This is a genomic window from Caproicibacter sp., from assembly GCF_046707225.1.
GTDB lineage: Bacteria > Bacillota > Clostridia > Oscillospirales > Acutalibacteraceae > Caproicibacter.
The window spans coordinates 285693-401035 of sequence record NZ_JBJKOP010000036.1; the positions used below are offsets into that span (position 1 = coordinate 285693).

The 115343-nt window shown below is 50.0% G+C and carries 108 protein-coding genes and 1 tRNA gene (1 of these 109 only partly in view); 70 read left to right on the top strand and 39 right to left on the bottom strand.

The window, feature by feature from the left end:
- A protein-coding gene (locus ACLQ3M_RS10555; protein WP_411677646.1) for an ABC transporter permease crosses the window boundary here: on the top strand, positions 1 to 1510 show its 3' portion. 302 nt of this gene lie to the left of the window's left edge; the window shows 1510 of its 1812 coding nt (coding positions 303–1812); its start codon lies beyond the left edge, outside the window; it ends in the stop codon at positions 1508 to 1510.
- Between the two features lie 325 nt (positions 1511 to 1835).
- Here the strand turns inward: ACLQ3M_RS10555 and ACLQ3M_RS10560 are convergent, their stop codons facing one another.
- The 4 genes from ACLQ3M_RS10560 to ACLQ3M_RS10575 form a co-directional block, all read right to left on the bottom strand.
- Positions 1836 to 2534: a FadR/GntR family transcriptional regulator gene (locus tag ACLQ3M_RS10560; protein WP_411677647.1), complete on the bottom strand. Its 699-nt coding sequence runs from the start codon at positions 2532 to 2534 to the stop codon at positions 1836 to 1838.
- A 103-nt stretch (positions 2535 to 2637) separates the two neighbouring features.
- Positions 2638 to 3000: a DUF1667 domain-containing protein gene (locus tag ACLQ3M_RS10565; RefSeq protein ID WP_411677648.1), complete on the bottom strand. Its 363-nt coding sequence runs from the start codon at positions 2998 to 3000 to the stop codon at positions 2638 to 2640.
- Entirely contained in the window at positions 2994 to 4229 is a 1236-nt protein-coding gene (locus ACLQ3M_RS10570; RefSeq protein ID WP_411677649.1) for an NAD(P)/FAD-dependent oxidoreductase, read from the bottom strand. Before ACLQ3M_RS10570 ends, ACLQ3M_RS10565 begins: the two co-directional genes overlap by 7 nt.
- Before the next feature lie 43 nt (positions 4230 to 4272).
- Complete coding sequence (locus ACLQ3M_RS10575; RefSeq protein ID WP_411677650.1) at positions 4273 to 5727, bottom strand: NAD(P)/FAD-dependent oxidoreductase; 1455 nt, start codon at positions 5725 to 5727, stop codon at positions 4273 to 4275.
- Between the two features lie 581 nt (positions 5728 to 6308).
- Here ACLQ3M_RS10575 and ACLQ3M_RS10580 point away from each other — a divergent pair.
- The 20 genes from ACLQ3M_RS10580 (at position 6309) to ACLQ3M_RS10675 (ending at position 23826) form a co-directional block, all read left to right on the top strand.
- On the top strand, positions 6309 to 6635 hold the full coding sequence (locus ACLQ3M_RS10580; RefSeq protein ID WP_411677651.1) for a hypothetical protein: 327 nt from the start codon (positions 6309 to 6311) through the stop codon (positions 6633 to 6635).
- A gap of 58 nt (positions 6636 to 6693) precedes the next feature.
- Positions 6694 to 7716, top strand: coding sequence for a zinc-binding alcohol dehydrogenase family protein (locus ACLQ3M_RS10585; RefSeq protein WP_411677652.1), 1023 nt, complete (start codon positions 6694 to 6696; stop codon positions 7714 to 7716).
- 45 nt (positions 7717 to 7761) lie between these two features.
- Entirely contained in the window at positions 7762 to 8814 is a 1053-nt protein-coding gene (locus ACLQ3M_RS10590) for a TRAP transporter substrate-binding protein (RefSeq protein ID WP_411677653.1), read from the top strand.
- A gap of 80 nt (positions 8815 to 8894) precedes the next feature.
- Positions 8895 to 9383: a TRAP transporter small permease gene (locus ACLQ3M_RS10595; protein ID WP_411677654.1), complete on the top strand. Its 489-nt coding sequence runs from the start codon at positions 8895 to 8897 to the stop codon at positions 9381 to 9383.
- Positions 9380 to 10663 (top strand): TRAP transporter large permease, encoded by a 1284-nt coding sequence (locus tag ACLQ3M_RS10600; protein ID WP_411677655.1) that lies wholly within the window; start codon positions 9380 to 9382, stop codon positions 10661 to 10663. The genes ACLQ3M_RS10595 and ACLQ3M_RS10600 overlap by 4 nt, the downstream gene beginning before the upstream one ends.
- 159 nt (positions 10664 to 10822) lie before the next feature.
- Positions 10823 to 11896: a mannonate dehydratase gene (gene uxuA / locus ACLQ3M_RS10605; protein ID WP_411677656.1), complete on the top strand. Its 1074-nt coding sequence runs from the start codon at positions 10823 to 10825 to the stop codon at positions 11894 to 11896.
- Positions 11897 to 12063: 167 nt separating this feature from the next.
- Complete coding sequence (locus ACLQ3M_RS10610) at positions 12064 to 12795, top strand: GntR family transcriptional regulator (protein WP_411677657.1); 732 nt, start codon at positions 12064 to 12066, stop codon at positions 12793 to 12795.
- Between the two features lie 70 nt (positions 12796 to 12865).
- Complete coding sequence (locus ACLQ3M_RS10615) at positions 12866 to 14488, top strand: mannitol dehydrogenase family protein (protein ID WP_411677658.1); 1623 nt, start codon at positions 12866 to 12868, stop codon at positions 14486 to 14488.
- 246 nt (positions 14489 to 14734) lie between these two features.
- A tRNA-Trp gene (locus ACLQ3M_RS10620) sits at positions 14735 to 14810 on the top strand.
- A 391-nt stretch (positions 14811 to 15201) separates the two neighbouring features.
- A complete protein-coding gene (gene rpsU / locus ACLQ3M_RS10625; protein WP_411677659.1) occupies positions 15202 to 15378 on the top strand; it encodes a 30S ribosomal protein S21 in 177 nt (58 codons plus the stop codon).
- A 90-nt stretch (positions 15379 to 15468) separates the two neighbouring features.
- Positions 15469 to 15990: a YqeG family HAD IIIA-type phosphatase gene (locus tag ACLQ3M_RS10630; protein ID WP_411677660.1), complete on the top strand. Its 522-nt coding sequence runs from the start codon at positions 15469 to 15471 to the stop codon at positions 15988 to 15990.
- A gap of 6 nt (positions 15991 to 15996) precedes the next feature.
- Positions 15997 to 16434, top strand: coding sequence for a type II 3-dehydroquinate dehydratase (gene aroQ, locus ACLQ3M_RS10635; RefSeq protein ID WP_411677661.1), 438 nt, complete (start codon positions 15997 to 15999; stop codon positions 16432 to 16434).
- A 109-nt stretch (positions 16435 to 16543) separates the two neighbouring features.
- A complete protein-coding gene (gene efp, locus ACLQ3M_RS10640) occupies positions 16544 to 17101 on the top strand; it encodes an elongation factor P (protein WP_411677663.1) in 558 nt (185 codons plus the stop codon).
- Between the two features lie 49 nt (positions 17102 to 17150).
- Positions 17151 to 17618 (top strand): CD1247 N-terminal domain-containing protein, encoded by a 468-nt coding sequence (locus ACLQ3M_RS10645; protein ID WP_411677664.1) that lies wholly within the window; start codon positions 17151 to 17153, stop codon positions 17616 to 17618.
- Between the two features lie 152 nt (positions 17619 to 17770).
- Positions 17771 to 18463, top strand: coding sequence for a Crp/Fnr family transcriptional regulator (locus ACLQ3M_RS10650; protein ID WP_411677665.1), 693 nt, complete (start codon positions 17771 to 17773; stop codon positions 18461 to 18463).
- A 34-nt stretch (positions 18464 to 18497) separates the two neighbouring features.
- The gene (locus tag ACLQ3M_RS10655) at positions 18498 to 19544 is read left to right on the top strand and encodes an ABC transporter substrate-binding protein (RefSeq protein ID WP_411677666.1); all 1047 of its coding nucleotides are present in this window, start codon (positions 18498 to 18500) and stop codon (positions 19542 to 19544) included.
- Positions 19522 to 20322, top strand: a complete 801-nt coding sequence (locus ACLQ3M_RS10660) for an ABC transporter permease (protein ID WP_411677667.1) — start codon at positions 19522 to 19524, stop codon at positions 20320 to 20322. Before ACLQ3M_RS10655 ends, ACLQ3M_RS10660 begins: the two co-directional genes overlap by 23 nt.
- The gene (locus ACLQ3M_RS10665) at positions 20312 to 20935 is read left to right on the top strand and encodes an ABC transporter ATP-binding protein (RefSeq protein WP_411677668.1); all 624 of its coding nucleotides are present in this window, start codon (positions 20312 to 20314) and stop codon (positions 20933 to 20935) included. The genes ACLQ3M_RS10660 and ACLQ3M_RS10665 overlap by 11 nt, the downstream gene beginning before the upstream one ends.
- Before the next feature lie 109 nt (positions 20936 to 21044).
- The gene (locus ACLQ3M_RS10670) at positions 21045 to 22952 is read left to right on the top strand and encodes a polysaccharide biosynthesis protein (protein ID WP_411677669.1); all 1908 of its coding nucleotides are present in this window, start codon (positions 21045 to 21047) and stop codon (positions 22950 to 22952) included.
- A gap of 109 nt (positions 22953 to 23061) precedes the next feature.
- Positions 23062 to 23826, top strand: coding sequence for an NYN domain-containing protein (locus ACLQ3M_RS10675; RefSeq protein ID WP_411677670.1), 765 nt, complete (start codon positions 23062 to 23064; stop codon positions 23824 to 23826).
- 64 nt (positions 23827 to 23890) lie between these two features.
- On the opposite strand, the gene ACLQ3M_RS10680 is transcribed toward ACLQ3M_RS10675, so the two are convergent.
- The 4 genes from ACLQ3M_RS10680 to ACLQ3M_RS10695 are packed head-to-tail and all read right to left on the bottom strand — an operon-like array spanning position 23891 to position 28220.
- Positions 23891 to 24934, bottom strand: coding sequence for a glycosyltransferase (locus ACLQ3M_RS10680; protein WP_411677671.1), 1044 nt, complete (start codon positions 24932 to 24934; stop codon positions 23891 to 23893).
- The gene (locus ACLQ3M_RS10685; protein ID WP_411677672.1) at positions 24931 to 26091 is read right to left on the bottom strand and encodes a glycosyltransferase family 4 protein; all 1161 of its coding nucleotides are present in this window, start codon (positions 26089 to 26091) and stop codon (positions 24931 to 24933) included. Before ACLQ3M_RS10685 ends, ACLQ3M_RS10680 begins: the two co-directional genes overlap by 4 nt.
- A 32-nt stretch (positions 26092 to 26123) precedes the next feature.
- Positions 26124 to 27164 carry a sugar phosphate nucleotidyltransferase gene (locus ACLQ3M_RS10690; RefSeq protein WP_411677673.1) on the bottom strand — a complete coding sequence of 347 codons (1041 nt, stop codon included), beginning with the start codon at positions 27162 to 27164 and terminating at the stop codon, positions 26124 to 26126.
- Between the two features lie 48 nt (positions 27165 to 27212).
- The gene (locus ACLQ3M_RS10695; RefSeq protein WP_411677674.1) at positions 27213 to 28220 is read right to left on the bottom strand and encodes a glycosidase; all 1008 of its coding nucleotides are present in this window, start codon (positions 28218 to 28220) and stop codon (positions 27213 to 27215) included.
- 700 nt (positions 28221 to 28920) lie between these two features.
- On the opposite strand from ACLQ3M_RS10695, the gene ACLQ3M_RS10700 reads away from it, so the two are divergent.
- The 5 genes from ACLQ3M_RS10700 to ACLQ3M_RS10720 all read left to right on the top strand — a co-directional run bounded on the left by ACLQ3M_RS10700 (position 28921) and on the right by ACLQ3M_RS10720 (position 34622).
- A complete protein-coding gene (locus tag ACLQ3M_RS10700) occupies positions 28921 to 30519 on the top strand; it encodes an ABC transporter substrate-binding protein (RefSeq protein WP_411677675.1) in 1599 nt (532 codons plus the stop codon).
- Positions 30520 to 30686: 167 nt separating this feature from the next.
- Positions 30687 to 31703, top strand: coding sequence for an ABC transporter permease (locus tag ACLQ3M_RS10705; RefSeq protein ID WP_411677767.1), 1017 nt, complete (start codon positions 30687 to 30689; stop codon positions 31701 to 31703).
- A 5-nt stretch (positions 31704 to 31708) separates the two neighbouring features.
- On the top strand, positions 31709 to 32632 hold the full coding sequence (locus tag ACLQ3M_RS10710; protein ID WP_411677676.1) for an ABC transporter permease: 924 nt from the start codon (positions 31709 to 31711) through the stop codon (positions 32630 to 32632).
- A 14-nt stretch (positions 32633 to 32646) separates the two neighbouring features.
- Complete coding sequence (locus tag ACLQ3M_RS10715) at positions 32647 to 33633, top strand: ABC transporter ATP-binding protein (RefSeq protein ID WP_411677677.1); 987 nt, start codon at positions 32647 to 32649, stop codon at positions 33631 to 33633.
- Positions 33630 to 34622: an ABC transporter ATP-binding protein gene (locus tag ACLQ3M_RS10720; protein ID WP_411677678.1), complete on the top strand. Its 993-nt coding sequence runs from the start codon at positions 33630 to 33632 to the stop codon at positions 34620 to 34622. The genes ACLQ3M_RS10715 and ACLQ3M_RS10720 overlap by 4 nt, the downstream gene beginning before the upstream one ends.
- Positions 34623 to 34721: 99 nt before the next feature.
- Here the strand turns inward: ACLQ3M_RS10720 and ACLQ3M_RS10725 are convergent, their stop codons facing one another.
- Together ACLQ3M_RS10725 and ACLQ3M_RS10730 are read right to left on the bottom strand one after the other, a co-directional pair.
- The gene (locus ACLQ3M_RS10725) at positions 34722 to 36098 is read right to left on the bottom strand and encodes an MDR family MFS transporter (RefSeq protein WP_411677679.1); all 1377 of its coding nucleotides are present in this window, start codon (positions 36096 to 36098) and stop codon (positions 34722 to 34724) included.
- A 56-nt stretch (positions 36099 to 36154) separates the two neighbouring features.
- Entirely contained in the window at positions 36155 to 36682 is a 528-nt protein-coding gene (locus tag ACLQ3M_RS10730; RefSeq protein ID WP_411677680.1) for a PadR family transcriptional regulator, read from the bottom strand.
- A gap of 225 nt (positions 36683 to 36907) precedes the next feature.
- Here ACLQ3M_RS10730 and pstB point away from each other — a divergent pair, with 225 nt between their 5' ends.
- From pstB to ACLQ3M_RS10750, 4 genes are read left to right on the top strand one after another with little or no spacing between them, the layout of a single operon-like run.
- Complete coding sequence (gene pstB / locus ACLQ3M_RS10735; protein WP_411677681.1) at positions 36908 to 37663, top strand: phosphate ABC transporter ATP-binding protein PstB; 756 nt, start codon at positions 36908 to 36910, stop codon at positions 37661 to 37663.
- 45 nt (positions 37664 to 37708) lie between these two features.
- Positions 37709 to 38374 (top strand): phosphate signaling complex protein PhoU, encoded by a 666-nt coding sequence (gene phoU, locus ACLQ3M_RS10740; RefSeq protein ID WP_411677682.1) that lies wholly within the window; start codon positions 37709 to 37711, stop codon positions 38372 to 38374.
- Positions 38375 to 38387: 13 nt separating this feature from the next.
- Entirely contained in the window at positions 38388 to 39080 is a 693-nt protein-coding gene (locus ACLQ3M_RS10745; RefSeq protein WP_066643863.1) for a response regulator transcription factor, read from the top strand.
- 18 nt (positions 39081 to 39098) lie between these two features.
- Positions 39099 to 40859, top strand: a complete 1761-nt coding sequence (locus ACLQ3M_RS10750; RefSeq protein ID WP_411677683.1) for an ATP-binding protein — start codon at positions 39099 to 39101, stop codon at positions 40857 to 40859.
- A gap of 50 nt (positions 40860 to 40909) precedes the next feature.
- Here ACLQ3M_RS10750 and ACLQ3M_RS10755 read toward each other — a convergent pair whose 3' ends face one another.
- Positions 40910 to 42850, bottom strand: a complete 1941-nt coding sequence (locus ACLQ3M_RS10755; RefSeq protein WP_411677684.1) for a fructose-1,6-bisphosphatase — start codon at positions 42848 to 42850, stop codon at positions 40910 to 40912.
- Positions 42851 to 42988: 138 nt separating this feature from the next.
- Between ACLQ3M_RS10755 and ACLQ3M_RS10760 the strand changes: the two genes are divergently transcribed.
- The 14 genes from ACLQ3M_RS10760 (at position 42989) to ACLQ3M_RS10825 (ending at position 54522) form a co-directional block, all read left to right on the top strand.
- Positions 42989 to 43576: a hydrolase gene (locus tag ACLQ3M_RS10760; protein ID WP_411677685.1), complete on the top strand. Its 588-nt coding sequence runs from the start codon at positions 42989 to 42991 to the stop codon at positions 43574 to 43576.
- A 170-nt stretch (positions 43577 to 43746) separates the two neighbouring features.
- Positions 43747 to 44670: an ABC transporter ATP-binding protein gene (locus ACLQ3M_RS10765; RefSeq protein ID WP_411677686.1), complete on the top strand. Its 924-nt coding sequence runs from the start codon at positions 43747 to 43749 to the stop codon at positions 44668 to 44670.
- A complete protein-coding gene (locus ACLQ3M_RS10770; protein WP_411677687.1) occupies positions 44663 to 45388 on the top strand; it encodes an ABC transporter permease in 726 nt (241 codons plus the stop codon). Before ACLQ3M_RS10765 ends, ACLQ3M_RS10770 begins: the two co-directional genes overlap by 8 nt.
- Before the next feature lie 88 nt (positions 45389 to 45476).
- Entirely contained in the window at positions 45477 to 45854 is a 378-nt protein-coding gene (locus tag ACLQ3M_RS10775; protein ID WP_411677688.1) for a GntR family transcriptional regulator, read from the top strand.
- A complete protein-coding gene (locus ACLQ3M_RS10780; protein WP_411677689.1) occupies positions 45847 to 46545 on the top strand; it encodes an ABC transporter ATP-binding protein in 699 nt (232 codons plus the stop codon). The genes ACLQ3M_RS10775 and ACLQ3M_RS10780 overlap by 8 nt, the downstream gene beginning before the upstream one ends.
- On the top strand, positions 46539 to 47339 hold the full coding sequence (locus tag ACLQ3M_RS10785) for a hypothetical protein (protein WP_411677690.1): 801 nt from the start codon (positions 46539 to 46541) through the stop codon (positions 47337 to 47339). Before ACLQ3M_RS10780 ends, ACLQ3M_RS10785 begins: the two co-directional genes overlap by 7 nt.
- A 302-nt stretch (positions 47340 to 47641) precedes the next feature.
- Positions 47642 to 49084 (top strand): 4Fe-4S dicluster domain-containing protein, encoded by a 1443-nt coding sequence (locus ACLQ3M_RS10790; protein ID WP_411677691.1) that lies wholly within the window; start codon positions 47642 to 47644, stop codon positions 49082 to 49084.
- Positions 49085 to 49124: 40 nt separating this feature from the next.
- Positions 49125 to 50042: an ABC transporter ATP-binding protein gene (locus ACLQ3M_RS10795; protein ID WP_411677692.1), complete on the top strand. Its 918-nt coding sequence runs from the start codon at positions 49125 to 49127 to the stop codon at positions 50040 to 50042.
- Positions 50039 to 50836: an ABC transporter permease subunit gene (locus ACLQ3M_RS10800; protein WP_411677693.1), complete on the top strand. Its 798-nt coding sequence runs from the start codon at positions 50039 to 50041 to the stop codon at positions 50834 to 50836. The genes ACLQ3M_RS10795 and ACLQ3M_RS10800 overlap by 4 nt, the downstream gene beginning before the upstream one ends.
- 69 nt (positions 50837 to 50905) lie before the next feature.
- Positions 50906 to 51739, top strand: a complete 834-nt coding sequence (locus ACLQ3M_RS10805; protein WP_411677694.1) for a PHP domain-containing protein — start codon at positions 50906 to 50908, stop codon at positions 51737 to 51739.
- Positions 51740 to 51764: 25 nt separating this feature from the next.
- On the top strand, positions 51765 to 52025 hold the full coding sequence (locus ACLQ3M_RS10810) for a TIGR03905 family TSCPD domain-containing protein (RefSeq protein ID WP_411677695.1): 261 nt from the start codon (positions 51765 to 51767) through the stop codon (positions 52023 to 52025).
- A 303-nt stretch (positions 52026 to 52328) separates the two neighbouring features.
- The gene (locus ACLQ3M_RS10815; protein ID WP_411677696.1) at positions 52329 to 52823 is read left to right on the top strand and encodes a UvrB/UvrC motif-containing protein; all 495 of its coding nucleotides are present in this window, start codon (positions 52329 to 52331) and stop codon (positions 52821 to 52823) included.
- The gene (locus ACLQ3M_RS10820; protein WP_411677697.1) at positions 52820 to 53857 is read left to right on the top strand and encodes an ATP--guanido phosphotransferase; all 1038 of its coding nucleotides are present in this window, start codon (positions 52820 to 52822) and stop codon (positions 53855 to 53857) included. The genes ACLQ3M_RS10815 and ACLQ3M_RS10820 overlap by 4 nt, the downstream gene beginning before the upstream one ends.
- Positions 53857 to 54522 (top strand): hypothetical protein, encoded by a 666-nt coding sequence (locus ACLQ3M_RS10825; RefSeq protein ID WP_411677698.1) that lies wholly within the window; start codon positions 53857 to 53859, stop codon positions 54520 to 54522. Before ACLQ3M_RS10820 ends, ACLQ3M_RS10825 begins: the two co-directional genes overlap by 1 nt.
- Positions 54523 to 54570: 48 nt before the next feature.
- On the opposite strand, the gene ACLQ3M_RS10830 is transcribed toward ACLQ3M_RS10825, so the two are convergent.
- On the bottom strand, positions 54571 to 55506 hold the full coding sequence (locus tag ACLQ3M_RS10830; RefSeq protein WP_411677699.1) for a S1 RNA-binding domain-containing protein: 936 nt from the start codon (positions 55504 to 55506) through the stop codon (positions 54571 to 54573).
- Positions 55507 to 55669: 163 nt separating this feature from the next.
- Here ACLQ3M_RS10830 and ACLQ3M_RS10835 point away from each other — a divergent pair, with 163 nt between their 5' ends.
- The 4 genes from ACLQ3M_RS10835 to ACLQ3M_RS10850 all read left to right on the top strand — a co-directional run bounded on the left by ACLQ3M_RS10835 (position 55670) and on the right by ACLQ3M_RS10850 (position 60083).
- Positions 55670 to 56473 carry a peptidylprolyl isomerase gene (locus ACLQ3M_RS10835; RefSeq protein WP_411677700.1) on the top strand — a complete coding sequence of 268 codons (804 nt, stop codon included), beginning with the start codon at positions 55670 to 55672 and terminating at the stop codon, positions 56471 to 56473.
- 11 nt (positions 56474 to 56484) lie between these two features.
- Entirely contained in the window at positions 56485 to 57033 is a 549-nt protein-coding gene (locus ACLQ3M_RS10840; protein ID WP_411677701.1) for a hypothetical protein, read from the top strand.
- Positions 57034 to 57143: 110 nt separating this feature from the next.
- On the top strand, positions 57144 to 58775 hold the full coding sequence (locus ACLQ3M_RS10845) for a CTP synthase (protein ID WP_411677702.1): 1632 nt from the start codon (positions 57144 to 57146) through the stop codon (positions 58773 to 58775).
- Positions 58776 to 58895: 120 nt separating this feature from the next.
- Positions 58896 to 60083, top strand: a complete 1188-nt coding sequence (locus ACLQ3M_RS10850; protein ID WP_411677703.1) for an aldo/keto reductase — start codon at positions 58896 to 58898, stop codon at positions 60081 to 60083.
- A 52-nt stretch (positions 60084 to 60135) separates the two neighbouring features.
- Here ACLQ3M_RS10850 and ACLQ3M_RS10855 read toward each other — a convergent pair whose 3' ends face one another.
- The 8 genes from ACLQ3M_RS10855 to ACLQ3M_RS10890 form a co-directional block, all read right to left on the bottom strand.
- A complete protein-coding gene (locus tag ACLQ3M_RS10855) occupies positions 60136 to 61347 on the bottom strand; it encodes an FprA family A-type flavoprotein (RefSeq protein WP_411677704.1) in 1212 nt (403 codons plus the stop codon).
- A gap of 32 nt (positions 61348 to 61379) precedes the next feature.
- On the bottom strand, positions 61380 to 63287 hold the full coding sequence (locus ACLQ3M_RS10860; protein ID WP_411677705.1) for an acyl-CoA dehydrogenase family protein: 1908 nt from the start codon (positions 63285 to 63287) through the stop codon (positions 61380 to 61382).
- 153 nt (positions 63288 to 63440) lie between these two features.
- Positions 63441 to 63848 carry an RrF2 family transcriptional regulator gene (locus ACLQ3M_RS10865; protein ID WP_411677706.1) on the bottom strand — a complete coding sequence of 136 codons (408 nt, stop codon included), beginning with the start codon at positions 63846 to 63848 and terminating at the stop codon, positions 63441 to 63443.
- 147 nt (positions 63849 to 63995) lie between these two features.
- Positions 63996 to 64628 carry a uracil phosphoribosyltransferase gene (upp, locus tag ACLQ3M_RS10870; protein ID WP_066648377.1) on the bottom strand — a complete coding sequence of 211 codons (633 nt, stop codon included), beginning with the start codon at positions 64626 to 64628 and terminating at the stop codon, positions 63996 to 63998.
- A gap of 25 nt (positions 64629 to 64653) precedes the next feature.
- Positions 64654 to 65097: a ribose 5-phosphate isomerase B gene (gene rpiB, locus ACLQ3M_RS10875; RefSeq protein WP_066648380.1), complete on the bottom strand. Its 444-nt coding sequence runs from the start codon at positions 65095 to 65097 to the stop codon at positions 64654 to 64656.
- The gene (tsaB, locus tag ACLQ3M_RS10880) at positions 65094 to 65804 is read right to left on the bottom strand and encodes a tRNA (adenosine(37)-N6)-threonylcarbamoyltransferase complex dimerization subunit type 1 TsaB (protein WP_411677707.1); all 711 of its coding nucleotides are present in this window, start codon (positions 65802 to 65804) and stop codon (positions 65094 to 65096) included. Before tsaB ends, rpiB begins: the two co-directional genes overlap by 4 nt.
- Positions 65785 to 66225, bottom strand: coding sequence for a tRNA (adenosine(37)-N6)-threonylcarbamoyltransferase complex ATPase subunit type 1 TsaE (tsaE, locus tag ACLQ3M_RS10885; RefSeq protein WP_411677708.1), 441 nt, complete (start codon positions 66223 to 66225; stop codon positions 65785 to 65787). Before tsaE ends, tsaB begins: the two co-directional genes overlap by 20 nt.
- 28 nt (positions 66226 to 66253) lie before the next feature.
- Positions 66254 to 67921, bottom strand: a complete 1668-nt coding sequence (locus ACLQ3M_RS10890) for a formate--tetrahydrofolate ligase (RefSeq protein ID WP_411677709.1) — start codon at positions 67919 to 67921, stop codon at positions 66254 to 66256.
- A 158-nt stretch (positions 67922 to 68079) separates the two neighbouring features.
- Here ACLQ3M_RS10890 and ACLQ3M_RS10895 point away from each other — a divergent pair, with 158 nt between their 5' ends.
- Positions 68080 to 69246 (top strand): FtsW/RodA/SpoVE family cell cycle protein, encoded by a 1167-nt coding sequence (locus tag ACLQ3M_RS10895; RefSeq protein WP_411677710.1) that lies wholly within the window; start codon positions 68080 to 68082, stop codon positions 69244 to 69246.
- A 60-nt stretch (positions 69247 to 69306) separates the two neighbouring features.
- On the opposite strand, the gene ACLQ3M_RS10900 is transcribed toward ACLQ3M_RS10895, so the two are convergent.
- The 5 genes from ACLQ3M_RS10900 to ACLQ3M_RS10920 are packed head-to-tail and all read right to left on the bottom strand — an operon-like array spanning position 69307 to position 74698.
- A complete protein-coding gene (locus tag ACLQ3M_RS10900) occupies positions 69307 to 69504 on the bottom strand; it encodes a DUF3006 domain-containing protein (protein WP_411677711.1) in 198 nt (65 codons plus the stop codon).
- Between the two features lie 34 nt (positions 69505 to 69538).
- On the bottom strand, positions 69539 to 70465 hold the full coding sequence (locus tag ACLQ3M_RS10905) for a ComEC/Rec2 family competence protein (RefSeq protein ID WP_411677712.1): 927 nt from the start codon (positions 70463 to 70465) through the stop codon (positions 69539 to 69541).
- A gap of 1 nt (position 70466) precedes the next feature.
- Positions 70467 to 72944 carry a DNA translocase FtsK gene (locus ACLQ3M_RS10910; RefSeq protein ID WP_411677713.1) on the bottom strand — a complete coding sequence of 826 codons (2478 nt, stop codon included), beginning with the start codon at positions 72942 to 72944 and terminating at the stop codon, positions 70467 to 70469.
- Positions 72945 to 72956: 12 nt separating this feature from the next.
- Positions 72957 to 73910, bottom strand: a complete 954-nt coding sequence (locus ACLQ3M_RS10915; protein WP_411677714.1) for an undecaprenyl-diphosphate phosphatase — start codon at positions 73908 to 73910, stop codon at positions 72957 to 72959.
- 44 nt (positions 73911 to 73954) lie between these two features.
- The gene (locus ACLQ3M_RS10920) at positions 73955 to 74698 is read right to left on the bottom strand and encodes a ClpP family protease (RefSeq protein ID WP_411677715.1); all 744 of its coding nucleotides are present in this window, start codon (positions 74696 to 74698) and stop codon (positions 73955 to 73957) included.
- Between the two features lie 261 nt (positions 74699 to 74959).
- Here ACLQ3M_RS10920 and ACLQ3M_RS10925 point away from each other — a divergent pair, with 261 nt between their 5' ends.
- The 6 genes from ACLQ3M_RS10925 to ACLQ3M_RS10950 all read left to right on the top strand — a co-directional run bounded on the left by ACLQ3M_RS10925 (position 74960) and on the right by ACLQ3M_RS10950 (position 82159).
- The gene (locus ACLQ3M_RS10925) at positions 74960 to 76900 is read left to right on the top strand and encodes an aconitate hydratase (protein ID WP_411677716.1); all 1941 of its coding nucleotides are present in this window, start codon (positions 74960 to 74962) and stop codon (positions 76898 to 76900) included.
- 5 nt (positions 76901 to 76905) lie between these two features.
- Positions 76906 to 77619, top strand: a complete 714-nt coding sequence (locus tag ACLQ3M_RS10930; RefSeq protein ID WP_411677717.1) for a TraX family protein — start codon at positions 76906 to 76908, stop codon at positions 77617 to 77619.
- 17 nt (positions 77620 to 77636) lie between these two features.
- Positions 77637 to 78845, top strand: coding sequence for an NADP-dependent isocitrate dehydrogenase (locus ACLQ3M_RS10935; protein WP_411677718.1), 1209 nt, complete (start codon positions 77637 to 77639; stop codon positions 78843 to 78845).
- Between the two features lie 37 nt (positions 78846 to 78882).
- Positions 78883 to 79524, top strand: a complete 642-nt coding sequence (locus ACLQ3M_RS10940) for a redox-sensing transcriptional repressor Rex (RefSeq protein WP_411677719.1) — start codon at positions 78883 to 78885, stop codon at positions 79522 to 79524.
- Between the two features lie 77 nt (positions 79525 to 79601).
- On the top strand, positions 79602 to 80159 hold the full coding sequence (locus tag ACLQ3M_RS10945) for a LemA family protein (RefSeq protein WP_411677720.1): 558 nt from the start codon (positions 79602 to 79604) through the stop codon (positions 80157 to 80159).
- Between the two features lie 143 nt (positions 80160 to 80302).
- Complete coding sequence (locus ACLQ3M_RS10950) at positions 80303 to 82159, top strand: DUF2207 domain-containing protein (RefSeq protein WP_411677721.1); 1857 nt, start codon at positions 80303 to 80305, stop codon at positions 82157 to 82159.
- Positions 82160 to 82267: 108 nt separating this feature from the next.
- On the opposite strand, the gene ACLQ3M_RS10955 is transcribed toward ACLQ3M_RS10950, so the two are convergent.
- Positions 82268 to 83200, bottom strand: a complete 933-nt coding sequence (locus ACLQ3M_RS10955) for a hypothetical protein (protein ID WP_411677722.1) — start codon at positions 83198 to 83200, stop codon at positions 82268 to 82270.
- Positions 83201 to 83223: 23 nt separating this feature from the next.
- Positions 83224 to 84411: a nucleotidyltransferase family protein gene (locus ACLQ3M_RS10960; RefSeq protein WP_411677723.1), complete on the bottom strand. Its 1188-nt coding sequence runs from the start codon at positions 84409 to 84411 to the stop codon at positions 83224 to 83226.
- Positions 84412 to 84528: 117 nt separating this feature from the next.
- Here ACLQ3M_RS10960 and ACLQ3M_RS10965 point away from each other — a divergent pair, with 117 nt between their 5' ends.
- Positions 84529 to 85779: an acetate/propionate family kinase gene (locus ACLQ3M_RS10965; RefSeq protein WP_411677724.1), complete on the top strand. Its 1251-nt coding sequence runs from the start codon at positions 84529 to 84531 to the stop codon at positions 85777 to 85779.
- Between the two features lie 114 nt (positions 85780 to 85893).
- On the opposite strand, the gene ACLQ3M_RS10970 is transcribed toward ACLQ3M_RS10965, so the two are convergent.
- The 11 genes from ACLQ3M_RS10970 to ACLQ3M_RS11020 form a co-directional block, all read right to left on the bottom strand.
- On the bottom strand, positions 85894 to 86514 hold the full coding sequence (locus ACLQ3M_RS10970; protein WP_411677725.1) for a V-type ATP synthase subunit D: 621 nt from the start codon (positions 86512 to 86514) through the stop codon (positions 85894 to 85896).
- The gene (locus tag ACLQ3M_RS10975; protein ID WP_411677726.1) at positions 86507 to 88000 is read right to left on the bottom strand and encodes a V-type ATP synthase subunit B; all 1494 of its coding nucleotides are present in this window, start codon (positions 87998 to 88000) and stop codon (positions 86507 to 86509) included. Before ACLQ3M_RS10975 ends, ACLQ3M_RS10970 begins: the two co-directional genes overlap by 8 nt.
- Before the next feature lie 60 nt (positions 88001 to 88060).
- On the bottom strand, positions 88061 to 89821 hold the full coding sequence (locus ACLQ3M_RS10980; protein WP_411677727.1) for a V-type ATP synthase subunit A: 1761 nt from the start codon (positions 89819 to 89821) through the stop codon (positions 88061 to 88063).
- Positions 89822 to 89907: 86 nt separating this feature from the next.
- Complete coding sequence (locus ACLQ3M_RS10985; RefSeq protein WP_411677728.1) at positions 89908 to 90504, bottom strand: V-type ATP synthase subunit E; 597 nt, start codon at positions 90502 to 90504, stop codon at positions 89908 to 89910.
- Positions 90505 to 90533: 29 nt separating this feature from the next.
- A complete protein-coding gene (locus tag ACLQ3M_RS10990) occupies positions 90534 to 90842 on the bottom strand; it encodes a V-type ATP synthase subunit F (protein WP_411677729.1) in 309 nt (102 codons plus the stop codon).
- 26 nt (positions 90843 to 90868) lie between these two features.
- Positions 90869 to 91318 (bottom strand): ATP synthase subunit C, encoded by a 450-nt coding sequence (locus ACLQ3M_RS10995; RefSeq protein WP_411677730.1) that lies wholly within the window; start codon positions 91316 to 91318, stop codon positions 90869 to 90871.
- A gap of 41 nt (positions 91319 to 91359) precedes the next feature.
- On the bottom strand, positions 91360 to 93312 hold the full coding sequence (locus ACLQ3M_RS11000) for a V-type ATP synthase subunit I (protein WP_411677731.1): 1953 nt from the start codon (positions 93310 to 93312) through the stop codon (positions 91360 to 91362).
- A 22-nt stretch (positions 93313 to 93334) separates the two neighbouring features.
- On the bottom strand, positions 93335 to 94381 hold the full coding sequence (locus ACLQ3M_RS11005) for a V-type ATPase subunit (protein ID WP_411677732.1): 1047 nt from the start codon (positions 94379 to 94381) through the stop codon (positions 93335 to 93337).
- Positions 94382 to 94387: 6 nt separating this feature from the next.
- Positions 94388 to 94699, bottom strand: coding sequence for a hypothetical protein (locus ACLQ3M_RS11010; RefSeq protein ID WP_411677733.1), 312 nt, complete (start codon positions 94697 to 94699; stop codon positions 94388 to 94390).
- A gap of 210 nt (positions 94700 to 94909) precedes the next feature.
- Positions 94910 to 96268, bottom strand: coding sequence for a PFL family protein (locus ACLQ3M_RS11015; RefSeq protein WP_411677734.1), 1359 nt, complete (start codon positions 96266 to 96268; stop codon positions 94910 to 94912).
- Positions 96269 to 96300: 32 nt separating this feature from the next.
- The gene (locus tag ACLQ3M_RS11020; RefSeq protein ID WP_411677735.1) at positions 96301 to 96570 is read right to left on the bottom strand and encodes an ACT domain-containing protein; all 270 of its coding nucleotides are present in this window, start codon (positions 96568 to 96570) and stop codon (positions 96301 to 96303) included.
- A 208-nt stretch (positions 96571 to 96778) separates the two neighbouring features.
- Between ACLQ3M_RS11020 and ACLQ3M_RS11025 the strand changes: the two genes are divergently transcribed.
- From ACLQ3M_RS11025 to ispE, 4 genes are read left to right on the top strand one after another with little or no spacing between them, the layout of a single operon-like run.
- Entirely contained in the window at positions 96779 to 97591 is an 813-nt protein-coding gene (locus ACLQ3M_RS11025) for a histidinol-phosphatase HisJ family protein (protein WP_411677736.1), read from the top strand.
- A 32-nt stretch (positions 97592 to 97623) separates the two neighbouring features.
- Complete coding sequence (locus tag ACLQ3M_RS11030) at positions 97624 to 98109, top strand: Lrp/AsnC family transcriptional regulator (protein ID WP_411677737.1); 486 nt, start codon at positions 97624 to 97626, stop codon at positions 98107 to 98109.
- Positions 98105 to 99289: an aminotransferase class I/II-fold pyridoxal phosphate-dependent enzyme gene (locus ACLQ3M_RS11035; protein ID WP_411677768.1), complete on the top strand. Its 1185-nt coding sequence runs from the start codon at positions 98105 to 98107 to the stop codon at positions 99287 to 99289. Before ACLQ3M_RS11030 ends, ACLQ3M_RS11035 begins: the two co-directional genes overlap by 5 nt.
- Positions 99282 to 100142: a 4-(cytidine 5'-diphospho)-2-C-methyl-D-erythritol kinase gene (ispE, locus tag ACLQ3M_RS11040; protein WP_411677738.1), complete on the top strand. Its 861-nt coding sequence runs from the start codon at positions 99282 to 99284 to the stop codon at positions 100140 to 100142. Before ACLQ3M_RS11035 ends, ispE begins: the two co-directional genes overlap by 8 nt.
- 50 nt (positions 100143 to 100192) lie before the next feature.
- Here ispE and ACLQ3M_RS11045 read toward each other — a convergent pair whose 3' ends face one another.
- Positions 100193 to 100813, bottom strand: coding sequence for a VanZ family protein (locus ACLQ3M_RS11045; RefSeq protein ID WP_411677739.1), 621 nt, complete (start codon positions 100811 to 100813; stop codon positions 100193 to 100195).
- 110 nt (positions 100814 to 100923) lie between these two features.
- On the opposite strand from ACLQ3M_RS11045, the gene spoIIR reads away from it, so the two are divergent.
- From spoIIR to trmFO, 10 genes are all read left to right on the top strand, one after another.
- On the top strand, positions 100924 to 101526 hold the full coding sequence (gene spoIIR, locus ACLQ3M_RS11050) for a stage II sporulation protein R (protein ID WP_411677740.1): 603 nt from the start codon (positions 100924 to 100926) through the stop codon (positions 101524 to 101526).
- Positions 101527 to 101604: 78 nt separating this feature from the next.
- On the top strand, positions 101605 to 104943 hold the full coding sequence (locus tag ACLQ3M_RS11055; RefSeq protein WP_411677741.1) for a PD-(D/E)XK nuclease family protein: 3339 nt from the start codon (positions 101605 to 101607) through the stop codon (positions 104941 to 104943).
- Complete coding sequence (addA, locus tag ACLQ3M_RS11060; RefSeq protein ID WP_411677742.1) at positions 104940 to 108491, top strand: helicase-exonuclease AddAB subunit AddA; 3552 nt, start codon at positions 104940 to 104942, stop codon at positions 108489 to 108491. The genes ACLQ3M_RS11055 and addA overlap by 4 nt, the downstream gene beginning before the upstream one ends.
- Before the next feature lie 189 nt (positions 108492 to 108680).
- Positions 108681 to 109220, top strand: a complete 540-nt coding sequence (infC, locus tag ACLQ3M_RS11065) for a translation initiation factor IF-3 (protein WP_411677769.1) — start codon at positions 108681 to 108683, stop codon at positions 109218 to 109220.
- A gap of 20 nt (positions 109221 to 109240) precedes the next feature.
- A complete protein-coding gene (gene rpmI, locus ACLQ3M_RS11070) occupies positions 109241 to 109438 on the top strand; it encodes a 50S ribosomal protein L35 (RefSeq protein WP_066650556.1) in 198 nt (65 codons plus the stop codon).
- Positions 109439 to 109484: 46 nt separating this feature from the next.
- A complete protein-coding gene (gene rplT, locus ACLQ3M_RS11075) occupies positions 109485 to 109838 on the top strand; it encodes a 50S ribosomal protein L20 (protein ID WP_066650555.1) in 354 nt (117 codons plus the stop codon).
- Positions 109839 to 109901: 63 nt separating this feature from the next.
- A complete protein-coding gene (locus ACLQ3M_RS11080) occupies positions 109902 to 110717 on the top strand; it encodes a TrmH family RNA methyltransferase (RefSeq protein WP_411677743.1) in 816 nt (271 codons plus the stop codon).
- On the top strand, positions 110714 to 111889 hold the full coding sequence (gene dprA / locus ACLQ3M_RS11085) for a DNA-processing protein DprA (protein WP_411677744.1): 1176 nt from the start codon (positions 110714 to 110716) through the stop codon (positions 111887 to 111889). Before ACLQ3M_RS11080 ends, dprA begins: the two co-directional genes overlap by 4 nt.
- Positions 111890 to 111947: 58 nt before the next feature.
- The gene (gene topA / locus ACLQ3M_RS11090; RefSeq protein WP_411677745.1) at positions 111948 to 114029 is read left to right on the top strand and encodes a type I DNA topoisomerase; all 2082 of its coding nucleotides are present in this window, start codon (positions 111948 to 111950) and stop codon (positions 114027 to 114029) included.
- Positions 114026 to 115333 carry a methylenetetrahydrofolate--tRNA-(uracil(54)-C(5))-methyltransferase (FADH(2)-oxidizing) TrmFO gene (trmFO, locus tag ACLQ3M_RS11095; protein WP_411677746.1) on the top strand — a complete coding sequence of 436 codons (1308 nt, stop codon included), beginning with the start codon at positions 114026 to 114028 and terminating at the stop codon, positions 115331 to 115333. The genes topA and trmFO overlap by 4 nt, the downstream gene beginning before the upstream one ends.
- Positions 115334 to 115343: the final 10 nt, after the last annotated feature.

Below are 115343 nucleotides of genomic sequence, written 5' to 3' on the forward strand. Positions count from 1 at the left end.
GAGGACAAAATTTTTCGGCATGATGCGCTGTATTGGAATGAGCAGGCGGCAAATTATCCGTTTTGTAAGATTAGAAGCGCTGAACTGGTGCAAAACGGCTATTCCGATCGGCGTTGTCCTTGGAATTGTAATCACATGGGTGCTGTGCGCCGTGCTGCGGTTCCTTGTTGGGGAAGAGTTTTCCAACATACCGTTATTCGGAATCAGCCTGATCGGAATTGTCAGCGGAATCCTTGTTGGAGTTATTACGGTCCTTGTTGCCGCGGGTTCTCCCGCAAAACGGGCCGCCAAAGTATCCCCTGTAACAGCGGTATCGGGCAACGCTGAAACTGCAAACCACGCAAACCATGCGTTGCATACCCGTTTTTTCAAAATTGAAACCGCCCTTGGCGTTCACCATGCCGTGTCAAATAAGAGAAACCTGATTCTTATGACGGGGTCTTTCGCGCTCAGCATTATCCTCTTTTTGAGTTTTTCTGTTGTGATAGCGTTTGTCGGCTACCTTATGCCGCAGTCGTCAAATACCGCCGACATCAAAATTTCCGGCAGCGGTGCTTCAAACTCCATAGACAGTACGCTGCTTAGCAAACTTCAAGGCATGAATGGCGTGAAACGTGTTTTTGCCCGCCGTAACCTATCTGATGTTCCGGCGAAAGTCGGAAATGACAATTCCCGGTCGGAAAGGATCGACCTGATTTCCTATAGTAACTTTGACCTGGACTGCCTTACAAAAGATAAATTGCTGAAAGAAGGCAGCGATATTGCGAAAGTGTACGGAAACAGCAAGTATGTACTCGCAATTTGCGGCAAAAACGATCCCTTGCAAGCAGGCGACGTTCTACAGGCGGACGGTCAGGAACTGACAATCGCGGGGACGCTGAAATACAACCCCTTTAGCAGCGACGGTAGCTTGGACGAAAAAATAACGCTTATTACTTCCGACGAAACGTTTACCCGGCTGACCGGCATTTCCAATTATTCGCTCGTGCTGATCCAAACAACAAAAGATGCAACGGATGAAAATGTGGCTGCCATCCGCAGCGCAGCAGGCAAAAACGGTACGTTTTTCGATCTGCGCAATCAGCGTACCGCCAATACCTTCAGTGCATTCGTATTTTTTGTATATGCGTTTTTGGCCATTATTACTTTAGTCACTGTATTAAACATTATGAACAGCATTTCCATGAGTGTGTCTGCAAAGATCAGGCAGTACGGAGCCATGCGCGCAGTCGGCATGGATGAACATCAGATAACGAAGATGATAGCCGCAGAGGCGTTTACCTATGCTGTATCCGGTTGTGCCGTCGGTTGTACCGTCGGTCTACTGGCGAGTAAGCTGTTATATGATTTCCTTATCACTGCTCATTTTAGCTACGCTACTTGGACTGTTCCTGTTCTTCCTCTCACGATCATTCTCCTGTTTGTTGCTGTCGCCGCTATCGTTGCGGTCTATGCTCCGGCAAAACGAATTCGGAATATGGCTGTTACGGATACAATCAATGAACTGTAAGGCGCTATGGATGAAAATAGCGAAACAGGTTAAACCAAACTGAATTTTATACGATCTGCCGGACGGCGGCATTAGAAAAAAGCCGTCTTACAACAGACATTGCCTCGCGCCAAATGAACGGCGGCTTTGAATTTCAGAGGTGAAGCCAGTAAAACAGGGCTTTGCTCGCATAGGAATCCCCCCGGCTGTGCCGGGGGCTGTTTTTGTGCTGAGCAATAGCAAAACGATCCACACAAAGTAAAGAGCACGGCGGCATAAAGAGAATGCCGCCGTGCTCTTTTTACATCCTAAATACTATGCAAAGGAGAGCCGAAAGATTCTTTAATCAATTACCGAGATGGAAGCGATTCATGTTATACAACAGATGGAAGAGCATCGCCTGTTCCGCCTCCACAGGACGCCTGTCCCGGATTGCTTCAAAAATGCTTCTATGAGATTTCAACGTCTGCTCGAATTCCTGACGGCTGACGACAGTGGAAAATACGGTGACACCCTCGCTGATGATTGGGATCAGGTTGGAAACGACAAGGTTTCCGGAGCAGCGCGCGATTTGAGTGTGAAAATTGCGGTCTTTTTCCGCAAACCGTGTGTGCTGGGCAATCTGCCCCTCTACCTCCAGCAGGGCGACTTCCAGATTCGCGATCTCCTGCGGTGTGGCGTTCTGCGCTGCCAGCGCGGCGATCGGGGGCTCGATGACGCAGCGAAGCTGGAGCAGGTCCCTTGTCAGTTTGTTTTTATCCTTGATCATGGAAAAGCCCAGGGGGTCGTCCGGTACGCCCATCTTTTCAGAGATGAATGTGCCAGCGCCCTGACGGATTTCAATGACATTGTTCGAAGCAAGAGCGCGCAAAGCTTCGCGCACTGTATTCCGGCTTACGCCGAGCATGCCGCCAAGTTCGTATTCATTGGGAAGCTTGTCGCCCGGTTGATATTTTTTATCCTGTATGATTTTTACGATTTCATTCGTAGTCCGCTCGATCAAAGTTCTATGATCCATGGAGGAATAAGATGTTTTTTCCTTCATCGGCTTCAACCTTCCGCTGTCCGCCGGCGGAGCGCTGGCATGATTATTTTCTCAATTAGTTTAACACAAAAGATTTTACTATAAAATACCAAATCCGTTAAAATCAGTTGGCGGAGATGTTTTTTGTAACAACGACGTCGCTGCCAAGTCCAAGAACATTGTGGATCACCGTCTGGCCGATTGAAACAGGAGCCGTCAGCTTTGCCTTTTTGATTTCGTCCATTACATCGAAAATCCGACTCTTTGGTACGGGACTGGACAGTCGGACGCTTGCTAACGGAAGAACGCCGCCTTCCAGCAGAACGGAAGAGGCAATATTCCGGACCGGGTTGACCAGTTCCTGACGCACATATTCCTGACCGCGTTGACATCCCGCTCCCTGGACGGAGATGATTTTCCCTTCTTCCAATTCCGCTGAGATTTCACATCCGTTGGGACAGATGATGCACACAAACTTTTTCAGCATAATGCTCGCACCTCCAGGTCTCCGTTCCCGGAGAGAGATTCCTGCCTGACGGGAATCCGAATCATTTCTGCGGGAATGGCCTTTTTTATTTTTTTGCTCTGTATGACCTTACCGTTCTGAAGAATCTGAATTTCACACCCGATAAGCGGCCGGTTAACCCGCAAAGACAGGGTGAAGCCTTCTTTGCCGCTGATTTTTTGCGGAACGGTATGGTTGATGTTTCCGCCCGTCAGAATTCTCAGTTGGTTTTCCGGCAGACCGCTGGTTTTGATGTATTCGGCAACGGAATCCGCGAGATGTTCCGCCTCCAATGATACGAAATCCACCAGGTCGTGGACATGCAGAACGTTGCCGGCGGCAAAAACTCCTTCCACACTGGTCCGGCAGAATTCATCCACTACCGCTCCTTTCGTTCGGGGATCCAGTTCGACGCCGGCCTGCAGGGAAAGCTCGTTTTCCGGAATTAGGCCAACGGAAAGAATCAGGGTATCGCAGGCGAAATCCTGTTCCGTACCGGGGATTGGTTTCAGCTTTTCATCCACCTGAGACACCGTAACACCGGTCAGGCGTGTTTTCCCATGGATATCCGTAACTGTTTTGCTCAGGTAAAGCGGAATGCCGTAGTCGTCCAGACATTGGTGGATGTTTCGCGGCAGGCCGCTCGGATAGGGTTGAATTTCAAAAACGGCGGAAACTTCAGCGCCTTCCAGCTTCAGACGCCTTGCCATGATCATGCCGATATCTCCGGAGCCCAGGATAACGGCTTTCTTACCGATCATCCGGTTATGCAGGTTAATGTAGGACTGCGCGACTCCGGCGGTGAATACCCCGGCGGGCCGCTCGCCCGGAATCGCCAGTGCCCCGCGCGTGCGTTCCCTGCAGCCCATTGCAAGAACCACTGCTTTCGCCTCAAAATGTGTGAACCCTTCGCGGCTTACCGCTGTGACGATTCTGTCCGGAGTGAGGGACAAAACGGAAGTCCCGGTGAGAATCTGGATATTCTCTTTTTCCGCTTCGTCCAAAAACCTCTGCGCATATTCCGGGCCGCTGAGTGTTTTATGGAACCTGGTGAGGCCGAATCCGTCGTGGATACACTGTTTCAGGATGCCGCCGGCAGTATCCTCGCGCTCGAGAATCAGGATGTCCCTGATGCCTCTTCGGCAGAGTTCAACCGCCGCGGCGAGCCCGGCGGGGCCGCCTCCGATGATGACTACGTCTTTCTTTTTCAAGAATAGCACCTTCTTTTCACATATTTTCTCGTCCGAAGTCCGATTAACCCCGGACCTTTCCGGTAAAAATTCTTGAGCTTTTCCGTTCATAGAGAAGCTCTTCAGGGGGAATTCCCAGTTCCTGCTCGATCAGCTCTGCGACGCGCATCTGGCAGTACCCGCCCTGGCAGCGGCCCATCATGGAGCGTGTCCGGTATTTGATTCCGGTCAGCGTATGGACGCCGAGTGGATTATGGATCGCTTGCAGGATGTCCGCCTTCGTAACTTCTTCACAACGGCAAATCACGTCGCCGTAGTCCGGATCCAGAGCGACCAGATCCTGTTTTCTTTTCTCGCTCTGCAGGGCGAAGCGCTCCAGGCCTTTCCGGCGCGGCTGGAATTTCGAATTCGGTTTCAGGTCGGTTCGCTCCGCCATCAGAGAGACTACCGTCCGTGCAATTGGCAAAGCAGCCGTCAGGCCGGGGGATTCAATGCCGATCAGGTTCATCGCCTGTGGGGCGACATCGTCCCGCACCTCGATCTTGAAGTCCTGAATGACGCCGTTTTTATCCACCCATTTCGGAAGAATGCCGGAGTAGTTTCTAATATAATCCGCTCTGTGAATGCAGGGCCAGAGCTCGGAGGCGCTTTGAGCCAGAAAATCGATACTTTTCTGCGGAACCCCATAATAGGTGAAATTCGTCACGTTTTCCGCATTCGGGCCGACAATGACGTTCCCGTCTACCGTCGGCGTTACATGAACCCCCATATAGGTATTGCTGGGAACGGGGTAAACGGGCATCGGAAGCAAGGAACCGGTTTTTTTGTCAAGGATGATATAGTCGCCCTTCGACCCAACAATCCGGTAGCCCGTGATACCAAGCATATTGGAAATACTGCCGCATCCCAGTCCTGCACAGTTGACAATCCAGCGCGTACGGAAAATTCCTTCCGTTGTAGTGACCGTGTAGGTTTGATCCGTATTTCTGCGGATCGCTGTCACCTCATGTCCAAAGAAAAAAGAAGCCCCATTCAAAGCCGCGTTTTCGGCAAGCGCGATGGTGTACCGGAACGGGTCGACGATGCCACTGTTTGAGGAAAACAGGGCAAACTCACCTTGAACGGCGGGTACCAGTTCGTGCAGGCGCTTCCGGTCGATCAGAGATAGCCCACGGACCCCGTTCCGCTTTCCCTGAAGCATTGTTTTTTCTAGGTTCTTCATGTCTTCGTCCGTGCTTCCAACCAGCAATTTGCCAGTGCGCCGGAACGGTACGTCCAATTCTTCGGCGACATGATCGAATTCCTGGTTGCCCTCCACACACAGCCGTGCCTTCAGGCTGCCGGTATCATAAGCGAAACCTCCGTGTACCACTCCGGAATTCCGACCGCTGGTTTCATTGCAGACGTCCGGATTTTTTTCCAGAACACCGATTTGCAGTTTATATCTCGTTAATTCCCGAGCGACGGCCGAGCCGACAACGCCGCCTCCAACGATAAGTACATCGAATTGCTGTTGCATAATTTTTTCACCTCAATAATAGTGGTCCAATGTTTTATAGGACTGTTATAGCATATAAATGCATTAATGTAAAGATATAAGCGTATGTTTTATTTAATTTAAATAATTCTAATGCTAATTTATTGTAGTTTACAAAAAAATAGGTACTATGTTTATAAAAACTAAATAATTATATGCTAAAAATATATATGATTAATATTTATTATTATATGTAAATGATTAATTAGTAAATTTCAGATTAGAATTTTGGGGTTTAGTTTTACACTAAAAAGCGAGGAAATAAAGTCTCTATTGGATGGTTGTTATACAAAATCAATAAAAAAAATTAAAATATATCATGAAATATGTTAATAGACAAACTGATATATTAGTATTAACATATTAATCGATGAGTGTATTGAAAGAAGGGAAAATCAGACATGAGAAATCGTTCGGATAAGAGGATCGCAGGAAATTTCCCGAATCTGTTACTTGAAGTTCCGGCCCTTTTTGCCGTAAGCGCTTCGTTCATATCGCTGCTCCTGAGATACAGGTTCCTTCCGGAACAGATTCCGGATTTGTTTTGGTCAGGATCGAATACGGTGTCCAAAAACTATTTGCTGTATCTGTTCGCTTTGCAGGTGGTTTCCTATCTGCTTTTAACGCTGTTTCAAATTCATCCTGAATGGAGAATGTACTCTTCAAAGCTGCTGCCGATTCTGAAAGAGGAGAAAGCCAGAAAAGCACTTTACCGTTTCAGTACTTTTTCTCTGCTGGCAGTAAAAACCGAAGCACTTTTGACCCTGAGTGCAATCGTGATTGGAACGAATCTTGGGAAAAATGTAACAGGGCTGGTACTTGTTATGCTGGCGGTCATGCTGTTCACTCTGATCTTTTTCGAGACCGATATGCCAAAGCAGCATGCCTGAAAGCGCTGCTGTGGCATTGATGGAATATTGTGTCTGTCGTTGTTAGGAGATGTTGAGCTTGGATTACAAAGCAGTCAAAATTAATCAACCGGGTGATCTCGTTATCTCAACGGAGCATTTGCCGGACGAAATCGGTGAAAACGAGGTTTTAATCCGAGTTAGGGCGGCCGGCGTCTGCGGTTCGGACGTGGGAATTTTCAAGGGAACCAATTCTCTTGCAACCTATCCGCGCATCATTGGACATGAGATTGCAGGAGAGATAGTAAAAACCGGATCCGTCTCCGATTCCTTCAAAAAGGGCGACCATGTCGTGATTGACCCGGTCGTCGCCTGCGGTCATTGCTATGCGTGCCGAAAAGGTCAGCCAAACGTTTGTGAAAACCTGAAGGTCAGGGGTGTCCATGCCGACGGGGGATTTGCCGAGTACATGATTTCACGCAAGGAAAATGTTTATAAGATTTCCGATCGGATCAGTTTTGAGGAAGCCGCCCTGGTCGAACCGTTTTCCATCGCGGCGCAGGTGATCTGGCGTGGAAAAATCACTTTGGATGACCTGGTGCTGATCAATGGATGTGGCCCGATCGGACTGATTGTCCTGCAGGCTTGTAAGGTGATCGGAGCCCGGTGCATGGTCAGCGATCTTCTCGATTCCCGGTTAGAGAAGGCGAAGAGTTTCCATGCGGATTATATTGTGAATCCTTCCCGCCGGAACCTAGAAGAATATGTGATGGAGGTAACACAGGGGCGCGGAGTCAATAAAATCGTCGACGCTGTCGGTGTGCCTGCTGTTCTGGAACAGGCTGTTCGGATTGCTTCGAATGCAGGTGCAATCATCACACTTGGATTTACCCCGAAGCCGTCCGCTGTCGCGGAACTGGATATCACGAAAAAAGAGCTGGAAATTTGCGGTTCCCGCTTGAACAGCCATAAATTTCCGCAGGTGATCGAATGGTTTGAAAAAGGCCTGATTCAACCGGGCAAAATGATTTCGCATGAGTTCTTTTTCGAAAATATCCTGGACGCGTTGAAACTGAACGACTCGGAGCCCCAGAATATTTCTAAAATTATTTTGAAGTTCTGAAGGCGTTTGTGTTTATATTTCTTACAGAAAGAAAGGAAGAGGAATTTGAAAAGGAAATTAGCAAAACTGACAGGTGTGATTCTTTCCGCTTTGATGGTAGCATCAATCGGAACAGGCTGCTCGGGCAGTGGAGCCGCTTCCAGCGGCACGGGGAGTACGAATGGTTCGACGGCCAACGGCGGTTCCGGCAGCGCCAAGTACACGCTCCTTTTTCAAACAACGACAAACGAGGACGACCCCTGGACCAAGGCCGCGGAGAAATTTGCCGACACGGTGAAGGAGAAGTCCAATGGGCAGATCGATGTCAAGGTATACCCGAACAATCAACTCGGTTCCGAGACCGACGTTATCCAGGGGATTCAGAACGGAACGGCGGATATGATAACCACAGGCGAATCCCTTCAGAAATGGGCACCGCTTGCGGCAATGGTCGCCGTTCCCTATCTGGTGCATGACACGGACAGCCTGAACAAACTGGCAACCGGCCCAATCGGGAAAGAAATCGAGGACGAGATTGCCCAGAAGGCGGGCATGTACTGCCTGACGTATTTTGTCCGCGGACCCCGTGAGCTGACCGCGAACAAAGAAATCAAAACTCCGGCCGACATGAAGGGGATCCGCCTGAGAATTCCGAACGCGCCTCTTTATATCAAACCCTGGGAGGCCGCCGGTGCGAAACCCACCCCGATGGCGCTGACGGAAGTATTTACGGCCCTGCAGCAGAATACGATCGACGCCCAGGAAAATCCCCTCGCGATGATCAAATCAAACAACTTCCAGGAAGTGCAGAAATACTGCATGCTGACGGACCATGTCAGAAGCTGGATCTATGTTACGATCGGCAAAAAGAAATTCGACTCCATGCCTGCGGACCTCCAGAAGGTTGTAAAGGATGCCGCAGCTGAAATGCAGACCTATGAAAACCAGTTGTTTGAGCAGAATGAGAAAGACGATCGCGCCTGGTTGGAGCAGAAGGGCATGAAATTCGTCGACGTCGATCAGGCTGCTTTTGAAAAAGCGATGACGCCCGGCGTTCTTTCCACGCTGAACGACGAGCAGAAAAAAGTGTACAACGAAATCAAATCGACGATTCATTAAGACAAGATTAACGGATGGAGCCGGTCCATGATTTACGGCGGACCGGCTTGTATTAAAGTATGACTGCAAAGGATTGACTTATGGAAAAAACAAAAAAAATTTTAGATCGGGTCTTTGGAGTCGTTTCCATTCTTTGCCTTTTGGGGTTGATTTTTACTGTGTTGATTCAGATTATCAGCAGAACATTCCTTCCGCAATCTCCGTCCTGGACGGAAGAAGTATCCCGTTTCTTTTTTATCAGCGGGGTCCTGTACACAACCGGCATGGCGAAAGGAGCAAACGCCTATGTGAATGTTGATATTCTGGAACAGAAACTGAATCCGAACGCAAAAAAAGCTTATCTAGTTATTATTGACCTGCTGGTTATGGCGTTTGCCCTAATATTTTTCTATGAATCGATTGGATTCACGCAGTCAGGCGCGACTTTTGTCGCGGACACGATCCCCCTTACCATGAACTATATTTATTTTGGAACGATGGCATCCGGCTTTTTGATGGCGTTGTATACGCTGTTTGACATTGTTTTTATCTTGACCGACAAAAAAGAAAAGGAGGGTGATGCCAAATGATGGTAGTAATGCTTTTTGTGGCTTTCCTGATTTTTGTCATGATCGGTGTGCCGATCGCGTTCTGCCTTGGCCTCTCTTCCGTTCTGTATCTGGTGACTACCGGAATTCCACTCTCAATCGTTCCACAGAAATTGTATTCCGGAATCGATAATTTCGTTTTGATTTGCATCCCGGGTTTTATTCTTGCCGGTAATCTGATGAATACGGGTGGAATCACAAAAAGGATCGTGACGTTCAGCAATGCTCTGTTTGGCCGTCTGACGGGCGGGCTGGCGATGGCCGACGTGGGAGCTTCCATGATTTTTGCTGGAATTTCAGGAACGGCCGCGGCTGACTGTGCAAGCATCGGAGGAATTTTGATTCCCGCTCTGGTTGACGACGGCTATGACGCGGATTTCGCTTCCGCCTTGACTGCAAGCGCTTCGACGCTTGGCCCGATCATTCCTCCCAGTGTTCCGATGATCGTTGCGGGTACGGTTGCAAGCCTGTCTGTCAGCAAATTGTTCGCTGTCGGCATCTTTCCAGGCTTGATTCTTGCCGTTGCGCTTTGCACTCTTTCCTATGTTATTTGTAAAAAGAGGAATTATCCAAAAGGCGAAAAAACCTCTTTGAAATACATCTTTCATACGCTGCGTGCGGCAATCTGGGCGATTCTTCTGGTTGTATTAATCCTCTTCCTGATTCTGAGCGGCGTGTGCACGCCCACAGAGGCGTCTATTATCGCGGTGATTTACGCGTTGGTGGTTGGGCTTTTCATTTACCGTGACCTGCATCTGAAGGATTTACCTAAAATTTTCATCGAAAGCATGATTGCGACAGCATCTATTGAACTTCTGGTGGGAATCGCAAATTTGTTTGCGTGGATTTTGACCCGCGAACAGGTTCCGCAGATGGTTGCAAGCGGTATCCTGAGTCTGACTTCAAACAAATTCATCGTTTTGCTACTCATTAACGTCCTGCTGCTGTTCGTGGGGACCTTTATGGATACGACCGTTGCGATTATCATTCTGATGCCGATTCTGCTGCCTGTCGCGACATCTGTAGGGGTTGACCCGATTCAGTTTACCTTGATTGTGGTCCTGAACCTGGTAATTGGTTTGACCACGCCTCCGGTTGGTATCTGCCTGTTTATCTCTTCCTCCATCGGGAAGGTATCGCTCGCGAAAATCACCAGACAGGTCATGCCGTTCCTGGTTGTCAGCTTAGGTGTTCTGATGCTGATCACTTATGTGCCTCAGCTTTACATGTGGATCATTCCTTTGCTTTTCCCTGCGGGGTAGCATTTGGGATGAAAGCGGCATTCTGCTTTGAATTTTACAAAACGGCTGATTTCAGCGGAGCGCCGTCCTGAAAAAGGTTTATACTGCCAGCTGTTCCGACATTTCCTTTTGCCGGATCGTCTGTTCATAGAATCTATCAGATTGGAGTACTAGTAACTTATGGAAATGACAATGAGATGGTTTGGAACCGGTTACGATTCCGTCACGTTGGAGCAAATTCGGCAAGTCCCGGGGGTTCAGGGCGTCGTTGCGACTCTGTATGGGACCAAGCCCGGAGAGATTTGGTCGGTTGAGGCAATCCGGTCGATGAAAAAGCAAGTGGAAGACTGCGGCCTGCGTGTCAGCGGAATCGAAAGTGTAAATATTCACGATGCAATCAAAGCGGGGACGCCGGAACGGGACAAGTATATTCAAAATTACATTACAACGTTGGATCATCTCGGTCAGGAAGGGATTCGTCTTGTTTGTTACAACTTTATGCCTGTTTTTGACTGGACCAGGTCGGACCTTGCGAAGCGGAATACTGACGGATCCACGACAATGAGCTATGATCAGGAAATGATTGACAGGATCAATCCGGATGAAGCGTTTGAATCCATTAACAGGAATTCCAACGGATTTGTAATGCCGGGCTGGGAACCGGAACGGATGACTGAGATTAAAAAGCTTTTTGAGCTGTACCGGAACGTTGGCGAAGAAACCCTGTTTGCAAACTTGAAATATTTTCTGGAAGCAATCATGCCCGTGTGCGAGAAATATGACATCAAGATGGCAATTCATCCGGACGATCCCGCGTGGCCGGTATTCGGTCTTGCCCGAATCATGACCAATAAGAAAAATCTTTTGCGGCTGATTCACATGGTGGACCATCCCTGCAACGGGATAACGCTTTGCACCGGCTCCCTGGGCTCTAACCCCCAAAACGATATTCCGGATATGATCTACGCGCTGGAAGGCCATATCTATTTTGCACATGTACGCAACCTGAAACATAACGGACCCGGACGCTTTGAAGAAACTGCGCATTTATCTTCCTGCGGTTCCATTGATATGTATGAAGTCATGAAGGCGCTGTACGAAACCGGATTTAACGGCGTGATTCGCCCTGACCACGGAAGGGCCATTTGGGGAGAGGTCTCCATGCCGGGCTACGGCCTTTACGACCGTGCACTGGGAGTGGCTTATCTGAATGGCCTTTGGGAGAGTATTGAAAAATCCGCTTGCGGACGCTGAAAATCAAAACTGTTCTGATCGCGTTTGATCCATCTTTTTTCTATATGAAATTTATGATATACTGTTAAAAATGGTATTAATATGGTGTTTTACAAGATTAAAGATAGGTCTGCGGAAGGGAAATGGAAACGATGGACCATGAAAAAGCGATAGGAAGCAGAGCAGAAATGCAAAAGCGGACGAAAACCATGGGCGACGATATCTACACCAATCTTCGAAGCCATATCATCGAACTGAAAATACGGCCGGGTGAAATTGTCAGCATTAAAGACATTGCGGCGGAATGGGGCGTGGGACGCTCTCCTGTGCGTGACGCGCTGATCCGCTTGGAAAAGGAAGGCCTGATTACCTCCCTCCCGCAGCGCGGGACCATGATTTCACGGATTGACTTGCACCGCGTTGAAGAGGAACGGTTTCTCCGCGCCTGCCTGGAGGAAAAAACGGTTTCCATCTTTTTGGAGCAGCATACGGAGGAAGATATCGAAAGCCTGAAAAAATGCCTGAATGACTTGAAGGAAAGCGTACTGAGTCATGATTGCCGAAAACTTTTGTGGTACGACGACAATTTTCATAAGGTCTTTTTCACCGCTACGAATAAAGAACTTTGCTGGGAAACGCTTCAGAATTTTTCCGGTCATTACAGAAGAGTGCGTCTTCTTACCGTTCTGCAAAGAACGATTCTCGATAATATCATCATTCAGCATGAAGAGATTCTGGAGTGTATCATCAGCAGAAAAGATGAGCAACTGCAAAAGCTTTTGCAGTATCATCTGGAAAAAATCAATTGTGAAGAGTTTGAACTTCAGGAACGTTATCCCGATCTTTTCGAACGGGAGCAGGGGATTCATCGACAGCCCTCCGATTTTTTGCAATTTGATTTTCTGCGGAGATTGGAATAGAGAATGAACTCCGCGGTCTGGATGGGGGAATTTTCTTCCGTCCGTTCCGGAGATCATGGAGGAACAGAATATGAAATTGAACTTACGGGAATTAAAGAATCAAAGCGCCTGGCAGAAAGCTGAAATCAGGCTGCCGCGCTTCAACCTGGAAAAAGTACGTCTTGAAACACAGAAGAGTCCCACCTGGATTCACTTCGGAGCCGGTAACATTTTTCGCGCCTTTCTCGCGAATGTTCAGCAGAATCTGCTGAACGACGGGGTCGAGAAGACGGGAATTATCGTAGCCGAAGGGTATGATTACGAGATTATTGAAAAAACTTACCGCCCTCATGATAACCTGAGCCTGCTTGTAACTTTGAAGGCGGACGGAAAGATAGAAAAAACCGTTGTCGGCAGCATTACGGAATCTTTGATTGTCGACGGTAAATACACGGAGGACGTCTCCCGCCTGAAGGAGATCTTCACCAGTATTTCCCTTCAGATGGTCAGCTTTACGATCACGGAAAAAGGATATTGCCTGACGCGTCCGAACGGCGAGCTGCTTCCCGATGTGGAAGAGGACTTTGCAAACGGGATGGGCTGCCCTAAGAGCTATATCGGAAAGCTGGTATCCCTTCTGCATGAGCGCTACCTTGCCGGAAAACTCCCGCTCGCGCTGGTCAGCATGGACAACTGCTCCCACAACGGTAGCAAACTGTATGAGGCTGTCAACCGCTTTGCGCGGGAGTGGGTGAAAAACGGTTTTGTGGACGAAGGATTCTCCGCTTACCTCAACAATCAAAAGCTGATTTCCTTTCCATGGACCATGATCGACAAAATAACCCCCAGACCGGACGAGGGTGTGAGGGAAATGCTGAGTGAATGCGGGTTTGAGGATACCGCCGACATTGTCACCCGGAAACATACCTACAGCGCGCCGTTCGTCAACTCGGAAGAGGTTCAGTATCTGGTGGCGGAAGACTGGTTCCCGAATGGCCGCCCTATGCTGGAACGCGGCGGGGTCATCTTTACGACACGTGAGACGGTGGACAAGGTGGAAAAAATGAAAGTGTGCACCTGCCTGAATCCGCTTCACACCGCGCTGGCCATTTTCGGCTGTCTGCTGTCCTTTACCAAGATCAGCAGCGAGATGAAGGACCCAGACCTTCGAAAATTGGTGGAAATCATCGGATACCGGGAGGGGCTGCCTGTTGTGGTAAACCCGGGAATCATCGATCCCCGCATGTTCATCGACGAGGTCCTGAACATCCGGATTCCAAACCCATTCATGCCGGACACCCCCCAGAGGATCGCGACGGATACCTCCCAGAAGATTCCCATCCGATTCGGAGAGACGATTAAAGCGTATCTGCGCAGTGAAACCCTCAAGGTTCAGGACCTGAGACTGATTCCGCTGGTCCTGGCGGGATGGTGCCGGTATCTGATGGGAATTGACGACTCCGGAAAGCCTTTTGAGGTCAGCTCGGACCCGATGTATGAAAGCGTAAGCACTTGTCTTTCTCATATCAAGCTGGGGCAAAAAGGTCCTTTCCATACCGAGCTGGAACCGATCTTTTCCAACGATAAAATTTTCGGCGTCAATCTGTATGAGGTCGGCCTCGGCGACGCGGTGGAAAAGGATTTTGAGGAGCTCGTATCCGGAGCGGGTGCCGTCAGGTCCGCGCTGAAAAAGCATTTGTCGGAAGAAGCGTAGAAACTGTGCGCTTGCAAATAATGCCGCGACTAAAAAACTGCCGCGGCATTTTTATGCTCTGGGTTGGAAGTCGGGAGGCTTTTGTATTTAGATATTGAACCCATACTGGCAGAGATGGTGGTTATTGCTTTTCTAATAAAATAAGCTGTCCTTAAGCTGTCGAATCATTTAAATCATCCTCTGCACTTGACATACGCCCTGAAAGATGATAAAATAATGCCTGCGTCAACAGGGAAATGTCCAGATAGGGGTATAGCTCAGTTGGTAGAGCAGTGGTCTCCAAAACCACGTGCCGAGGGTTCAAATCCTTCTGCCCCTGCCAGAGAAATTCATAAGAAATGGCTGGAAATCCAGGGCTTATGCGGGTTTCCGGCCATTTTCGATTTATGTCGATCAATTCGCTTGAATGGATTAAAATAATTATTGCATGTCCACAGGTTCCCTGTCTGCTGGCTGAACTCTGCTTCATCAAGTTCAGTACTATCGCATTTTCACCTGTCAGTAAATGATTTACGGTAAAATATATTACATAAAATGTTATATAATAGATTAAAGAAAGAAATCGATTTAGTATTCTGAATTTAACCGGCCTAATTAATGGTTTCTTTTAACTGCTACATTTGACTTGACAGATTCAGGTAATACCTATATAATTATTCTATGTAATATGACTTACAAAACCCCTGCCTTTCGGCGGATGGGAGGGAAGATAAATGGCTGAAATCCGATTAAAAGAGAATGAATCTCTGGACAGTGCTCTTAGACGGTTTAAAAAGCAGTGCGCCAGATCTGGAGTGATCGCGGAAGTTCGCAAAAGAGAAGCTTATGAAAAGCCCTCTGTCAGGCGGAAGAAAAAATCCGAAGCGGCACGCAAACGCAAGTTTAAGTAAGTACTGCTTGCTGCCAAACGATAGTAAAAAAGCGGGCATTATGCCCGCTTTTTTAAACGAATTTCACGATCGCGTACAGGGGGTGCTCTTTTGTCTTTGTTTCTGCCGACAGTTTCCGTTGGAAAAGCGACGGATATCACGCCGGAATTGATCCGCGCCATGAACGCGAATGCAATTCTGCTCGATGTCGACAATACGCTTGCTCTACATGGCTCTCAAACGCCTTTTCCGGGTACGGTCGAATGGGCAAAGCAGATGCGCAAGGCAGGAATTCGCCTTGTATTGGTCTCAAATAATTTCCAAAAACGTGTTGAGCCGTTCGCTGCAAAATATGGCCTTCCATTTCTCTCGCTTTCGCTGAAACCTTTTCCGGCGGCGTATCACCGTGCCGTCAGGCGCCTTGGCGTTGAACCGGAGGAGGCCGTGGTGGTCGGCGACCAGATTTTCACGGATGTTTTCGGCGCGAATTGGGCCGGCATCAAATCCATTCTGCTGGTTCCCGCTGGCATGGAGCAATCCCTTTCTTTCAGACTGCGGCGCGCTTTAGAAAAGCCAATCAGAAGAAAAATCAAGGAAAAAGGCTACGGCAGCCAATTTACAAATAAAGGATGATGGATTTTGGACCATAAAAAAATTCTGATCCTTCTCGGACCTAATCTGAATATGGTCGGGGTCCGTGAAAAGGGAGTTTACGGCGATGAAACTTCGGAAAGCATCAACCGTCAGATTGAGGAGTATGCGAAGAGTTTGGGATACGAATGTGATATTTTCCAATCCAATCATGAGGGGGAACTGATCGACCGGATTCATGCCGCAAGAAACGTTTATGACGGCGTTGTAATAAACGCGGGGGCGCTGACGCATTATAGTTATGCGCTTCGCGACGCAATCGCGTCCGTAAGGATCCCTTTTATCGAGGTGCACATGAGCAACATTTATGCAAGAGAGGAATTTCGCCATAAAAGCGTTATTTCCGGCGTTTGCGCGGGACAAATCGCCGGCTTTGGGAAGAACAGTTACTTTTTGGCGCTTCAGGCTCTTCATGATCTGATTTAAAGGATTCTTTTCGTTGTTTAGCGGGCAGATTTGTTAAAATTCGCTTGAAAAAGTGTCTTAAATATTATACACTATCTTTACAGGAAAAAGTAAACGGAGGATTAAACCAATGATATCAGCAGGCGATTTCAGGAATGGCGCAACATTTGAGATGGACGGTAACGTCTATTCTATAATTGAATTTCAGCATGTAAAACCGGGTAAAGGCGCGGCGTTTGTCCGCACGAAAATCCGCAACGTCATTTCCGGGGCGGTCACCGAAAGAACCTTCAACCCTAATGATAAATTTCCAACCGCATTTATTGAGCGCAAGGATATGCAGTATCTTTACAACGACGGTGATCTGTATTACTTTATGGATCCGGAGTCGTTTGAGCAGATTCCGATCAGCGCGGGCGTGCTTGGCGACAACTTTAAATTTGTAAAAGAGAATATGGAATGCAAAATTCTTTCTTTCAAAGGAAATGTCTTCGGCGTTGAGCCGCCTAATTTTGTTGAGCTAGACATTATCAAGACGGATCCCGGCTTTAAGGGAGACACCGCTACGAACGCAACAAAACCTGCAACGGTGGAAACCGGCGCAGAAATTAGGGTCCCGCTGTTTATCAATGAAGGTGAAAAAATCCGTATTGACACCCGAACCGGTGAATATATGGAACGCGCTTAACTGATACTATTCTTTGGAAATCGGATTAAAATAAAAAGGGGGCACTGTAATGAAAAACACAGAACGAGTATCCTATATCAGGGGTCTGGCGGAAGGCTTGGAGCTTGATGAAAACAAAAAGGAAGTTAAAGTTCTGAATGCGATCATTGATCTTCTGGACGACATGGCTTTGACCATGAAGGAAATGGAAGACAATATGAACGACATGGCTGACCAGCTGGATGCTGTGGACGAGGATCTTGGTTCCCTTGAAGACGACTTTTATGACGACGGGGACGAAGAAGACGGCTTTGGCGATGAAGAAGACGTCGTTGACGATGACGACGACGGAATTGATGAAGCTGAATGCTACTATGAGGTTACCTGCCCGAACTGCCATGAAACGGTTTGCCTCTCGGAAGACCTTGTCAAGGACGGGCAGATTGACTGCCCAAACTGTGGGGAAACGTTGGAATTTGATTTGGACGACGCTGAGGATGCGCCCTGCACTTGCGAATCCTGCAAAAGGGACGAGTAAAAACACCTTTTTGCTGCAATTTTCAGGCACCGCTTTTGGCGGTGCCTTTTTTCGTTGGGAGTCGTTCCGACGCTTTCCGTTAGTTGACAGATGGATGGCGATCAATTATAATTGTCATAAACCTGTATCATATGATACGTTTCGGAGGAGCTATGAAAGAAATCAGAAAAACAAAAAGGTATGGTCAGGTACTATCCAAAATATTTTTATTCCATGGTGTCGGTCAGGAATTGTCTGAATCGGCATATGAGTCTTCTCTGTGCACCTGCGCGGAGTTTGAACAGGGAGAAGATATTTATACCAGAACGGATTTTCAAAGAAGTATCGGCATTGTGCTGTCCGGCGGGCTGAAGGCAATCAAGGGCGGACAAAACGGTCAGGGCATTGTTTTGAATACCTTTGAAAGCGGCGGAATTTTCGGGGTCGCGGGGCTTTTCAACAGTTCCTGCCACTATGTTTCCGAAATCGTTGCGACGCGCCGCAGCCGCGTTCTGTTTTTGCCGCAGGCGTTACTCAAAGACCTGATTTACCGCGAACCGCGTGTTGCGGAAAACTATATCATCTTTCTGTCCAGCAGAATTCGCTTTTTAAATATCTGCATTGATCATTTTACAGGCGGTTCTGCGGAAGCGAGAATCGCTCATTTCCTGGTGGCGCTGGGAGAGGGCAGGGACGGTCCCTTTGAGCTGCCTTGCTCGCTGACTCAGCTTTCAGACACGCTCGGAATCGGACGCGCCTCCCTGTATCGGGCGCTGGGTACGCTGGTCGGCAGCGGGCTGATCAAGCGCAGCGGCAGATGGGTGGAAATATTGGATCTGGAAGGCTTAAAGAGCGCAAGGTTCTGAAAGATAAATTAAAACGAAAGGGGTATTTCTTGGAATGAAACGATCGAAACGGATCGCAGCGCTGATTCTGGCGGCAGCAATGCTTTTCACCATCACTGCGTGTTCTTCATCCGGCCAGGAGAGTTCAAAGGTCTTACAAGCATCTTCCTCAATTTCTTCTTCCAATAGCAGCAGTGATTCGGCTAAGACGGTGGTTCGAGTCGCCGGACTGAAGGGGCCCACGGGCCTGAGCATGGTCAAGCTGATGAGCGACAGCAAGAACGGTGACGCGTCGGGAGACGATCAGTTTACGATGGTATCATCACCGGATGAAATCGTGGCGAAGATCAGCAGCGGAGAAGTTGACGTTGCAGCTGCTCCGACCAATCTCGCAGCCGCCCTTTACAATAAGACGAACGGCGGAGTCCAATTGGCGGCGGTCACGACGTTGGGCGTTTTATATGTTCTGACCGCCAACGGCGAAACCATCAAAAGCCTTTCCGACCTAAAAGGGAAAACGGTCTACTCTTCCGGGCAGGGCGCGACCCCGGAATACGCGTTAAATTTTATCCTTCGACAGAGTGGACTTGAGCCGGGAAAGGATGTGGACGTCGAGTATAAGGCGGAACACGCGGAGCTTGCCTCTATGATGATTGCGGGAAAGGTGAAAATCGCCGTACTGCCCGAGCCGTTTGTAACACAGGTTTTGTCAAAAAACAGTACGGCAAAAATCGCGCTGAATCTGACGGACGAGTGGAATGAGGCGGCAAAAAATCAGAGCGTACTGACCATGGGCTGTCTGATTGTAAGAAAGAAATTTGCACAGGAAAATAAATCCGCGCTGGACTCTTTTCTGGCTGATTATAAGGCATCTGCGGATTATGTCAGAACAAACCCCGGCAAAGCGGCCGTACTTTCCCAACAGTTTGGAATTATGGACAGCGCCGTTGCGGAAAAGGCGATTCCGAACTGTGCGATTGTTTATATGGACGGAACGGAAATGAAGGAAAAAATCCCTGAATTTTTAAATGTCTTGTATCAGGCAAACCCGAAATCGGTTGGAGGAAAACTGCCGGCAGATGATTTCTACTATCAAAAATAAGAAGATTCTCCGCCGCCTATTCGTCGGCTGTATTTCCATTATCTTTTGGATTTGCGTCTGGCAATGGGCTTATTGGGCGGTGGGGGAGGAGATTCTTGTCGTTTCTCCCTTGGAAGTCCTGAATCGGCTTGGTGTTTTGCTCCGCCATTGGAGCTTTTGGCTGACTGTGATTCTTTCCATGCTCAGAATCCTGGAAGGGTTTCTTCTGGGGGTCTTTCTGGGAACCGGCATCGCGGTTCTGACGGAGGTATCCCGTATCGGAAGTGCGTTGTTCCGCCCGATCATCGGAATCATGAAAGCTACGCCGGTCGCTTCCTTTATTATCCTTGCCCTTGTATGGATGAAATCGTCCCAGGTTCCGGTGTTTGCCTCCATTTTGATCGTTCTGCCGATTCTGTGGGCGAATGTATCGGAAGGAATCAGAAAAACGGATCACAGCCTGCTGCAAATGGCGGAAATGTATCGCTTTGGCAGAGTTGGAACGGTTAAAAGGGTTTATCTGCCTTCCGTCCTTCCGTATTTTACCGCCGCCTGCACAACGGGAATGGGGATGGCATGGAAGGGCGGAGTTGCCGCTGAGGTTCTGTCCTCTTTGCCGCTTTCTCTGGGCGGCGAAATCTACCGCTCAAAAATATACCTGGAAACTACGGACCTGTTCGCATGGACCGCTGTTGTAATTCTGCTCAGCGTATTGCTGGAGCGTGCGATGCTGTATGCCGTAAAAGCCGCGGGGGTACGGTTCGGATTTTATTCCGGGGAGGGATACGATGAGGATTGAAATCCGCAATGCGTCCAAATCGTATCATGGCGCTGCCGTCTTAAACAACTTTTCCCTGTCCCTTCCTCAAACGGGCACAGTGTGCCTGTTTGGCCCTTCCGGCTGCGGCAAAACGACGATTCTGAACTGCATTGCCGGTTTGGAATTCCTTGACTCCGGCCGGATCCTCGGAACCGAAAATCTAAAAATATCTTATTTGTTTCAGGAGGATCGGCTTCTTCCCTGGAATACCGCGCAGAAAAATATAGAGGCGGTGCTTCCACGGGAAAACAGTCGGGCGCTCGCGACGGAATGGCTGCGTCTTGTGGGACTGGAAGGGGCCGCGGACAAATATCCGTGCCAGCTCAGCGGCGGCATGAGAAGGCGCGTCGCAATCGCAAGGGCTCTTGCCTATGGAGGCGAGCTGCTTCTTTTGGATGAACCGTTTCAGCGTCTGGACGCGGGCAGCAAAGGCCGGATGATGGAGCTGATCGAAAAAAAAGCGGAGGGAAAACTGAAAATACTTGTCACACATGACAAAAAGGCAGCGGACCGTCTTTCGGATATTGTTTATCATTTTGATGGAAAAACCAGTGAAATATTGGACAATATAAACGGTGAAAGACAACAGTAATCCCTGATCATGGGACGATTCACTCCAAAATTAAGAAATTGCTTGTTTATTTTGTCGGGAGTTTGTGCTATACTATTCCGGTTAAAAACTTAAGTATTGGAGTAATTTGATGATAAATAAAAGGGACGGGTTCAAAAAACTGATTCCACAAATCGTGATTGACGCAGTATGTGTTTTTTTCAGCTATTGGATTGCTTTTGTCCTTCGATATGAAAATCATGTACCGTTTCTGGATGTCATTTCTTTCCAAAGCAGTATCCCGTGGATTACAATGGTTTGTCTTGCGATATTCGCCCTGTTCCGGTTTTACAGTACGATGTGGCAGTTTGCCAGCCTGGATGAGTTGTTGCAAATCTTCTTTGGGACAACGACAGCTTGTCTTTCCGTAACGATCCTTGGCTATACGGTTTTCCCAAAAGTATTGAGTTCCGACGGAATCAGTATATATCGTTTTCCGAACAGTGTATATGTGATTGGATGGGTTTTGACTCTGTTTTTTGTCGGTGCCTCCAGATTTGGGTTCCGGCTGGCGCACAGAAGTCTGAAAAAACGCTCGGCGCTTCGGGATGAAACCGATGAATACAGCCGTGTAATGGTGATCGGCGCGGGTGAAATGGGTTCCATGATCATCAAGGATCTGAAATCTTCGCCTCATTCCAAAGGAATTCCGGTTGTGGCTGTCGACGACGACAAAAAGAAGCGTGGTACGCGGATTCACGGCGTCAAAGTTGCCGGAGGCAGAGAAAGCATTCAAAAATTGGTTGACCGCTACCGGGTCGATCAGATCATTTTGGCAATCGCGACCGCTTCCAACAGGGACAAGCATGAAATTCTGAGAACCTGCGCGGCAACGGGCTGCAAGCTGAAGACGGTGCCCGCGCTTTATGAAATTCTGGAAGGCAACGCGGATCCGCATAAGGTCCGGGACGTGAATATCGTCGATCTTCTGGGCAGGGATGAAATTAACCTGGATGTGGAAAAAATCAGCGGCTATCTGAAAAACAAAACGATCCTTGTTACAGGGGGCGGCGGTTCCATCGGCAGCGAGCTGTGCCGGCAGATCGCGATTTTCCACCCGAAAAGGCTGATTGTTTTCGATATTTATGAAAATAACGCTTATGAGCTGCAAAACGAGCTGCACCGCCGTTATCCAAAGCTTGATATGGACGTGGTGATTGGCTCTGTCCGTGATAAAAACCGCCTCCGCAGCGTTTTCGACGCGTTCCGGCCCGATGTTGTTTTTCACGCGGCGGCCCACAAGCATGTTCCGTTGATGGAACTGAGTCCGGGCGAAGCGGTAAAAAACAATGTGTTTGGAACGCTGAATGTTGCGCAGACCTGCGATGAATTTCAGGTGAAGCGCATGGTTCTGATTTCAACGGACAAAGCGGTTAACCCGACGAATATCATGGGCGCGACCAAGAGAATCTGCGAGCTGATCGTTCAGTATTTCAGCCGCCACAGCAAAACCGGCTTTGTAGCGGTGCGGTTTGGCAATGTTCTGGGCAGCAGCGGCAGCGTCATTCCTCTTTTTATGCGCCAGATTGAGGAAGGCGGACCTGTTACGGTGACGGATCCTGAAATTGTCCGGTTCTTTATGACAATCCCCGAAGCGGCGCGCCTTGTGATACAGGCGGGCGGTATGGCCAAGGGCGGCGAAATCTTCGTACTGGACATGGGTCAGCCGGTCAAAATTGCGGATCTTGCGAGGAATCTGATCCGGCTTTCCGGATTAAGACCGGATGAAGACATTAAAATACAGTATACGGGGCTGCGGCCGGGTGAAAAGCTGTACGAAGAGCTTTTGCTTGATTGCGAAGGCGGATGTCAGAAAACTTCTCACGAATTGATTTACACAGGATCACCGATCCCGTTTGATGAAAATACTTTTCTTTCGCAATTGGAAAGCCTTCGAACGGTTGCCGGCGTCAATAACCCAAAAATGCTTGAGCTGGTACATGAGTTGGTCCCAACTTACTCGGGGCATGCTGAGAAAACGGATCTCCTTGCAAAGTAGAGAAAGACATTTCTGTGCGGACTAGACGGCTGCCGTTTATTCTGGTACAATGGAACTGGAAGGAATAGCCTTTCTCCATTGGGGAAGAATTATATATCGAGGTGCGTATATGGCTGATGAAAAACGGTTTGCCGTTCTGATCGATGCGGATAATGTTTCTGAGAAATATGTTAAATTTATACTGGATGAAATATCAAACGACGGAATCGCGACAATTAAGCGGATTTACGGGGATTGGACCAAGCCGACTATGAGTTCCTGGAAAAACGTTCTGCTGGATAATTCGATTACTCCAATCCAGCAGTATGGGTATACGACGGGCAAGAACGCGACGGATTCCGCAATGATTATCGACGCGATGGATATTTTATACGCGGGTAACATTGAAGGTTTTTCCATCGTTTCCAGCGACAGCGATTTCACCCGTCTTGCATCCAGGTTAAGAGAGTCCGGAATGTATGTGGTCGGCATGGGTGAAAAGAAGACGCCAAACCCTTTTATTGCCGCATGCAACAAGTTTAAATATCTTGAAATCCTGGCACAGACTCCGAATCTTACGGACGATCAGCCGACAGCGGCTGCAGTGGAGCAGGTCAGCGGGCTGGATCACACGTCGTTAAACGAAGTCCGCAACACCATACGAACGATCGTGGATGAGACGTCGGATGACGATGGATGGGCAGCCCTCGGGGATGTGGGGAACATTCTGAATAAGCGCTACCCGGACTTTGATGTGCGTAACTACGGATTCAAAAAACTGACTCCGTTTATCAATTCCCTGAAAGTGTTTGAGATACGCTGCAGCCGCAGCAAAGACGGGCATGTTCGTCTGATTTTTGTCCGCGAAAAGGGACGGCGCGGTTCAAAGTCATAAAAAAGAGAACAAGAAACGGGAAGAGCCTTTTCAAAAGACTTTTCCCGTTTCTTGTTGAAGATTCTCAGGACGGAGCTGACGTAAAATTGTCGTCGGTCAGCTTTTCCTTTTTTGCCATGAGCGCCGATATTATCCAGCAGACAATGCTCTCCGCTCCTTCGTTCCCGTTTATCCCGTTTTTGGTCAGTCCGTCGCGGCAGCCGCCGGTTTCCCGGTCAATCAGCGGTTTTTTCAGTGAATTGTCGCCTAAATACCAGCGATAGCACCGTACTGCGGACTCGCGGTACCCGGGTTCCCCGGTCAGACGATACGCGGCAAGGCAGGCAAGCATGGTGCAGCAGGCTTCCACGGGCTGTTCGTCGAATTCGGCGGGAGAGCCGCCTCTTTGATACCATCCCTTGCACCCGATCGGATGGAAAATTCCATCTCTTATGGTTATTGAAAGCAGAAAATCGAGACTTTCGAGCGCGACGCTTTCGGTTTTTTTCTGATGTGCCTTTTCGTTGGCGCATAACAGCGAAAGCGGAAGTATCCCGCTGCAGTACGTCATCTGGTCTTCAAACCATCGCCAATCCTCTCTGCGGCTCTGCGCATATGTATCGACGATGGAGTCACACAGGGTTTCTGCTCCGGGCAGCCCGGCCGGGTCACCCCACAGCAGCAGGCCGGTCAGCGCATAGGCCTTCCCTTTCAGATACGAAAGGGTGGAACAGCTTCGATACGTTTTGGAGAGCAGCTTTTGTGAGGCCTGTAAAATGGAAGATGGGAGGTCCTTGCGGCCGGCGGTAAATCCCAACGAACAGATACATCGCCCAAAGGAGTCTTCCGAACCGCGTTTTTCCAGAAACCTTCGGTCATAGCCCATAAAGTTTCGGAACCAGCCTCTTTTTTGCGCAAACAATAAAAAGGAGGTATAGCGGTAAAGAAGATCTTCATATTTCTTTTCAGGGGACAGCTCGTACAGCAGATCCGCCATAATCAGAGCCCGCGCGTTGTCGTCCAGAGTGTAGCCTTCCGTTGGGTCCGGCACACCTGAAACGGCATGCTGAAGCATGCCGGTATCGTCGGTGATGCGAAAAACATACCTGTCGTCAATCAGTTCATTCATGCCGGTGGTTCTCCTCTCTGAAGTTCTGTTTGAAAGAGATGCAAATAATGAAGAGCGACCTCTCCCCAGTACATTGTTTTACCAAGTTCCTGTGTTCGTTTTTCCATTTCTTCCTGCTGTTCCGGGTGTGTCATAACTTCTTCAATCCGTTCGGCAAGTGTCGCGGGGCTGCGGAAGTCGGCCAGAAGGCCCCTTCCGTCCTTCAGCATTTCTTCGGCGTACAGGTAAGGAGTAGAAATGATTACCCTGCCGTATCCCGCCGCGTAGGCGAGAGTTCCGCTGACCGCCTGGTCTTTGCCAAGGTACGGCGTCATATACACATCGGATAACTGAAGATAGCGGATGATTTCTTCTATTTTCAAATAGCGGTTTACAAAACGGACTTTTTCTTCCAGACCGAAATTCTTTACGGTGCGTTCCAATTTTTCGCGGTATTTTTCACCGTCCCTTCGCTTTACCACGGGATGTGTTTGGCCTAGAATAAAATATAAAATGTTCGGATGCTTTTTGGCTACTCTCGCGATCGCTTCTATCCCGTACTCCAGCCCTTTTCCCGGACTGATGAGTCCAAAGGTGCTGACAATAAAGCGGCCGGTCAGCCCTAACTCTTTTTTCAAAGTATCCCGTTCGGCAGATGGATATTCGGGAACCCCATGGTGAACCACTTCTATTTTTGTTTTCTCGATTCCATAAGTGTTTTGCAGAATATCCACGGTGTTGCTTGCCATGGTTATGATCTTTCGGCTTTTGGCAGCCAGAGTGCTCATGATTTCTTTCTGTGATTCTGCCGGATTCGGCAGGACCGTATGGAGTGTGACAAAGTAGGGGATTTTCAGCCTGCTGGTCAAATTCAAAAGAAATTTACCCCATTTTCCCCCATAAATCCCGTACTCATGCTCAACCATTAAAAGATCAAAGCCGGAGCTGTTGATTTTTTCTGCGGCTTCGGCATATGCTTCTTCATTTTGCTGTTCAATTGTAAATTTGATTCTGGGAGGATAGGAATACTCCGAATCGCTGACCGCGGCTACCGATGTGTCGACCTGCCCGGTCTTTTCAAGTTCGCAGATCAAATCCTGTGTGAAGGTTGCAATTCCGCAGGCACGCGGGGGATAGGTGCTTAAAAACAGGATTTTGATTTTTTTTTCTTGACTCAATTTGTTACAATCCTTTCTTCCATAAGTGCTGATTATATAACCAGATGCCGTTTGCTTTCCTGGGAGTAGATGGTATTCGCGCACTGAATACCGCTTCCGATTCTGCACCCCGCGGTGACAACGGATTTGGAGATGCTTACCCCGCTGCCAACCGAAACGTTGTTCCAAAGAATACTGTCGCTGATGACGCACCCCCTTCCACTTTCAAACCCGCTGCCGACAACGACATTCGGCCCGACAGTAACATTGGCTCCGATCCGGACATCGTCACCAAACCATACGGGTTCGATGACCTTCGCGGTATCGTGAATCTGAATTTTTTCCAGACCATAGATACGATTCGTCAGAAAATTGTTCTCCGGTATTTTACACAGTCCGCTGAAAATATCGGCGTGAACACGCATATATTTTTCAGGCGTACCGATGTCAATCCAGTAGGTGCCTCCGCGGTAGACCGCAATTTTATACCCATTCCGCAAAAGAGCCGGGAACGTCTCCTTTTCAACGGAAACAACCCGGTTAGAAGGAATCAGGTCCAGTACCTTCGGATTAAAAACGTAAATTCCGGCATTGATATAATCGGATTTTTCTTCTCCTGGTTTTGGCTTTTCGGTAAATGTGGTTGCAAAGCCGAATTCGTCATATTCGATCACTCCGTAACTGGAAGGGTTTGGAACCCGTGTGGCCGCAATGGTGACGTCCGCCCGTTTCTTCTTGTGAAACTCGATCATGTCGTTCAGGTCGATATTGCTGACAATATCGGAGTTAAAAATGATAAATGTGTCGTCAAAATAGTCGGCGCAGTTTTTAATTGCGCCGCCTGTCCCCAAAGGAATGTCTTCACAGACATAATGAATGTTGACGCCAAATTCGTTGTTGGAAAAATATTTTTCAATATCATCAGCACGGTAGCCGGTGCTGAATACAACTTTATTTACGCCGCATTCTTTCAGTGCTTCAATACTGCGCTCCAGAAGCGGCCGGCCCATAACGGGGACCATCGGTTTCGGAAGATGGTCCGTCAAAGGTCTGAGACGCGTCCCTTTTCCCCCTGCGAGAAAAAGTGCTTTCATACGATTTCCCCCTTGCTTTTCAATCAGAATTGATGAGCTGCTTCGGCTTCATTGATCCTTTGGTGCCGGGCAGCTCTTTATATATTCCAGTAAATCACTGACGGATGCGGTTGCCAACGCGATACAGGTATCGGCGCCGCCGTAGTACATTTTTACCTTCCCGGACGGTTTATCCAGTACCCATCCGCACGGGAAAACAACATCCCGTACATCACCCTCACGTTCATAGCTTTCCTCAGGCCCGAAAATCCATTCATCGCCGCGATGCAGTACTTTCCACGGGTTCTCAAGGTCAAGAAGGGCAAGCCCCAGCCGGTAGATGGAACCGGATGCGGTTCGCTTTACCCCATGGTACAGAATCAGCCAGCCTTCCGGAGTTTCCAGCGGCTGAGAGCACAGTCCGACTTTATTGGCATCCCACCAGCCGCCGCTTCTCGCATTGATCAAAATACTGTGGTCGCCCCAATATTTCAAATCGCTGGAGCAGGAAACCCAGATGTGGGCGCCCGGCCCGAGGCGAGCGACGTTCCCAATGTGAGTTCCAATGGGCCGGTGGATTAGAATCCATTTGTTTTTAAATTTTTTGGGAAAGAGCGCAGCGTCCTTATCTTCAGGCGGCATAATGGAACCCATTTTTTCAAAATTGACAAAATCTTTTGTCAGTGCCAACGAAACTGTCGGGCCGGAACGCGAAAACGATGTATAAACCACAGCCCAGCGATTCAGTTCATCAATTCGCGAAATCCGCGGATCTTCAATTCCCCATGCTTCTTCCGGGTAATCCGGATTTGCTTCCAGTGTGGGACATTTGTCAATCTGCCAGTTGGTTACACCGTCATCGCTGATGGCTTTTGTAAAATGAGAAAAGCCCCGCCGGTCTTCGACCCTCGCGAGAAGAAGTATTTTATCGTTAAAAACAGTTGCTGCAGGATTAAATACAGTATTGACCGCGTACGGCCAGTCCTTTGCGGTCAGAATCGGATTGTTTGGGTAACGGAGAAACAATTCCTTATAGGTGTTGTCGTTGCTTTTCAGCCTTGTTTCAAAATGTCTCATGATGTGCCTCTTTCATGCTCTTTTAAGAGAAATAAAAAGCAAGCCGACCGTAATTGAAAAGCCGATTAAAGCGGCGGCCGGTAATGCAGTCTTTTGATTTGGACCGTTTACATCCTTAATTAGTATTAATCCAAAGTAATAAATCATTCCTGAAAATTATAATTGTTATTTAACTAAAAAAACGGAAAACGCCTTCAGATTCTGAAGGCGTTTTCCGTTTTGTGAAAAGAAGTATGTGTCCAAATGCTACTCTTGTAATCAATTTAAGTGAAAATGATGGATCATTGATTCAACTTCCAAAACAATATTTTACAGGCTTTACGTAAAATTGTCAATATAAAACAAAAAATCTTTTTTAATTTTATGTTAAATTGTAGGATTCAATAATAATTTGCTTCTTTTTTTGTAATAATCATTTATTTTCTAATATTTTCAAAAAAGCTGTTTCGATGTCTTACTTTACAGCCAAATTTTATGCTGCATTCCAATTATAACATGCAAAAATGCATGATTAAATTTTTTTGTTGCAGATGATGAAAGAAATAACGCATAAATTTCTTAATTTTACTCTTGCTGACTATTGATTGAAAAGGCGGAACATGATAAAATAATGTCCAAGGATGCAGAGGGCGTTTGACAAAAATCAGTCAGACGCCTTTTGCTCATAGTCTATTATGAAGAATGTTGGGAGTGTTATGGATTGAAGAAAATGAACAAATTGATTGCGTTTGTGCTTGCTGGTGCAATCTCGTTCGCGTCACTTGCAGGATGTGCGGGAAACGGAGCAAGCCCCGCCGCAGCTTCCGGTTCAGCGTCCGGGGCGGCGCCAAGCCAGAAATCCGAAGCGAGCGATACTCTGACCTATGCGCAGGGCGCTGAACCGAGAGGACTGGATCCCGCGCTTGTCGACGATGGCGAATCCGCCAAAGTTACATGCAACATTTATGAAGGGCTTCTGAAATACGACAAGGATTCCACCAAAGTCGAACCCTGCCTGGCGAAAACCTGGGATATCAGCGACGATGGGCTTACATACACGTTTCATCTTCAGGAAGGCGTAAAATTCCAGGACGGCACTGATTTCAACGCGGACGCGGTTGTCTATAACATCGACCGTCAGCTTCCGCCTAAAGTGACAAAAGATATGTCCTATGCTTCTTTTGTTTACAGCTCTGTGAAAAGTGCCGAGGCGGTAGACGAAAATACGGTAAAAATCACATTGAATTCGTCCTGCACTCCGCTGTTGAAAAATCTGGCCATGGTTTTCGGCGCGCCGGTCGTGAGCCCGAAAGCCTTGAAGGACAATAATAATAATGTTAACCAGGCTCCCTGCGGCACGGGTCCGTTCAAATTCGTTCGCTGGGATAAGGGCGAAGACATCGTTTTGATCCGGAATGATAATTACTGGGGCGACAAAGCCAAATGCAAAAATGTCGTTTTCAAATTCATTGCGGATAACTCCGCGCGTGTTGTTGCTTTGAATAACGGCGAAGCGGATATGATCGACGGTATTGACGCGACGGTCGTCAGCCAGATTCAGAGCGCAGGAAACAAGCTGTATCAGGCAAAGGGCATGAATACCAACTATATGGCGTATAACACCAGCAAGGCTCCGTTTAATGATGCAAAACTCCGCAAAGCGATTTCACAGGCCGTAAATGTTCCGGAACTCGTCAAGAGTCTGTATCAGGGTTATTCCGAGCCGGCAACCTCCATCCTTCCGACTTTTATTGGCGGCTACGACAAGAGCATTACCCAGACTGCCTATGACGCTGACGCCGCTGCGGCAACCTTAAAGGCCGCCGGTCTGACTCAGGTTCATATGATTACCTATACGAACCCAAGACCGTACAATACCGTAAACGGGCAGGCTCTTGCAGAAGCGATTCAGGGTTATCTGTCCAAGGTTGGCGTGACCTGCAAAATTGATTCTTACGACTGGACGACATATAAATCAAAGGTAACCGAGGGCGACTACGACATTTGTTTCTACGGATGGAACGGCGACAACGGTGACCCGGACAACTTCATGAGTCTGATGTCCGTGGACGACCCCAGCCAGAACGTCGCCCGTTACAAAAATCCTGAATTCAACAAATTGATTGCACAGGGCCTTTCCACTCCCGAAGGCGACGCGCGCAACGCGATTTACACACAGCTTGAGAAAATCGCCGCCGAGGATAATGTATGGCTGACGATTTCCCACGCGCAGAACCTCTGCGGCTATCGTCCGAATATCCATGATTTCTATTATCATGTAACCGGTGATGTCCCGCTTGTAGGGGTTTCGAAAGACTAGAAGAAAGCTTAAATGAATGCGGCAGCGCCGGGCATTTGCTTTGATGCGATGCCCGGCACAAGCTGTTTGCAGAGAGTACACCTTACCTGAATTGCCGCAGGGCGTTCGATTTTAAACAGCGGTTTACTGTTCAAAATCGAGTGCCTAAGGCGGAAAGGCTGATGCAAATGATAAAATATATGATCAAAAGAATCTTGATGCTGATCCCTGTATTAATCGGTGTCTCCATCATTGTGTTCCTGATTATGCGTGTGTTTTCTCCAGACCCGGCGCCGATTGTTCTGGGCGAACATGCGACGCAGCAATCCATGCAGGAATGGAGACAGGCAAACGGCCTGAATGATCCGATCTGGCTTCAGTATATCAATTACATAAAGGATGCGATGACCGGAAATCTGGGAACCTCTTATTATACAAAAGCGCCGGTTACTCAGGAGATTTTTTCACGTTTTCCTGCTACAATAGAACTGGCAATCGCGGCGATCATTTTTGCTTCACTATTAGGAATTCTTCTTGGAGTTGTGTCTGCCGTCAAAAAGAATTCGGTTTTTGACAACGGCGGAAGGATCCTTGCGTTGATCGGTGTTTCCATGCCGATTTTCTGGCTCGGCATTCTGCTGATTATTCTGTTTTCGGGAACACTGCATTGGCTGCCGTCAACAGGCCGGTTAAATCCGCTGTACCAGCCAACGCAGATTACGGGATTCTATCTGATCGACTCCCTCCTGACAGGAAATATGAATGCTTTGGTTGACGCGCTGAGGCATTTGGTTCTTCCCGCGCTCGCGCTCGGCATGTATTCCATGGCGATTATTACGAGAATGACGCGTTCCAGCATGTTGGAAAGCATGAGCCAGGATTATATTCGAACCGCCAGGGCAAAGGGGATAACCAACCGGCGGGTGATTCGTAAACATGCTCTTCGCAACGCGCTGATCCCGATTGTGACGGTCATCGGCCTTCAGTTTGGCAGTCTTCTTGGCGGAGCGGTTCTGACGGAAACCGTTTTTTCCTGGCCGGGGATCGGGGCATATACGGTCAACTGCATTCTGAAATCCGATTTTCCAGTTGTGCAGGGGGTAGTTTTGCTGATTGCGGTTGTTTATGTTCTGGTAAATCTTGCGGTGGATATTATTTATGCGTTCCTTGATCCCCGTATTAAATACGCTAAGAAGGAGGGGTAGCCTGTATGAGCCAGGTGAAAGAAGGAAAGAAGCCGGTACAGGCGGAACGGAACGCGGATAAGCCGGAGTCGCAGGTCAAAGCCATGTGGGAAGCTTTAAAAACGAACAAGGCTGCGATTGCGGGAATGTATCTCATCCTGATTCTTACCGTTGTCGCGGTTGTTGTCTGGGCCAGCGAACTGATGGGAATGCGGATTCTGCCGTACGACCCGAATGATTCCGATTTATCCCAGAGCTTTGTCGCGCCCAACAGCCAACACTGGTTCGGAACAGACCAATTAGGCCGCGACATTTTCAGCCGTGTACTTGACGGAACCAAAATTTCGCTGTTCGTCGGAATTGCGGCGGTTGCGATTTCCATGACCATAGGCGTCGTTTTTGGTTCCATAGCGGGATATCGCGGCGGGAAGACGGACACGATTATTATGCGCTTTATGGATATGATGCTTGCGATTCCTTCCATTCTGCTTGCCATTGCCTTTATGGCGGCGTTGGGAAAGGGAATCGACAAGGCGATTATCGCGATCGGTCTGGTTTCAATCCCGGAGTATGCCCGTATCATCCGCGGCAGTATTCTTTCCGCGAAAGAAAACGATTATGTTCAGGCGGCTCGGGTCATCGGCAACAATGATTACAGCATTATATTTAAACATATTCTGCCTAATGTTGTGTCTTCCATCGTGGTTCGCGCGACGCTTGGGGTTTCCTCCGCCATTCTGGATACGGCCGCCCTTGGTTTTCTGGGGCTAGGCGTTCAGCCGCCCTACGCCGAATGGGGCGATATGCTGGGCAGGGCGCGTGGATTTATTTTTTCCGCTCCTTACACACTGGTCTTTCCCGGTGTGGCAATTACGATTACGGTTCTGGCGTTTAACTTGTTCGGCGACGGACTTCGTGATGCGCTTGACCCAAAGTCCAGATTAAGATAAGGCGGTACGGAATCATGTTGCTTGAAGTGAACCATTTAAAAACGGATTTTAAACTGAAAAAGGGAATTGTGCACGCTGTGAACGACGTCAGTTTCGGCATTGAAAAAGGAGAAATCCTTGCGATTGTAGGAGAATCCGGTTCCGGAAAAAGCGTAACCTCGCTTTCCGTCATGGGACTTTTGCAGGAGCCCGGCAAAGTCGTGGATGGCGAGATTTTGTATAAAGGCGAAGATCTTTTGAAAAAGAGCGAAAAGGAACTTCAAAAGATCCGCGGGGATCAGATTTCGATGATCTTTCAGGAGCCGATGACCTCGTTGAATCCGGTCTATCGAATCAAGGACCAGATTATTGAAAGTATTATGACCCACATGAAGCTGTCCCAGAAAAAAGCGCTTGCCCGTACGGTTGAAATGCTGAAAACAGTCGGCATTCCTTCCCCCGGGCAGCGCGCCAATGATTATCCGCACCAGATGAGCGGAGGCATGCGCCAGCGTGTTATGATCGCGATGGCGCTGGCCTGCAATCCGGAGCTGCTGATTGCCGACGAGCCGACAACCGCTCTGGACGTGACGATCCAGGCTCAGATTCTCGAGCTGTTATATTCGTTGCGTGAGAAATTTAATATGGCCGTTCTGCTGATTACGCACGATCTCGGCGTTGTTGCGGAGGCTGCGGATCGCGTTATCGTCATGTACTGCGGTCAGATTATGGAAGAAGCGGATGTAAAAAGCCTGTTCGCGAATCCGATGCATCCGTATACGCTTGGGCTTCTTAACTCGATTCCGCGAATTGAGGACGAAAGCGGGGAACGGCTTTATATGATCAAAGGTATGGTTCCAAATCCGTTACATATGCCTCAGGGCTGTCCGTTTTCCGATCGCTGTGACCGCTGCATGGAACGGTGTACCCTTGAAATGCCGGAACTGAAAGAAGTGGGCGGGCATCAGGTGCGCTGTTTCCTCTACAATCAGGAAGCCGGAAAGGAGGCGGAGAACCGGTGAGCGATACTTTAGTGGAGATTCAGAATCTGTCAAAGCACTTTACTGTGGAAACCAATTTCTTTGGAAAGCCGACCTCCGTACTGAAGGCGGTGGAGGATGTTTCCTTCACAATTCAAAAGGGCGAGGCGTTTGGCCTTGTCGGGGAATCAGGGTGCGGAAAAACCACGCTTGGAAAAATGCTGGTAAACCTTTACCGGCCGAGTTCCGGGAAGATTTTGTACGACGGAACGGACCTGACCGCGCTGAACGAGAAAGAACGCAGGAAGTACTGCAAGGATATCCAGCTGATTTTTCAGGACCCCTATGCTTCCCTGAATCCAAGGATGACGGTCGGTGACATTATTGCGGAACCGATCCGGATTAATCATCTGCTGCCGGAGGGCAAAGTGGAAGACCGTGTGATTGAACTGCTTAACTGCGTCGGTCTTGCACAGCATCAGCGCAACCGCTTTCCCTATGAGTTTTCCGGCGGTCAGCGCCAGCGCGTCGGAATTGCGAGAGCGCTCGCCGCAAATCCAAAGCTGATTGTATGCGACGAACCTGTTTCAGCGTTGGACGTATCCATTCAGGCACAGGTACTGAACCTTCTGGACGATCTGAAAGATGAGTTTGGGCTGACTTACCTGTTCATTGCACACGGGCTGAACGTGGTCAAACATATCAGCGACCGGGTCGGCGTCATGTACCTGGGAAAAATGTTGGAAATCGCCCCCAAAAAGGAGCTGTATTCCAATGCGCTTCATCCATATACCAAAGCACTTCTTTCGGCAATTCCACTCATTGATCCTACAAAGAAGAAAGAGCGCATCATTTTGCAGGGAGAGGTTCCAAGCCCGATCAATCCTCCGTCCGGGTGTCGTTTTTGTACCCGGTGCAGTCGGGTCATGGATATTTGCCATCAAGTAACACCGGAGCTGAAAGAGATTATGCCGGGACATTATACGGCATGCCATCTGTACGACGAGCAAAACACATCGGGGCAACAATAAATAAGAACAGCGTCCGCTTAGTTCGGACGCTGTTCTTATTTTATATAATTGGTGAGGAATAAAGGCTTTTGATTTTGGGCGCAGCTGCAATAAAATTTATTAGGATTCCGGAAGCTTCGCGTCGCGCAGGAAAGAAGAAGAGAGTATCCCCAATAGCGCCACTGCGATTCCCACTTGAAATACACGGTTGACTCCGGAAATTTCCCATCCGATCACATTTCGTGCTGTCAGGACTGTTCCAAAAAATGCGCTCCCGGTTGCCGTCCCGATATTTCGAAAAAGGGTTACGGCGGATGTTACTGAGCCGATCCGACATTTGGAGACTGAATTCTGCGCGTTGACATTTCCTACAGGCATATTCATTCCAACGCCCCAACCCATGATAACGGCATTCAAGATCAAAACGGAGTAACCGGTTGACTTGTCCATGACGGAAAATCGCCACATGCTGAAACCGATTAAGCAAAAACCGATCAATGACCAGATGCGGTACTGATTGGTCCGGGAAATCAATCGCCCAACGATGTTTGCGGCAAGGACCAGGCTGACCATCATCGGCGCCAGCACCAAGCCCGAATCGGTTGCGCTCATCTTAAGAATATTCTGTTCAAAATAAGGCAGATAAACGACTGCGCCGATTAAACTCATCTGGTTAAAGAACGATAAGGCCAGCGCCATGTTGATTCTGCGGTCGGTAAAATATGCAGAGGGAAGAACGGGATTTTTTGCCCGGCGCTGCAAAAGGATGAAGATCAGAAGCATCAGGGCGGCAAAAACCGCCATTCCAACGATCCACGGCGAGTTCCAGGGCAGCACGGCTCCGGCAAGGCTGAGGGAAGTCAGAACCGGGAATAAAATCAGAGCAAGGACAATCATGCCGGAAAGATCGGTCTTTTGTTTTGAATCCGGCCGATTGCCAGGCAGTGTGAAAAACAAAGCGAGAAAAGCAAAGACGCCAATCGGCAGATTGATATAAAAAATCCATCTCCAGCCAAACCGGTCGGAAAGGAAGCCGCCGGTCACCGGGCCGATCAGATTAGCGAGACCGTACATGGAAGACACGATTCCCGTATATTTTCCGCGCTCTGCCGGCGGAAACAGGTCCGCAATGATCGTAAAGACTCCCGCTACGATGATGCCGCCGCCTGTTCCCTGCAATGCCCGGAATAAAATCAGTTCCGTCATGTTCCCAGATATTCCGCACAGAGCGGAACCGGACAGAAACAGGGCAATCCCGCAGAGGAAAACCGGTTTGTGTCCCTGAAGATCAGAAATGGCCCCGGAAATCGGAATTGCAATCGTTGAAAACAGAAGATAGGAAGTAAAGGGCCAGGCGTAATAGTCTTTTCCTCCGATATCTTCCACAATTTTTTTCATGGCAGTGCTGAAAATAGTGGAGTCCATTGCATAGATCAGCAGGCTCGCCATTAAGCCGGCAAAAATCGGAATCAGATGCTTGATCCTTGTTTGATTCAATCGTATTCACTCCTATATAATATATTAATATAAAGTATACTAATTTAGCAAAAAAATCAGGAGTCCTCCTCCTTCATTTTTTTCAGATAATTTTCGGTCCAATTACAGAAAAGCTGATACATGTCGCGGTAAAGCCCTATGATTGCGTTTGCTTCAGGAAGGCTTTCTTTTTCTTTGAGAGATTCGGCTAAATAATACTGAGAATTGTTCAGGTTATCAAGCAGTTCTTCCAACACGCGTATGGAATCTGCATGATTTAGTTTGTTCAGATGGGCGATCAGGGTAGCGAAGTCAATGTAGACGGTTCCCGGATTTTGTGCCAAATGTTCCATTAAGGACACGAAATACTTGCGTCCATTTTCGTTGACCGTATAGACGGTCTTTTCCGGCATCTCGCCATCCCGAACGACTTCAGCGTCCAGATATCCGCGACGATGGAGATTTACAAGGTTTTTATAGATGGCGGGTGTGCTGATTTTAGTCCAGCGACGAATATTCATGGATTCCATTTTCTTCTTCATCTCATAAGCGTTTAAAGGCTTTTTTAACAGAATGCCAAGAAGCATGATGTTTACTGTTGACATAAGGTGGTCTCCCTTTATGGTATACTTTACACTACATTTAGGATAGGCCTTTTTGATCATAATGTCAATACCTTTTTATTCAATTGATTTAAACCCTCTGTAATCCTAATTTAACGTAAATTTAACATCATTCAAATAAAATAAAAATGCACTTTTATGCCCGATTCTCATTTGGAATCGAACAATTCGGAATAAATCATCCGAAGAAAGGGTACATAAATCAGTATGGAAATAAAATTGGTTTTAAAGGATCTCAATCTGTTCTACGGAGATTTTCAAGCACTAAAAAATATTTCGCTGGAAATTCCCAAAAATCAGGTCACCGCTTTTATCGGTCCCTCCGGCTGCGGAAAATCCACCTGCCTCAAAACGATCAATCGCATGAACGACCTGGTGGAGAACTGCCGGATTGAAGGATTAGTCGCGATCGACGGCGAAGATATTTACAGTCCGCAAATGGACGTCACTTTACTTAGAAAGAGGGTTGGAATGGTATTTCAAACCCCGAACCCGTTTCCAATGACGCTGTATGACAATATAGCCTACGGTCCGAAAATTCATGGAATACGATCGAAAAAGCAGCTGGATGAAATCGTGGAACAGTCCCTTCGCAACGCCGCGCTGTGGGACGAGGTGAAGGACCGGCTGAAAAAGTCCGCGCTGGGCCTGTCGGGCGGGCAGCAGCAGCGGCTTTGCATTGCAAGGGCCCTTGCGGTGGAGCCGGAAGTGATTTTGATGGATGAACCGACCAGCGCGCTCGACCCGATTTCAACGCTGAAAATTGAGGACCTGATGGATGATCTGAGAAAAAAATATACGGTCATTATTGTGACTCACAATATGCAGCAGGCCGCCAGAATCGCGGACAGAACCGCGTTTTTCCTGCTTGGAGAGATCGTGGAATACACCGACACGGTCGAAATGTTTAACCGGCCGAAGGATGAGCGGACGGAACGGTATATTACCGGCCGCTTCGGCTGACTTGCTTTTTTGCGGCTTTCAGTGATACTATAAGGAGGATGAACCATGCCGAGAAAAATATTTGACAGGGAATTGGAAGATCTGATCTCCAGAATGACGGAAATGGGCAATGCGGTGGACCGGAAAATAGAACAGACAATTTCCGCGTTAAAGACAATGGACCTTGAGCTTGCCGCTGAAGTTGCTGGTTCCGACAATGAAATTGACCGAATGGAGCACAGCATTGAAAAAAACTGCATGGAATTGATTTCTTTACAGCAGCCGATCGCCGGCGACCTTCGCATTATTGCCGCCTGTCTCAAAATTTTAACGGATATTGAGCGCGAAGCCGACCAGTGCGCGGATATCTGCGAAATTCTTACGGTGGGGGAGTTGAACAGGAACAGCCTGGCGACTGCGCATGTGGTTCAGATGCTGGAGACGGCCAGAAAAATGTTTCGCCGGTCGATGGATGTGTTTCTCAGCCGGGAAGTTGAAGAGGCAAGAGCCGTCTGCAGGGCGGATGACGAAGTTGATTCGATGTTCTCTAAGATTATTCTTGAGGTCTGTACAATTATCACGGAGAATCCGCAGAATGTCATGCGGGAAGTCGATCTTCTCTTCATCTCAAAATACGCGGAGCGTATGGGCGATCACGCGACCAACATTGCCGAATGGGTTATTTTTATGGAAACCGGAGTCCATCCCGATCTGAATGAGGGAGAATTATAAGCGGGAGGGTACTATGTCGCTGATTTATGTTGCCGACGATGAACCGAATATCAGAAACATTGTTTCAATCGGCCTGAAGGACAGCGGATTTGAAACGGAAGAGTTCGCGGACGGAACCTCCCTTCTGAACGAAGTGAGGAGAAAACGTCCGGATGCGATTGTTCTGGATTGGATGATGCCGCAGCCGGACGGACTGACGGTTTGCCGCATTTTGCGGGAAAACGAGGAGACTCATTCCGTCCCGATTTTAATGCTGACGGCAAGAGGAGAGGAAATCGACCGGGTGCTCGGGCTTGAAATCGGGGCGGACGATTATATCGTGAAACCGTTCAGTATTAAGGAGCTCTGCGCTCGCGTCAAGGCGGTTTTGCGCCGAACCGGCCGCAGGGAAGAACCGCGGGACGAAGTCTTTCGCCACGGTTCCCTTGTTGTGGACGTACTGCGTCATCAGGTTTCACGCGACGGCAGGCCGATCGACCTGACCGCGAAGGAATTTGACCTTTTGGTCATGCTGATGAAAAACCGGGGAAGAGTGATGACGCGCGATTCCCTTCTGGACAAGGTCTGGGGTGTGGAATATTTCGGGGATACCCGAACGGTCGATGTTCATGTGCGCTATCTGCGCCAAAAAATAGAGGAAGACCCGGACTCTCCCGTTTGCATTCAGACAGTCCGGGGAGTCGGGTACCGATTTTCCGAGGATTGACCGGAAGGGGGCCGCAAATTGAAAAAAAGGCTGATTGCAATTAACGCGGTCATCGTGATTATCGGATTCACGGTAGCATTTACCATTGCGGGAATGAAGATACAAGCGCAGTACCGCATGGAATTTACAAACCGTCTGGATACCGCCCTTGCAATTCTTCAGACGCGGAAAGAAGATATTTTGCAAAACCCAAAAACTGTCGCGGAGAATGTCGGCAAAGAGCTTTCCCAGTCCGGGCAGCAGATTCGGATCAGCATTATCGACCCGTCGGGGAAAGTAGTAGGGGACAGCGCAAAGGAAGAAATTGACCAGAACCACTTAACAAGGCCGGAAATCCAAGCGGCTCTGCACAGCGGCAGGGGATATGATACCAGAATGAGCGCAAGCGTTCAGCAGCGGTATTATTATGAGGCAATCTATCTTCCGGGCAACTTCTATCTGCGGGCGGCGCTGCCGACGGCGGAGCTGGATGCCGCGCTGAAACGCCTGTGGATGACGGCGCTGCTCAGCATGCTGCTGGGAATCGCGGTGGTCTGCGCTTTGACGGGATATTTGGTATACCGGGTGACGGAACCGCTTCAAAAGCTTTCGGCGGCTGCAAAACAGATTTCCGGCGGGGACTACTCCTGCCGGGTGGAGGGCAGTTTCCGGGACGAGGTGGGGGAACTTGCCCTCTCTTTCAACCGGATGGCGGAAAGTACGGAGAACGCGGTCGCACAGCTGAAAAGCCAGCAAAAGCAGCTGGAAGGCGTGCTTCAGGGAATGAACGACGGGGTGATCGCCGCCTCGAAGGACGGTATGATTCTGTTCATGAACCAGAGCGCGGGCCGGTTGCTTAAAAACCCCTCCATATCCGCGGGAAGAAAGCTGGAGGGCAGCCTGCTGATTAACCGGATCGCCGAAAGGATGAAAGCGGCCCTTCAGGGCGATTCCTTCGACAAGCAGAATATTGAGACCGAGGACGGAAAGCAGTATGCCGTTTATACGGCGGTGATTCCGGGGCAGAGAGACGCCGCCGCGCTGGCGGTAATTACGGATGAAACCAGAATCCGTAAGCTGGAGCGCCTGAGGAGCGAATTCGTCGCAAATGTCACGCACGAGCTGAAAACTCCGCTGACTTCGATCCGCGGCAGCATCGAGCTTTTAAAAAGTACAAACCGGGATGAAAAAACGCGGCTTTACTTTTATGACGTTCTGGATATTGAAGCGGAACGGCTTCAGCACCTGATCGACGATATGCTCGTTTTATCACAGATTGAAAACGCGAAAGAAGATCCGTCGGCCCGCCCGTGCGTGGTGGCGGACGCGGTGGAAAACTGTATTTCACGTTTAAGGCCGGTCGCGGAGAAATCCGGAATTTCCGTTCAGATGCAGGTGGATCCTTCTCTGATTGTATCCTGTTCCCCAACCAGACTGGAGCAGCTCATAGGCAATTTGATTGAAAACGCCATTAAATATAATCGCCCGGACGGACGGGTCGATATTATTGGCGTGCGGCAGAGAAAAACAGCGGTCATTCGCGTGAAAGACACCGGAATCGGAATTGCGCCGGAACATTTCGGAAGGCTGTTTGAACGTTTTTACCGTGTGGATGCCAGCAGGTCCAGGGAAATCGGCGGTACAGGCCTCGGCCTTTCCATTGTGAAGCACCTGGCCGTTTTGTATGGCGGAGAAGTGGGCGTGGAAAGTCAGGCGGGAAAAGGAAGCATTTTTACCGTCAGGCTTCCTCTTGCGCAGGATGGGTCGGAGAAAGGCGCTTTACAGCCGATAGGAGACTGAAATCTAAAAAAGAGATGGAACAGTGGCCTGCCGCTGTTCCATCTCTTTTTTTATGTATTTTCTTTGATAACGCCGTTGCGGTACGATTGAAGAAGCGCGGAAAGCTCCTGAATCTGAGAATTCAGCTCGACTCCCGTGTCGGTATCCGCGACCGTGACGCGCTGTTTAATAGCTTCCACAACCATCACTTTCGGTGAATCCTCCCCGTACAGAGTACCCGGTTTTAAGGGCTGATGCTCGGCAAGAGCCAGATAGCGGGAATTCGCGATAAAAGTATATCCGCCGATGCCCGTTTGTTTTTGGTAGGATTTCGAAATGCCGCCGTCGATCATAAACAATCGCCCGCCGCCCTTGACAGGGCTTTCGCCCTGCTTCAATTTTACCGGTACATGACCGTTTATAACATGCGAGTCGGCAGGGTCAAGACCAAATTCCCGCAGTATTTTTTCACATGGTTCGCGCTGCTCGATAAAATGATAATACGGATTCATTTTTTCTTCATGGGTTGCCGGGGCCTCAATAAAGTATCTTTCAAAAGTGGACATTTTACTCTTTCCAAACAACGGAGATTTGACTCCACACCACAGGTACCACATCATATCCTGCGCGTTTTCTCGTTCCGGGGTGCCATCCGGGGCAAAATAAGCCTCTCTGACCACGGAGTCAAGATATTCCAGAAGCTCCCTGCCTTTTCTCCTGCGTCCGCCAAGTCCTACCGTGTCAAATTCGCCGTCCTGGGTCATGGGGATGCAACCGTGATAGAGGAGGTTTGAATTCATACGCAAATACATACTGCCGTGTGAATAAAGAAAGCGGATATGCTTTTGAAGGCGCTCGCTGTGACGAAACGAATAGGTGATCGCCTTCATCAGTTCTTTTTCTTCTTTGGTCAATTCCAATGGATTTTTGGGGTCGACCGTAGGGAACGATTTGTCCCGAAGCGGATAAACGGTTCCATCAAGATGAATCATGCCGTTTTCAAAATCGATCTCTTTCAAAAGAAGACGGCTGCTCATTTTATATTCCGGATGCTTTTCAATCAGCTGCCCCTCCAGTTTAAACTGGATGACGGCGATTGCCTTGTGCATTTTGGCTGCAAGAGAAAGATCGACGGGATCGTAGAGATTTTCGTCAAGAATATGCGGGGTAAAATATTCGCACGGGTCGTCTCGGTAAACACGTTCGGCAAAAGCGGAGAGGGGTCTCAGATTAATCCCGTATCCATCCTCCAAAAGGTCAAACGTATTGTAGCTGATTCCCAGCCGGACGACGTTCGCCATCAGCGCTCTGTTGCCGGAAGCAGCTCCCATCCACGAGATATCGTGATTGCCCCACTGAATGTCAATGTCGCGAAAATCTCCGAGCGCGTCCAGAATGGAATCGGGGCGGGGACCGCGGTCGTAAATATCGCCGATGATATGCAGCCTGTCAATCAAAAGCTGCTGAATGAGATTGCATAAAGCGGTAATGAATTCCACACTCATGCCCGTCTGCACAATCGACTTGATGATTTCACTGTAATAATGGGGCTTGTTTTTGCCGCCGTCAGCGTGCAGAAGCTCGTCAATAATATAGGCAAAGTGTTCCGGGAGTTTCTTTCGAACCTTGGAACGCGTATATTTTGACGCCGCCTCTTTGCAGACTTCCACCAGCCGGTAGATTGTGATGCGGCACCAGTCGTCAAATCCTGACTCGCGTCTTGCCGCGCGGGCAAGCTCCGGTTCCGGATAATAAATCAGCTTGGCAAGCGCCGTGCGTTCCTCTTCAGAAATTGACTGCTCAAATAATTCGTCAATTTTTTTTCTGACGACGCCGGAAGCACTTTTTAATTGAAACAGAAACGCCGCGTGTTCACCGTGCAGGTCACTGAAAAAATATTCGGTTCCTTTCGGAAGGCTCATGATTGCTCGAAGGTTGATAATTTCAGAAGCGGCCGCTTCGGCGTCCGGGTATTTTTTGGCAAGCAGCTTTAAATAATGTTCATCAGTCATCTGATTCTCTCCCATTCATTTTTCTCGGCTTCTTTATTCCGTACTGGAAAAGAAACATTACGGGCACTGTTTTGCACTGTGAAAACAAAGGAAAGTATGCTATACTTGAGACAATACAAACCGGGAGGCGCGAATGATTTGGGATACAAAGAAGAATTCGAAGCGATTTATTTAGAGAAAATTAAGAGGGACGGTGCGGCGGAGCTTCTTTCCTGGCTGAATTCCACGGATTTTTTCACGGCACCTGCCAGTACGAAGTTCCACTGCGCCTGTCTGGGCGGCCTTGTGCAGCACAGCGTAAGCGTATACCGCGTGATGATGGAAAAGCATTTCGACCCCGCGGCAGACAACGAAGAAAGCTTCGCGATCTGCGCCCTGCTTCATGACGTATGCAAGGCTCAGTTTTATAAAAAAGGTACCAGAAATGTGAAAAACGAGGAAACCGGGGCATGGGAAAAACGTCCCTATTACTCAATTGAAGACAGCTACCCCTATGGGCACGGGGAAAAATCAGTCTTCTTAGTCGAACGGTTTTTACGGCTGAAAACCTCCGAGGCCATCGCGATTCGCTGGCATATGGGCGGATTTGACGATTCGGCAAAAGGCGGGAGTTTTGCAATCAGTCAGGCCTATGAAAAATATCCGATTGCCGTCAAGCTTCACTTGTCCGATCTTGAGAGTACATATCTGCGGGAGAAGGGTACTTCCGCAATTCACCGCAAATAACTGCTTCGTCCGTATTTTTCAGCCGCCGATTTTTCGGCGGCTTTTTATCTTTTCTATGCTGATTAACAGTACTATTATAACATGAAAAGATAAAAAATGTATTGACAAATCGAAAATATGCTGTATTATTGTACTATACAATTAATACAATAATACAAGGAGAAGAAAGCATGAAAGAAATTGTATTTCAGTCACGGTCGCTTGTACGGCGGTTTGGCGCTTTTACAGCTGTCGACGACATGAACGTTGAATTAAAAAAAGGCGATATCTTTGCACTGGTAGGGCAGAACGGAGCGGGTAAGACAACGCTGCTCAAAATGATCTGCGGACTTACTCCGCCGACCTCCGGCTCGATGGAACTGTTCGGATACTCCGGGACGAAAGATTTGGAACGAGCGCGCAGGCGCATCGGCAGCATTATTGAAACACCCGGATTTTACCCCTATCTTTCGGCATGTCAAAACCTGGAGTATTACAGAATTCAGCGGGGGATCAGCAGGAAAAACAGCGTGGAAGAGGCTTTGCATTTTGTTGGACTGGACACGGTCGGCAATAAAAAATTCAAGAGTTTTTCCCTTGGGATGAAACAGCGTTTAGGTCTTGCGCTCGCAATTTTAAACGACCCTGACTTTCTGGTTTTGGATGAACCGATCAACGGCTTGGATCCGGTGGGAATCCGTGAATTCCGTGAAATTTTGTTGAAGTTGAATCACGAAAAGGAAACGACCATCCTGGTTTCCAGTCATATTTTAGGGGAACTGTCTCAGATCGCGACACGGTACGGGTTTATCAGCAGCGGGCGTTTGGTGGAATGCCTGACTGCAGAAGAGCTTGAAATGAAATGCCGCGTTACTCTGAAACTGGAAGTGAATAATTCCGCAAAAGCGGCGGCTGTTCTAACGGATCGTTTCTCCATGAAGCAAATCGAGGTTCTGGATGAGACCAATCTTCTGCTTTCTGAAGGCCTGGATCAGCCGGAGCTTGTGGTAAAAGCGTTGGTGGAATCCGGAATTTTGGTGTCACAGGCTTATCGTACCGGAGTCAATCTGGAAAATTATTTTATTGATTTGATTGGAGGAAAACAAATTGCTTAAACAGATGCGCGCGGATCTTTACAAAGTGTTTCACCGTCCGTTCTTTTACTTTTTACTGGCCGGCATGGTCGTTCTCGCTTTTTTCGTCAATTTTTCCCTGTCAAAGGTTTCTTCCATGAATTCAGTTTATGATTCATGGATCATTGTTTTGATGTATTTTCTATCCTGGCCTGTCCTTTTGATGCCGATCCTGATCGATCTGGTCAGCGCAGAGGAGTATAAGGAGCACACGCTTAAAAATACCATTTCCTATGGAATGAACCGCGCCAAACTATATTGCTCCCAAATTGCCGTATCAACGATTCTTGGCGTTTTGGTCGGAATCGTCGCCCTTGGCACATACTGTGGAAGCTCCCTGATTTTTTTAAAAAGTGATCCGTCTTTCACCACGGCGTTCACTGCGGATTTTTTCAGCAGGGTAGGCATCAGCTGCATCGGGTACGCGGCTGCGATTCCAATCGCCGCGTTTTTTGCGATGATTCTTCAAAAAAATTCGCTGTTTGTATTTGCCTTTTACGCGGTCATCTTTCTGCCGCAGCTTCTTTTGAAGCTCGTCCACCTTTCCTACCTGAGCAAATATTTGCTGATGCCGCAGTTCAGTATGCTTGCATCGGGTACCAATCAGCAAATGCTGAGTTCTTCCCTGGTTTTTATTATTACAGCAATTTTCTTTATTATTTTGGGCGCGGTGTTTTTCAGGAAAAAAGATATTTGCTGAATCCCGCGATTTGCTCTTGACAGAAGCGGAAAAGTATTGTATAACTGTATTAATGTATTAGTACAATGGTTCATTCGGAGGTGAGAAAATGGCATGGGATTTAAAATCCGACAGACCGATTTATTCCCAACTGGTTGAACAGATTCAATTAATGGTGGTTTCAGGAATCTATGCGGCCGGATGTAAACTACCGTCAGTTCGGGATATGGCTGCCGAAGCTTCGGTAAATCCAAATACGATGCAGAGAGCGCTCTCAAAGTTGGAAAGCGATGGGCTTCTTTATTCGCAGCGCACAAGCGGACGATTTGTAACGGAGGATGTTCAAAAAATTATGCAGACGAAAAATGATCTTGCGGCAGATCTGATCAACGACTTTATACAGAAGATGAATCGTCTTGGGTTCGACAGAGAACAGACCGTAAGCCTGTTGAACCGAATGATTAAGGAGGAAGGGCAGAATGGATAGCATACTCGAGTGTCGCAGCCTGGTAAAATATTTTCCGGGATGCCTTGCGCTCAATTCCGTCAACCTGACGGTTCCGAGGGGTAGAATCGTCGGCCTGCTTGGCCCGAACGGAAGCGGAAAGAGCACATTAATTAAACTTGCCAACGGACTGTTAACCCCAAATGCCGGGCAGATTCTGGTTGGGGGAATGGCCCCCGGTGTTGAGACAAAAAAAATTGTTTCTTATTTGCCGGAGCGCACTTATCTGAATGACTGGATGAGCGTTCAGACCATGATCGATTATTTCGGTGATTTTTATGAAAATTTTAATAAGTCAAAGGCTTTCGATATGCTGCAAAGGCTTCATATTAATCCCGGTGACCGTTTGAAGACAATGTCGAAGGGAACCAAAGAGAAGGTTCAGTTGATTCTTGTGATGAGCCGGGAAGCCCAGCTTTATATTCTCGACGAACCGATCGGCGGCGTCGACCCCGCCGCGCGCGATTATATTCTTGATACAATTATAGGAAATTACAGCGAAAACGCCACGGTCCTTATTTCGACTCACCTGATTACCGACGTGGAGAAGATTTTGGATGATGTCATCTTTATCAATATGGGCAACATTGTTCTGACTTCCACCGTTGACGATATCAGAGAGAAAGAAGGAAAGAGTGTCGATGCACTTTTCAGGGAGGTGTTCAAATGTTAGGCAAACTTCTGAAATATGAATTTAAAGCAACTGCGCGGACATTTCTCCCGATTTATGGATTGATTCTCGTTCTGGCCATTATTAACAAGTTGTTCTGGAATCAGAGTATTGATAATTTTGAAATTCCCCGCATGATCTCAATGTCCGTTTATATTATGCTGATTGTGGCGGCTTTTGTCGTTACACTGATTGTCACGATCCAGCGCTTCAATAAAAATCTTCTCGGCGACGAAGGGTACCTTTCGTTCACTTTACCGGTGAAGGCGCATTACCATATCGACTCAAAAATGATTGTCACATTGATCTGGTCCGCTCTGAGCATTGTCGTTTCCGCTGTCTCCGTCTTTATTATGGTGGTAAACCCGGAGGTGCTGACCCAGTTCAGCCGCATGTGCGCCGGCATTGGGGAGGCCTATCGGCAATACGGTCTGTCCGCGCATCTGATTGCAATCGAAGTGATCATACTGACCATTCTCAGCTTCCTGTCAAGCATCGTCGAGATTTATGCGGCGATCGTCGTAGGGAATCTGGCGGGGCGTCATAAATTACTGGCCGGCGTCGGCGCGTACCTTGGGTTCGGCATTTTTGAGCAGATTATCACATCCTTGCTTTTCAACGGGTTTAATCGTCAGATTGAAGAGTACTTTCAATCGTTCCATTATTCAAACAACCTGTTTCCGGCGGAGCCCGCTGAGGTTGCCCTTTTGGTAATAATTCTGTATACTGCGGCTTTCGGTTTTGCCTTTTATTTCTTTACAAACTGGATGCTGACCAGAAAGCTGAATCTGGAGTAACAAGTGCTGAGTCACTGAAATTAACGTTAATAATTGCGAATGGATGGTCCGGCTTAGGCCGGGCCATTTTTAACGTAGCTTTAAAGGATAAGATCAGAATGATTCGAAGTGCTTTCCGGCATATAAAATCAGAATGTTCCGCATCCCGATAGTTCCGGAATAATCCATAAAAAACCTGCTCATTCGGACAGCGATTTCACCAAGTGAACACTTGTAAAAAAAACAGTGGGATGATATAATAAAACAAACAAATGTTAAAATTTTAACATTGTATGCCGACTACAAATTGAATGAGGGAATCTATGAAATTCGAGTACGATAATGAAGCCAAACAGCTGAAATTCGAGGTCTTGACAAGAGTTGCCCGATACACATATGAAGGTACTCTGGAAGATCACCTGGACGAGATGCCGTACGATATTATTCCGGGACCTCTTCCAACATTCCGCTGCTGTGTTTACCGGGAAAGAGAGATTATCAGGGAACGCATGGTTTCAGCCCGGGGCGGTAATCTGCCGGGCCAGGGGGAACTGAACATTATCGGCATTCTGCCGGCTGCTTGTGAAGGATGCCCGATCAGCAGGTTCCGCGTTACGGACAACTGCCAGCACTGCCTGGCCCAGAAATGCCGCGAAGCCTGCCCCTTCGGCGCAATTTCCATCACCCCGAAAGGAGCGTATATTGATCCTCAAAAATGCAGGGAATGCGGGCGCTGTGCCGCTGCATGCCCCTATAACGCCATCTCGGACACCATGCGCCCCTGCGTTCGTTCCTGCCCGGTCAGCGCGATCGGCAAGGATCAGTATAAAAGGTCCGTCATCGACTACTCCCGTTGCATCAGCTGCGGAGCCTGCATGAAGAACTGCCCCTTCGGCGCCATTACCGACAGGTCCCAGATTGTTCAGATCATCGAGGCAATAAAAAGCGGCGTGAAGGTCGTCGCCTGTTTCGCGCCGGCCGCGGAAGGCCATTTCGGCACGGCAAGCGCGGGTATGCTGAAAAGCGCCCTGAGAAAACTGGGCTTTGCAGACGCGCTGGAGGTTTCCCTTGGCGCCGATGCCGTCGCGGAACATGAAGCCCGGGAATTGAAAGAAGCTTTGGAAGCGGGAAGAAAAATGACCACGTCCTGCTGCCCTGCGTTTGTCGAGCTGATTGAGAAGCATTATCCCAAGCTTAAGGGAGTCGTCTCTCATACCATATCCCCCATGACGGCTACCGCCCGTTATCTGCGGCTTCAGGATCCACAGACGAAAGTTGTATTTGTCGGACCGTGTGTTGCGAAGAAAAATGAAATACAAAAGGTTCCCGATACGGCGGACTATGTTCTCACGTTTGAAGAATTGGCAGCCATGTTTACGGCCCGCGACATCGATGTGGAATCGGAGCAGGAATCGGAGCAGGATGGCAGCCGCGCGGGAAAAGGGTTTGCACAAAGCGGCGGAGTGTCCGGTGCTGTCGGCCAGGTTTTTCAGGAGGAAGAAATCGATTTACCGTTTTCCTGCGTAAAATGCAACGGCATCCAGGAATGCAAAAAAACTCTCTCGGTTCTGAACGCGGGCCGTCTTCCGGAAAATTTCGTGGAGGGAATGGCCTGTGAAGGCGGTTGTATTGCGGGGCCCGCCGGAATTGAGGCGCCGATGAAGATCCGGAAAAACCGGACGGCAATCCTGGCAAAGGCGGACAGCCGATCGATTTCGGAAAATATTAAGGTAAAACATGATTTCTCACAGATTAAAATGGAATAATTGCTGTAAATGTGATATCCTCATATTGAGGTGATTCCGGATGAGTGAGATTGCGATTCATACGCAAAAACTGGGTAAATCCTATGACGGCACCGTTTATGCACTCCATGATCTTTCACTGGAGATTCCAACCGGTGCCGTCTTTGGTTTTCTTGGCCCAAACGGGGCGGGAAAAACTACAACGATAAAACTTCTGTCGGGACTTTTGAAGTCAACGGAAGGGTCCTGTACCGTGCTTGGATTTCAGCCGGAAAAGAAACCGTCGGAGCTGCACCGAGTCTGCGGCGTCGTAACCGAGACCGCCAGAATGTACGGTCGGCTGACCGGCATGGAAAACATGATGTTTTTCGGACAGGCCCTGGGACTGGAACGAAGAGAAAGCAGGCAGCGGGCGGAAATACTATTGAAAAGTCTGGATTTGTGGGATTCGCGCGACAAAAAACTTGCGGATGATTCGACGGGAATGGTTCAGCGCCTGTCGTTGGCCCGAGCCATGATTGCCAAACCAAAGCTGCTTCTTTTGGATGAACCGACAAACGGACTCGACCACGAATCGCTGCTTCATGTTAACTCGATGATACTGGACCTTGCCCGTCGGGAAGGCGTAACGGTTTTTCTTTGCACGCACCAGCTTCGTTATGCGCAGGATCTGTGTGACAGCTTTGGAATTATCAGCCGGGGTCAAATGCTTGCATGCGGCGATCTGGAGTCCCTCAGCCGTGAAGTCGGGCTTTCTCTTCAGGCACGGTTTCGGCTGCGTGAGGGTCAGATACCGGACGAACTGCAACGGGCGGATGATGAAACGTGGGGCAGGGACATTGCCGATGAGGAAGAAATGCCGAAGCTAATAAGCGGTCTGGTTTCTTCCGGTAATGAGATCTTTGAAGCGAAGCTGGTTCGTCCTTCGCTGGAAGACATCTATTCCAGATTTGTGGAGCTGAGGGGGAACGGAAAGTGAAAATTTTGTCTCCCGCCGAAAAAGCGCTGGCCTTCAAAGATTTTGGGGATATCTGGGATAATAAGACGTCGCGGAGCGTTCTTATCGTTGTTCCCCTGGTTATGGTTTTACTGCTGCCGGTCGTTTTTCTGATCTTCTTTCTGAATGTCCCGATGAGCAGAATGAACGGGGTAGAACAAATGCTTCTGCTTCTGCACGCACAGGCATCCGGAATGGATGAACGTCAGGGTATGTTTTATTTGATGACGAACATGATCTGCCCGATGTTTTTTTTAATGATTCCTCTGATGTCGTCCAGTGTGTCCGCGGCGTACAGCTTTGTCGGGGAAAAGGAGCACGGCACTTTGGAAACTCTTCTGCTCACCCCGCTGGGCGTCCGGAAAATACTGAAAGCAAAGGTGCTGGGTTGCGTCCTTCTTTCCGCCGTTGTGACCTCCGTTTCGTTTGTCCTTTTTTCCATTGTCATCGCCGTTGGAGACCTTATGCTTGCCATGCCGTTCTATTTTAACTGGAGCTGGCTTGTCCTTGCTTTTCTGCTTTCTCCGGCGGTTATTATTTTCGGCGTTGTGTTTATGGTTCTGGCATCTGCGAAAAGTAAAAGTTATACGGAATCGGTTCAGACCTCCGCTTATCTTGTCCTTCCCATCGTACTGCTGTTTACAGGGCAGTTTACCGGTTTGTTTCAGGTTGGGGCGGAGCTGCTGCTTTTAATATCCTGCGTCCTGCTTGCGGTGGATTTTTTGATCTGGTTTCTTACGGTCCGCCTGTTTACTCCCGAAAAACTGCTGCGTTAGTTGCCTGAATCAAAATTTCGGATTATAATAAAGGTATCTTTAGGAAATTTGAAAGGGAGTAAAATAAGGTTGGCTGCGGATTTGCACTGTCACACAAAAATGTCCGACGGTTCGGCGGGAATCGACGAAATTGTATTATTGGCTGAAAGAAGCGGAATTCCGGTGATTTCCGTAACGGATCATGACACCTTTTCCGGTTCGGTTCGGGCCGGCGTGATCGGAAAACGTCATGGGGTTACGGTGATTCCGGGGGCGGAGTTATCCTCGACAGATCCTTCCACGGGCCGCAGAGCACATATTCTTTGCTACTTCTGCAAGCGCCCGGAGCGCTTGGAATGCCTGTGCAAGCAGATGAGGGAGGAGCGCGGTCACGCGGCGGCGGCCATGCTGCGCCGAGTCACTGAGATTTATCCCATTTCACAGGAGATGGTGATGCGCCGCGCAAAAGGGAGCACGGCGGTTTATAAGCAGCATATTATGCATGCGCTGATGGATGCCGGTTTTGCGGGTGAAATTTACGGTGAGGTTTACAGTCGTTTGTTCAGCCCGCAAAATGGTCTTGCCTATGTACCGGTTCATTACCCTGAAGTGCACGATGTCATCAAGAGAATTCATGAAGCGGAGGGAATTGCTGTTCTGGCCCATCCCGGCGAATACGACAGTTACGGACTTTTGGAACAGCTTGCCCGGGATCACGAAATTGATGGAGTGGAAGTCTGGCACCCCAAGAACAAGGAGGGCGACGAACAGCTGTTCACAGAAATCGCGAGCAAATACGATTTGATTATGACCGGCGGAACAGATTTTCACGGTATGTACAAAAAAGAAGCACAGCCGCTCGGCACCTGCATGACTCCGGACGACCAGCTTGAAAAGTTGATGAAAATCGGGGCGAGCTTATAAGTTAACCATGTAAGGAGAGAATACGTTGCAATACAGATATAAAACAAGAGGAACCTGTTCCACCGAAATGATGATTGATCTGGACGGAGATACGATCCGTTCCGTTAAAATAACTGGAGGCTGCAGCGGAAACCTGCAGGGAATCTGTGCTTTGGTTCAGGGCCAAAAGGCTGAGGACGTTATTCGACTCCTTCAGGGAATCCGCTGCGGCCTGAAACCGACTTCCTGCCCCGATCAGCTGGCAAAAGCCCTCACACTGGCCAGGGAAAAAAGTCCGGAAACATAAGCTGGGGGCTGCGGATCAATGATCGCAGCCCTTTTTTGTACTTAGCAACCGCAGCCGCCGCAATTGTCGCCGCATCCGCCGCAGCTTCCACCGCCGGCACAGCAGACCCAGATGATGAGCAGGATGATAACCCAGGTGCAACTATTGTTACCGCAGCCAAAGAAACCATTGTTACACATTATTAATTTCCTCCTTTCGGTTTACAGTATATAATATTGCAATCGAACAAATCGTGTTACAAGTTTTCTTGCGATGGACATTTAAAAAATTTAGGCCGGCATGAGGCAGTGGGGGTGAGTAATCATGCTATGTGAGTCCTGCGGGCGAAATCCGTCCGTGATTCGAGTCAAAGCGATTGTCAATGGGGAACCGGTGGAGTACGCGCTCTGTGCGGAATGTGCCCGCGAATTGGGCTATGCCAACCTGTTGTTTGTGTTGGGGTTCGAAAATGACGGTGTTTTAAACGACTTTTTCCCCGGGCGGCCAAATGAAGACGAAGCGCTGAGATGCCGCTGCTGCGGCGCGTCTTTTCAAGATATATTACGCAGCGGAAAAGTCGGCTGTGCGGAATGCTACAGAACCTTCGCCACCCAGCTTGCGCCTTTTATCCGAAGAATTCACGGCAGCGTTTCCCATCGGGGCAAGACGGCGGGAGGGGGAGATTTGCCGCAGGTAGCACCCAAAGCGCAGCTCAGCGTGATGCACCAACGTCTCCGTGAAGCAATTCAAAGCGAGGATTTTGAACAGGCGGCGGTCCTGCGCGACCGGATTCACGAAATGGAGGACGGCGAAAAATGAAAAAATGGTATGAAGCGGCAGCGCAGGACGCCGATGTCTCATCGGGGACTTTTATCAGCCTTGCGCGTAATCTGGAGGGCGTGCCATTTCCGTCGAGAATGAGCATGTCCGACCGCCGTTTTGTCTGGGATAAAGTTCGAGAGACTCTGCTGAAAGCGGAGGATACGGAATACGGACGCTTTACGAAAATTCCTCTTGAGTCTATTCCCAGTGTGCACGCGGTTTCTTTGGCGGAAGCCGGCTTAATCAATGCGGAGACAGTAACGGACCGGGTTGGCTGCGGTTTAATCACAACGCAGGATGAATCTCTTTCCGCCGCTGTCAACGGGGAAGACCATCTGACGATTCTGTCGAAAGCAGCCGGTTTACAGCTTCAGGAAGCCTACTCTAAAGCGGATGGGTTGGACACGTTTCTTGACAGGAGTTTATCCTTTGCATTTGACCGCCAGCTCGGGTACTTAACGCAGAATCCGTTTCACCTTGGAACCGGAATGGTCGCGTCCCTGCGGCTTCATCTTCCTGCTTTGCTGGAATCCGGATCAGTGGGAAGAATCGCCCAAAATCTTGCAAAACTGGGGCTGACCCTTCGCAGCGTTTACGGCTCGGAATCAAATCCCCGCGGGGCATTTTTTCGCCTTTCCAATCAGGTTACAATGGGCCTTTCGGAGCAGGAGGCTCTTACAAATCTTTCCAGCATGGCGAATCAAATCATCTCCCGCGAACGAAAAATGAGGGAAGACCTGATTCATCAGGTTTCCGTACAGGATACGGTACTGAGGAATCTGGGCGTCCTTCAAAACGCAAGACTTTTGTCATTTGACGAATTTCTGGAGCGGGCCAGCGCGGTTCGGTTTGGGATTACATCCGGACTGGTCGGAGGTATTTCCGTCTTCGATATGGATACATTGATTTATAGAGTCCAGCCGGCGACTTTGACTTTTGAAAGCGGCGAGGCAATGACTGAGGAAGAACGTCAAAAGCATCGCGCATGTAAAGTACGCGATGCGCTGAAACAAGGAATGGAGGATTCCTAATGGGGGTTGGGTTTGATGATACTGTAAATCCGGAACTCGCGGCCGCATTATTTTATTTGTTGGGTGAGTCTGTTCCCCACGATCCGAAACTTGAAAAGGAGGCCGGCCGCATCTGGGATTCCACGAATGACAGGCAGCGGCTTCTTTTGAAAATTATTGAGTTATGCGGTGAACCGGTTGAGCCTCGTGAGCTGTATCTGTGTGAAAAAGCATTCAGCTGGCTTGGCGAAAGCTACAGCAGGCAAACCATCCAATACGCGAATCGGTATTTGGAAAGCAAAGGGTGGGATGCTCTCTTCGGAAGAGCGGAGATGGTCGAAGGAATCCAGGTGGATTACGGAGAATCGAGAAGAGCCGGAGTCCTGATTGACCTGGCCAAGGCGTTGGAGGAAACAGGCCGGTTGGAAGAGGCGTATTCAAAATATTTGGATGCGTATGATCTGGCTCCGTACAACGCGATGATCGCCGTAAAGGCTGCCGAGGTGTTGGCAAGCAGCAGAGGACGTAAAGAGGCTTTGAATTTTCTGCTTCAGCAGCGAAACAGCCTTTATTATGAACCGGTTAAATACAAAGACTCTGCGGGCAATGTCCACAGAAACAACATCTTTCAGGAACTGATCGAATCTCAAATTATTAAAATGCAGGGAAAAGGTGCCGAAATATAAAAAAGCAGGCTGCCCGGTCATCGGGCAGCCTGTTTGGCTAAGTTTGTCTCAAGGGCTGTGCGTGTTGAAGTCCGTTGCGATTTCTTTTTCACTGTCAGAGGGGGAATAGACAAAACGATCCAAATGGTTTCCGCTGAAAAAATATTTTGGTGCGGCTGGTCGGTAAGAAAAATCGAACGTATCGATAATCACCAGTTTTACTTTCATCCGTGCGGGAAGAATGCTCTTTATGTACACACTCGCCTGCTGCCCGGAAAAAACATCCTCCTTTGTTTCCGCAAGACCGGCAAGGTTGGGTGACAGCTCAACGAAAATCCCGTAGGGTTCCACAGAACGGACGATTCCGGCGACCGTCTCGCCGGCGGAGAACATTGCCACGTTTTCCTCCCAGGTTCCCAACAATTCCTTGTGGCTCAAGGTGATACGGTTGCTTTCCACGGATTTGATCACGGCACGGATATCCATGCCGACCGTAAAGCGTTCTCTGGGATGGTCGATGCGTGAAACGGAGATGGCATCAATCGGAAGCAGCGCGACGATTCCGCAGCCGATATCGGCAAAGGCACCGAAGTTTTCAAGGTGGGTGATGCGGGCGTCGATGACGTCTCCGGGAATCAGATTCGATATATGTTCCTTCATGCATTTTTCCTGTGCGGCACGGCGTGAGAGAATCGCAGTAATGGCGCCGTCGGTTTTTTTTTCAAAACCCGTCACAAGAAAGCAGACAGGGCGGTTTACCCTGGAAATAATAGCAATATCTCGCGTTGTGCCCTCGCGGATTCCGAGGGCCCCTTCTTCGCGCGGAATCATTCCCTTCATACATCCCAAATCCACCAGCAGATTATGCGAGCTGTCGCAAACCAGCGCGCGTCCTTCCAAAATCTGTCCATCCCGGCAGGCGTCGTTAACCGCGGAAATACTTTGAGTTGCCGCGCGGTTTTCAGGTGTGTCAATCATCCAACCTTCCGGATAGTACTCAAACATTTTCTTCCCTCCTTTGATCTTCGTTTATCTATATGCGATATTTTTATGGGTAATACGTAATGAAAAAATTATTAAAATGTAAAAAGTTATTTCTATGCTTGATTCTGCGCCGGTTCTATTATAAAATAGACAAGATAGTGATTTTCGGAAGGATTTCATAATAATGAAAAAAAAGAACGGAATTTTATGTTTTGGCCTTTGCGCCGCCCTGCTTTTTTTGACCGCATGCTCGGGGGCTTCCGCGGGTTCCAACGGAAGGATCCGGCCCGACGATGGGAAAAAAATCGGGTATCAGATGGAACTCCCTCAAAAGGGAGAAGAAATCGCAGTCCTGACAACCAGCAAGGGAACAGTCAAAATCAGACTGTTTCCGGATGCCGCGCCAAAGGCGGTCGAGAATTTCAAGGGACTGATTCAGAAGGGTTACTATAATAATCTTACCTTTCACAGGGTAATTAATCATTTTATGATTCAAACCGGCGACCCCAAGGGGGACGGCACCGGCGGGGAAAGCATCTGGGGCAAGGAATTTGCCGATGAATTCAACCGAAATTTACTGAACCTGCGCGGAGCTGTTGCCATGGCGAATTCCGGCAAAGACACAAACGGCAGCCAGTTTTTCGTGAATCAGGCGAACGTCTCCGATTTTTCGGGCTGGGATTATTATCAGCAGGCATATCAAGTCTATCAGCAGAATCCGGAAGCCTTTCTTGCAAAGTACAATACCAATTGGATTGATATGAGCAAGGTTACGCAGGAATATAAGGCCGCTTACGAGAAATACGGCGGAAATCCGGCTTTGGACGGTTACTATAATGTTGTCGAACAGGGGTACACCGTGTTTGGGCAAGTCTTCGACGGCATGGACGTGGTGGATCAGATTGCTTCCGTTTCAACGGACGGCAATAACAAACCGGATGAAGCGATCTCCATTCAAAAAGCGCAAATTGTCAAATACGAGGGATAGGAGGTTCCGACATGGATGAAAAGGATAAAAACGAACAGGGTCGCCCATATTCCGAACAGGGACAGCCTCCCACGCCGCCGCCGGGTTATGGCAGGCCTTTCACCGGTGCTGACTGGGGGAATGCCTATCGGGACCCTTATTCCGGGGCTCCGCAAAATTGGCAGCGCAGAAATCCTGTGACCGGGCCGTCGCCGTCCAATGATGAAAAAGCGTTTTCCATTCTGGCCTACATCGGGATTCTCTGGCTTGTGGGATTGCTTGCCGATCGGGAGAACAAAAACGTCATGTTTCATGTCAATCAGGGGATCATCCTCAGCATTTTTGAATTTGCGCTGACTTTTTCCCTGTCGATCATAAAAGCGATCATCCAGTCGGTATTCGGCTTCGCTTTTTCCGGAATCGGGATTTTATCCTGGACGGGTACGGCTTTCAGCGGGCTGTTGTCGTTTACAGCCTGGTGTCTTGTGGTTTCATACATTATCATCGGCGTGGTCCGCGCGGCGCAGGGAAAGAACGAGCCTTTGCCGCTGATCGGCAGCCTTTTTACCGTTGTACATTAATTTTATAAGCTTATCGCCCGTTACAATGATAAAATATGGGCGATATCATTTTTTTATTGATAAATGCGGCTAATATAGTGAAATAATATAGATAGATGATGGAGGGCAATATGGCAGCAAAGTATGTATTTGTAACAGGCGGTGTGGTTTCAGGACTTGGAAAAGGAATCACGGCGGCGTCTTTGGGGCGTCTTCTGAAATCCAGAGGACTCAGGATCACAATGCAGAAATTTGATCCTTATCTAAATGTTGACCCAGGTACGATGAATCCGTTTCAGCACGGAGAAGTTTTTGTCACCGACGACGGAGCAGAAACCGACCTTGATTTGGGCCATTACGAGCGTTTTATCGACGAAAACCTGACTCAGAACAGCAATGTGACGTCCGGACGGGTCTATTGGAGCGTGATTCAGAAGGAGCGCAACGGCGACTACGGCGGGGGTACCGTACAGGTGATTCCTCATATTACGAATGAAATTAAATCCCGCATTTACGCAGGCAAGGAAAATGTGGACGTTGCGATCATCGAAGTCGGGGGAACGGTAGGGGATATTGAAAGCCAGCCGTTTCTGGAGGCGATCCGCCAGTTTGCCACCGAAGTCGGCCGTTCCAACTGTCTGTTTATACATGTGACTCTTGTTCCGTATCTCGCCTGCTCCCATGAGCATAAATCCAAACCGACCCAGCACAGCGTCAAAGAGCTTCTTTCCATTGGGATTCAGCCCGATATTATCGTGCTCAGATCGGAAAAGGAAATCGGCGAAGACATTAAAAAGAAAATCGCCCTGTTTTGCAATGTTGCGGAAAACTGTGTGATTGAAAATCTTGATCTTCCGCTTCTGTATTCCATCCCTCTTGCGCTGCGTGAGGAGCGGCTCGATGATATTGTGTGCAAACACTTTGCCCTGGATACGCCGGGCCCGGACCTGACGGAATGGATTTCCATGGTCAACACGGCCATGTCTTCGACAGAGAGTGTCACCATCGCGCTTGTGGGCAAATATATCGAGCTTCACGACGCTTATCTCAGCGTTGCGGAAGCGCTGACACACGGTGGATTCGGCAATAAAGTGAAGGTAAACATCAAATGGGTTGATTCCGAAACCATCAATGCGGAAAATGTATCGGAGATTCTTGCCGATGTGGACGGCGTTTTGGTTCCGGGCGGATTCGGTCAAAGGGGAATCGAAGGGAAAATCTCCGCGATACATTATGCCCGTGTCAACGGCGTTCCGTTTTTGGGCATTTGCCTTGGTATGCAGCTTGCATTGGTGGAGTACGCCCGCTACGTACTCGGCCTGACGGATGCGAATTCCGCGGAGTTTGATCCGCAGAGCACCAATCACGTCATCGACTTGATGCCGGAGCAGAAGGACGTCGTTCAGCTTGGCGGAACCATGCGTCTGGGCAAATACCCGTGCAAGCTGAAGCAGGGTTCGAAGGCGTATCAACTGTATGGGGAAGCACCGCTGATTTATGAACGCCACCGCCACCGTTTTGAAGTCAATAACGATTACAGGGAGCAGTTTGAAGCGGCCGGTGTTGTATTCTGCGGCAGGTCGCCGGACGACCATATTGTTGAAATGATGGAGGTTCCGGAGCATCCGTGGTTCATGGGCTCCCAGTTCCATCCGGAATTCAGGTCCCGCCCGAACCGCCCGCATCCTTTGTTCCAGGGCCTGATCGGCGCGGCTAAAAAGTACCATCAGGAGAACAATGAGCAGATGACCATTTCAGAATAGCACTTCTCGCCGCCCCTGCCTTCTGGGGGCGGTTTTCCGTATTCCGGGTGAATGACGGATAGGATGAAGCGCGCGATTTTATACAGGAAATAGAACGCTGACAGAAAAAGGGAGGAAAAAATGGAAAAACGAACTGATCCGAAAACCGGCGCAGCGGTATCCCTTTTGGGCTTCGGAACCATGAGGCTTCCAAAGCTGTATGACGGGAAAGAGGACATCGATAACCAACCCGCCGAAGCGATGATTGATGAGGCGTACCGCAGCGGCGTTAACTATTTTGATACGGCTTACCCTTACCACGAGGGAATGTCGGAAACCTTTATTGGCCGCGCTTTAAAAAAGTATCCGCGGGAAAGTTTTTTTCTTGCGGATAAAATGCCGGGATGGCTTTTGAAGCGGTCGGGCGATGGGGAACGCATCTTTCAGGAACAGCTCAAAAAATGCCAGGTCGATTATTTCGATTTTTATCTCTGTCATTCCCTGATGAACCCGGACAATTATATCAGTCAATACGAAAAAATTGATACGATTGAATTCCTGCGCCGTCAGAGGCAGGACGGCGCTATCCGCCGCCTCGGGTTTTCTTTTCACGGTACAACAGAAGATCTGCCGCGCATTCTTGACCGCGGAGATTGGGATTTCGTTCAGATACAGCTGAACTATCTGGACTGGGATATTCAGGACGCGAAGACAAAATACCGTATTCTGGAAGAGCGGGGAATCCCCTGTATCGTGATGGAACCGGTCCGGGGAGGAAACCTCTGCACGCTCTGTGAGGAATCGGTTCGCATTTTGCAGGAGGCGCGGCCGGACAAAAGCATCGCTTCCTGGGCGATTCGTTTTGCGGCCTCCCTGCCGGGCGTTCTGACGGTTTTGAGCGGCATGAGCAGCATGGACCAGGTTCGTGACAATGTTGACACCATGAATCGCTTTGAGCCGCTGAGCGGGGAGGAACGCAATGCGCTGGTGCGGTCATTGGATGAATACCTGAAAAACGGGACAATTCCATGCACCGGGTGCCGGTACTGTATGGATTGCCCGCACGGTGTCGATATCCCGGGGGTTTTCTCCGTTTACAACGAATGTGTGACCTCCATGAGAATACCGATCGCGCTCGGCTCACAGGCGGTCGGCAATCAGGAAGCAAAAGCATTTGTGAAGGCGTATGAGATGCTTCCGGAAGAAAAACGGGCTGAAAACTGCGTCGCCTGCGGCGAATGTATGCAGCACTGCCCGCAATCCATTCGAATTCCGGAGCGCATGGCGGAAATCACCAAGCTGATTTCGGAGCTCAGATCCAAGATATAATTAAAAGGCCGTCCCGTTGAGGGGACGGCTTTTATTCGTTCAAGGCCCGGTCTCAAAGGGACGGTTTTATCGATTGTACAATACCTTCCGCAAGGGCGTCAAGGTCCTCAAGATTGTTTTCATTCATGGAGGAATTGATCGTCAACTGGTCGTCCAGGACCTCCATGTCTTTCATTTCGTTCTCTAAAAATTCTCTCATCAACGTTCCGGATTTACAGGCCCAAGAGCCGTTTTCCACAATGGCGACGGTGCGTTTTTGCACGTTCAGAGCTTTCATGTCCATCAGGAAGTTTTTCATCGGCGGGTAAATTCCCAAATTGTAAGTGACGGAAGCCAAAACGATATGGCTCAGGCGGAACGCTTCTGAAATCAGATAGGAGACGTCTGTTTTTGAAACATCATACATCACCACGTTCGGCATGCCTTTTTCAACTATTTTCGTGGCGAGCGCGCCGACGGCGCTTTCCGTATTGCCGTACATGGAGGAATAGACGATCATGACGCCCTGCTCCTCCGGCTCATAACGGCTCCATTTGTCGTATTTGTCAAGAAAATAGCCAAGATTGGAACGCCACACAGGGCCATGAAGCGGGCAAATGATTTTGATATCAATAGTACCGGCCTTTTTCAGCAGTGCCTGGACAAAGGGGCCGTATTTTCCGACAATATTGGTAAAATAACGGCGGGCTTCGTCGATCCAGTCGCGGTCGAAATTTACTTCGTCGTTAAACATTTTACCGTCCAAGGCTCGAAAGGAACCGAAAGCGTCAGCCGAGAAGAGTGCGCCGTTTGTCGTATCAAATGTTACCATGGCTTCCGGCCAGTGAACCATCGGCGCGGCGACGAAAGCGACCGTGTGTTTTCCAAAGCACCGTGTGTCGCCTTCCTTAACCTCTTCCGTCCTGCCGTCTACCTGGAACCCGAACTGGTGCATGAGCATAACGGCTTTTTCGGTTGTGATAATCTTAGCTTTCGGGTAACGCAGCAGAACCTCTTCAATCGAAGCGCCGTGGTCCGGCTCCATATGATTGATGACAAGATAGTCGAGCGGCCTTCCGTTAAGCACATGCTCTATGTTTTGCAGAAGCTGACGGCAGGCCGACCAGTCTACTGTGTCAAACAAAACCGTCTGCTTGTCAAGCAAAAGGTAGGAATTATAAGAGACGCCGTCCGGAATCGGAAAAATATTTTCAAAAAGAGCCAGTCTGTGGTCGTTTGCGCCGACCCAGTACAGATCGTCCGTAATCTCCCTGACATTATACATAGTAAAATCCTCCCTTGTTTTTTTCTGGACCATTACGCTTCGATGAAATTCGCTTTTTCTTCGCCGCAATCCGGGCAGATCCATTCCTCCGGAAGCTCTTCAAACGTGGTACCCGGGCGAACATCGCTTTCCTCGTCGCCCAAAGCGGGATCGTACTCATAGCCGCAGCCGATGCAGACGTAATGCTTCCATTGCTGCTTTACTTTCTTCACGGTAACTCGTTTCATCTTCTTCATCGGCGGCGCGGGCTGCTTCGGCTGGCCGTTGTCAAGCGCTTGGGTCAGAAGCGGAAGGACCTCCGTGACGTCGCCCACAATGCCGTAATCGCAATTCTTAAAAATAGGAGCATTGGGGTTATTGTTAATGGCGACGATGGTCGCGGCGTTTTTAATGCCCTTCAAATGTTGACCGGCTCCGGAAATTCCGCAGGCGATGTACAGATTTCCGTTAAACTTCTGTCCGGACATGCCGACGTAACGGTTTAAGGGGACGTAGTGCAGTGTTTCCGCAACCGGACGGGATGAACCGACCGATGCTCCGGCCTGAGCGGCAAGCGCGCGGATCAGTTCCATGTTTTTGCGGTCGCCGATTCCTTTTCCGGCACTGACCACGCGCTCGGATTTGGTAATCGGTGTGTCAAGATCGATTCCTACGCTAAAGTCGTAACCGTCCTTCTTCAGTGCGTTCACCAGTTCTCCGACCTGGTCCTGAAGAGTTCCGTCACGGAAGATCATTTTTTTGCGCGCGCCGGTAATCGGCCCGCCGTGATGCGCTTTGGCTGCGGGAACCTCTCTTGCCATGCGGCCGATGATATGAGACGCAATCACAACTTTCTGGATTTCATTGGTTCCTTCGTAAATCGTGCAGATTTTCGCATCGCGGTAGAAACGCTCCACGTCCATTCCCTTAATATAACCGCTGCCGCCGTAAATCTGGAGGGCGTCGTTTACAATCTCCAGCCCGCAGTCGGAGGCGTATTGTTTGGCCATAGCGGCTTCCATCCCATATGGCTCGTGGTTTTGCTTAAGCTCTGCCGCACTGTATACAAGGAAACGGGAAGCGCGCAGCTTTGTCGCCATATCGGCAAGCTTGAACGCGATGTTTTGCTGCTGACAGATCAGTTTTCCGAACTGTTCGCGTTCTTTGGAATATCCCAGCGCACTTTCAAAGGCGCCCTGCGCAATGCCGAGAGCCTGCGCGGCAATGCCGATGCGGCCGCCGTCCAGAGTTGACATGGCAATTTTAAAGCCGTCGCCCTCTTTTCCCAGCAGGTTTTCTTTTGGAACCTTGACGTCGTTGAACATCAGCTCCGCCGTTGCGGAGGAACGGATGCCCATTTTGTCATAGTGGTCGCCAAACTCAAATCCGGCCCATCCTTTTTCCACAATAAAGGCGCTGATTCCGTGTGTGCCGATATCCGGAGTCGTCACGGCGAACACAATGTAAGTGTCGGCTTTCCCGGCGTTTGTGATAAAAATTTTCTCGCCGTTGAGTATGTAGTGATCTCCGTCAAGAACTGCGGTCGTTTCCGTGCCGCCCGCGTCGCTGCCGGCGTTTACTTCGGTCAGGCCAAACGCGCCGAGCTTTTCACCTCTTGCCAGAGGAGCCAGATATTTTTGCTTCTGCTCTTCCGTACCGTAAGCGAAAATGGGCCACGAGCCAAGAGAAACATGAGCGGATAAGACGACACCGACGCCCCCGTCCACACGGGAAAGCTCCTCCACGGCGATTGCGTAGCTGATCATGTCAAGTCCCATACCGTCGTATTTTTTGGGATAGGGGACTCCCAGCCACCCCATTTTGCCCATTTTTCGGACCACTTCATCGGGGAATCGGTTTTCCTGGTCCAGAGTAAACGCCAGAGGTTTGATTTCCGTTTCCGCAAATTCACGGACTTTTGCTCGAAACGCTTCCTGCTCTTGAGTGGTTTTCAATAACATTGGAATTCCTCCTTATATGATGATTTTCAGCAAATTTCTTACAGGCTTTCAAGCTTTGTTCCCGGAAGTTCCATGTTTTAAACTAGATGCAATTAGTCCAGATTAATGCGACACTGAATTCCCTTTGCACGTTGCGCAAAAAAGGGGAGAAGATCAGTCTTCCGACAGGATTTTTGACAGCCGGAAAGCCTTCAACTCGTCGTCCAGCTTTCGCTGAATCTGTTGAAGATGCTGATGCACCATGCAGGGCTTGCCGTATTTTTGGCGCCACGCGCAGGGGTAGCCCGGCTGGGTGCAGGCGCTGACCGACTTATCGGTTTCCATAATTTCCATTAAATCGTAAAGGCTTACCGTTTGAAGGTCTTTGATTAACCGGCAGCCGCCGTCTTTTCCGCGGGTGATGAGAACAAGCCCGGCGCGTTCCATCTTTTTGAGTATTTTATAAACAAACTGCTGCGGTAGCAATTCCTTTTTGCAAATATCCGCGGTCGTAACATGCTCTCCGCCCGACAGGGCCCGCAGAATCCGCAGGGCATAGTCCGTTTCCCGTGTAATCAGCACTTAACTTCCTCCCATTATTCGGTGACATTCATACTATATCATTCTGGATAGATGTTGTCAAGTTTTATATGATAATTATTCCTAAAATTTTGTAAAAAAAGAGGATGGCCGCCTTGCCATCCTCTAAGAAAATAGGAAATGTAACGGTTACAGGGTCCCGAAGATCCGGTCTCCCGCGTCTCCAAGGCCCGGAACGATATAACCGTGTTCATTCAGATGGTCGTCAACCGCGGCGCAGTAAAGCTGAATGTCCGGGTGCGCCTCGGTCACCGCTTTAATTCCCTCCGGCGCAGCAATGATGCACATGAATTTGATGCTCTTCGGGTTGCTTCGCTTAATAATGGTGATCGCATCGACGGAGGAGCCTCCGGTTGCAAGCATTGGGTCTAAAACGATCACATCGCGCTGCTCAATGTCGCAGGGGAGTTTACTGTAATATTCGACGGGCTTCAGAGTTTTGGGGTCGCGGTACAGTCCGATGTGGCCGACCTTTGCCGCGGGTACCATTTGCAGCACGCCGTCCACCATGCCGAGGCCGGCGCGCAGAATCGGGACGAATGCCAGCTTTCTGCCTGAAATAATCTTTGTCTTGGCCAGGGCAACCGGAGTTTCCACCGTTGTTTCCTCCAACGGAAGGTCTCGGGTAGCTTCATAGCACAGAAGCATGGCAATTTCACTTACGAGCTGACGAAAGTCCTTGGAGCCCGTAGTTTTATCTCTGAGATAGGTCAGTTTATGCTGAATCAGCGGATGGTCCATAATAAATACTTGTTTTTCCATTTTTACATCCTCCAATCAATTTCTATTAAAGCTCGCCCTGTTCAATTTTGGTGATTTCATCAACGCGCCGCTGATGGCGGCCGCCGTCGAACGGGGCGTTTAAGAACAGCTTTGCGAATTCAACCGCCTGCTCCTCACTGATGACTCTGCCGCCCAGACACAGAATGTTGGCATTGTTATGGTGCCTTGTAATTTCGGCGCAGTAAGCGTTCGCGCAGACTGCCGCGCGGATTCCTTTTACCTTATTGGCCGCCATACTCATGCCGATTCCGGTTCCGCAGCAAAGAATACCGAGCTCGGCACCGCCGTCCGCGACAAAATGGGCGACCTGCGCGGCGATCGGAGCGTAATCAACCGAATTTTCGTCGAATGTTCCGAAATCCTTATATGCCGTCTTTTCGGCGTCAAGATAGTGCTTAATGGCTTCTTTCAGCGCGTACCCGCCGTGGTCGGCTCCCAATGCAATCATGTTTCATTTCCTCCAAGCTGTTTTTTTAAGGAACGCTCGGCCTGAGCTGGGCGAAGATAGAACGGCATTAATTCGGCGGGGGAGACCGTGCGGTTTTCCCGCACTGCGGCTTCGGCAGCCTCTGCAACTCCCCAGGCCCGCTGATAAATCAGCGGTTCCGGCGGCAGTAAAGCGCCAAGTTTTTGAAAAGACTCGGATTTCGCACAAAGTTTGGCTCCGTCTCCCGCAAGATAAATCGGGCCGCTCAGCTTTTCACATTCCGCCGCCAGTTCTTTCGCGGCGATAGCCCGGTCCGGCGTCAGCCTTTCCAGCAACCCTTTTCCCGCCCTGAAAAGGGCGTTGTAAACCTGCCCGCACCGGGCGTCCATGACGGCGCAGACAACGCAGTCCAGGTGGCTCAGATTGTGCGCAATCGCTTCCAAGGTGGAAACACCCGCACAGGATGTTCCAAAAGGCATAGCAAGCCCTTTGATGCTCGCGATGCCGATCCGGATGCCGGTAAAGGAACCAGGACCGGACGAAACCGCAAACAGGTCGAGTTCGGACGGATTGACTTTGACGCATTGCAGAACGCTTTCAATCATCGGCATCAGGGTTTCGCTGTGCGTCAATCCTGTATTCAGAAAATATTCCCCGAGTATTTTTCCGTCTTCCGTAATAGCGGCGGAGGCGGTTACCGCGGAGGAATCAATCGCCAGTATTTTCATCAGTTCTCTCCTCAATGGAAATCATCCGTTCGCCGTCCGTTTCCCCGCGGCGAAGATGAATCCGGACGGCTTCCGGGGGAAGCGCGTTTTCAATGTTTTCGCTCCATTCCACAACCAGAACCGCTCCGGAATCCAGGTCGTCGAAAAATCCGGTGGAAGCCAGATCGTCCCAGCTTGTGACGCGGTACATATCAAAATGGTATAAGGTCACGCGGCCTTTGTATTCGTGAACCAGGGCGAATGTCGGGCTGGAAACGCCTTCCGGGATTCCCAGGCCACGCGCAATCCCGCGGGTCAGGGCGGTTTTGCCCATTCCCATTCCTCCGAAAAGGGCGAGAACTTCTCCGCCCTTTAAGCCGGAAGCGATCTGTTCGCCGAGGCGTTCGGTCTCCTCAGGAGATGAAGTCTTGTATTCCCGCATCAAATCACCTTCCGTGAACGCCGGCCTTTTAAAACAAACCGGATATTTTTCCGTTTTCATCCACATCGATCCGTTCCGCCGCAGGGTGAGAGGGCAGCCCGGGCATCGTCAGGATATTCCCCGCGTATGCCACGACAAACCCGGCCCCGCTGCTCAGCTTGGCGTCCCGGATGGTAATGGTGAAGCCGGAGGGCCTGCCCAGAAGCTTTGGATCGTCCGAGAGGGAATACTGCGTCTTTGCAATGCAGACGGGCAGTTGGTTGCCCCCGAGCGATTCAATTTCTCCCAGAGAGCGAAGCGCCTGCTGCGTATAGGTTACCCCGTCCGCGCCGTAAATCTCCATCGCGACCGTTTCTATTTTGTCTGTAATGGGAGCGTCGTCCTCATAAAGAAGATGAACATCGGAGCTCCGTTCCACGGCGTCGCAGACCTTTTTGGCGAGCTCCACGCCGCCTTCTCCGCCTTTCGCAAAAACTTCTGAAAGGGCAAAGTCCGCGCCGTTTTCATGACAGTACCGTTCAATCAGGGAAAGCTCGTCCTCTGAATCGCTTTCAAACCGGTTAATCGCGACGACAACCGGGACGCCGTATTTTTTCAGGCCTGCGATATGAGCGCCCAGATTTTCCATCCCGGCTTTCAGCGCGGGTATGTTTTCTTTCGCGGTTTCCGCTTTTGGTACGCCGCCGTTGTATTTCAGGGCGCGCGCAGTCGCGACAAGAACGGCTGCGTCCGGTTTCAGACCGGAAAGACGGCAGTTAATGTCCATGAATTTTTCAGCACCTAAATCGGAACCGAAGCCAGCTTCCGTTACGCAGTAGTCGCCCAGTTTCAATGCGTAACGCGTAGCGCGAACCGTGTTGCAGCCATGCGCGATATTCGCGAACGGGCCGCCGTGAACCAGCGCCGGGGTTCCTTCCAGCGTCTGGACCAGATTCGGGTTAATCGCATCCTTTAAAAGGGCCGCCATAGCGCCCTCAGCTTTCAGACTGCGCGCATACACAGGTTCGCCGCTTCTCGTATAGGCAACCAGAATATTGCCAAGTCTTTTCTTCAGGTCGCTCAGGTTTTTGGCAAGGCAAAAAATCGCCATGACTTCTGTGGCGACGGTAATGCAGAAGCCGTCTTCACGGGGAACGCCGTTCGCTTTGCCGCCAAGGCCGCAGACAATCTGGCGAAGCTGGCGGTCATTCATATCCACGCAGCGCTGAAGCAGAATTCTTCGCGGGTCTATTTGCAGGGAGTTTCCCTGTTGAATGTGATTGTCCAGCATGGCGCAGAGAAGATTGTTGGCGGAGGTGATCGCGTGAAAATCGCCGGTAAAATGCAGGTTGATGTCCTCCATCGGAATTACCTGAGAATAGCCGCCTCCCGTAGCGCCTCCCTTAATTCCGAAAACAGGTCCAAGCGAAGGCTCCCGCAGCGCGATAACAACTTTTTTGCCGATTTTTGCAAGAGCGTCGCCAAGGCCGATCGCCGTGGTGGTTTTTCCTTCTCCGGCAGGCGTGGGGTTTATCGCGGTGACCAGAATCAGTTTTCCGTCTTTTTTGTCTGAAATCCTGCGGTAAAGTGAATCGTTCAGCTTGGCCTTGAATCTTCCGTAAGGTTCCAGTTCTTCATCCTGGATCTCAAGTTCCGCCGCGATCTGTCCGATCCGCTTCGGTTTTACCTGTTGTGCGATTTCGATGTCCGTGAGCATTCGCATTCTCCTAACAACGTATATATTGATTAAAATTATAACACAATTCGAGCGGATAGGAAATACTGCGCGCTTAATATTCCGAACGTCTTGCAAGTTTGTGTGCGGTGTCATATAATAATCTATCGTAGGACCCGAGCATTTTATGAGGTGAAACGATGCGCGCATTAAAATCGATTGCGAATTATATAAAACGAACGGACAAGCTTTACTGGCTTCTCATGATTCTGATTTCTTCCTACAGCCTTTTGTTGATGAAAACCGTTCCCAGTCCGGAAGGGAGAACAATGGGCTATTTCACGACGATGCTTGTGGCGGTGGTCGGCGGATTTGTCGGAGCGTTTCTTTTTTCATTCATTGATTACAGGGAAATAACAAATTTTTGGTATGTAGTTGCCGGATTTTGTTTGTTCCTGATTATCTATACGCAGCTTTTTGGGTCGGCTGTTGTCAACAGCGGAGGCGTTAACGCCAAGGCGTGGATTTATTTGCCCGGCCATCTGACGTTTCAGCCGAGTGAACTGGTGAAAATAGGGTTTATCCTGACATTCTCAAAACATCTTTCAGCGTTGGAAGAGCGGGGCCTTTTAAAGTCTCCCGTCCATGTCGTTTTACTTGCTTTACACGCGATGGTTCCCGTCGTTCTGGTGCATTTTCAGGGGGACGACGGTACGGCTGTGATCTTTTTCTGCATGTTCCTTGCCATGTCGTTCGGGGCGGGAATCCAGCTGAGGTATTTTGCGGCGTTGATTGTATCTGTCGGCGTGGCCCTTCCGCTTGCGTGGAAATATGTTCTAAAAGATTATCAAAAGGAGCGCCTTCTGGTTACTTATCGCCTTGATTCCGACCCCAACGCGGCATTACAATATGCTTATCAGCAAATTCAGGGGAGGCTTTCCATCGGGAGCGGCGGACTGTGGGGACGCGGTTTGTTTCAAAGTCCCCGGGTCAATCATTCGATCGTGCCGGTTCAGCAGAGCGACTTTGTTTTTTCCGTAGCCGGCGAACAGCTTGGCTTTATCGGCTGTACTGCGATCATGCTGCTGCTTCTGCTCTACCTCCTGCATACGCTTCGTGTTGCCCACAAGTCAACGGATCTGCTCGGCAGCTGCATTTGCATGGGCTTTTTCGGCATGATCGCGGCGCAGGCTGTTTTTAATCTTGGAATGTGCCTCGACCTTTTGCCGGTCATGGGTGTGACGCTTCCGTTTTTCAGCTATGGCGGGTCTTCGGCCATTTGCCTTTACTTTGGTTTTGGCTTGGTTTTAAATGTTTATATGCATCGCGTCAACACGGATAAGGTCGTCTTGAAACGAAGAATTTGACCCTGTATAACAATAAAATGAGCTGCTTTCCGGAATTTAAATCCGAAAAGCAGTTCTTTTTTATTTCTTCTTTTTTTTCTTTGCGAGGGTGGCTTCCCGATCAATGGCCAGCGTTCCCTGCGCATCGTCAACGATCAATACGTCACCCGCAGAAGCTCCTTGCGGCAGCTCCGAAATTTCAATGGCATAATACTTCTGGTTTTCATCCTCACAGATTGCATAGATTCCTTCCATGCGGCTGATTGTGATTGATTTCATAAAAGCCACTCTCCCTGATTGTGATAGATTCTTTTTATTTCTCAGTCTTTACGGAAATCTTTTTACCATCCGTAAGAAAGATGATGGTTCCGTTGACGTCCGTTCGGTAAGTTTGTATTCCGGATCGGTACAACCGTTCCAGAACATCGTTCTTTGGTAGCTTGTTGCGGTCATACCCAACCGATATTGCAGCATAGGACGGATGAACCGCCTGTAAAAATTCAGGAGTGGTTGATGTACTGCTGCCATGATGGCCCACTTTTAAAACGTTTGCGGACAGAGCTTCTCCAGTGTTCAAAAGGCTTTCTTCCTCTTCCTTTTCCATGTCTCCCGTAAGCAGGAACCGCATGTTCTGATAGCGCAGCAACAGTACTATGGAGGAGTTGTTGGTACTCTCACCGGGGGTAACAGGTCCCAACACACGGATGTCCATTTCGCCCAAAGAAAATTCGTCTCCAGCGTTCAGATTTTCTTGAGCCATCCCTTTCTGCCTTAGTGCATCCATTGTGTCACGGTAGGCCGAATCCTGTGGAATTAAATCCGGTTTGACTTTGGAACCAAAAAAATGCTGGACGGGAAAACTCTCCAAAATATATTTTAATCCTCCGATGTGATCTTCATCCGGATGTGTATTAACAACATATTCCAAACATGAAGTTCCTCTTTGTTTTAAATACCGGACAATATCTTTTCCACGTTCCGGCGTGCCGCCGTCCACCAGCATGCTTTTTCCTCCGCATTCAATCAAAATACTGTCCGCCTTTCCAACGTCCAGAACATGGACGGATGCGGGCCAGCCGTCGGCGCAGGCGGAAAAATCGCTGAGGCCGAAAAAAGAGAGGACTTCGGGCCACAGGGAAGAGGCGCCGAAAGGAACAGCCGACGCGGCAAGAATCCCCAGAATCAGACAAGCAGCGGCGGCGTAGCGGATACGGTTGAGAAAAAAGGAAGAAATTTTCATCTCAAGTTCCTGCTTTTGGCTCCGAGTCGGGCTTTTGCATGTTCATTTCAAGAAATTGCTGGTAGGTGATCAGCACCTGACGCGGCTTGGAGCCATCCCGTGGCCCGACAATGCCCATCTGTTCCATTTCGTCGATCAGTCTTCCCGCCCGTGCGTAGCCGAGCCTCAGGCGGCGCTGGAGCAGAGAAGTGGAGGCCTGACCGGCTTCCACGATGCATTTGATGGCGTCCGGCATCATCGGGTCGCCGCTTTCCTCCGAGCCGGAGGAAGAGGAGTCGCCTTTTTCCGCGGCGGCGTTCCGCTCAATTTCCTCGGCGATGGTTTCGTTATAGTCCGCTTCCTGGGACTTCTTGACGAATCCGACGATGGATTCGATTTCACTGTCGCTGACAAAGCATCCCTGAATGCGGATCGGCTTCTGCGAACCGACGGGGGAAAACAGCATGTCGCCCCGCCCCAGAAGCTTTTCGGCGCCGCCCATGTCCAGAATCGTTCTGGAGTCCACCTGGGAAGATACGGCGAAAGCGATCCGGCTTGGGATATTCGCCTTAATAATTCCCGTGATGACGTCGACCGACGGCCGCTGCGTGGCAATGACCAGATGCATCCCCGCCGCGCGGGCCATTTGAGCAAGACGGCAGATTGAATCCTCAACCTCATTCGGAGCGGCCATCATCAGGTCTGCAAGCTCGTCGATAATGATGACAATTTGAGGCATATGCTCCATCGGCTGACCTTCGTCGTCCTGATAGTTGCACTGTGCGGCCAGCGAGTTATAGGCGGGCAGGTCGCGCACGTTCCGCGCCGCAAAGATCTTGTACCGTTTCAGCATTTCGTTGACCGCCCAGCTCAGCGCGCCCGCCGCTTTTCTCGGATCGGTCACGACGGGAACCAGCAGGTGGGGAATGCCGTTGTAGATTCCCAGCTCCACAACCTTTGGGTCGATCATTAAAAATCGGACGTCCTCCGGAGAGGATTTATAAAGCAGGCTGATAATCATGGAGTTGATACAGACCGATTTACCGGAGCCGGTGGCGCCGGCAATCAGAAGATGGGGCATTTTAGCAAGATCCGAAACGGCAACTCCGCCCGCGATGTCGCGCCCCAGAGCGACGGTCAAATGACTTTTTGCAACGGTGAAACTGTTGCTTTCAATCAGCTCCCGCATCCGGACAACCGTGTTTTTCTTGTTTGGAACCTCGATTCCGACCGCTGCTTTGCCCGGAATCGGCGCTTCGATTCGAAGCCCCGCGGTGGCAAGGTTCATGGAGAGGTCGTCGGAAAGATTGGTGATCTTGCTGATTTTTACCCCGCTTGCGGGCTGCAGCTCATAGCGTGTGACCGCAGGGCCGCGACTGTACCCGACAAAAGAGGTCTGAACCCCGAAGCTTTTCAGCGTGTCGACCAACTGCCGACCGTTGGTTTGGATTTCACTGATTGCTTCCTGCTCGCTCAATTCGCGCGTTGTCTCCAGCATCGAAATGGGCGGAGTATGATATTCCCCGTCCTGCGGCGGATCGGCTGGGGGAGGGGTTGCTTTGACGGAGAATTTTTCCTGAGTGCTTTTTTCCAAAGCAGGAGCGGAATCCGGCTTGGCCGGAGGTTCCGCCTCTTTCCCATCGGAGGTAGTTTTGCACGGTTCTTCCGGCTTTTGCTCCGGTTCCGGCTGCGCGGAGGGAACTCCGATTGAGAAAACCTTTTCCAGTTGTTCCAGCTTATCATTTTTCTTGACCGGCTTTTTATTTGCCGAACGGACAGGGTGAAGCGGTAGCCCGTCGTCGTCGAGCGCGATGTCGATGTTCAGATTTTCGCGGTTGCGTTCAATCCTTTTTTCGCGCACCGTATCAAGGCTGTTTTTAACCATTCCGGCCGGTTTGGCAACGGTACGGAATAATTGAATCAGGCTTGTCCCGGTCAAGACCATAATGGCGACAAAGAGCAGCAGTAAAATGACAATTTTAGACCCAAGCGGCCCGAGGGCGGCGACAATCGGGATTCCAAGAAGGCCGCTGAAAAAACCGGAACCCGCGCGATCCGTTCCTTCTGTGTAGAGAGTTACAAGGCTTGTCCAGAATGAGTGGAGGGTTACGTTTTTGCTGACGGAAAAAATATAAGCCGAAGCACAGAAGAGGGCGATGATTACGATCATCAGAATCAGTTTTCCGCCGGTATGGGTTCCCTGCCGTTCCAGAGCGGTTACGATGGATATGTACAAGAGCAGAACAGGCCAAAGAATCGCCCAGCTGCCAAACAGGCCGAGAAGCACGTTGTGAAACCAGTGCCAGATGTGGTCACCGCTGATCAGAACGAGACAAAACATCAAAATGGAGCAGGCAAACAGAACAACGGCATAGATCTGGCTTTTTTGTTTGTTTGCCTGTGCGCTTCGCATGGCCGCGGAGGCCGCGTCTTTCGCGGAAACCGTTTTTTTGACCGCCGGCTTTGCGGCGTGTTTTTTTCTGCTTTTTTGATTTGCCAAACGGCACACCTTCTATCCGTTAAAGTTCAGTATGGCCCCGCTTACAAGGTTGATTCCCGTGCGGTGCTCCACAAATCCAACCACTGTGACAACGATGCCCAGCACAAGCGTGTAAATCGCAAAAACCGCAAGATGACCGGAATTCACCATCCATCGCAGGAGCAGAATCGCAAGAAATCCGACCAGCGCGGCGGATGCGATACCTGCCAGAATCACCCCGGCCGGTACGGAAGGGGGTGCGGAAAGGGCATCCTTCATTTCCAGAGCGGCCGCAGCCAGAATGGAGGGAATTCCAAGAACAAAGGAGTAATCCAGAGCTGTTTTCCGGCTGATTCCGCGGATCAGTCCGGCGGAAAGCGTGGAACCGGAGCGGGATAAACCCGGAAACAGGGCGGCCGCGCACTGCATGAGTCCGACTGACAGCGCGTCGCCCGCGTTATATTCCTTTCTGCCGGAGTAAGGTCTTGAACCGGGTCTCTTTTCCTTATTATGTATTTTCGCGTCCCGCCGGGAGAAAAAAATACCGGCCGAGAGCAGAAGCCCTGTCGCAATCAAAGAAAAACCCTCCACCAGAATGTCCCCGTCGGTCGCCCATTGATCCGCGAAATCCTTCAGTCTTCGGCCGGAACCGGGAACAGGCAGAAAAAGCAGGAACAAAGGAACAAGGCTGAGAAAAAGCATCAGAAGCATCCGCCGGTCCGGACTCATTCGTTTCGCAGTAAGGTTTTTCGTGACAAGATCGCGAATCATAGAAAAAAACTCCAGCAAAAGCCGCCAAACCAGTTTGTAATAAACGGCAAGCACCGCAGCCAGAGTACCCAGATGAAGCATTACGTCAAAGAAGAGACTCGGCTGCTGTATTCCCAGAAAATGCTGGCTCAGCGACAGATGGCCGCTGCTGGACACGGGCAGGAATTCCGTCGCACCCTGAATGATTCCCTCAAGAACCGCTTGAAGAACCGTCATGCAAGTTCCTCCGTTATGTAAGGACGGCACGGGGCCGCCCCGAATTATTTGGACTGTTTCCCTCTGGATGCTTTTTGCGGTTCCGATGTTTTCCTTTTTTCCTTTTTCTTTCTTTCGTCAATCATTCCGTAAAGACAATCGACCGCGTCGGAAAGGCTGCCGAGAGAATCGATCAGGCCCTCCCGGACCGCGTCCATCCCTTCCAGGACGGAGCCGATGTCGAGAACAAGTTCCTGCGTGTTCATGGAAAGCTCCGTCAGGCGGTCGGCGGAAATTTTGGAATGCCCGGTCACAAATTTTGTGATTCTATTCTGCATTCTTTCAAAATAGTCCAGAGTTTGAGGAACACCGAGCGTCAGGCCGTTCATTCGCACAGGGTGCAGCGTCATCGTCGCGCTGGGGACGATAAACGAATGTTTGGCCGCGACGGCAAGCGGAACCCCGATGGAATGCCCGCCGCCCAGAACGATCGATACAGTCGGCTTCTTCATGCCCGCAATCAGCTCCGCAAGAGCCAGCCCGGCTTCGACGTCGCCGCCAACGGTGTTAAGCATAATCAGCAGACCGTCGATTTCCCGGTCTTCGTCGATCGCAACCAGCTGAGGAATCACATGTTCGTATTTCGTTGTCTTGTTTTGAGAAGGCAGAACGGTGTGGCCTTCAATCTGGCCGATGATGGTCATGCATTGAATCAGGTGTTTTCCATCTCCGGTAATGATGGAACCCGAATCCACAATGTGGTCCATTGACCGACTTGTTCGTTCATCCTTGTTTTCTTCTTCGCTCATTAATAGGCACCTCCCACAAGGCTTAGTTTGCCTTTGGAAGGGCATAACATACACGCGGGAGGGCAGCCCGCCCGCTAATTCATTGTTATTATAACATTTGTTCCCATATTCATCAACAAATTAAAAATCAAACAGAAAAATAATTCCGTTCGGAATGTTAATTGATTGACAATAATTGAATTTTAATTCATAATAGTTTTGTCTATTCAATTTTGCAACTTTTACCGTATGGATTATTCAAGATTAGGAGAGGATTCCAATATGGGTTTGACACTGGCACAGAAAATTATAAAAAATCATCTTGTCAGCGGCACTATGACGATTGGCAGCGAAATCGGCCTCAAAATAGACCAGACGTTAACGCAGGATGCCACGGGTACGATGGCATATATCGAATTTGAGGCAATGGGTGTTCCAAGGGTTCGCACGGAACGCTCGGTTGCGTATGTCGATCACAATACGCTGCAAACCGGATTTGAAAATGCGGACGATCACCGGTTCATTCAGTCGGTCGCAAAAAAACACGGAATTTATTATTCAAGGCCGGGCAACGGCATTTGCCACCAGGTTCATCTGGAACGCTTCGGTATCCCGGGGAAAACCCTGATCGGTTCCGACAGCCACACTCCCACAGGCGGAGGCATCGGCATGCTGGCAATCGGGGCGGGGGGGCTGGACGTCGCCGTCGCGATGGGCGGTGGCCCATACTACATTACGATGCCGAAAATTCTGAGGGTTGTTCTGACCGGGGCGCTTTCCCCCTGGGTCAGCGCGAAAGATGTGATTCTGGAGGTGCTCCGCCGCTTGTCGGTCAAAGGCGGAGTGGGCAAAATTCTGGAATATGCCGGGAATGGAGTAAAAACGCTGACGGTCCCGGAACGGGCCACCATTACGAATATGGGCGCGGAGCTTGGGGCTACGACTTCAGTTTTTCCTTCGGATGAAGTAACGCTGGAATTCTTGAAGGCACAGGGGAGGGAACAGGATTGGACGGAGCTGCGCCCGGATGCGGACGCCGTCTATGACGAAACTATTGAAATCGATCTTTCTTCCATCGAACCCTTGGCGGCTTGCCCGCATAGTCCGGACGCCGTCAAACCGGTTCGGGAAATCGGACCGATTGAGGTTGATCAGGTCTGCATCGGCTCCTGCACGAATTCTTCCCTGCGCGACATGATGCGAGTGGCTTCAATTTTGAAGGGCAAAACGATCAGCCCCAACGTCAGCCTGTCGATTGCACCGGGTTCGCGGCAGGTGTACGGCATGCTCGCCGAAAACGGCGCGCTTGCCGACCTGATCGACGCGGGGGCAAGAATCCTGGAATGTGCCTGCGGCCCCTGCATCGGAATGGGGCAGTCCCCGAAATCGGCCGGAATTTCACTGCGGACGTTTAACCGGAATTTCCTCGGGCGTTCCGGTACAGCCGACGCCCAAATCTACCTTGTCGGACCGGAAACCGCGGCTGCCTCCGCGCTTTCGGGTGTGCTGACAGACCCCAGAACCCTGGGAGAGGAGCCTACAATCAACCTTCCGGACTGTTTTGAGATCAACGACAATATGATTATCCCGCCTGCTTCCGAGGAGAAAGCGAAGGATCTTCCGATTCTCCGCGGGCCTAACATCAAAGAACTCCCGGTTGCCGGTCCCCTTTCGGAAACCATCAAAGCCAAAACCCTTTTAAAGGTTGGGGACAACATAACGACCGACCATATTATGCCTGCCGGCTCTAAAATTCTTCCGTACCGGTCGAATATTCCTTATCTTTCGCAGTTTTGCTTTGCCGTATGCGACAAAGCCTTTGCGCAGCGCTGCAGGGAAAACGGGAGCGGCATCATTGTCGGAGGCTCGAACTACGGGCAGGGGTCGTCCAGGGAACACGCTGCTCTGGTTCCGCTGTACCTCGGCGTCAAGGCCGTGATTGTTAAGAGCTTCGCAAGAATTCACTGTGCAAACCTTGTAAACGCCGGAATTCTTCCCTTGATTTTTGAAAATGAAAAGGATTATGATACAGTCGATCAGATGGATGAACTGGAACTGAACGATGTGTGCGGCGCGGTTCAAGACGGGCGAACAATCACCGTCCGAAACAGGACGAATGGGACTTCCTTTCAGGCGAAGCCTGTGTTGAGCGAGCGCCAGCGCAGAATTGTTCTGGCGGGCGGTTTGCTGAACGACACACGGGAACAAAACGGAAGGGCGTAAGAGAGTTGGACACGTCGGTGAAAAAACTGTCGGCAAACACAATCAAATGGATTGCAATTACCGCGATGCTGATTGATCACGTTGCGTGGGGCTTTGTACCGACCTATTCCGCGGCAGGGCAGCTGATGCATATCATCGGCAGAATCACGGCGCCGACCATGTGCTTTTTTCTGGCGGAAGGCTATGCGCATACGCACAACTTTCAGAAATATGCTTTCAGGCTCGGCCTGTTCGCGCTGATTTCCCATATTCCTTTCGTTCTGTTCGAAACGGGGAAGCCGTTGAGTTTTTTCCCTTTCAGCGTAATCTACACCCTGTTTCTGAGCCTTCTGGCAATTCGCGCCAGTGATAAAATAGAAAATCCGTTTTTCCGGACGCTGGCGGTTTTCGCTCTTTGCGTTCTCTCGCTCCCGGGGGACTGGATGTTCTTTGATATTCTTTTCACCCTTGCCTTCTGGCAAAATCGCGGGAATTTCCGCCTTCAGATGCAATCGTTTTCCATCATGGCAATTATAATGGTCCTGCTCAGTACGTTTTCCTCAGTTACGATGGGGCGTCCGCTTTACAGCCAACTGTTTCAGGCGGGTGTTTTCCTGTGCCTGCCGATTCTATCGCGTTACAGCGGAGAACGCGGCGGCGGACGTTACTCCAAATGGACGTTTTATATTTTTTATCCCGCGCATTTGCTGGTGCTTGGGCTGATTAAGCTTTTTATTTAGAATTGGAGGATGCTGCCATGGCAGAAAAAATAAAGATGCGAACCCCACTTGTCGAAATGGACGGGGACGAAATGACCAGAGTGATCTGGAAGCAGATCAAGGACATTTTGCTGATGCCCTATATTGACCTGAAAACAGAGTATTATGATCTTGGACTAAAACACCGCGACGAGACAGAGGATCGTGTGACCGTTGAAGCGGCGCAGGCGATCGAAAAATTCGGCGTCGGTGTTAAATGCGCCACCATTACCCCGAACGCGGACCGGGTGAAAGAGTATGATTTGAACCAAATGTGGAAATCTCCGAATGGGACGATCCGTGCGATTCTGGACGGCACGGTTTTTCGCACTCCGATTCTGGTCAAGGGAATCACGCCGCTGGTTCCGGCCTGGAAAAAGCCGATCACAGTGGCCCGCCACGCTTACGGCGACGTATACAGGAATGTGGAAATGGCTGCCGCTGCGGGCTCAAAGGCGGAATTGGTAGTTACGGATGCCGCCGGAAACGAAAAACGAATGACGATCCATGAATTTCAGTCATCCGGCATTGTTCAGGGAGTCCACAATCTTGATGAGAGTATTTCCAATTTTGCTCACTCCTGTTTCCAGTATGCTCTTGGTGTAAAAAAAGATATTTGGTTTTCCACAAAAGACACGATTTCCAAAACATACGATCACAGGTTTAAAGATGTTTTTCAGAATATTTTTCAAAAAGATTATGAGGAAAAGTTCAAAAAGGCTGGAATCACTTACTTTTATACGCTGATCGACGATGCTGTTGCGCGCGTGATCCGCTCAGAGGGCGGGTTCATCTGGGCTTGCAAAAACTATGACGGTGATGTCATGAGCGACCTGGTTGCAACGGCGTTCGGAAGTCTGGCCATGATGACCAGCGTATTGGTTTCGCCAAAGGGAGTCTATGAATATGAAGCGGCCCACGGTACGGTTCAGCGCCATTATTACCGGCACTTAAAGGGAGAAAAAACTTCTACCAATCCGCTTGCCACTTTGTTTGCCTGGACGGGCGCGCTGAAAAAGCGCGGTGAACTCGACGGGATACCGAAACTGTCTCAATTTGCCGAAAAGCTGGAGCTTGCTTCAATTCGGACGGTGGAAAGCGGAACAATGACGGGAGATTTATCGGGAATATCAACGTTACAAATGAAAAAAACGGTGGATACGGAAACCTTTTTGGGTGCCGTTCGCAGAACTATGGATCAGCTTTAATCAGTTTCATGTTTCACTTGAATTGGAGGAATGCGTCATGTCAAGACGTGAAAAGGTTTCTATGTCGGTAATCAGGCGCCTGCCGCGTTATTACCGCTTTTTGATTCATTTAAAAGAGAAAGGCGTCACGAGGATTTCTTCGACGGAGCTTTCGGCTAAGCTGGGTCTTACCGCTTCTCAAATTCGTCAGGACCTGAATTGTTTTGGCGGCTTTGGCCAGCAGGGCTACGGATATATCGTCAGTCAGCTCTGTGACGAAATCGGCAATATACTCGGCCTTTCCGGTAAATACCCCACCATCCTGTTCGGCGCCGGGAACCTTGGCCGGGCAATCAGCACCCATATGTCGTTTGAGTCGGAGGGATTCCGCCTGATTGGAGTTTTCGACAATTCGCCGGAACGAATTGGGACGGAGCTTGCAAACCTGAAAGTGAGGGATGTAGCGGGTCTGGAGGAATTCTGTAAAAAGGAAAAGCCGGTCATGGCGATTTTCTGTGTGCCCAGAACCGCGGCCAGTCAACTTGCTGAACAGCTTTATAATCTCGGAATTCGCAATTTCTGGAATTTCAGCCATTATGATCTTTCCATGCAGTACCCCGACGCTATTGTTGAAAATGTTCATCTGAATGATAGCCTTATGACTTTATGCTACCGGATTTCCGATCAGTCTGCCAAATAAACGGCAGAAAGGCAGCCGCATATTTTTTGAGCTTTATCGGATCATAAGAAACAGGTGAAACAGAAGGAGGTAATTCTATGGGTTGGATTCCGCTCGCAATTCTTTTGGCAATACTGCTGATACTGGTTGTCTGGTGTGTTTCGGCTTACAACAGGCTGATCTCATTTTCTGTCCGTGTTGACAACAGCTGGTCTCAGGTGGACGTACAACTGAAAAAAAGATTTGATCTGATTCCAAATCTGGTTGAAACGGTAAAGGGTTACGCAGCGCATGAAAAGTCTACCCTGTCGGAAGTGACGAAATGGCGCGGCGCGGCGATGAATGCAAAAACGCCGGAGGAAGCGATGGAGAATAACGCCAAGCTTTCAAGGGCAATCGTCAATCTTTTCGCGACCGCGGAACAGTATCCGGATCTGAAAGCAAATCAGAATTTCCTGAATCTGCAGGATCAGCTTCGCGAAATAGAAAGCAAAATTGCCGTTTCCCGCCAGTTTTATAATGATACGGCTATGAAATACAACGAATACGTCATGCGTTTTCCGTCAAATCTGATTGCGTCGGTGTTTCATTTCAACCAGAAAAAATACTTTGAAATCGAGGAAGCGGACCGGGCTGTCCCGCAGGTGAAATTTTGAAATCAATAATGAATCATAGGGAAGCCGGAAAAATTATCCCCAAATTACAACTGCGAGCCTTTTTCCTATTAACGGCGGTCTTGTTCTGCTTTCTTCCTTTGACCGCCTGCTCGGATGATTATGATAAAAACTCAAGGCAAGTGTTGCAGAAGCTGAACGTTTCCGCGGCTTTGATGGAAAACGGAGACATGACGGTCTCTGAAACATGGAAAATCAATTTAAAAGACCGCAACAAACCCTATCGGAACATCTATAAGTCCTTTTCTTTAAAAGCAGGCGAGTCCGCAGAAATTACAGATTTAACCGTTTATGACGAGGACCGGGGGATTCCTTATTCCTTTGCGGGCGATGTTGACCCGGAAAGTGTTTCCGGCGATGAAATGCAGGACCAATGTTACCTTTATCAAACCGGAAATCAGGTTGAAATCGGCTGGTTTATGCCTTCGATTGAAAAAGGCGTCCGGACGTTTACCTTTACTTACAGAATTAAAAATCTTGTCACTGTTTATCAGGACACGGCGGTTTTATATAACTATTTTCTTCCGAGCAATTTCAGCCTTCCCGTCACTGTGATGGACGGCACGATCCGCTTTCCGTCCGGTGGCAACAAAAAGGATGTACGCGCGTGGCTGCATACGGATGTGAAAAGCAATCTGTCGATTGACTCCAACGATCAAATCAGTTTTACGGCCTCTTCTATTCCGGCGGGTCATTCGGTTGAAGTCCGCCTTTGCATGCCGCCGCAGTTGTTTCCGTCTTCTAAAAATGTCGTTTCCCAGGCGGTTTTGCCGGGGATTGAACAGGAAGAACAAAAATGGGCTGACGAATACGAGCGGAAGCTTCGAATGGAATTCCTGCTTGGCGTTCTTGATGCCGCCGGCGCGGTTCTCCTTTTGGGAATTACTCTGTTTTTCTTTTTCCGGCTCCGCAAAAAGAACAAGAGGTATGCGGTTGAGGTACCGGAATATACGAGAGAGATCCCGCAGGGAAACAGCCCGGGAGGGATTGCCAACCTTTATTATTTCTATTCCGGACTTCATGAAAAAGAAAAAAACAGGATGCTCAGCGCCACGCTTCTGAGCATGGCCAGAAAAGGATTCGTACAATTTGAAAGTACCGGAGACCGATTAACCGTTATTCTGACCGGTGATACAAAGGGAGAAGAGCTGACGGAAAGTGAGAAAGTTTTTCTTGAACTGATTACCACCGTCGGAGAGACATCGGGAAATCGATTTACCATGAGAGAATTTCAAAAATATGCGGAGTCTCATGGGGAATATGTCGGTCGTAAGCTGGAGGACTTTTCCGTTGCCACAAAAAGAGAGCTTTCTCAGCGGGGATATTACGAGGCACGGCCTGTTTTCTTCTCCGCATCCAAATGGGTCGGCGTGTTGTTGATTCTGTTTGCGTTTGTACTCTTTGCGGGAACGGATATTCTGGGAGTTTTGCTGATTTATCTTCCTGTCTCCATGTTATTGTCCGGCATATTGTTGATGGTCGGCGGCTCGGTGAAAATGAAATTGAGCCAAAAAGGCGAATACGAATACGGCGTTTGGCATGGACTGAAAAAATACATGGTCGAATTTTCACGCATGAAAGAGTATGGTGTTCCCCAGCTTGAACTCTGGGAGGAATATCTGGTCTATGCGACCATGATGGGGGTTTCCGGCGAAGTATGCAAACAGCTCAAAATGGCGTACCCTCAGCTTAGGGATGAAACGTATGTTAACGGCAATTTTGCCGGCAGCTATTTATACTTCATGTTCGGGCCGAGAATTTATTGGGGTGGGCTTGCTCCGTCGCGGGGTGCTTTTGACTTTGGGGCTGCGCTGGGCAGTACATTCCGGCAAGTCGGTTCGGCAGCAACCAGATTATCCAATTCGTCCATGAACGGCGGAGGAAAATTTGGCGGCGGTTTTGGAGGTGGCGGCTTCGGCGGGGGAGGATTCTCCGGCGGAGGCGGAGGCTTTGGCGGAGGCGGAGGCGGAGGCGTCCGCTGACGACAAACAAAGCACTTGGCGGTACATCAGCCAGGTGCTTTGTTTTTTAGAACGATATTGTTTTGAAGAAATATTATCTACTGAAGCAATTCAAGTGCATGATCAAGGTTATGGACCGGGATTATCGAACAACTCGTTCATCCATTTTTCTATTTCATCTTCATCGTGAAAAGCTGGCAGGCGGTCCATTCGGTAAAGAGACAGGTTTTCAACGTGTTTGATGGTTTCACCGGGTTTTACCTGATACATGGGGCTTAAAGAGGAAAGTTCCGCAAAATCTTCGGTCAGGCGGATTTCGCAGGTGCTTCCCGAATCGGGATAGGCTGCCTGAGGAGTTGCCACAAACCTTTTAACAAGAACAACGCCATTAACGGCATATGCGATCCAGCCCGGCAGATTGTTGGTTCCAATTCTGAGCGGGGCTTGATTTCCAGATTCATGCCGGATGGCTAGGAACCGGTTCCCGCAGGAAATACGTTGATCTTTCAGATTGGTACCTGGCCACAGGCTGATTGTCCTGTTAGGCCTGCCCTGTTGTGCCTGTAAATTCTGCGGAATGACGGCTACTCCGCCACCGGCTACCATTGTTGAAGGAAAGAGGGCGAAGACCATGGTTTCCCGGGAACAATTTTTAGCCGTGTGGACAATCATAATATCAGTGGCTTTTTCCCCCATAATAATTTCAAAAGAAAGCTGAATTTCTTCCGGCTTCAGCTTTGGCGGGGTAAAGGTAATGCCTTCGGACTGGGTGCTGTAAACAACCGGAGCATTGTCCGGAAAGTCGATCTGTGGTGTTTGGCATATTTGCAGACGATGTCCCCCGTAAAGCTGGTAAACCGAATTTTTAGCCGGCATGGTGTTTTTTTCGTCAAATAATGTGTATTTATGATCAAGGTCGGTATAAAAGATATTTTGCTCATCAATAAAGCCAAATCGTAAAATTCTTGGCCCCGTCTCTATTGATACGACGCAGTCGAGGATTTCGTTGGTAATCCTGATGCAGCGTCCGAAGTCTTCATATTCCAGTTCTTGTATTTCCATGAGAAGGGACACCCTTTCTAGCATTAAAGCGTGATCACTTTTTCGGTACGGTCTATGCCGCAGGGAGCGATTTTTGGAAGGCACAGAGCATACAGATCGGTCGCTTTGCTCTCCAAATCCGCAATTTCCTTTCCTCTGTCGTCCAGACCGGCAAGGTCGGATGAGCGGGAAATAATCGGCAGTTTGGAAATGGATCCGGCCTTTTGCAGAATTTCCGGTCCTCGCTTTCCAAGTCCCAAAATCCGGATATAGGGTGGAAGGCCGGAAGAATGAAAGGCTTTCAATCCTAAAAATGCGGAGAGAACAATCCTCCGGATCCGCGCAAGCGGATACCGTTTGGTCTTTGTAAGAAAATACAGCTCTTCCAGCCCGGTCGCCTGGGCGGCCGCATTGAAGATTCTGTTTTCCAAGCCTTCGCTGATGTCGGGCAGAGCTGCAAAATCCTCTCTCGTCATCATCCGAAGCTGCGCGAGAACCGCCCGTTCCGCAAGGAAAAGATCTGCGGGAGCTTTTTCGGCTTTCATCTCTTTACTCAAAACCGAGTAGGCGGCGGAAGGCATTAGGGGGGAGCAGTCCCGCCCGCACCGTAGCAGTCTCCGAATCTGACCGGAGGAAGCAAAAGAGCCTGACTCACGGTCTGCGTCGTGTGCCGAACCGAAACGGCTGACGGTAACCGGCGTGATGCCGGAGCCGATCCTTTCAGCGGCTTTCATATATTCGATGCCGAGAATATTGTTGGGGTCGCGGAGCAAAGCGGCTGTTTCCGAACCGAACAACTGTTCCACCGCGTTTTGCCTTGCCGCCGCGAAGGTGGATCCGTTTTGAAGTGTTTTTCGCATTTCCTCCCGCAGCAATGGGGAAGAAAGCGCTTTCGCCGCGGCTTTCAGCCGGTCGACATTTCCGCATTCACTGCCGAACCCGATCAGGTCGGCACCGATGGCGTCAAGAAGCGCGACGCCGCCGAAAGCAAACCGCTCGGCGCCCGCAACTGACCAGGGCAGGGGAAGCTCCGCGACCAGATCCGCTCCGCAGAGCAGCGCCTGCCGGACCCTGGCCCGCTTTGAGAGAATTGCCGCGTCGCCGCGCTGCACAAAATTGCCGCTCATGACGGCGACGATGTGCGTCGCGCCATATGCTCTTAACCGCTTCATTAAATATTCGTGCCCATAGTGAAAAGGATTGTATTCACAGATAATACCCGCTGTTAACATTTTATAAGATAACCTTGAAATTATACCTTTCCTGTATTATGATATACTATATTACACGATTCTAAAAGCTCTTACAATAGTTCTGCTCATGAATGCGTGAAATCTTGGAGGTAAATAATGAAGGTATTGGTCATCAACGCAGGCAGTTCTTCCCTGAAATATCAGCTGATTGATATGGAGACGGAGAAAATGCTTGCAAAAGGTCTCTGTGACAGAATCGGAGTGGACGGTGCATTCCAGCACAAAACATCCGATGGCCGCAGTAAGAAAACCAAAACAGAAATTAAAGATCATGAGGCGGCGTTTCAGCTTGTTACAGAAGCTCTTGTCGACAAAGAAGTCGGTGTTATTTCCAGCCTGAATGAAATTTCTGCAATCGGCCACCGTGTGGTTCAGGGCGGCGCGATTTTTGATAAATCCGTTCTGGTAACAGATGAAGTCATCCGCCAGATTCAAAATCTGATTCCCTTGGCTCCGCTTCACAATGGTCCTGAAGTAAACGCTATTCTTGCCTGCCAGAAAGTGTTTGGTAAGGACAAGCCTCAGTGCGTTGTTTTCGATACTTCGTTCCATGCAACCATGCCCCAAAAAGCTTATATGTATGCAGTTCCATATGAGTATTATGAAAAGTATAATGTTCGCCGTTACGGTTTTCACGGTACGTCGCATCGGTATGTAAGCAGTCATTGCGCACATCTGATGCATCAGCCTCTTGAAGACATTAAAATGATTACCTGCCATATCGGCAACGGCTCTTCCATCGCAGCCATCCAAAACGGCAAAGTGATCGATACCAGCATGGGTCTGACTCCGCTGGACGGTTTTATGATGGGGACTCGTTCCGGTTCTCTTGACCCTTCCATTGTGACCTTTATTATGGAAAAGGAAGGTCTTACTCCGAAGCAGATGGACGAGGTTCTGAACCGCAAATCCGGCATGTATGGCATCTGCGGCTACAGCGATGACCGCGATGTAACGAAAGCGGAAATCGGCGGTGATCCGAAAGCAATTCTTGCTCATGAAATGCTGAACTATCAGATCTCCAAACAAATTGGAGCTTATGCGGCGGCTTTGAACGGCGTGGACTGCATCGTCTTTACCGCGGGTCTTGGTGAAAATCAGCCTCCCATGCGCTATTCCATCTGCAAAAACCTGAAATATCTGGGGGTTAAGATTGATCCGATCAAGAACGATGAGTTTGTTCTCGGCAAGGAAGGCAAAATCTCCGCTTTTGATTCCACCGTTTCCGTTTACGTCATCAACACAAATGAGGAGCTCGTCATTGCCCGCGACACAAAGAATATTGTTAGCAGGCTCGAATATGCGTCGGCTCCGGATAAGACCAACGTTGACCCGGAAGACGTCTGACTTGTAAACTTCTCAAAAACAGCCTTGATAGGAGCAGCGCTGAGATGCTCCTTCTTCATGGTGGAATATTTTCCATTTTATAGAAAAGAGGCTTCCCGGAATGGGAAGCCTCTTTCATGCGGTTTTGCTGGCTTTTTGCCGTTTGATGATTTTCATACGCGAGAAATCTTCACGATCCTTTTCCTCCAACGCCTCAGTGATGGTTTTCACCGTCTGCTCAAAGCGGGGAATCATGATATTTTTCAGCGCGTTTGCGCGCTTCTGCGTTTTCTTTACCGCGTTAGCCAGCCTGTAGACGCTGTTTTCGACTTCAGCTAACTCGGCGGTCAGTTTTTTCACTTCATCGAATTTCAGATAGGCCCGGTCGAGCAGGATATTTGTGGACATTAAGCCGAACGGAACCTGAGCCTTTTCCGCTTGAAGGGATACCATAGGGATTTCAACGCCCATTACGCTGCGGTAAGCGACGTTCAGCCCGTTTTCCACAGGAACGGTCTGGGAAAGCTCCTTGACAATGCCGAGCGTGATGTTGGCTCGCTGGAGAGCGGCATATGCTTCTTCGTAAGCTTTGTCGATCTTACCCTGAAGCTGATTCGCCCTGTCGATCAGCGCCATCATTTCGCGGATTAAAATGTTGCGCTTCCGGTCCAGCAGTTCAAATCCGGAGCGGGAGAGCTCCAGTGTTTTTTTGGTAGACAGAAGATTCCCTTTGGTGGGTACGATCTGCTCACTCATTTTCGCCGCCTCCGTTGCCGCTATCTTCTTTGGAGTCCTCACCGATCTTGTTTACATGATCCCAGATAGCCTGAGACACCCTGTCCTTGGCGTTGTCGGCCGACAGACGTTTCTTCGCGGGCTCGTAATACTGATCCAGCATCTGGTCGTCAACGCGGTCCAGCGCTCCGCGGGGAAGGGTTGCGAGCAGTTCCCAGCCAAGGTCAAGACTCTGCTCGATGGAGCGGTTTTCGGAAGGCCCCTGATTTACAAAATGTGATTCAAACAATTTGCCGAATTCCAGATATTTCTTGTCTTCGGGAGACAGCTCTTCTTCACCGATAACGGAAGCAAGCGAACGGACATCCATCACTTTTGCGTAGGATGCGAAAAGCTGGTTGGAAAGCGCCGAATGGTCCTCACGCGTATATCCTTTTCCGATACCATCCTTCATCAAACGCGAAAGGGAGGGGAGAACGGCAACCGGAGGATAGATACCCTGTCCGTCCAGAGAACGGTCCAGAACAATCTGTCCTTCCGTAATATATCCCGTCAAGTCCGGAACCGGGTGCGTTACATCGTCATTCGGCATGGTCAGAATCGGGAGCTGCGTAACGGAACCGGTTTTGCCCTTTACCATGCCTGCGCGTTCGTAGAGGGACGCAAGGTCGGAATAAAGATACCCCGGGTATCCCTTTCTTCCGGGGATTTCGCCCTTGGAGGAGCTGAATTCACGCAGAGCTTCCGCGTAAGCGGTCATATCCGTCATAATGACGAGGATATGCATGCCCAGCTCAAAGGCCAGATATTCCGCGACGGTCAGCGCGCAGCGCGGAGTCAGAATTCTTTCGATGATCGGATCGTTGGCAAGGTTTTGAAACATGACGACCCGCTGCAGAATACCGGATTCACTGAACGACCGGCGGAAATAGTCCGCGACGTCGTTTTTCACGCCCATTGCTGCAAAAACGATTGCGAATTCGCCGTTTTCGTCGCTGATTCTTGACTGGCGGGCAATCTGGACGGCGAGTTCATTGTGCTTCATACCGGAACCGGAAAAAATCGGAAGCTTCTGCCCGCGGATCAGCGTCATGAGCGTGTCTATCGTGGAAATGCCGGTATTGATATAGTTTTTCGGATAGATTCTTGAGACCGGGTTGATCGGAGTTCCGTTAACGTTGGCTCTTTTTACGGGGAAGATATTCCCCAAGCCGTCAATTGGCCGTCCGGAACCGTCGAAAATGCGTCCCAGGAGTTCGGGAGAGAGCGGCATTTCCATTGGGCGGCCGGTCAGTCTGGTTCGCGTGTTGGTCAGGGAAATTCCGCGGGTTCCCTCAAAAACCTGAATGACGGCACGGTTTCCTTCCATTTGCACAATTCGGCCCTGTCGAATGCTGCCGTCATCCAGACGGATGCCCACAACCTCTTCGAAAAATGCGTTCTGAACGTCGTCAAGAACGATCAGGGGGCCGTTAATATCTTTTACGCCGATATAATCAAGAATCATGTGAAACCGCCTTCCAATCAATCATTTTAACAGTACGGTGCCAGCGGGGAAATATGCCCGTTAAGCAGAAACGATCTTGGAGAGAGTACTGTCAATCTCTTTGATATAGTCTTCAAACATTTCCGGTTTGTTGTTCGGAATATCATATTTCATCTTGACCAGCTTGTCAAAAAGACCGGTTTGCAAAATGCCGGAAATCGGTATGCTGGCGGAAATTAAATGTTTTGCCTTTTGATAAAGATAAAGAATTACCTTCATCATCTGCTTTTGCTTTTCAAGAGGAACATAGGTATCCTCCGCATGAAAAGCGTTCTGCTGCAAAAAGCCGACGCGAATGACCCGGGCGATTTCAATAATCAGTTTCTGGTCGTCAGGAAGAACATCCGAACCGATCAGCTTTACAATTTCCATCAGTTTGTTTTCCTGTTGGAGAAGATTGTTGATCCTCTTGCGGTATTGGATGAAATCATTCCCGAGATGTTCCGTATACCAAGGGTCAAGGTCGGAAAAATATTCGCTGTAGCTTTGCATCCAGTTTATCGCGGGGTAGTGGCGCGCATAGGCAAGAGCCTTATCCAGCGCCCAAAAACAGCGGGTAAAACGCTTGGTATTCTGGGTAACGGGCTCGGAGAAATCGGAGCCCTGCGGAGATACAGCCCCGATAATGGTTACCGACCCTTCCGAGTCGTTCAAATTTTTTACCATGCCTGCGCGTTCATAAAACTCGGCAAGACGGCTGGGCAAATAAGCGGGGAAACCTTCTTCTGCGGGCATTTCCTCCAAACGGCCGGAAATTTCACGCAGAGCTTCCGCCCAGCGGGAGGTGGAATCCGCCATCAGCGCGACGTGGTAACCCATATCGCGGTAATACTCGCCAAGGGTAATGCCGGTATAGATGGATGCTTCGCGGGCCGCCACCGGCATGTTGCTTGTATTGGCGATCAACACGGTTCGGTCCGTCATCGGACGGCCGGATTTTGGGTCGGTCAAGTCCGAAAATTCCTCCAGAACCTGACTCATTTCATTGCCGCGTTCGCCGCATCCGACATAAATAATAATATCCGCGTCACACCATTTGGCAAGCTGATGCTGCGTCATGGTTTTACCGGTGCCGAAGCCGCCCGGGATCGCCGCCGTACCGCCTTTGGAAACCGGGAACAGCGTGTCGATGACGCGCTGACCGGTGATTAAAGGAATGTTGGGCGGAAGATGTCCGGAAACCGGACGCGGGGTCCGGATTGACCACTTCTGGCATAGGGAAAGTTCATGAATTTTACCAAGCTCATCCTTTAATTCCACAACTGTATCGTTCACATGGTATTTTCCGTTTGATTTGACGGATGCAACCGTACCGGAAAGTCCCGGCGGCACCATACACTTGTGGCGGATGATCGGTGTTTCCGGCAATTCGGCATAGACTTCGCCGCCCTTTAAAAGGTCCCCTTCTTTTACGGTAACCGTAACATCCCATTCGCGGCTCTCGTCGAGCGCAGCAATATTGCTGCCGCGGGCGATGAACGAACCGGATTCTTTGGCGATTTCCTTTAAGGGGCGCTCGATCCCGTCAAAAATATTATCTAGGATCCCGGGCCCAAGGGTGACGTTCATCGGGCTTCCTGTACCGTAAACCGGCTCTCCGGGGCGCAGGCCGGTTGTTTCCTCATAGACCTGGATTGTGGTCAAATGGTCGGAAACACCGATCACTTCGCCGACCAGACGCTCATTTCCAACATACACCATTTCCATCATGGAAAAACTGCGGGAGTCCCTGACGGTTACTACAGGCCCGTTGATTCCGTATATCGTATCCTGATTATCCATAAATTCATCTCCGATAACACTAATCCGTTACAAAACTGCTGAAATACCGCAATGCATTCATGACGGACGGATTTTTTAGCAATTGTTCAGACAACGGCCATACCAGACTGTTCTTCGAACCATTCGCGCTGATTTTCCAGAAGGGTGTCGAGAGTTCCATCCGCCGACAGTCCCATGTTGTCGTTTCGGGCCCTGATTCCGCCGATCCTTATGCTTTCAAGAACTTGAAAGGAACAGGCGCTGCTAAAAGAACTCCGAATCAAATCCTCGTATTTTTCATCACCGGATTTTAAGAAAACCACTGTTCCCTCATTCTGCAGTACTTTGGAAAATTGTTCGGCAGATTTTTTCAGAAAATCTGCGTAACGCTCTGTTTTCGTGAATTCAACCAGTTTATCCGCGGAGCGCTGGAAAATGTCGTCTGTGATTTTCTGCCGCTTTTCCAGCAGCTCGCGCTTCAAAGCCATTTCCCGAACGGCCATTTCCTTGACGATTCCCATCCGCATCTGACTCATTTCTTTCTGAATCATGCGGTAACATTCCGTCAGGACTTCCATTTCCGCTTCACCGAGTTCTTTTTCCTTAAAAGCGGTGATTTCATCTTCGATCTTTTTTCGTTGCTCCTCGGCGTAGTGGTTTATGGCAGAGTAAAATTTATCTTTCTTCTCATCTGTGTTAGCCATTATTGAGCCCCCGTTCGACTAAAATTCAACTAAATCTTAACGCCGATCGCTTCTCGTACATAACGGGTAATGGAATCCTTGGTGCGCCCGTTACCATGACGGTCGGGAATTTCCACAATCAGCGGCCGCCTTTGGTTCAGCTTCAGATTGTAAACCATATCGGAACAGAGGGAGAGCAGGGCCTCGGTAATTAGAACCACAGCGATATCTTCTTCGTCCATCGCTTTCTGAAGAGCCTGCTTAACTTCGTCCGCCTCGTGGACAACAACGCCTTCGATTCCAGCCAGGCGCATTCCAACCTGTGTATCCACATTGTCGCTGATTACATAAAAACGCATAAGCCCGCCTCCATTTCCTAAGCTGGTCAGACCTTGTTCAGAATCAAAATGGACATTAATAGTCCGTAGATCGCAATTCCTTCGCCAAGGGCCACAAAGATCATGGATTTGCCGAGAGCCTTCGGATCTTCGCTGATCGCACCGATTGCGGCAGGAGCCGTCGCGCCGACGGCGATACCTGCGCCGATTGCGGCAAAGCCGGTGGACAAAGCGGCGGCAATCATTCCAAGGCCGCTGGATGAACCGGAAGAGGCGGGAGCCGCCTGAGAGGTGGTGGTGGAGGCGGTGGGCTGTGTGGAAGTAGCCGCGTGGGCAACCGCCGGAACGGAAACGGTTATGGCGCAAACGGCAACAAAGGCGATCATTTGTACCATCATGGCATTGCGCTTGCTCCGTCCGTGCTTTATCGCATGAATGGCAAGGAAAGTAGACAGAATCAGAAAAATGATCGGCAGGCAAAATAATGCAATAGACATAAAATTTCCTCCTGATACAAATATTATATTGCTGGAATCGGTTAGGATTCCTGACGCACAATAACTGGGGTGAAAGGTCGTCCGTCGCCGTCAAAAAAGCGGCTGAACATTTCGTAGAATTCGAGCCTGAGCGCCTGAATACCGACAAGAAGGCCTTCAAGTGCCATAACAAAGAGATTGCCGATAATAACGATCAGAGCGAAGCCTAAGCCGGATGTCATTTCAGCAAGAGTAAACACAACCATCATCATACCGGCGTGTACCAGTACAAAGGCTCCGACACGGATAAAACTGACGGTATTGGAGAGGTAGTTTAACATATAATCGAATACTTCAAAGAGATTCTGAATGGTAAATTCCGTGATGTTTTCCGGCTTCCAGTCGGGCCGGCCTTCCATCATTCCGCCAAGAACCTCCTGCAGCATCATGCTGAGCATCGGAAGAACGATCAGACAAATTACATACAGAGTACTGAAAACATGTATTTGCATGACGAGCTGACCGACAATTCCAAAGATAACGGCACAGTAAAAAATCAGACCGGCCACTCCATTTGGCCCGAACAGGCCGCTTGCGTAACGTTTCCGCCTCAGCGACGAATAAATGTTGATTAGAATTGCGATCACAACCAGCAAAATTCCAAGGCCGATCGTTGTGTATATGATCGCATTGGTATCGGAAGGTTCCAGAACTGAAATTGGCTTTTCCGGTAATCCGAACACAGATTGGTAAATAGGGTCGAACGCATTTTCAAATCCGAATGCGGTACCAAACAAAAAGCCAAAAAAGGCAGAGGATATTCCGCAGGGAACCAATGCTTTTCCAAGAGGCATTTTGCGTTTCTTCCACAAATACCATCCAACCAGAGAGACACAAAGCCCTTGACCAAAATCCGCGAACATAATGCCAAAAAACAGCACGTAAGTCATCGCAACCAGAAAAGTGGGGTCAACCTCATTATAGCCCGGAAGACCATACATGCTGACAAAGTACTCAAAGGGTCTGAACAATTTTTTGTTTTTCAGTTTCACAGGCGGAGAGTGCATCAGAACTTCCGGTTCTTCCGCTCTGTCAAATGTATATTTCACGGTTTCCATCTGGTCAAGCGAGGCTTTAATGGTATTTTCCTTATCTGCGGGGACCCATCCGGTTATAATAAAATTATCCCGGTAACGCGCCGCGTAGCGCCTTATGTTGAAGAAAACATAGTCCTCAGAAAGCCAGGAAAATACATTTTGAACCTTTTGCTTTTCCTTTTCCCAAAGATCGTTGATTCTTCGGTTCAGTTCTTCTTTTTGCCGGTTTTCATCCCGTAGCTTTTCCGCGAGCTGTCCCATAGCGGTTTCCATGGTACCATCTAACTTTTGAAGGTGAGTTCGTTCAAAATATAAGCCTGAAAAAATACGGTCGACTTCCGCAATCTGTTCAATTGGGGCGCAGTACATTCCCCAATAATGTTCTTCTTCTTTCGTGGACGGGAAGAAAACCATATAGGGATTATTGTCATATTGAGAGAGCTTTTCGTAGCTGTCGATCGGGAGGGAACCAAATCTGAATTTGATGAACTTACATTCACGAAGTTCGTCCAGATCCATATCCAAACCCATAAAGTGCCCGACCTTTTCCATTTCCCGGCTGTCTGTGGCAATCTGACGTTCCATATCGTTTCTTTGGTCAAGAAACTCGCTGACGGAAGAAGAAAAATTCTTCACATAGGAATGCCAGTCGCCAAGCAACGGTATGATTTTATCGATCGCTTTGGGAGTCAGCAGCTCTACATGTTTATTAATGGATTTCAAAGTCTCTTCCAAAGTGTTTAACGAGTCAGAATATGGATTTTCATCATTTAATGGAGTGAATTCAGAGGTATCGGAGTAAAACGCGAGCGCATTGTCCGGATGAAAAACACCGGATTTTCCAAGCGCTGTTGTGACGTCGTCGAGTTCTGACATTCTCCCGATTACACTGAGAACTTTAATTTTTACAACGGCCACGCTTATGTCCCTTCTTTCCTGGTTAATTATTCACGACGATTAGAAGCTTTTTGATTTCATCCGTTGCCAGCTGATAGCGGATTCCTTCAACAATCGTGATAATATCGTTGATTTCTGCCTCACAGGTAAAAATGTAGGAAATAAGCACAACGGAGGAATGGGTTGAAAAATCAATATAATGGTGACAGTTTCTAAAATTCATGCGGCGTGGGATTTCGCCTACATAATCATGCTCAAATTTCAGCGCATGCCTCCCGATATCCGTGGTTTCGAGAAGTGAGACAATCTCTCCTTCGCTGTTGGTGTTAATCATTTCGTCCAAAAGGTTCTCTTTCAAAGAGCCGTAGGGCAACAATGCTTTTTTAATAAACTCAGGATTCGCATGATAAGTGACTTTGAGTCTGACGATTCTGGCGAAATTGGTCAAGTCGATATAGGACTTCAAAATTTCATTAAGCTGCCGGGTGGTTTCCCCATGCGTGCTTTTTTTAACGATGCGAAATACCTTCGCATAAAGGTTGGCGTAAAGGGCACTCTCAATGCCCGTGTAATTAATCCATCCATTTTCTCCGGGGCGGAAAGGCTCCAGAATTTTACGGTATGCCGTATTTCCCAGAGCGCCGAGCAAATCGTCAAAGTTTTTGATTTTGCTCAGGGATTTCAGATTGATCTTCGTATGCCGTAAAAGGTAAGAGGGCATATTGAAAATGTACTCTTCCGGCATTCCCGCATCCAAAAGAAGAATCGCGCGAAGAATCTGCTCAATTTCATTCCGTTCAATAAAGTATTTCGCGAAATGCTCGCCAAGCGTGATTTCAAAGTGGCATAGGGCAGCGTAATCTTCCAGCAGTTTCTGTCTCAGCTTTGCTTCTAATTGTCCGCGGTGTACCTCGGATTCCTCGATCCCGGAAAGAACTTTGCTGTAAACTGTGTTGCTTTTCAGATAACCCGCAACTTCGCCGACTGTTTTGCATGCCAGCAGATCTTTATAGTTTTGAGGCGTCAGCCTTTTTCCATACATGGCACGGGCTTTAGTTAACACGACCTGTGATGAATATTCGGACAGCATGCCTCCTCACTCTCCTATAACTTTAGCTACAATTTGTCCAACCCACTGATCTCCCTTATCGCGATATAACTGGTCCATACGGTTGGAGAGCTGCTCGCTTTGCTTTTTCTTTTCTGTCCATGCAGCCTCGGCGGCCGCGCGTTCTTTCGGCTCGTTTTTTGCGATTCTTTTTCTTGCTTCCTCCAGATATTTTTGGCGGATTTCCTCTCGCTTCTGCTGAATTTCTTTTTCGGAATTGACCTTCTCCTGCTGGGCAGTTTCTGTAATCTGCCGGGCTTTCCGGTCCATGTCAATGATCTGTTTCATCAGATCCTGCATATGGCGATCCCTCCCGTATATTATTATGAACAGGTGATTATCTGTGAGTATGCAAAATTTCATCTTACTATTTGAGTAATTTACATTTATTATACCATAAACAAGAAATTATTATTGAAGAAATGAAAAAACCGAGTCCGAAAAAAGCCGTTTTTTTAGAGTCTTTTAATAAGAAAATTAGTGAAATTTTGTGAATATTTTGTGAACTGATTAATTTTTCAGGCTTTGAATCGGTGCCGGAATTCTACCGCCGCGCAGAATCATTTTCAGTGGGGAGTAGCGGTTGACCTCCATAACGGGGCCCCCGCCCAACAAGCCGCCGAAATTCAGTTCCTCGCCAGCCTTTTTCCCGATTGCCGGAATCAAACGAACGGCGGTTGTTTTCGAATTTACCATGCCGATAGCCGCCTCATCTGCTATGATGGCGGAAATAATTTCAGAGGGGGTATCGCCCGGTACTACAATCATATCGAGTCCGACCGAACAGACCGCGGTCATGGCTTCCAGTTTTGTAATACTGAGCGAACCGCAGCGAGCCGCGTCAATCATGCCGGAGTCTTCCGTGACGGGAATAAATGCCCCGGAAAGGCCGCCAACGTGGGAAGAAGCCATGACACCGCCTTTTTTCACAGCGTCGTTCAGCAGGGCGAGCGCTGCTGTGGTGCCGTGCGCGCCGCAGCTTTCCAGCCCCATTTCCTCCAGAATATGAGCGACGGAATCTCCGATTGCGGGGGTCGGAGCAAGGGAAAGATCAATGATTCCAAACGGAACGCATAGCCTCCGCGAGGCTTCCTGTGCGACAAGCTGGCCCATACGGGTCACTTTAAACGCCGTCTTTTTAATAATATTGGCGACTTCATCCATCTTGCAGTCTCCTGCTTTAGCCAAAGCCGCTCGAACGACACCGGGGCCGGAGACCCCGACGTTAATCACGCAGTCGGGCTCTCCGGGGCCGTGAAACGCTCCGGCCATAAACGGGTTGTCTTCCGGGGCGTTACAGAAAACCACAAGCTTTGCCGCGCCGATGCAGTCTTTTTCAGCAGTTGCCTTGGCGGTTTCCAGAACGACACGTCCCATCTTTTCAACGGCGTCCATATTGATCCCGGCTTTAGTGGAGCCGATGTTTACAGAGGAGCATACATACTCCGTTTCGCTCAGCGCCTGCGGAATGCTCTCGATCAAAGCGTAGTCGCCGGGCCCGAAGCCCTTGTGAACCAGGGCGGAGTAACCCCCGATGAAATTGACGCCGGTTGTTTTGGCGGCACGGTCCAGCGCTTTTGCGAAACGAACGGGATTTTTATCGGGACAGGCCGCCGCAATCATGGCGATCGGCGTCACCGAAATTCGTTTATGGATAATCGGAATGCCATACTCTCGACTGATGTCTTCGCCGGTTCTGACAAGGTTTCCGGCATACCGGCAGATTTTATCATATATTTTCTCGCATGACCGGTTCGCATCGGGATCAATGCAGTCTAACAGCGAAATCCCCATGGTTATGGTTCTCACGTCAAGATTTTCATTGTCGATCATTTGAATGGTTTCAAGAATATCTCGGGAATTTATCATGATTGATTCTCCAGCCTTCCTCCAGAGTCCGCTTAGATGCGGTGCATGGAATTAAAAATGTCTTCGTGCATGACATGGACGGAAAGATTCAGTTCCTTACCGGTTTTTGTCAGCTCTTCAGATAATTCCGGAAAAGGAATTTTGCATTTTGAAATCTCAACCAGCATAATCATGGCAAAAAGGTCCTGAAGAATCGACTGGGTTACTTCGACAACATTCACGTTGTTTTCCGCGCAGACGGATGAAACCCGTGCGAGAATTCCAACCATGTCTTTGCCGATTACTGTAATAACGGCCCGCATTTTGGTACCCCCAAACGTGTAATAATATTCAGGGTTTTATTATGTGCGGAAACCCCTTTTTTGTCAAGCGACGGCCGACTCGCGGAATGTCAAACTGCTTAAAAAAAGAAAAGGACCATACTTCCAACATGGAAATGATTGATCTAGGATTTCCGAAAGAATTGTGATACTATAAATAATATGAAAAAAGAGCGGATTGGAGGAAGTCATGAATATTCAATACATATCGGACTGTCATATCCATACCGATTGTTCTCCGGATGGGGCCGATTCCGCCATGATGATGTGTGAAAGCGCGGCTCGCCTTGGGTTCTATGCCGTTACCATCACCGATCATTGTGAGTGCAATCTTTATCGGAAGGATGGTTATGATAAATCTATTCGTCAGTCCTGCTTTGAATCGAGAAAGGCCGCCGCTGCTTTTCAGGGGCGGCTTCATGTTTATTCCGGCGTCGAACTGGGCCAGCCTATGCAGAACACGGATGCCGCGGAAGATGCTCTTGGGTGCTTTAACTATGATTTTGTTCTCGCTTCTTTGCATAACATACAGGGGAAAAAAGATTTTTTTGAGTTGGATTATTCCATTGAAAACATTGACGATCTATTAAACAGATACTTTGATGAGATTCTGGAAATGATCGAATGGGGAAAGTTTGACTCCCTTGCGCATTTGACTTACCCTTGGCGCTACCTCGTGGGAGAATTCGGACTGCATATTAAGACCAACAGATTTATGGGCAGAATTGACGAGGTACTAAAAGCGCTGATTGCAAAAAATATCGCTCTGGAAGTAAACACCTCCGGATTCAGGCAGAGACTTGGGACGTCCATGCCCGATGATCCGGTGATTCGCCGTTACCGCGAGCTGGGCGGCAGAATGATAACCCTTGGCTCCGATGCTCACCGCTGGGCGGATGTCGGCGGCGGAATCGAGCTGGGGCTGAAACTTATTCGAAGCGCCGGTTTTCATCACTATGTGGTTTTTACCGGAAGAAAACCCCATTATCTTCCGGTTGAGTAAGTAAGACAGTGCGTTAAAGGAGTGTATTAAAAATGGATCGTTTGCTGACTCTTCTGAATGAAAACGCCCGGCTGTCGGTGAAACAGCTTGCCGCAATGCTGGAAAAAACAGAAAATGAAATAGAAGACGAAATCGCGGCTTATGAAAAGGCGGGAATCATCCGTGGCTACAAGGCTCTGATCAACTGGGAGAAAGTCGATAAAAACAAGGCCAGCGCTTTGATTGAGCTGCGGGTATCGCCTAAGCGGGAACGGGGATTTGATGAAATTGCAAACAAAATCATGCAGTTCGAAGAGGTGGAAAGCGTCTACCTGATGTCGGGCGGATATGACCTTGCGGTCAAGGTGCACGGCAAAAGCATGCAGGACATCGCCATGTTCGTCATGCGCCGCCTTTCCACGCTGGATTCCGTGCTTTCCACCGCAACCCATTTCATCCTGACCCGGTATAAGGATGGGAACGTCATCCTCAATACGGAGGATGAAAAGGACGAAAGAAGGAGTGTGCTCTGTGATTGATTACGAGCGCATGCTCAACAGCGAAGTAAAAAACATGAAGCCTTCTGGCATACGCCGTTTTTTCGATATTGCAAGCGAAATGGACCATGTGATTTCCCTTTCGATCGGCGAGCCGGATTTTACGACGCCCTGGCACGTTCGCGAAGAAGGGATACGATCGCTGGAAGACGGTAAAACATGGTACTCCCCCAACCGCGGTTTTTTGGAGCTTAGAGAGGAAATCTGCCGGTTTCTGAAGCGACACTGCCATCTGGATTATGAACCGAAAACGGACATCGTAGTAACGGTCGGCGGCAGTGAAGCGATCGACCTGACGATCCGGAGTCTGATCGAACCCGGGGAAGAGGTTTTGATCCCGGAGCCGAGTTTTGTCTGCTATAAGCCGCTGACCATCGCATCGCGCGGCGTGCCGATTGTGCTTGAAACGAAACAGGAGGATCAATTTCGGCTGACGGCGGAGGAACTGGAAAGCAAAATAACGCCGAAGACGAAACTGCTGATTCTGCCGTACCCCAATAATCCGACGGGAGCCGTTATGCGCCGGGAAAATCTTGAGGCGGTCGCAGAGGTTGTGGAGAAACATAATCTTTTTGTCCTTTCGGATGAAATTTACGGGGAGCTTACTTACGGCGATTACCGGCATGTATCTTTTGCGGAGATCGGCGGGATGAAAGAACGGACGGTTCTGGTCAACGGCTTTTCAAAAGCGTTTGCCATGACGGGCTGGCGGCTGGGCTATGCCGCGGGGCCGAAAGAGATTATCCGGCAAATGACAAAGCTCCACCAGTTCGGCATTATGAGCGCGCCTACCACCGCGCAGTACGCGGCCATTGAGGCACTGAAAAACGGCGATGGGGATATCGTATCGATGCGCGATCAGTACGACCTGCGCAGAAGACTGATTGTCGACGGATTTAACGCAATGGGTCTGAGCTGCTTTGAGCCGGAGGGAGCGTTTTATGTTTTTCCCTGCATCAAAAGCACGGGCCTGTCTTCGGAAGAATTCTGTGAAAAACTGCTTTATGCGGAAAAAGTAGCGGTTGTACCGGGCAATGCGTTCGGCGATTGTGGGGAAGGATATATCCGGGTTTCCTATTCTTATTCCATCCGCCATATTACAGAGGCCCTGTCAAGAATCGAACATTTTCTCCGTACAATGCCCGGTGACCGCAATGCCTGATTTTACGGAAAATGCCTATGCGAAGATCAACCTGACACTGGACATAACGGGGAAGCTGCCTAACGGGTATCATACGATCCGGTCGGTTTTCCAGAGTATCACCCTTTCCGACCGTGTTTCGTTAACGGAGACTTCGGACGGTGAAATTCATCTGTCCGGCAGAGTGAAAGAATTGCCCTGCGGAAAAGAGAATACGGTTTATCGCGCTGCTGAAGCATTTTTTCAGGCGACCGGCCTTAAAAATCCCGGCGTTTCTTTTTTCCTTGAAAAACGGATTCCCTGGCAGGCGGGGCTGGGCGGCGGAAGCGCGGACGCCGCGGCGGCGCTTCGGCTTCTGAACCGAACTTGTCATACCGCGCTGAGCGAAGCGGAACTCTCTGAAATCGGGTTGACCGTCGGTGCGGACGTGCCGTTTTGTCTGCTGAACGGCACGGCGCTTGCGGAAGGAATCGGCGAGAAGTTGACAAGGCTTCCGCCGCTTCCGCCTTGCCGTATCGTCGTATGCAAGCCGGAAGCCGGCATCGGAACAAAGCAGGCCTATGAAGCATTAGATCGGAGCGGAATCTTTTTCGACTGCGATACGGACCGGATGCTGGAAGCGCTTCGGCGCGGAGATTTTTCAGAAATCGCGGCGCAAACGGGAAATGCTTTTGAAAAGACCGTTCCTTTGCCGGAAATAAAAAAAATCAAACGGCGAATGCTAGAGGCGGGCGCGGCCGCTGCGTGCATGTCGGGCACCGGTTCGGCGGTCTTCGGACTGTTTGATCGGCAAGACCGGGAGAAGAGCTGTGCAGACGATTTGCGGCAAATCTATCCGAATGTGTTTGTCTGCAAGCCGTTTTTTCCTGATTGATGAAGAAGAGGAACTCCGGATTGACCGGGGTTCCTCTTCTCAGTTTTCATTTAAAAAGCTTTTCCGGGGTGTGCGTAATGACGCGCTTTGTGTCTTGGAATCGGAATTTTTTTCAGACCTTCAAAAATCAGATATCCGGTCAGACAGCCGGCGGCGCTTAAAATTGCTTCTGCTATACTTACGTTTCTGACGGCAGAGCGTGACAGAATGTTTGCAATCAGCTGAAAGGATTCCAAACAGATGCCGCCGAGGAGTGAGACAATCAGCATTTTTCCCAGGCGTATTCCGGAGTCTGCGGCGGGAATCAGAATCCCAATCGGGATGAAAAGCAGCAGGTCGCGGAGCAGAGTTGCCAATACGTCGCCGACGCCGAAGGAGGAAATCAGAAAAGGATTCCATTCCGCAGCTTTAAGAGCTTTTGCCGCCGCAGCCGCGTCCGGAACCAGAAAGCTCCGAAACGTCAGGCACTGACCGGTTTGCATCAGCGCGGCGACGTAAAGGAACAGAAGGGCAATGCTCAGCTTTTGTGCAAGCTCTTTCTTTCGGAAGAATAGGGGCATACAGACACAAAAAAGAACGATCCCCCAGAATAGGGCGGTCGCGATGCCGATCTGTGCCGGAAACAAAAGCTCTTTTGCTCCGATCGCCAGATTTGTTAAGGATTCCTGCATTTTTACACTTCCTTTTTATTTTGATCATAGCAAAAATATTTTAAAGAAAAAAGAATAAAATGGGAAATTTTGGACAATGCTCCTTTTGCAAATAAAAAAGGAGCTGTTTTATGAAAATATTTGGAAAAGCGTTGTGCCTGGCATTCGTGATTGCCGTTTTACTTAACTTCACAGGATTTACAGCCGGATGCGAACAAATTCCTTCTCAGGTTCTTCGGCTGCATGTTCTTGCAAATTCCGATACACAGGAAGACCAAAGCCTGAAATTGAAGGTTCGCGACCGGATTCTTCAGGAGAGTTCCGGAATGCTGGATGATGTTCACAACCGTAATGAGGCGGAAAAGGCCGTAAGGCAAAGACTTCCGCTTTTAAAAGAAGCCGCGCAGAACGAAATCGAAAAGCAGGGATATGATTATCCTGTACAGGCGAAACTTGCGAAAACATATTTTACAACCCGAACCTATGGGGACGTAACCCTGCCGGCGGGTGAATATGACGCGCTGGAAATCACCATCGGCTCCGGAAAGGGTCACAACTGGTGGTGCGTTATTTTCCCGCAGCTCTGTCTGCCCGCGGCGCAGGACAAAAAGCAGCTGGAGGATGTTCTGAATCCGACGGAGCTGAAAATCGTCCGGGACGGCGGCGGATATCAGATCAAATTTAAAACCGTCGAATATTACGAACAGCTCAAGCAGTGGCTGGAGCAGCGATAACCGAATTCGGGAATTCAGACGGCCTTTTTTCACGCGGCGTTTTATGCTATACTTTCTCAAAAGGGAGTGGGGCGTAAAATGCTGCGTTTTGTTTTGGGCCGCGCCGGCAGCGGGAAAACACAGGCCGTCCGGAATAAATTGAAAAATCTGGCGCAAACGGGGGAAGAACGGCTGATGCTGCTTGTGCCGGAACAGGCTTCTTTTGAAAACGAGCGCGCAATGCTTCGGATTTTGGGGCCGGTTCTCGCCCGCCGCGTGACCGTAACCAGCTTTTCACGGCTCACGGACGAGGTCCTGCGGGGTTGCGGCGGCTTCGCCGGGCGGCGGCTCGACGACGGCGGACGGAGTATTTTTATGAGTCTCGCGCTGGAGCAGGTCAAAGATCAGCTGGATGTCTATCGGAAGAATTCGGAAAGCACCGAACTGATCGGACTTCTTCTCAGCGCATGCGCCGAATTTAAGATGTGCGCGGTTACGCCGCGCGACTTGTCCGCCGCCGCGGAACGGATGCGGGACGGTACGCTAAAACGGAAAATATCGGAACTGTCCCTGATCTTTTCCGCTTACGACGCGCTGGTGTCGCAAAGCTTCGTCGATCCGCTCGACGATCTGACAAGGCTGAAAGGCGCGCTGAGTGAACACAGCTATTTTTCGGGCTATACTGTTATGGTGGATTCGTTTCAGAGCTTTACCGTTCAGGAGTACGACGTATTATCCCTGATTTTGCGTCAGGCAAAAGAGGTTTGCGTCGCCCTTTGCACGGATCGTCTCGACGATCCGGAATGCGGGGCGGGCCTGTTTTCCCTGATTCGCAGAACCGCGAAAATTTTAGTCAGAATCGCAAGGCAAAACGGAGTTCCGGTCGCGGCCCCAAATGTTTTGGAGGGCGGCGCGCGGTTTCAAAGCGAAGACCTGAAAGCGCTGGAAGGCGGAATCTATCGTCCGGCCCATCAGAAACCGTTTGAGGGGGAATGCAAAGCAGTCGCCGTTTACGAGGCGAAGAACAGCTATGACGAGTCGGCGTTTGTCGCCGCTACCGTCCGGCGCCTTGTGATTGACGAAGGATACCGTTACCGGGATTTTGCGGTGATTGCAAGAAATCCCGAATCTTACCGGGGAATTCTGGACGAAGCGCTTGAAAAATGGGAGATTCCTTATTTTATGGACAGGCCGGAGGAAATCGACGCGGAACCGCTGATGCGGTTGGTTCTGTCCGCGTTTCAGATTACGCAGAACGGATTTCGTTCCGACGATATTCTGCTCTACCTAAAAACCGGGCTGTGCGGCCTTTCACCGGATCAGATTTCTCTGCTGGAAAACTATACGTTTTTGTGGAGCATCTCCGGCCGCAAATGGCTGGAGGAATGGACGGACAGCCCGGAGGGCTTCACTGAGCGAAAGCCGGGTGATCCGGCAATGCTTTCCGAGATCAACCGACTTCGGAGCATGGTCGTCGAACCCCTGAAGCATTTTTTTGAAAGGACGGAGGACGCGGACGGAACATCGATTGCCGCGGCTGTGTTCCGCTTGCTTGAGGAACTGGGCGCGGCTGAAAATCTAAAACAGTTTGCCGGTCAGCTGTCGGATGGCGGGGATCCGGCGCTGGCGGACCGGGAACTGCGCATCTGGGATCTGCTGATGGAAATTTTGGATCAGACGGCTTTGGTAATCGGAAAAAATAAAATTTCCGCAGCACGTTACGCCGAACTGCTGCGGCTGGTTATCCTGTCCAGCCGCATTGCAAGCATTCCGCAGGGGCTGGACGAGGTATCCGTCGGCGCCGCGGACCGTTCGCGCCCAGAAGAACCGAAAATCGTTTTTCTGGTCGGATGCGCGCAGGGCGAATTTCCCCTGTCGCCCGGCGAGGGGGGGCTCATCAGCGACAGGGAACGCCATGAGCTCATCAACCTGGGATTGGAGCTGAACGACACGGCGGAGGGCGCCGCGATCCAGGAACGATTTCTTGCCTATTCTTCCATGTGTGCCGCTTCCCGGAAGCTTTATCTCAGCTATCCGGTTTCCGATGCGGAAGGAAAGGCGAATTCTCCCTCCACAGTTATAACGGAGGCGCTGGCTGTTCTGCCGAAAGCGGAACGGTGGAACGAGCTTTTGCTCGAACAGACGTATTTTGCCTCGGCACGGCGGCCTTTGCTGGAACTAGCGGCACAGAGATGGAGTACGAACGACAGGCTGTCCGCCACCTTGAAAGAGCTTATGAATCGTTACGGGAAGGACCGGCGGCTGGCCTCGGTCGCCAACGCGGCGGAAAAACAGCCTTTCCTGTTCGGGGATGCGGGCAAGGCCCGCGACCTTTTCGGCTCGGATCTCCGTGTTTCGGCGACACAGATTGAAAAATACCATTTGTGCCGCTTTCAGTACTTTTGCCGCTACGGAATCGATGCCCGCGAACGGAAAACGGCCGAACTCAACGCACTGGAATATGGCAGCTTTATGCACTACCTGCTGCAAAGACTGTTTCAGGAGGTCGGAAGCGCAGCTATTTCCATTCTTGACGATGCCGGGCTTCGAGCCGCCATTCTGAATTTTATGGACGATTATGTAAAAACCAGGTTCGGCGGCCTTTCCAACAAAACCCCGCGGTTTACATATCTGATCACCCGGATTGCCGATTCCGCACGGATCATTGCCCGCCGTATCGCACAGGAGCTAGCGCAGAGCGAGTTCGAACCCGTTGACTTTGAACTCCCGATCGGCCATGCGGTGCCGGCCTTGGAAATTCCTCTTCCCGATGGAGGAAAAGTAAGCATCGACGGAAAAATCGACCGCGTCGACGTGATGACCCGCGGCGGGACTTCCTACCTGAGAGTCGTGGATTACAAAACCGGACAGAAGGAATTTCGCCTTTCAGACGTAATTTACGGAATGAACCTGCAGATGCTGATTTACCTTGCCGCACTGTGTGAGAACGGAAAGGGGCGGTACGGTGAAATTCTTCCCGTCGGCGTTCTGTATATGCCCGCAAACCGTCCGTCGCCGTCCGCGGAGCGGGGGACCGCAAGCGATAAATTGAAAAAGGAATCGGACAGGCAGCTTCGGATGGACGGCCTGATTTTGAACGACGCAGACATCGTCGCCGCAATGGAACCGGACGGAAAGGGCGTTTTTATTCCGGTGACCTTAAAGAACGGAGCTCCGTCGGGCAGCGGTCATTTGGTCACGGACCGGGAACTAAAACAGGTTCTCCAGTATATCCGCGGCCTGATTGAAACAATGGCGACCGAGCTAAAGCGGGGGAATGTGTCCGCTGTTCCGCTGTCCGGCGGATATGATGCCTGCGCTTGGTGCCCTTACGGGGCGGTCTGCGGCCATGAGAGAGACGACCCGGAGCGTGAAATGCAGAAATGGGACCGCGACGCCGTGCTGGCGGAACTTTCGAAAAGGGGGAAGACGACATGAGCAGAAACTGGACGCAAGGCCAGAAGAACGCGATTTATGCGCGAGGCGGAACCCTTCTGGTTTCCGCCGCCGCCGGCTCCGGCAAAACAGCCGTCCTGGTCCAGCGCGTTATTGAGCGAATAGTCGACCCGGTCAGCCCGATCGACGCGGACAGGCTGCTGATCGTCACGTTTACAAAAGCCGCCGCCGCAGAAATGAGCGGCCGCATCGCCGCGGAAATCGCCCGGATGTTGGAAAAGGATCCCGGAAACGTTCGGCTTCAGCGCCAGCAGATTCTGCTTTCCCGCGCGAAAATCGGAACAATCGACTCCTTTTGCAGCGATCTGGTGCGCGAGAATTTCTTTAAACTGGGAATCGCGCCGGATTTTCGGATTTTGGACGACGGGGAAATGACCGTTCTGCGCGCTCAAATCATTTCGGACACGCTGGACGAATTCTACGAAGCGGAGGAACCCGAATTCTTTGATTTTGTCGAGGAGTTTTCATCCGGGCGGGATGACGGCCGCATCGCCGACACGGTGAACCGTTTGTACGATTTTGTACGTTCTCATCCGTTTCCAGACCGCTGGCTTTCGGAAAAGTCGGCCTTGTACGACGATTCGGTTCCCCCGGAAGAATCTGTCTGGGGACGTGCGATTCTTTCCTATGCGGAAGAAGCGGTGGAGTACGGAATTTCGGTTACCGGAAATTCCCTTGCCCGCATGAACGGCGACGAGGAGCTCGACGCCGCATATTCCGACGCCTGCCGGTCGGACCTTGCAAACCTGCTGAGTTTAAAAGAAGGCGTTTTGTCCGGCGACTGGGACCTTTGCTCTCTCCGCTGCGCCGGGTTTTCATTTCCTAAATTCAAGCCGGTTCGAGGCCGCTCGGAAGATCCTCTGAAAAATTCAATTTCCGATGCGCGAAAAGAAATCAAGTCCTTGGTCGGCCGCCTTACGGTTCTGTTTTCCGGCTCCGGGGAGGAGTGGACGGAGGAGATTTCCCGGCTTGCTCCGGCCGTGCGCATGCTGTTTCGTGTTACGGAGCGGTTTGGCTCTCTGCTGGCGCAGAGAAAGGCGGAGCGCCGCGCGGCGGATTTCAGCGATTTGGAGCATTGGGCGCTGAAACTCCTGGTTCGCGCCGCGGAAGACGGATTCGAGCGGACTCCGGACGCGCTGGAGATTTCCGAGCAGTACGAAGAGATTATGGTGGACGAATATCAGGACACCAACGAAGCGCAGGATATGATTTTTCGCGCGATTTCCCGCAACGAAACCAATCTGTTCCTCGTCGGGGACGTCAAGCAAAGCATTTACCGGTTCCGGCAGGCGATGCCTCAGATCTTTTTAAAGCGGCGCGCGGCTTTGCCGGATTACGACCCGGAGAATGAAACGTTTCCCGCCTGCGTGATTCTCGACCGCAATTTCAGAAGCAGAAGCGGGGTAACGGGGGCGGTTAATTTCGTTTTCCGGCAGCTGATGAGCAAAAAGGCGGGCGAGCTGGATTACACAAAGTCGGAGGAGCTGGTACCCGGCGCCGATTATCCTTTTCAGGAGGAGCCGGCGGCCGATCTGGAAATCATCGATCTTTCCGGAACGGAATTCCGGAAAGACTCCGATATGATCCGCGCGGAATGCCTGCGCATCGCGGAGCTGATCTACTCCATGACAGACGGTTCGCATACTGTAACGGACCGCGGCAGGCAAAGGCCGGCGGTTTACCGGGATTTCTGCATTCTGCTTCGCAGCGCCAACCGGTATGCGCACGAATACGCAAGGGAGCTTTCGGCACTTGGAATTCCGGCGTGGGCTGATACGGTGGGCGGATTCTTCACCGCCAGCGAGGTCCGCACCGCCTTGTCGCTGCTTCAGGTGATCGACAATCCGATGCAGGATATTCCGTTGCTTGCAGTTATGATGAGCCCGATTTACGGCTTTTCACCGGACGATGTCTCTGAAATTAGGCTGCATGACCGCGCGGGCCGGCTTTATCCCGCGGTTGCTTCGTCTGCGCGGGCCGGAAACCGGAAAGCCGCCGAATTTCTTGAAGAGATCAAGCGTTTTCGGACTTTGTCCGCAACCATGCCCTCAGACCGGCTGATCCGAACCGTTTACAACTCAACGGGCCTTTCGGATCTGGTTCAGGCCATGCCGAACGGAGAACTGCGGCTGGCGAATCTTCGCCTGCTGCTGACCTACGCCCGAAAATACGAATCATCCGGTTACAACGGGTTATCCGGCTTCCTCCGTTTTATTGAGCGTATGCAGAAAAGCCGCGCGGACCTTTCCGCGGCTTCTACCATCAGCGAATCGGCCAATGTGGTGCGAATCATGAGTGTGCACCACTCGAAAGGGCTGGAATTTCCGATTTGCATTCTGGCCGGCTGTTCGCGCAGCTTTCATCGGGAGCGTTCAGACGTTCTGCTGCATCCGGAACTCGGCCCCGGTATTCGACTGAAGGACCCTGCCACCGGCGCCCGCTGTTCCACAATGGTCAGGGAAGCCGTCGGGCTGGAGCAGGAGCGGGATGAAATGAGCGAGGAGCTGCGCGTGCTTTATGTCGCGATGACGCGCGCGAAAGAGAAACTGATTCTGGTCACAACGCTCGCGGACGCCGGCGGAACTCTTGCCTCCCTTGCTTCCCGGGTGACGGGTGGGGCTCAGATTCAGCCCTACGTTGTGCGCGGCGCGTCCTGCATTTCAGACTGGCTGCTGCTCTGCGCTCTCCGCCATCCGGACGGCGGCTCTCTTCGTGAGATTGCCGGTGCGTCCGACGAAATCACAGTGGGGGGCGGGGAGCATTGGGCGGTTCATGTAACCCATCCGCGGGCGGAGGAATCCGCGGAGCCGGAAATTACAGAGAAGTCCGAAGCAGCGGCAGATTCCGCTTTGCTTGACAGACTGGAGGCAGATCTGAATTATTCCTATCCGTATTCCGGACTGAACGGCATGTGCGCGAAGGTTGCCGCGTCCGAGCTGGCCGCCGGGAAATTCTCCGCACGGTACTCGGCGTCTGCCCGTCCCGCGTTTCTGGGCGAAACCGGCCTGACTCCCGCGGAGCGCGGCACGGCGCTGCACGCCTATCTTCAGTTTGCGGATTACGAAAAGTCGGCGGCCGCTCCCGACGGGGAGCTTTCCAGACTGGTGCGGGAAGGTTACCTGACCTCCTGGCAGGCTCAGGCGGTTGACCTGAAGGCGGTTCAAACATTTTTGCAAAGCAGGGTCGCAAAGAGGATGCTTGCCTCTGCCCGCATGGAACGCGAGTTCCGTTTCACTGTGGAGATACCGGCGGGAGAGGTTCGTCAGGAGCTTGACGCGGAATTGTCAAAAGAATCTGTGATTCTGCAGGGCGCGGCGGACTGCGTGTTCGAGGAACCGGACGGCCTTGTGATCGTTGATTATAAGACGGACCGCACGGGAAACCCGGAGGAACTCTGGCGGCGATACAGGGAACAGCTGGATTGGTACCGGCGCGCATTGGAGCTTTGTACGGGAAAAAGGGTAAAACAATGCATGCTTTACTCGTTTGCCATCGGTGCGGAAATTACGGGTACGGGAAATAGTTCTTGACAAAAGCGTCGGGTGTCTTTATAATAGATAACTGTAAAACAAAGCGGGATACACTCTGATGTTGTATTTCCACCTGTGGGGTAATGTCCGTCACGGGTCAATACGTTTGATTGTTCCTTTTGGAGCAAAACTTGGTATTGATGCGCGGGCGGATAGTTGTGCCCGCGCTTTTATTATTTGTTGATTGACGTGTTATGGAGGTGCTTAACTATTAGCAACAAGGAACTTCAGGTTAACGATCAAATTCGCGACAGGCAGGTGCGGTTAATCGGTTCGGACGGCAGCCAGCTCGGTTTGATGTCATCCGCGCAGGCCCTGCAAAAAGCCATGGAAATGAATCTGGACCTGGTCAAGATTGCTCCTCAGGCCAGCCCGCCGGTCTGTAAGATCATTGATTACGGCAAATTCAGATTTGAGCAGGCCAAACGTGAAAAGGAAGCCAGAAAAAATCAGCATATTGTTGATATTAAGGAAATCCGTCTTTCGCTGAATATCGATGTTCACGACTTCAATACGAAGCTCGGTCATGCGGAGAAATTTCTGAAAAGCGGAGACAAGGTAAAGGCTTCTATTCGTTTTCGCGGACGCGAGATGGGCCATCCGGAACAGGGCTATGATATTATGAAACGCTTTGCCGAGGCTCTGAGTGAAATTGCAAACGTTGAAAAACCGCCCAAGCTGGAAGGACGCAACATGTTGATGTTCCTTGCTTCCAAGCCCGTTAAGTAAAGTTTTAAGGAGGGGCAGTCATGCCTAAAATCAAAACACATACCGGCGCAAAAAAGCGCTTTAAGCTTTCCAAAAACGGTAAAGTTATCCGCGCTCATGCCAATAAATCGCACATTCTCAATAAAAAGTCCACAAAGCGCAAACGCGGTCTGCGCAAGACGGTTTCCGCCGACAAGACGAATGTGGCAAGCATTAAAAAGCTGATTCCCTATAAGTAAAGACTGCTTGGAAAATGGAAATTGACCATTTATTGGAGGTAATAGAATGGCACGTGTTAAGGGCGCGTTGATGACGCGCAAAAGAAGAAAAAAGACGTTAAAACTCGCAAAGGGTTATTTCGGTTCCAAGAGCCGTCATTTTAAAATGGCGAAACAGGCCGTCATGAAGTCCGGCAACTATGCGTTTATCGGACGCAAGGCCAGAAAAAGGGACTTTCGCCGTCTGTGGATTACCAGAATCTCGGCTGCCTGCCGGGCAAACGGTGTCAGCTACTCCATGTTCATGAACGGACTGAAAAAAGCGGGCGTTGCGCTGAACCGTAAAATGCTTGCTGAAATCGCCGTTGCGGATGAGGCGGCATTTAAGAGTCTGGTTGAAAAAGCAAAATCCGCTGTTTAAATAATCATTTACTGCGCCCGGTTGGTTCCGGGCGCTCATTTTATCCGTTGGGAGTTCTTGCGAATGCCCGAAATAATTTTGAGCCGCAGAAATGAAATCATTCAATCAGCAATACGGCTTTCCGGTTCCGCGGATTACCGCAGAGCACGCGGACTGTATTTCCTGGAGGGCGCGCGGCTGTGTTCAGACGCAGCATGCAGCGGCGTTACGGTGCAAAAACTGCTTTATACCGAACGCGCCGGGGAGAAATACGCGAAGTATCTGTCCTCCGTTCTGAAAACCGCGCAGGAGGTTTATTTTGTCGGCCCGCAGGCAGCGCAGGCGCTGTCCTGCACAAAGTCGCCTCAGGGTATTTTCTGCGTCTGTGAAATGCCGCGGAAAATTCAGCATGTTGCCGACCTAAACAGAAGCGGTCCGTATCTCGCACTCGAAAATTTGCAGGACCCCGCTAATATGGGAACGATTCTCCGTACAGCGGAAGCTCTTGGAGTTTACGGGGTCATATTGGGTGGAAGCTGCTGTGATATATATTCTCCAAAGGTGCTTCGCGCATCGATGGGGGCTGTGTTCCGTATGCCTATTTTTATGGAAGAAAATTTGCCTGCGGCGTTTTTTGAGCTGAACCGCCGGGGCTTTCTTACCGCCGCGGCGGTTCCGGATTCAGATGCTCTGCCTGTGACAAAAATGGATTTTTCCGTTCCGTGCGTGCTTACGGTCGGAAACGAGGGCAACGGGCTGACGGAGGAAACCCGAAAGGCCTGTTCCGTTCAGGTTACCATTCCTATGCTGGGAAGAGCGGAGTCCCTGAACGCTTCCGCTGCTGCGGCCGTTTTGATTTGGGAAATGATAAGGAACCGGGCGGGAGGCGCTGGCCGATGAGTGATCTTGACCCGAGAGCATACTGGCTGTGGCTGCAGCACGCACTTGGAGCGGGCAGCTCCAAGCCAAACCGAGTCCTGGAGGGCTGGAATAATCTGGCGGAATTTTATGGAGGCGGTCGGGAAGCATGGCTGTTGGAAGGATATTTCACGGCGAAAGAACTCCGCAGCATGGAGTCATACTCTGTTTCCGACGCACGGGCGCTTTTACAGTACTGCGATCAAATAGGGCAGAAGGTTGTCACCCCGGACTGTGATGAATATCCGGCTCCGCTGCGGCAGATTCACAATCCGCCGTGCGCGCTCTATTATAAGGGGACGCTTCCCGATTTCAGCAAAGAACCCGCCATATCGATTGTCGGAACCAGAAAGGCGACGCAAACCGGAAAGACGGTTGCCCGAAGCTTCGCCTATGAGCTTGCGAAAAACGATGTGATCATCGTCAGCGGCGGCGCGCTCGGCATTGATACGGCTGCGCATCAGGGGGCGCTTCAGGCGGGCGGAAAAACCGCTTGTATTCTTGGCTGCGGTATCGATACGGCGTATCTGGCGGCAAACGCCACCCTGCGGGACACCATTGCGTCCAAAGGCGTGCTGATTTCCGAATTTCCACCGCAGACACAGGCATCCGGATCGAATTTTCCCATCCGCAACCGAATTATCTCAGGGCTTTCTCTCGGCACGCTTGTCGTGGAGGCCGCGGCAAGGAGCGGATCTTTGATTACGGCGGATTACGCTCTGGAACAGGGGCGCGATGTTTTTGCCGTCCCGGCAGGTATTTTCAGCCCTGTTTCAGCGGGAGTCAACAGCTTGATTAAGTCCGGAGCAAAGCCTGTCAGCGGGGCAAAAGAGATCCTTGAAGAATATCCTGAATGGATAAAAAGTAAATTTTTCCTTGACGATACAAAAACAAATGTTATTATAGAAGAGAATGGCGCGAAATGCGGTTCTTTCAAAGAAGATAAAAAGCAGACGGAAATCTGTGCGGATAAATTTTCACCGGACGCGCAAATACTATTGTCCAGCTTAACCAACAGGCCGCGCCAGATTGCCGAATTGTCCGAAAGTACACAAATACCGGTTGCGCGGCTCCTTTCCGCCGTGACCGAATTGGAACTGGAAGGCGCAATTGAATCCCATTCAGGCCGCAGATACAGTCTGCGGCGCTCATAGTTTTCCTCTGCATTCTTTGGAATGAGAAAGAAAATGCTTAATAATAAGAGGTGGTTTTATGTCCAAGCTGGTGATCGTTGAATCCCCGGCAAAAGCAAAAACAATTAAAAAATATCTGGGAACCGGTTTTGATGTCGTTGCTTCCATGGGGCATGTGCGCGATCTGCCCCAAAATCGGTTGAGCGTAGATATAAAAAATAAATTTAAGCCCAAATATGAGATTATTAAGGGGAAGGAAAAACTGGTACAGGATCTGAAGGACCTTGCCGAAAAAAGCGATTCCATCCTGCTCGCGACCGACCCTGATCGGGAGGGGGAGGCAATTTCGTGGCATTTGGCATATATTCTCGGCCTTGATATGGACCAGAAAAACCGGGTTACTTTTAATGAAATTACAAAAACCGGCGTTACAAACGGAATGCAGAATCCGAGAAACATTGATATCGACTTGGTGAATGCACAGCAGGCCCGCCGGATTCTGGACCGGTTGGTCGGTTACAAGCTCAGCCCGTTCCTGTCCCAGAAAATCAGGCGCGGCCTCTCCGCCGGACGTGTGCAGTCGGTTGCGGTTCGAATCATTGTGGACAGGGAAAATGAAATCCGCAGTTTTGTTCCGGAAGAATACTGGACGATCGACGCGAAGTTTGTCCCCAAGGGCTCCCGCAAAACCTTTGCCGCCAGTTTCTACGGCGATACAAACGGTAAAATGAAAATTTCCAGCGAAGAGGAATCCAACCGAATTCTGGAAGATCTGAAGGACGCCGATTTCAACATTGTTAAAGTGAAAAAGGGAACAAGACGCAAATCTCCGGCTCCTCCGTTTATCACTTCAACTCTCCAGCAGGAAGCCTCGCGCAGGCTTGGCTTTCAGGCGAGAAGAACGATGAAGGCGGCGCAGGAGCTGTACGAAGGCGTGGAAGTCCCCGGGCTCGGAGCGGTCGGTTTGATCACTTACATGAGGACGGACTCCCTTCGCATCTCGGAAGACGCGGTTCACGAGGCAAGTGATTATATCCGTGAACGATGGGGCGACAAATATCTTCCGGATGCCCCCCGCCATTTTAAATCCAGAGCCAACGCTCAGGACGGCCACGAGGCGATTCGCCCTTCCATGCCGTCCCTTCCGCCGGAAAAAGTCAAGGAAAGCCTGTCCTCCGACCAGTATAAGCTTTACAAACTGATTTGGGAACGCTTTCTGGCAAGCCAGATGTCAAACTGCCTGCAGAGTACCACGCAGGCCGAGATTCAGGCGAAGAATTACATCTTTAAAGCGTCCGGCTTTACCGTAACGTTTGACGGTTTTACCGTGCTTTACGAAGAGGCAAAGGATGAAAAGGACGAAGCCGGAGTTACGCTGCCGCCCTTGGAGAACGGAATGCCGTTGAAATTAAAGGAGATTGCGGGCAGTCAGCATTTTACACAGCCGCCCCCGCGTTTTACGGAAGCGTCGCTGATTAAAGCGCTGGAAGAAAACGGGATCGGCCGCCCGTCCACTTATGCCGCGACGATTTCAACCATAACGGGAAGGGAATATGTGGTAAGGGACGGAAAAGCCCTGAAGCCGACCGAGCTGGGCGAAACCGTAACCAATTTGATGAAAGAACGATTTCCCAAAATCGTAAACATCAAATTTACCGCGCAGGTGGAAAGCAACCTTGACGAGGTTCAGAGCGGCAAAACAAATTGGGTGGAAACCCTTGAAGATTTCTACGGAGACTTCGACCAGACGCTGAAGACCGCGAAAGAGGAGATGCAGGGGGTCAAAATCCAGCTCAAGGAGGATGTGACCGACGTCATCTGTGAAAAATGCGGGCGGCATATGGTCATTAAAAACGGCCGTTACGGTAAATTCCTTGCTTGCCCGGGATATCCCGAATGCAAAAATGTAAAAAAATATGTGCAGGAAACCGGCGCGGAATGCCCGAAGTGCGGCGGGAAAGTCATTGTGAAAAAGACAAAAAAAGGCCGCGTTTTTTACGGCTGCTCCAATTACCCAAACTGCGACTTCGTTTCGTGGGATGAACCCTCCAAGGAAAAATGCCCGAGGTGCGGCAAGACCCTTCTGAAGAAAAAAGGGAAAAATCCAAAGCTGTACTGTGTCACGCCCGACTGCGGTTTTGAAAAAACGGAGGAAGAATGAGGATTCGGGTAATCGGCGCCGGCCTTGCCGGATGTGAGGCGGCGTGGAAAATTGCCGAGGCCGGAATTCCGGTTGAGCTTTATGAAATGAAGCCGCTTCGCTTTTCGCCCGCGCACCACAGCGAAAATTTCGCGGAACTGGTCTGTTCCAATTCCCTGAAGGCTGAAAGAACGGAAAGCGCCGCGGGCCTATTAAAGGCTGAAATGAAAAGGCTTGGCTCTTTGCTTTTGTCCTGCGTGGATTCCTGCCGTGTTCCCGCCGGCGGCGCGCTTGCGGTTGACCGCGACCTTTTTGCACGGACGGTTACGGAGAAAATCGCATCCCATCCGATGATTCAGATTCTCCGGGAAGAAGTGAACGAAATCCCGGCGGATGGAATCGCGGTCATCGCAACAGGACCTTTAACCTCCGATGCGCTGGCCGGAAAAATATCCGCTTTATGCGGCGGGAGTCTGAGCTTTTTTGACGCGGCCGCGCCGATTGTAACGGCGGAAAGCCTGAATATGGAGCGGATTTTCGCTGCCTCCCGCTATGAAAGGGGAGACGACGCCGCATACCTGAACTGCCCGATGAACCGTGAGGAGTACGAACGGTTTTATGAGGAACTGGTCCATGCTCAACGCGCCCCGCTCCACGAATTCGACGCGGCCGACCCGAAGGTCTATGAGGGCTGCATGCCGGTGGAGATTATGGCGCGCCGCGGGCCGGATACCATCCGGTTCGGACCGATGAAGCCGGTTGGCCTGCGGGATCCCATGACCGGGCACCGCCCGTGGGCCGTGCTTCAGCTCCGGCAGGAAAACGAGTCTGGGACCATGTATAATCTGGTGGGGTTTCAGACTAATCTGAAATTTGCGGAACAAAAACGCGTGTTTGGAATGATTCCCGGACTGGAGCACGCAGAATACGCGCGGTACGGGGTGATGCACCGCAATACGTTTCTGAATTCTCCGACGGTGCTGTCGTCCGGCTTTGCGTTCAGAAAGAATCCGGACTTGTTTTTCGCGGGGCAGATCACGGGGGTGGAGGGTTACATGGAATCCGCCGCTTCCGGGATCATGGCCGGAATCAACGCGGTTCGGCGACAGCGCGGCAAGTCTCCCCTTGTACTGCCGGAAACAACCATGATCGGTGCTCTGAGCCGTTATGTCGAATCCGGCGGAACCGGTAATTTTCAGCCGATGGGAGCTAATTTCGGCGTGATTCCTCCGCTGCCGGAAAAAATCCGGGACAAGCGGGAACGCTACGCCGCTTTGGCTGCCCGGGCGCTGGAAGACCTGGACCGGGCTCTGACGGAAAAATAAAATATGCTCA

What these genes read in the sequence shown, in the direction of transcription:
- ACLQ3M_RS10960 (WP_411677723.1), bottom strand. Translation starts at nt 84,411, where the DNA reads ATGTTAACAGCGGGTATTATCTGTGAATACAATCCTTTTCACTATGGG.
- ACLQ3M_RS10705 (WP_411677767.1), top strand. Translation starts at nt 30,687, where the DNA reads ATGATAAAATATATGATCAAAAGAATCTTGATGCTGATCCCTGTATTA.
- uxuA (WP_411677656.1), top strand. Translation starts at nt 10,823, where the DNA reads ATGGAAATGACAATGAGATGGTTTGGAACCGGTTACGATTCCGTCACG.
- ACLQ3M_RS10695 (WP_411677674.1), bottom strand. Translation starts at nt 28,220, where the DNA reads ATGAGACATTTTGAAACAAGGCTGAAAAGCAACGACAACACCTATAAG.
- ACLQ3M_RS10780 (WP_411677689.1), top strand. Translation starts at nt 45,847, where the DNA reads ATGGATAGCATACTCGAGTGTCGCAGCCTGGTAAAATATTTTCCGGGA.
- ACLQ3M_RS11080 (WP_411677743.1), top strand. Translation starts at nt 109,902, where the DNA reads ATGCCCGAAATAATTTTGAGCCGCAGAAATGAAATCATTCAATCAGCA.
- ACLQ3M_RS10775 (WP_411677688.1), top strand. Translation starts at nt 45,477, where the DNA reads ATGGCATGGGATTTAAAATCCGACAGACCGATTTATTCCCAACTGGTT.
- ACLQ3M_RS10945 (WP_411677720.1), top strand. Translation starts at nt 79,602, where the DNA reads ATGGGTTGGATTCCGCTCGCAATTCTTTTGGCAATACTGCTGATACTG.
- ACLQ3M_RS11005 (WP_411677732.1), bottom strand. Translation starts at nt 94,381, where the DNA reads ATGCTGTCCGAATATTCATCACAGGTCGTGTTAACTAAAGCCCGTGCC.
- ACLQ3M_RS10995 (WP_411677730.1), bottom strand. Translation starts at nt 91,318, where the DNA reads ATGTCTATTGCATTATTTTGCCTGCCGATCATTTTTCTGATTCTGTCT.
- ACLQ3M_RS11010 (WP_411677733.1), bottom strand. Translation starts at nt 94,699, where the DNA reads ATGCAGGATCTGATGAAACAGATCATTGACATGGACCGGAAAGCCCGG.
- tsaE (WP_411677708.1), bottom strand. Translation starts at nt 66,225, where the DNA reads ATGCGGGAATACAAGACTTCATCTCCTGAGGAGACCGAACGCCTCGGC.
- ACLQ3M_RS10715 (WP_411677677.1), top strand. Translation starts at nt 32,647, where the DNA reads ATGTTGCTTGAAGTGAACCATTTAAAAACGGATTTTAAACTGAAAAAG.
- addA (WP_411677742.1), top strand. Translation starts at nt 104,940, where the DNA reads ATGAGCAGAAACTGGACGCAAGGCCAGAAGAACGCGATTTATGCGCGA.
- ACLQ3M_RS10900 (WP_411677711.1), bottom strand. Translation starts at nt 69,504, where the DNA reads ATGAAATCAATCACAATCAGCCGCATGGAAGGAATCTATGCAATCTGT.
- ACLQ3M_RS10820 (WP_411677697.1), top strand. Translation starts at nt 52,820, where the DNA reads ATGAAAAAATGGTATGAAGCGGCAGCGCAGGACGCCGATGTCTCATCG.
- ACLQ3M_RS10850 (WP_411677703.1), top strand. Translation starts at nt 58,896, where the DNA reads ATGGAAAAACGAACTGATCCGAAAACCGGCGCAGCGGTATCCCTTTTG.
- ACLQ3M_RS10975 (WP_411677726.1), bottom strand. Translation starts at nt 88,000, where the DNA reads ATGATTCTTGATTATATCGGCGTAAAAGATATTAACGGCCCCCTGATC.
- trmFO (WP_411677746.1), top strand. Translation starts at nt 114,026, where the DNA reads ATGAGGATTCGGGTAATCGGCGCCGGCCTTGCCGGATGTGAGGCGGCG.
- ACLQ3M_RS10815 (WP_411677696.1), top strand. Translation starts at nt 52,329, where the DNA reads ATGCTATGTGAGTCCTGCGGGCGAAATCCGTCCGTGATTCGAGTCAAA.
- ACLQ3M_RS11055 (WP_411677741.1), top strand. Translation starts at nt 101,605, where the DNA reads ATGCTGCGTTTTGTTTTGGGCCGCGCCGGCAGCGGGAAAACACAGGCC.
- ACLQ3M_RS10890 (WP_411677709.1), bottom strand. Translation starts at nt 67,921, where the DNA reads ATGCTCACGGACATCGAAATCGCACAACAGGTAAAACCGAAGCGGATC.
- ACLQ3M_RS10660 (WP_411677667.1), top strand. Translation starts at nt 19,522, where the DNA reads ATGATTTCTACTATCAAAAATAAGAAGATTCTCCGCCGCCTATTCGTC.
- ACLQ3M_RS10650 (WP_411677665.1), top strand. Translation starts at nt 17,771, where the DNA reads ATGAAAGAAATCAGAAAAACAAAAAGGTATGGTCAGGTACTATCCAAA.
- ACLQ3M_RS10935 (WP_411677718.1), top strand. Translation starts at nt 77,637, where the DNA reads ATGGCAGAAAAAATAAAGATGCGAACCCCACTTGTCGAAATGGACGGG.
- ACLQ3M_RS10730 (WP_411677680.1), bottom strand. Translation starts at nt 36,682, where the DNA reads ATGTCAACAGTAAACATCATGCTTCTTGGCATTCTGTTAAAAAAGCCT.
- ACLQ3M_RS10855 (WP_411677704.1), bottom strand. Translation starts at nt 61,347, where the DNA reads ATGTATAATGTCAGGGAGATTACGGACGATCTGTACTGGGTCGGCGCA.
- ACLQ3M_RS10755 (WP_411677684.1), bottom strand. Translation starts at nt 42,850, where the DNA reads ATGACTGATGAACATTATTTAAAGCTGCTTGCCAAAAAATACCCGGAC.
- ACLQ3M_RS10785 (WP_411677690.1), top strand. Translation starts at nt 46,539, where the DNA reads ATGTTAGGCAAACTTCTGAAATATGAATTTAAAGCAACTGCGCGGACA.
- ACLQ3M_RS11030 (WP_411677737.1), top strand. Translation starts at nt 97,624, where the DNA reads ATGGATCGTTTGCTGACTCTTCTGAATGAAAACGCCCGGCTGTCGGTG.
- dprA (WP_411677744.1), top strand. Translation starts at nt 110,714, where the DNA reads ATGAGTGATCTTGACCCGAGAGCATACTGGCTGTGGCTGCAGCACGCA.
- ACLQ3M_RS10610 (WP_411677657.1), top strand. Translation starts at nt 12,064, where the DNA reads ATGCAAAAGCGGACGAAAACCATGGGCGACGATATCTACACCAATCTT.
- ACLQ3M_RS10965 (WP_411677724.1), top strand. Translation starts at nt 84,529, where the DNA reads ATGAAGGTATTGGTCATCAACGCAGGCAGTTCTTCCCTGAAATATCAG.
- ACLQ3M_RS10745 (WP_066643863.1), top strand. Translation starts at nt 38,388, where the DNA reads ATGTCGCTGATTTATGTTGCCGACGATGAACCGAATATCAGAAACATT.
- ACLQ3M_RS10990 (WP_411677729.1), bottom strand. Translation starts at nt 90,842, where the DNA reads ATGCGTTTTTATGTAATCAGCGACAATGTGGATACACAGGTTGGAATG.
- ACLQ3M_RS10560 (WP_411677647.1), bottom strand. Translation starts at nt 2,534, where the DNA reads ATGAAGGAAAAAACATCTTATTCCTCCATGGATCATAGAACTTTGATC.
- upp (WP_066648377.1), bottom strand. Translation starts at nt 64,628, where the DNA reads ATGGAAAAACAAGTATTTATTATGGACCATCCGCTGATTCAGCATAAA.
- ACLQ3M_RS11015 (WP_411677734.1), bottom strand. Translation starts at nt 96,268, where the DNA reads ATGATAAATTCCCGAGATATTCTTGAAACCATTCAAATGATCGACAAT.
- ACLQ3M_RS10985 (WP_411677728.1), bottom strand. Translation starts at nt 90,504, where the DNA reads ATGGCTAACACAGATGAGAAGAAAGATAAATTTTACTCTGCCATAAAC.
- ACLQ3M_RS10795 (WP_411677692.1), top strand. Translation starts at nt 49,125, where the DNA reads ATGAGTGAGATTGCGATTCATACGCAAAAACTGGGTAAATCCTATGAC.
- ACLQ3M_RS10655 (WP_411677666.1), top strand. Translation starts at nt 18,498, where the DNA reads ATGAAACGATCGAAACGGATCGCAGCGCTGATTCTGGCGGCAGCAATG.
- ACLQ3M_RS10845 (WP_411677702.1), top strand. Translation starts at nt 57,144, where the DNA reads ATGGCAGCAAAGTATGTATTTGTAACAGGCGGTGTGGTTTCAGGACTT.
- pstB (WP_411677681.1), top strand. Translation starts at nt 36,908, where the DNA reads ATGGAAATAAAATTGGTTTTAAAGGATCTCAATCTGTTCTACGGAGAT.
- ACLQ3M_RS10680 (WP_411677671.1), bottom strand. Translation starts at nt 24,934, where the DNA reads ATGAATGAACTGATTGACGACAGGTATGTTTTTCGCATCACCGACGAT.
- ispE (WP_411677738.1), top strand. Translation starts at nt 99,282, where the DNA reads ATGCCTGATTTTACGGAAAATGCCTATGCGAAGATCAACCTGACACTG.
- ACLQ3M_RS11020 (WP_411677735.1), bottom strand. Translation starts at nt 96,570, where the DNA reads ATGCGGGCCGTTATTACAGTAATCGGCAAAGACATGGTTGGAATTCTC.
- ACLQ3M_RS10835 (WP_411677700.1), top strand. Translation starts at nt 55,670, where the DNA reads ATGAAAAAAAAGAACGGAATTTTATGTTTTGGCCTTTGCGCCGCCCTG.
- ACLQ3M_RS10765 (WP_411677686.1), top strand. Translation starts at nt 43,747, where the DNA reads ATGAAAGAAATTGTATTTCAGTCACGGTCGCTTGTACGGCGGTTTGGC.
- ACLQ3M_RS10940 (WP_411677719.1), top strand. Translation starts at nt 78,883, where the DNA reads ATGTCAAGACGTGAAAAGGTTTCTATGTCGGTAATCAGGCGCCTGCCG.
- efp (WP_411677663.1), top strand. Translation starts at nt 16,544, where the DNA reads ATGATATCAGCAGGCGATTTCAGGAATGGCGCAACATTTGAGATGGAC.
- ACLQ3M_RS10920 (WP_411677715.1), bottom strand. Translation starts at nt 74,698, where the DNA reads ATGAGCGAAGAAGAAAACAAGGATGAACGAACAAGTCGGTCAATGGAC.
- rpsU (WP_411677659.1), top strand. Translation starts at nt 15,202, where the DNA reads ATGGCTGAAATCCGATTAAAAGAGAATGAATCTCTGGACAGTGCTCTT.
- ACLQ3M_RS10905 (WP_411677712.1), bottom strand. Translation starts at nt 70,465, where the DNA reads ATGAAAATTTCTTCCTTTTTTCTCAACCGTATCCGCTACGCCGCCGCT.
- ACLQ3M_RS10645 (WP_411677664.1), top strand. Translation starts at nt 17,151, where the DNA reads ATGAAAAACACAGAACGAGTATCCTATATCAGGGGTCTGGCGGAAGGC.
- ACLQ3M_RS10925 (WP_411677716.1), top strand. Translation starts at nt 74,960, where the DNA reads ATGGGTTTGACACTGGCACAGAAAATTATAAAAAATCATCTTGTCAGC.
- ACLQ3M_RS10615 (WP_411677658.1), top strand. Translation starts at nt 12,866, where the DNA reads ATGAAATTGAACTTACGGGAATTAAAGAATCAAAGCGCCTGGCAGAAA.
- phoU (WP_411677682.1), top strand. Translation starts at nt 37,709, where the DNA reads ATGCCGAGAAAAATATTTGACAGGGAATTGGAAGATCTGATCTCCAGA.
- rpmI (WP_066650556.1), top strand. Translation starts at nt 109,241, where the DNA reads ATGCCTAAAATCAAAACACATACCGGCGCAAAAAAGCGCTTTAAGCTT.
- ACLQ3M_RS10710 (WP_411677676.1), top strand. Translation starts at nt 31,709, where the DNA reads ATGAGCCAGGTGAAAGAAGGAAAGAAGCCGGTACAGGCGGAACGGAAC.
- ACLQ3M_RS10840 (WP_411677701.1), top strand. Translation starts at nt 56,485, where the DNA reads ATGGATGAAAAGGATAAAAACGAACAGGGTCGCCCATATTCCGAACAG.
- ACLQ3M_RS10970 (WP_411677725.1), bottom strand. Translation starts at nt 86,514, where the DNA reads ATGAGTGAGCAGATCGTACCCACCAAAGGGAATCTTCTGTCTACCAAA.
- ACLQ3M_RS10860 (WP_411677705.1), bottom strand. Translation starts at nt 63,287, where the DNA reads ATGTTATTGAAAACCACTCAAGAGCAGGAAGCGTTTCGAGCAAAAGTC.
- ACLQ3M_RS10915 (WP_411677714.1), bottom strand. Translation starts at nt 73,910, where the DNA reads ATGACGGTTCTTCAAGCGGTTCTTGAGGGAATCATTCAGGGTGCGACG.
- ACLQ3M_RS11045 (WP_411677739.1), bottom strand. Translation starts at nt 100,813, where the DNA reads ATGCAGGAATCCTTAACAAATCTGGCGATCGGAGCAAAAGAGCTTTTG.
- ACLQ3M_RS11025 (WP_411677736.1), top strand. Translation starts at nt 96,779, where the DNA reads ATGAATATTCAATACATATCGGACTGTCATATCCATACCGATTGTTCT.
- spoIIR (WP_411677740.1), top strand. Translation starts at nt 100,924, where the DNA reads ATGAAAATATTTGGAAAAGCGTTGTGCCTGGCATTCGTGATTGCCGTT.
- rpiB (WP_066648380.1), bottom strand. Translation starts at nt 65,097, where the DNA reads ATGATTGCATTGGGAGCCGACCACGGCGGGTACGCGCTGAAAGAAGCC.
- ACLQ3M_RS10665 (WP_411677668.1), top strand. Translation starts at nt 20,312, where the DNA reads ATGAGGATTGAAATCCGCAATGCGTCCAAATCGTATCATGGCGCTGCC.
- ACLQ3M_RS10575 (WP_411677650.1), bottom strand. Translation starts at nt 5,727, where the DNA reads ATGCAACAGCAATTCGATGTACTTATCGTTGGAGGCGGCGTTGTCGGC.
- topA (WP_411677745.1), top strand. Translation starts at nt 111,948, where the DNA reads ATGTCCAAGCTGGTGATCGTTGAATCCCCGGCAAAAGCAAAAACAATT.
- ACLQ3M_RS10690 (WP_411677673.1), bottom strand. Translation starts at nt 27,164, where the DNA reads ATGAAAGCACTTTTTCTCGCAGGGGGAAAAGGGACGCGTCTCAGACCT.
- ACLQ3M_RS10790 (WP_411677691.1), top strand. Translation starts at nt 47,642, where the DNA reads ATGAAATTCGAGTACGATAATGAAGCCAAACAGCTGAAATTCGAGGTC.
- rplT (WP_066650555.1), top strand. Translation starts at nt 109,485, where the DNA reads ATGGCACGTGTTAAGGGCGCGTTGATGACGCGCAAAAGAAGAAAAAAG.
- ACLQ3M_RS10825 (WP_411677698.1), top strand. Translation starts at nt 53,857, where the DNA reads ATGGGGGTTGGGTTTGATGATACTGTAAATCCGGAACTCGCGGCCGCA.
- ACLQ3M_RS10980 (WP_411677727.1), bottom strand. Translation starts at nt 89,821, where the DNA reads ATGGATAATCAGGATACGATATACGGAATCAACGGGCCTGTAGTAACC.
- ACLQ3M_RS10595 (WP_411677654.1), top strand. Translation starts at nt 8,895, where the DNA reads ATGGAAAAAACAAAAAAAATTTTAGATCGGGTCTTTGGAGTCGTTTCC.
- ACLQ3M_RS10830 (WP_411677699.1), bottom strand. Translation starts at nt 55,506, where the DNA reads ATGTTTGAGTACTATCCGGAAGGTTGGATGATTGACACACCTGAAAAC.
- ACLQ3M_RS10670 (WP_411677669.1), top strand. Translation starts at nt 21,045, where the DNA reads ATGATAAATAAAAGGGACGGGTTCAAAAAACTGATTCCACAAATCGTG.
- ACLQ3M_RS10565 (WP_411677648.1), bottom strand. Translation starts at nt 3,000, where the DNA reads ATGCTGAAAAAGTTTGTGTGCATCATCTGTCCCAACGGATGTGAAATC.
- tsaB (WP_411677707.1), bottom strand. Translation starts at nt 65,804, where the DNA reads ATGAAAATACTGGCGATTGATTCCTCCGCGGTAACCGCCTCCGCCGCT.
- ACLQ3M_RS10895 (WP_411677710.1), top strand. Translation starts at nt 68,080, where the DNA reads ATGCGCGCATTAAAATCGATTGCGAATTATATAAAACGAACGGACAAG.
- ACLQ3M_RS10955 (WP_411677722.1), bottom strand. Translation starts at nt 83,200, where the DNA reads ATGGAAATACAAGAACTGGAATATGAAGACTTCGGACGCTGCATCAGG.
- ACLQ3M_RS10600 (WP_411677655.1), top strand. Translation starts at nt 9,380, where the DNA reads ATGATGGTAGTAATGCTTTTTGTGGCTTTCCTGATTTTTGTCATGATC.
- ACLQ3M_RS10675 (WP_411677670.1), top strand. Translation starts at nt 23,062, where the DNA reads ATGGCTGATGAAAAACGGTTTGCCGTTCTGATCGATGCGGATAATGTT.